At 73.8% G+C, this 111,296-nt stretch carries 117 protein-coding genes, 4 tRNA genes, 2 pseudogenes and 3 riboswitches (1 of these 126 running past the window's edge); of the genes and pseudogenes, 69 read left to right on the top strand and 54 right to left on the bottom strand.

Going from position 1 to position 111,296, the window contains the following annotated elements:
* On the top strand, positions 1-255 hold the 3' portion of the coding sequence (gene yiaA, locus J7523_RS10205; protein WP_291885773.1) for an inner membrane protein YiaA. The gene continues 222 nt to the left of window position 1, outside the view; 255 of the gene's 477 nt are visible here — the last part of the coding sequence; its start codon lies beyond the left edge, outside the window; it ends in the stop codon at positions 253-255.
* Positions 256-285: 30 nt separating this feature from the next.
* On the opposite strand, the gene J7523_RS20605 is transcribed toward yiaA, so the two are convergent.
* Both J7523_RS20605 and J7523_RS20600 read right to left on the bottom strand, forming a co-directional pair.
* Positions 286-903: a M28 family peptidase gene (locus tag J7523_RS20605; RefSeq protein WP_363266800.1), complete on the bottom strand. Its 618-nt coding sequence runs from the start codon at positions 901-903 to the stop codon at positions 286-288.
* 77 nt (positions 904-980) lie between these two features.
* Positions 981-1,463 (bottom strand): annotated as a pseudogene (locus tag J7523_RS20600) (PA domain-containing protein); the annotation flags it as partial.
* A gap of 529 nt (positions 1,464-1,992) precedes the next feature.
* On the opposite strand from J7523_RS20600, the gene J7523_RS10195 reads away from it, so the two are divergent.
* The 3 genes from J7523_RS10195 to J7523_RS10185 are packed head-to-tail and all read left to right on the top strand — an operon-like array spanning position 1,993 to position 4,202.
* A complete protein-coding gene (locus tag J7523_RS10195; RefSeq protein ID WP_291885770.1) occupies positions 1,993-2,367 on the top strand; it encodes a DUF2200 domain-containing protein in 375 nt (124 codons plus the stop codon).
* Positions 2,368-2,417: 50 nt separating this feature from the next.
* The gene (locus J7523_RS10190; RefSeq protein WP_291885767.1) at positions 2,418-3,341 is read left to right on the top strand and encodes a fructosamine kinase family protein; all 924 of its coding nucleotides are present in this window, start codon (positions 2,418-2,420) and stop codon (positions 3,339-3,341) included.
* A 30-nt stretch (positions 3,342-3,371) separates the two neighbouring features.
* Entirely contained in the window at positions 3,372-4,202 is an 831-nt protein-coding gene (locus tag J7523_RS10185; RefSeq protein ID WP_291885764.1) for a methyltransferase domain-containing protein, read from the top strand.
* On the opposite strand, the gene J7523_RS10180 is transcribed toward J7523_RS10185, so the two are convergent.
* The gene (locus J7523_RS10180; RefSeq protein ID WP_291885762.1) at positions 4,199-4,846 is read right to left on the bottom strand and encodes a class I SAM-dependent methyltransferase; all 648 of its coding nucleotides are present in this window, start codon (positions 4,844-4,846) and stop codon (positions 4,199-4,201) included. The genes J7523_RS10185 and J7523_RS10180 overlap by 4 nt on opposite strands.
* 187 nt (positions 4,847-5,033) lie before the next feature.
* Between J7523_RS10180 and J7523_RS10175 the strand changes: the two genes are divergently transcribed.
* From J7523_RS10175 to J7523_RS10130, 10 genes are all read left to right on the top strand, one after another.
* The gene (locus J7523_RS10175; RefSeq protein ID WP_291885760.1) at positions 5,034-5,375 is read left to right on the top strand and encodes a hypothetical protein; all 342 of its coding nucleotides are present in this window, start codon (positions 5,034-5,036) and stop codon (positions 5,373-5,375) included.
* 14 nt (positions 5,376-5,389) lie between these two features.
* Complete coding sequence (locus J7523_RS10170) at positions 5,390-5,698, top strand: hypothetical protein (RefSeq protein ID WP_291885757.1); 309 nt, start codon at positions 5,390-5,392, stop codon at positions 5,696-5,698.
* A gap of 2 nt (positions 5,699-5,700) precedes the next feature.
* Positions 5,701-6,723 carry a DUF6177 family protein gene (locus J7523_RS10165; RefSeq protein WP_291885754.1) on the top strand — a complete coding sequence of 341 codons (1,023 nt, stop codon included), beginning with the start codon at positions 5,701-5,703 and terminating at the stop codon, positions 6,721-6,723.
* Positions 6,723-7,058 (top strand): hypothetical protein, encoded by a 336-nt coding sequence (locus tag J7523_RS10160; protein WP_291885752.1) that lies wholly within the window; start codon positions 6,723-6,725, stop codon positions 7,056-7,058. The genes J7523_RS10165 and J7523_RS10160 overlap by 1 nt, the downstream gene beginning before the upstream one ends.
* Positions 7,059-7,068: 10 nt before the next feature.
* Positions 7,069-7,434 carry a DUF6507 family protein gene (locus J7523_RS10155; protein ID WP_291885750.1) on the top strand — a complete coding sequence of 122 codons (366 nt, stop codon included), beginning with the start codon at positions 7,069-7,071 and terminating at the stop codon, positions 7,432-7,434.
* An 8-nt stretch (positions 7,435-7,442) separates the two neighbouring features.
* A complete protein-coding gene (locus J7523_RS10150) occupies positions 7,443-9,890 on the top strand; it encodes a polymorphic toxin type 15 domain-containing protein (RefSeq protein WP_291885748.1) in 2,448 nt (815 codons plus the stop codon).
* A 13-nt stretch (positions 9,891-9,903) separates the two neighbouring features.
* A complete protein-coding gene (locus J7523_RS10145) occupies positions 9,904-10,290 on the top strand; it encodes a hypothetical protein (protein WP_291885746.1) in 387 nt (128 codons plus the stop codon).
* 63 nt (positions 10,291-10,353) lie between these two features.
* A complete protein-coding gene (locus J7523_RS10140; RefSeq protein WP_291885744.1) occupies positions 10,354-10,839 on the top strand; it encodes a hypothetical protein in 486 nt (161 codons plus the stop codon).
* Complete coding sequence (locus tag J7523_RS10135; protein ID WP_291885742.1) at positions 10,805-11,215, top strand: hypothetical protein; 411 nt, start codon at positions 10,805-10,807, stop codon at positions 11,213-11,215. The genes J7523_RS10140 and J7523_RS10135 overlap by 35 nt, the downstream gene beginning before the upstream one ends.
* Before the next feature lie 274 nt (positions 11,216-11,489).
* Positions 11,490-12,158: an AIM24 family protein gene (locus J7523_RS10130; protein WP_291885740.1), complete on the top strand. Its 669-nt coding sequence runs from the start codon at positions 11,490-11,492 to the stop codon at positions 12,156-12,158.
* Between the two features lie 19 nt (positions 12,159-12,177).
* On the opposite strand, the gene J7523_RS10125 is transcribed toward J7523_RS10130, so the two are convergent.
* Positions 12,178-12,627 (bottom strand): hypothetical protein, encoded by a 450-nt coding sequence (locus J7523_RS10125; protein ID WP_291885738.1) that lies wholly within the window; start codon positions 12,625-12,627, stop codon positions 12,178-12,180.
* Positions 12,628-12,753: 126 nt separating this feature from the next.
* Here J7523_RS10125 and nrdI point away from each other — a divergent pair, with 126 nt between their 5' ends.
* Both nrdI and J7523_RS10115 read left to right on the top strand, forming a co-directional pair.
* Positions 12,754-13,179, top strand: a complete 426-nt coding sequence (gene nrdI / locus J7523_RS10120; protein ID WP_291885735.1) for a class Ib ribonucleoside-diphosphate reductase assembly flavoprotein NrdI — start codon at positions 12,754-12,756, stop codon at positions 13,177-13,179.
* 102 nt (positions 13,180-13,281) lie between these two features.
* A complete protein-coding gene (locus tag J7523_RS10115; protein WP_291885733.1) occupies positions 13,282-14,022 on the top strand; it encodes a DinB family protein in 741 nt (246 codons plus the stop codon).
* 7 nt (positions 14,023-14,029) lie between these two features.
* Here J7523_RS10115 and J7523_RS10110 read toward each other — a convergent pair whose 3' ends face one another.
* On the bottom strand, positions 14,030-15,949 hold the full coding sequence (locus J7523_RS10110) for a M3 family metallopeptidase (RefSeq protein WP_291885731.1): 1,920 nt from the start codon (positions 15,947-15,949) through the stop codon (positions 14,030-14,032).
* 41 nt (positions 15,950-15,990) lie between these two features.
* Entirely contained in the window at positions 15,991-16,758 is a 768-nt protein-coding gene (locus tag J7523_RS10105) for an IclR family transcriptional regulator (protein ID WP_291885729.1), read from the bottom strand.
* Between the two features lie 102 nt (positions 16,759-16,860).
* Between J7523_RS10105 and hutH the strand changes: the two genes are divergently transcribed.
* The 3 genes from hutH (at position 16,861) to J7523_RS10090 (ending at position 21,388) form a co-directional block, all read left to right on the top strand.
* Positions 16,861-18,465 (top strand): histidine ammonia-lyase, encoded by a 1,605-nt coding sequence (gene hutH, locus J7523_RS10100; RefSeq protein WP_291885726.1) that lies wholly within the window; start codon positions 16,861-16,863, stop codon positions 18,463-18,465.
* A complete protein-coding gene (hutU, locus tag J7523_RS10095; RefSeq protein ID WP_291885723.1) occupies positions 18,462-20,126 on the top strand; it encodes a urocanate hydratase in 1,665 nt (554 codons plus the stop codon). Before hutH ends, hutU begins: the two co-directional genes overlap by 4 nt.
* 116 nt (positions 20,127-20,242) lie before the next feature.
* On the top strand, positions 20,243-21,388 hold the full coding sequence (locus tag J7523_RS10090) for an allantoate amidohydrolase (RefSeq protein ID WP_291885827.1): 1,146 nt from the start codon (positions 20,243-20,245) through the stop codon (positions 21,386-21,388).
* On the opposite strand, the gene J7523_RS10085 is transcribed toward J7523_RS10090, so the two are convergent.
* Positions 21,378-21,536 carry a hypothetical protein gene (locus J7523_RS10085; RefSeq protein WP_291885832.1) on the bottom strand — a complete coding sequence of 53 codons (159 nt, stop codon included), beginning with the start codon at positions 21,534-21,536 and terminating at the stop codon, positions 21,378-21,380. The two genes, J7523_RS10090 and J7523_RS10085, sit on opposite strands and share 11 nt — an antisense overlap.
* On the opposite strand from J7523_RS10085, the gene J7523_RS10080 reads away from it, so the two are divergent.
* The 3 genes from J7523_RS10080 to J7523_RS10070 all read left to right on the top strand — a co-directional run bounded on the left by J7523_RS10080 (position 21,493) and on the right by J7523_RS10070 (position 25,199).
* Positions 21,493-22,758, top strand: a complete 1,266-nt coding sequence (locus J7523_RS10080) for a formimidoylglutamate deiminase (RefSeq protein WP_291885720.1) — start codon at positions 21,493-21,495, stop codon at positions 22,756-22,758. The genes J7523_RS10085 and J7523_RS10080 overlap by 44 nt on opposite strands.
* Positions 22,755-23,939, top strand: a complete 1,185-nt coding sequence (gene hutI / locus J7523_RS10075) for an imidazolonepropionase (RefSeq protein WP_291885717.1) — start codon at positions 22,755-22,757, stop codon at positions 23,937-23,939. Before J7523_RS10080 ends, hutI begins: the two co-directional genes overlap by 4 nt.
* Positions 23,940-24,002: 63 nt before the next feature.
* Complete coding sequence (locus tag J7523_RS10070; protein WP_291885714.1) at positions 24,003-25,199, top strand: low temperature requirement protein A; 1,197 nt, start codon at positions 24,003-24,005, stop codon at positions 25,197-25,199.
* A 3-nt stretch (positions 25,200-25,202) separates the two neighbouring features.
* Here J7523_RS10070 and J7523_RS10065 read toward each other — a convergent pair whose 3' ends face one another.
* Complete coding sequence (locus J7523_RS10065) at positions 25,203-25,715, bottom strand: GNAT family N-acetyltransferase (RefSeq protein WP_291885710.1); 513 nt, start codon at positions 25,713-25,715, stop codon at positions 25,203-25,205.
* Positions 25,712-26,083: a metalloregulator ArsR/SmtB family transcription factor gene (locus J7523_RS10060; protein WP_291885707.1), complete on the bottom strand. Its 372-nt coding sequence runs from the start codon at positions 26,081-26,083 to the stop codon at positions 25,712-25,714. Before J7523_RS10060 ends, J7523_RS10065 begins: the two co-directional genes overlap by 4 nt.
* A gap of 105 nt (positions 26,084-26,188) precedes the next feature.
* On the opposite strand from J7523_RS10060, the gene arsM reads away from it, so the two are divergent.
* Positions 26,189-26,935: an arsenite methyltransferase gene (gene arsM / locus J7523_RS10055; protein ID WP_291885704.1), complete on the top strand. Its 747-nt coding sequence runs from the start codon at positions 26,189-26,191 to the stop codon at positions 26,933-26,935.
* Between the two features lie 5 nt (positions 26,936-26,940).
* Entirely contained in the window at positions 26,941-27,177 is a 237-nt protein-coding gene (locus J7523_RS10050) for a hypothetical protein (RefSeq protein WP_291885701.1), read from the top strand.
* A 61-nt stretch (positions 27,178-27,238) separates the two neighbouring features.
* On the opposite strand, the gene J7523_RS10045 is transcribed toward J7523_RS10050, so the two are convergent.
* Positions 27,239-27,658: an arsenate reductase ArsC gene (locus tag J7523_RS10045; protein WP_291885698.1), complete on the bottom strand. Its 420-nt coding sequence runs from the start codon at positions 27,656-27,658 to the stop codon at positions 27,239-27,241.
* A 46-nt stretch (positions 27,659-27,704) separates the two neighbouring features.
* Between J7523_RS10045 and J7523_RS10040 the strand changes: the two genes are divergently transcribed.
* The 3 genes from J7523_RS10040 (at position 27,705) to J7523_RS10030 (ending at position 29,238) form a co-directional block, all read left to right on the top strand.
* Positions 27,705-28,376: a helix-turn-helix domain-containing protein gene (locus J7523_RS10040; protein ID WP_291885695.1), complete on the top strand. Its 672-nt coding sequence runs from the start codon at positions 27,705-27,707 to the stop codon at positions 28,374-28,376.
* 96 nt (positions 28,377-28,472) lie between these two features.
* A complete protein-coding gene (locus J7523_RS10035) occupies positions 28,473-28,679 on the top strand; it encodes a hypothetical protein (RefSeq protein WP_291885690.1) in 207 nt (68 codons plus the stop codon).
* Between the two features lie 55 nt (positions 28,680-28,734).
* Positions 28,735-29,238 (top strand): DUF4304 domain-containing protein, encoded by a 504-nt coding sequence (locus J7523_RS10030; RefSeq protein ID WP_291885687.1) that lies wholly within the window; start codon positions 28,735-28,737, stop codon positions 29,236-29,238.
* A gap of 7 nt (positions 29,239-29,245) precedes the next feature.
* Here J7523_RS10030 and J7523_RS10025 read toward each other — a convergent pair whose 3' ends face one another.
* Positions 29,246-30,784, bottom strand: coding sequence for a von Willebrand factor type A domain-containing protein (locus tag J7523_RS10025; protein ID WP_291885685.1), 1,539 nt, complete (start codon positions 30,782-30,784; stop codon positions 29,246-29,248).
* A 295-nt stretch (positions 30,785-31,079) separates the two neighbouring features.
* Positions 31,080-31,532 (bottom strand): hypothetical protein, encoded by a 453-nt coding sequence (locus tag J7523_RS10020; RefSeq protein ID WP_291885682.1) that lies wholly within the window; start codon positions 31,530-31,532, stop codon positions 31,080-31,082.
* A 156-nt stretch (positions 31,533-31,688) separates the two neighbouring features.
* Between J7523_RS10020 and J7523_RS10015 the strand changes: the two genes are divergently transcribed.
* The 4 genes from J7523_RS10015 (at position 31,689) to J7523_RS10000 (ending at position 33,878) form a co-directional block, all read left to right on the top strand.
* Positions 31,689-32,396 carry a winged helix-turn-helix domain-containing protein gene (locus J7523_RS10015; RefSeq protein WP_291885679.1) on the top strand — a complete coding sequence of 236 codons (708 nt, stop codon included), beginning with the start codon at positions 31,689-31,691 and terminating at the stop codon, positions 32,394-32,396.
* A gap of 52 nt (positions 32,397-32,448) precedes the next feature.
* Positions 32,449-33,315 (top strand): GNAT family N-acetyltransferase, encoded by an 867-nt coding sequence (locus J7523_RS10010; protein ID WP_291885677.1) that lies wholly within the window; start codon positions 32,449-32,451, stop codon positions 33,313-33,315.
* Between the two features lie 67 nt (positions 33,316-33,382).
* Positions 33,383-33,455: transfer RNA gene (locus tag J7523_RS10005), tRNA-Lys, on the top strand.
* A 138-nt stretch (positions 33,456-33,593) separates the two neighbouring features.
* A complete protein-coding gene (locus J7523_RS10000; protein WP_291885674.1) occupies positions 33,594-33,878 on the top strand; it encodes a hypothetical protein in 285 nt (94 codons plus the stop codon).
* Positions 33,879-33,971: 93 nt separating this feature from the next.
* Here the strand turns inward: J7523_RS10000 and J7523_RS09995 are convergent, their stop codons facing one another.
* A complete protein-coding gene (locus J7523_RS09995) occupies positions 33,972-35,222 on the bottom strand; it encodes an MFS transporter (protein WP_291885670.1) in 1,251 nt (416 codons plus the stop codon).
* Positions 35,219-35,578: a metalloregulator ArsR/SmtB family transcription factor gene (locus tag J7523_RS09990; protein ID WP_291885667.1), complete on the bottom strand. Its 360-nt coding sequence runs from the start codon at positions 35,576-35,578 to the stop codon at positions 35,219-35,221. The genes J7523_RS09995 and J7523_RS09990 overlap by 4 nt, the downstream gene beginning before the upstream one ends.
* A gap of 155 nt (positions 35,579-35,733) precedes the next feature.
* Between J7523_RS09990 and J7523_RS09985 the strand changes: the two genes are divergently transcribed.
* From J7523_RS09985 to J7523_RS09975, 3 genes are all read left to right on the top strand, one after another.
* Positions 35,734-36,666, top strand: a complete 933-nt coding sequence (locus J7523_RS09985; protein WP_291885665.1) for a helix-turn-helix domain-containing protein — start codon at positions 35,734-35,736, stop codon at positions 36,664-36,666.
* A gap of 101 nt (positions 36,667-36,767) precedes the next feature.
* Entirely contained in the window at positions 36,768-37,595 is an 828-nt protein-coding gene (locus J7523_RS09980) for an alpha/beta fold hydrolase (RefSeq protein ID WP_291885662.1), read from the top strand.
* A complete protein-coding gene (locus J7523_RS09975) occupies positions 37,580-38,356 on the top strand; it encodes an MBL fold metallo-hydrolase (RefSeq protein ID WP_291885659.1) in 777 nt (258 codons plus the stop codon). The genes J7523_RS09980 and J7523_RS09975 overlap by 16 nt, the downstream gene beginning before the upstream one ends.
* A gap of 40 nt (positions 38,357-38,396) precedes the next feature.
* Here J7523_RS09975 and J7523_RS09970 read toward each other — a convergent pair whose 3' ends face one another.
* Together J7523_RS09970 and J7523_RS09965 are read right to left on the bottom strand one after the other, a co-directional pair.
* Positions 38,397-39,539: a hypothetical protein gene (locus tag J7523_RS09970; RefSeq protein WP_291885656.1), complete on the bottom strand. Its 1,143-nt coding sequence runs from the start codon at positions 39,537-39,539 to the stop codon at positions 38,397-38,399.
* Positions 39,540-39,583: 44 nt separating this feature from the next.
* Positions 39,584-39,835, bottom strand: a complete 252-nt coding sequence (locus tag J7523_RS09965) for a hypothetical protein (RefSeq protein ID WP_291885653.1) — start codon at positions 39,833-39,835, stop codon at positions 39,584-39,586.
* A 90-nt stretch (positions 39,836-39,925) separates the two neighbouring features.
* On the opposite strand from J7523_RS09965, the gene J7523_RS09960 reads away from it, so the two are divergent.
* On the top strand, positions 39,926-40,495 hold the full coding sequence (locus J7523_RS09960; RefSeq protein WP_291885651.1) for a GNAT family N-acetyltransferase: 570 nt from the start codon (positions 39,926-39,928) through the stop codon (positions 40,493-40,495).
* Between the two features lie 54 nt (positions 40,496-40,549).
* On the opposite strand, the gene J7523_RS09955 is transcribed toward J7523_RS09960, so the two are convergent.
* Positions 40,550-40,948: a nucleotide pyrophosphohydrolase gene (locus J7523_RS09955; protein WP_291885648.1), complete on the bottom strand. Its 399-nt coding sequence runs from the start codon at positions 40,946-40,948 to the stop codon at positions 40,550-40,552.
* A 185-nt stretch (positions 40,949-41,133) separates the two neighbouring features.
* On the opposite strand from J7523_RS09955, the gene J7523_RS09950 reads away from it, so the two are divergent.
* From J7523_RS09950 to galE, 9 genes are all read left to right on the top strand, one after another.
* Positions 41,134-41,655 (top strand): hypothetical protein, encoded by a 522-nt coding sequence (locus J7523_RS09950; protein ID WP_291885645.1) that lies wholly within the window; start codon positions 41,134-41,136, stop codon positions 41,653-41,655.
* Positions 41,656-41,801: 146 nt separating this feature from the next.
* Entirely contained in the window at positions 41,802-43,016 is a 1,215-nt protein-coding gene (locus J7523_RS09945; RefSeq protein WP_291885643.1) for a cation:proton antiporter, read from the top strand.
* A gap of 170 nt (positions 43,017-43,186) precedes the next feature.
* Positions 43,187-44,842 (top strand): ABC transporter substrate-binding protein, encoded by a 1,656-nt coding sequence (locus J7523_RS09940; RefSeq protein ID WP_291885641.1) that lies wholly within the window; start codon positions 43,187-43,189, stop codon positions 44,840-44,842.
* Between the two features lie 123 nt (positions 44,843-44,965).
* The gene (locus tag J7523_RS09935; protein WP_291885640.1) at positions 44,966-46,072 is read left to right on the top strand and encodes an ABC transporter permease; all 1,107 of its coding nucleotides are present in this window, start codon (positions 44,966-44,968) and stop codon (positions 46,070-46,072) included.
* Positions 46,072-47,160, top strand: a complete 1,089-nt coding sequence (locus J7523_RS09930; protein WP_291885638.1) for an ABC transporter permease — start codon at positions 46,072-46,074, stop codon at positions 47,158-47,160. The genes J7523_RS09935 and J7523_RS09930 overlap by 1 nt, the downstream gene beginning before the upstream one ends.
* On the top strand, positions 47,157-48,872 hold the full coding sequence (locus J7523_RS09925; RefSeq protein ID WP_291885636.1) for an ABC transporter ATP-binding protein: 1,716 nt from the start codon (positions 47,157-47,159) through the stop codon (positions 48,870-48,872). Before J7523_RS09930 ends, J7523_RS09925 begins: the two co-directional genes overlap by 4 nt.
* 101 nt (positions 48,873-48,973) lie before the next feature.
* Complete coding sequence (locus J7523_RS09920; RefSeq protein WP_291885633.1) at positions 48,974-50,026, top strand: PfkB family carbohydrate kinase; 1,053 nt, start codon at positions 48,974-48,976, stop codon at positions 50,024-50,026.
* A 46-nt stretch (positions 50,027-50,072) separates the two neighbouring features.
* A complete protein-coding gene (locus J7523_RS09915; RefSeq protein ID WP_291885631.1) occupies positions 50,073-50,876 on the top strand; it encodes a 5'/3'-nucleotidase SurE in 804 nt (267 codons plus the stop codon).
* Positions 50,873-51,832 carry a UDP-glucose 4-epimerase GalE gene (galE, locus tag J7523_RS09910; protein WP_291885629.1) on the top strand — a complete coding sequence of 320 codons (960 nt, stop codon included), beginning with the start codon at positions 50,873-50,875 and terminating at the stop codon, positions 51,830-51,832. Before J7523_RS09915 ends, galE begins: the two co-directional genes overlap by 4 nt.
* 85 nt (positions 51,833-51,917) lie before the next feature.
* On the opposite strand, the gene J7523_RS09905 is transcribed toward galE, so the two are convergent.
* Together J7523_RS09905 and J7523_RS09900 are read right to left on the bottom strand one after the other, a co-directional pair.
* Positions 51,918-52,838: an LLM class flavin-dependent oxidoreductase gene (locus J7523_RS09905; protein ID WP_291885626.1), complete on the bottom strand. Its 921-nt coding sequence runs from the start codon at positions 52,836-52,838 to the stop codon at positions 51,918-51,920.
* Positions 52,839-52,886: 48 nt separating this feature from the next.
* Positions 52,887-53,231, bottom strand: a complete 345-nt coding sequence (locus tag J7523_RS09900; RefSeq protein ID WP_291885824.1) for a metallopeptidase family protein — start codon at positions 53,229-53,231, stop codon at positions 52,887-52,889.
* Between the two features lie 145 nt (positions 53,232-53,376).
* Here J7523_RS09900 and J7523_RS09895 point away from each other — a divergent pair.
* The 6 genes from J7523_RS09895 (at position 53,377) to J7523_RS09870 (ending at position 55,165) form a co-directional block, all read left to right on the top strand.
* Positions 53,377-53,449, top strand: a tRNA-Glu gene (locus J7523_RS09895).
* Between the two features lie 75 nt (positions 53,450-53,524).
* Positions 53,525-53,598 (top strand) — tRNA-Asp (locus J7523_RS09890).
* Between the two features lie 39 nt (positions 53,599-53,637).
* Positions 53,638-53,710 (top strand) — tRNA-Phe (locus J7523_RS09885).
* Between the two features lie 121 nt (positions 53,711-53,831).
* Entirely contained in the window at positions 53,832-54,275 is a 444-nt protein-coding gene (locus J7523_RS09880; protein WP_291885623.1) for a phage holin family protein, read from the top strand.
* 153 nt (positions 54,276-54,428) lie between these two features.
* Entirely contained in the window at positions 54,429-54,839 is a 411-nt protein-coding gene (locus tag J7523_RS09875; protein WP_291885620.1) for a phage holin family protein, read from the top strand.
* Positions 54,836-55,165, top strand: coding sequence for a DUF3618 domain-containing protein (locus tag J7523_RS09870; protein ID WP_291885617.1), 330 nt, complete (start codon positions 54,836-54,838; stop codon positions 55,163-55,165). The genes J7523_RS09875 and J7523_RS09870 overlap by 4 nt, the downstream gene beginning before the upstream one ends.
* Before the next feature lie 160 nt (positions 55,166-55,325).
* Here J7523_RS09870 and J7523_RS09865 read toward each other — a convergent pair whose 3' ends face one another.
* Entirely contained in the window at positions 55,326-55,538 is a 213-nt protein-coding gene (locus tag J7523_RS09865) for a BldC family transcriptional regulator (protein ID WP_203753764.1), read from the bottom strand.
* A gap of 455 nt (positions 55,539-55,993) precedes the next feature.
* Here J7523_RS09865 and J7523_RS09860 point away from each other — a divergent pair, with 455 nt between their 5' ends.
* Positions 55,994-56,200 carry a DUF3073 domain-containing protein gene (locus J7523_RS09860; protein WP_203753762.1) on the top strand — a complete coding sequence of 69 codons (207 nt, stop codon included), beginning with the start codon at positions 55,994-55,996 and terminating at the stop codon, positions 56,198-56,200.
* A 228-nt stretch (positions 56,201-56,428) separates the two neighbouring features.
* Here J7523_RS09860 and purM read toward each other — a convergent pair whose 3' ends face one another.
* The 8 genes from purM to J7523_RS09820 all read right to left on the bottom strand — a co-directional run bounded on the left by purM (position 56,429) and on the right by J7523_RS09820 (position 65,509).
* Entirely contained in the window at positions 56,429-57,550 is a 1,122-nt protein-coding gene (gene purM, locus J7523_RS09855) for a phosphoribosylformylglycinamidine cyclo-ligase (RefSeq protein ID WP_291885607.1), read from the bottom strand.
* Positions 57,547-59,094 (bottom strand): amidophosphoribosyltransferase, encoded by a 1,548-nt coding sequence (purF, locus tag J7523_RS09850; protein ID WP_291885603.1) that lies wholly within the window; start codon positions 59,092-59,094, stop codon positions 57,547-57,549. Before purF ends, purM begins: the two co-directional genes overlap by 4 nt.
* 108 nt (positions 59,095-59,202) lie before the next feature.
* A complete protein-coding gene (locus J7523_RS09845; protein WP_291885600.1) occupies positions 59,203-59,595 on the bottom strand; it encodes a histidine kinase in 393 nt (130 codons plus the stop codon).
* Between the two features lie 47 nt (positions 59,596-59,642).
* Complete coding sequence (locus J7523_RS09840) at positions 59,643-60,023, bottom strand: sterol carrier family protein (protein WP_291885597.1); 381 nt, start codon at positions 60,021-60,023, stop codon at positions 59,643-59,645.
* A 201-nt stretch (positions 60,024-60,224) separates the two neighbouring features.
* Positions 60,225-61,586 (bottom strand): glycoside hydrolase family 6 protein, encoded by a 1,362-nt coding sequence (locus tag J7523_RS09835; protein WP_291885594.1) that lies wholly within the window; start codon positions 61,584-61,586, stop codon positions 60,225-60,227.
* 273 nt (positions 61,587-61,859) lie between these two features.
* Complete coding sequence (rsgA, locus tag J7523_RS09830; RefSeq protein WP_291885593.1) at positions 61,860-62,927, bottom strand: ribosome small subunit-dependent GTPase A; 1,068 nt, start codon at positions 62,925-62,927, stop codon at positions 61,860-61,862.
* 31 nt (positions 62,928-62,958) lie between these two features.
* Complete coding sequence (locus J7523_RS09825; RefSeq protein WP_291885591.1) at positions 62,959-63,927, bottom strand: MvdC/MvdD family ATP grasp protein; 969 nt, start codon at positions 63,925-63,927, stop codon at positions 62,959-62,961.
* A 7-nt stretch (positions 63,928-63,934) separates the two neighbouring features.
* Positions 63,935-65,509 carry a trypsin-like peptidase domain-containing protein gene (locus J7523_RS09820; RefSeq protein ID WP_291885588.1) on the bottom strand — a complete coding sequence of 525 codons (1,575 nt, stop codon included), beginning with the start codon at positions 65,507-65,509 and terminating at the stop codon, positions 63,935-63,937.
* 161 nt (positions 65,510-65,670) lie between these two features.
* Here J7523_RS09820 and J7523_RS09815 point away from each other — a divergent pair, with 161 nt between their 5' ends.
* Positions 65,671-66,285: a phosphatidic acid phosphatase gene (locus tag J7523_RS09815; protein WP_291885585.1), complete on the top strand. Its 615-nt coding sequence runs from the start codon at positions 65,671-65,673 to the stop codon at positions 66,283-66,285.
* A gap of 69 nt (positions 66,286-66,354) precedes the next feature.
* Here the strand turns inward: J7523_RS09815 and purL are convergent, their stop codons facing one another.
* Positions 66,355-68,721, bottom strand: a complete 2,367-nt coding sequence (gene purL, locus J7523_RS09810; RefSeq protein WP_291885582.1) for a phosphoribosylformylglycinamidine synthase subunit PurL — start codon at positions 68,719-68,721, stop codon at positions 66,355-66,357.
* A gap of 225 nt (positions 68,722-68,946) precedes the next feature.
* Here purL and J7523_RS09805 point away from each other — a divergent pair, with 225 nt between their 5' ends.
* The 5 genes from J7523_RS09805 (at position 68,947) to J7523_RS09785 (ending at position 72,856) form a co-directional block, all read left to right on the top strand.
* A complete protein-coding gene (locus J7523_RS09805) occupies positions 68,947-70,086 on the top strand; it encodes a hypothetical protein (protein WP_291885579.1) in 1,140 nt (379 codons plus the stop codon).
* Between the two features lie 44 nt (positions 70,087-70,130).
* Entirely contained in the window at positions 70,131-70,931 is an 801-nt protein-coding gene (locus tag J7523_RS09800; RefSeq protein WP_291885577.1) for a DUF2599 domain-containing protein, read from the top strand.
* Between the two features lie 91 nt (positions 70,932-71,022).
* A complete protein-coding gene (locus J7523_RS09795) occupies positions 71,023-71,778 on the top strand; it encodes an SDR family NAD(P)-dependent oxidoreductase (RefSeq protein WP_291885575.1) in 756 nt (251 codons plus the stop codon).
* Between the two features lie 59 nt (positions 71,779-71,837).
* On the top strand, positions 71,838-72,473 hold the full coding sequence (locus J7523_RS09790; RefSeq protein WP_291885572.1) for a dihydrofolate reductase family protein: 636 nt from the start codon (positions 71,838-71,840) through the stop codon (positions 72,471-72,473).
* A gap of 74 nt (positions 72,474-72,547) precedes the next feature.
* Positions 72,548-72,856, top strand: coding sequence for a zf-TFIIB domain-containing protein (locus tag J7523_RS09785; RefSeq protein ID WP_291885570.1), 309 nt, complete (start codon positions 72,548-72,550; stop codon positions 72,854-72,856).
* 100 nt (positions 72,857-72,956) lie between these two features.
* On the opposite strand, the gene J7523_RS09780 is transcribed toward J7523_RS09785, so the two are convergent.
* Entirely contained in the window at positions 72,957-75,035 is a 2,079-nt protein-coding gene (locus tag J7523_RS09780) for an acyl-CoA dehydrogenase (RefSeq protein ID WP_291885567.1), read from the bottom strand.
* Entirely contained in the window at positions 75,032-75,952 is a 921-nt protein-coding gene (locus J7523_RS09775) for a TetR/AcrR family transcriptional regulator (RefSeq protein ID WP_291885564.1), read from the bottom strand. Before J7523_RS09775 ends, J7523_RS09780 begins: the two co-directional genes overlap by 4 nt.
* A gap of 90 nt (positions 75,953-76,042) precedes the next feature.
* On the opposite strand from J7523_RS09775, the gene J7523_RS09770 reads away from it, so the two are divergent.
* From J7523_RS09770 to J7523_RS09760, 3 genes are read left to right on the top strand one after another with little or no spacing between them, the layout of a single operon-like run.
* A complete protein-coding gene (locus J7523_RS09770) occupies positions 76,043-77,389 on the top strand; it encodes an acetyl-CoA C-acetyltransferase (protein WP_291885563.1) in 1,347 nt (448 codons plus the stop codon).
* 4 nt (positions 77,390-77,393) lie between these two features.
* Positions 77,394-78,749: a 3-oxoacyl-ACP reductase gene (locus J7523_RS09765; protein ID WP_291885560.1), complete on the top strand. Its 1,356-nt coding sequence runs from the start codon at positions 77,394-77,396 to the stop codon at positions 78,747-78,749.
* Between the two features lie 14 nt (positions 78,750-78,763).
* Positions 78,764-79,675, top strand: a complete 912-nt coding sequence (locus J7523_RS09760; protein ID WP_291885557.1) for a MaoC/PaaZ C-terminal domain-containing protein — start codon at positions 78,764-78,766, stop codon at positions 79,673-79,675.
* 3 nt (positions 79,676-79,678) lie between these two features.
* On the opposite strand, the gene J7523_RS09755 is transcribed toward J7523_RS09760, so the two are convergent.
* The 3 genes from J7523_RS09755 to J7523_RS09745 all read right to left on the bottom strand — a co-directional run bounded on the left by J7523_RS09755 (position 79,679) and on the right by J7523_RS09745 (position 82,518).
* Positions 79,679-80,266 (bottom strand): GNAT family protein, encoded by a 588-nt coding sequence (locus tag J7523_RS09755; protein ID WP_291885554.1) that lies wholly within the window; start codon positions 80,264-80,266, stop codon positions 79,679-79,681.
* A 46-nt stretch (positions 80,267-80,312) separates the two neighbouring features.
* Positions 80,313-81,035, bottom strand: a complete 723-nt coding sequence (locus J7523_RS09750; protein WP_291885551.1) for a DUF2510 domain-containing protein — start codon at positions 81,033-81,035, stop codon at positions 80,313-80,315.
* 73 nt (positions 81,036-81,108) lie between these two features.
* The gene (locus J7523_RS09745) at positions 81,109-82,518 is read right to left on the bottom strand and encodes an aminotransferase class V-fold PLP-dependent enzyme (RefSeq protein ID WP_291885549.1); all 1,410 of its coding nucleotides are present in this window, start codon (positions 82,516-82,518) and stop codon (positions 81,109-81,111) included.
* Positions 82,519-82,559: 41 nt separating this feature from the next.
* A riboswitch (SAM riboswitch) is annotated at positions 82,560-82,674 on the bottom strand.
* 117 nt (positions 82,675-82,791) lie between these two features.
* Positions 82,792-82,892: riboswitch (SAM riboswitch) on the top strand.
* A 4-nt stretch (positions 82,893-82,896) separates the two neighbouring features.
* Here J7523_RS09745 and J7523_RS09740 point away from each other — a divergent pair.
* From J7523_RS09740 to J7523_RS09730, 3 genes are all read left to right on the top strand, one after another.
* Positions 82,897-83,316, top strand: a complete 420-nt coding sequence (locus J7523_RS09740) for a rhodanese-like domain-containing protein (RefSeq protein ID WP_291885547.1) — start codon at positions 82,897-82,899, stop codon at positions 83,314-83,316.
* The gene (locus J7523_RS09735) at positions 83,313-84,584 is read left to right on the top strand and encodes an O-succinylhomoserine sulfhydrylase (RefSeq protein WP_291885544.1); all 1,272 of its coding nucleotides are present in this window, start codon (positions 83,313-83,315) and stop codon (positions 84,582-84,584) included. Before J7523_RS09740 ends, J7523_RS09735 begins: the two co-directional genes overlap by 4 nt.
* A gap of 91 nt (positions 84,585-84,675) precedes the next feature.
* A complete protein-coding gene (locus J7523_RS09730) occupies positions 84,676-85,317 on the top strand; it encodes a DUF1345 domain-containing protein (protein ID WP_291885541.1) in 642 nt (213 codons plus the stop codon).
* Between the two features lie 5 nt (positions 85,318-85,322).
* On the opposite strand, the gene J7523_RS09725 is transcribed toward J7523_RS09730, so the two are convergent.
* From J7523_RS09725 to J7523_RS09690, 8 genes are all read right to left on the bottom strand, one after another.
* A complete protein-coding gene (locus J7523_RS09725) occupies positions 85,323-85,844 on the bottom strand; it encodes a pyridoxamine 5'-phosphate oxidase family protein (protein WP_291885538.1) in 522 nt (173 codons plus the stop codon).
* A 106-nt stretch (positions 85,845-85,950) separates the two neighbouring features.
* Positions 85,951-86,754, bottom strand: coding sequence for a DUF1684 domain-containing protein (locus J7523_RS09720; RefSeq protein ID WP_291885535.1), 804 nt, complete (start codon positions 86,752-86,754; stop codon positions 85,951-85,953).
* 28 nt (positions 86,755-86,782) lie between these two features.
* Entirely contained in the window at positions 86,783-88,162 is a 1,380-nt protein-coding gene (locus J7523_RS09715; protein WP_291885532.1) for an NtaA/DmoA family FMN-dependent monooxygenase, read from the bottom strand.
* A 40-nt stretch (positions 88,163-88,202) separates the two neighbouring features.
* Positions 88,203-89,354 (bottom strand): LLM class flavin-dependent oxidoreductase, encoded by a 1,152-nt coding sequence (locus J7523_RS09710; protein ID WP_291885529.1) that lies wholly within the window; start codon positions 89,352-89,354, stop codon positions 88,203-88,205.
* A 6-nt stretch (positions 89,355-89,360) separates the two neighbouring features.
* A riboswitch (SAM riboswitch) is annotated at positions 89,361-89,453 on the bottom strand.
* Positions 89,454-89,554: 101 nt separating this feature from the next.
* Positions 89,555-90,559 (bottom strand): GNAT family N-acetyltransferase, encoded by a 1,005-nt coding sequence (locus J7523_RS09705; RefSeq protein ID WP_291885527.1) that lies wholly within the window; start codon positions 90,557-90,559, stop codon positions 89,555-89,557.
* Between the two features lie 7 nt (positions 90,560-90,566).
* Positions 90,567-91,262 carry a phosphoribosylformylglycinamidine synthase subunit PurQ gene (gene purQ / locus J7523_RS09700; protein ID WP_291885525.1) on the bottom strand — a complete coding sequence of 232 codons (696 nt, stop codon included), beginning with the start codon at positions 91,260-91,262 and terminating at the stop codon, positions 90,567-90,569.
* On the bottom strand, positions 91,262-91,522 hold the full coding sequence (gene purS, locus J7523_RS09695) for a phosphoribosylformylglycinamidine synthase subunit PurS (RefSeq protein ID WP_291885522.1): 261 nt from the start codon (positions 91,520-91,522) through the stop codon (positions 91,262-91,264). Before purS ends, purQ begins: the two co-directional genes overlap by 1 nt.
* 218 nt (positions 91,523-91,740) lie before the next feature.
* A complete protein-coding gene (locus J7523_RS09690) occupies positions 91,741-93,216 on the bottom strand; it encodes an amidohydrolase (protein ID WP_291885519.1) in 1,476 nt (491 codons plus the stop codon).
* Positions 93,217-93,269: 53 nt separating this feature from the next.
* Here J7523_RS09690 and J7523_RS09685 point away from each other — a divergent pair, with 53 nt between their 5' ends.
* The gene (locus J7523_RS09685; protein ID WP_291885516.1) at positions 93,270-94,259 is read left to right on the top strand and encodes a DNA/RNA non-specific endonuclease; all 990 of its coding nucleotides are present in this window, start codon (positions 93,270-93,272) and stop codon (positions 94,257-94,259) included.
* Here the strand turns inward: J7523_RS09685 and J7523_RS09680 are convergent.
* The 5 genes from J7523_RS09680 to J7523_RS09660 form a co-directional block, all read right to left on the bottom strand.
* A complete protein-coding gene (locus J7523_RS09680) occupies positions 94,233-95,045 on the bottom strand; it encodes an ABC transporter ATP-binding protein (RefSeq protein ID WP_291885513.1) in 813 nt (270 codons plus the stop codon). The genes J7523_RS09685 and J7523_RS09680 overlap by 27 nt on opposite strands.
* Positions 95,042-96,133 (bottom strand): iron chelate uptake ABC transporter family permease subunit, encoded by a 1,092-nt coding sequence (locus J7523_RS09675; protein ID WP_291885510.1) that lies wholly within the window; start codon positions 96,131-96,133, stop codon positions 95,042-95,044. Before J7523_RS09675 ends, J7523_RS09680 begins: the two co-directional genes overlap by 4 nt.
* Positions 96,130-97,167 (bottom strand): iron ABC transporter permease, encoded by a 1,038-nt coding sequence (locus J7523_RS09670; RefSeq protein ID WP_291885507.1) that lies wholly within the window; start codon positions 97,165-97,167, stop codon positions 96,130-96,132. Before J7523_RS09670 ends, J7523_RS09675 begins: the two co-directional genes overlap by 4 nt.
* 41 nt (positions 97,168-97,208) lie before the next feature.
* Entirely contained in the window at positions 97,209-98,291 is a 1,083-nt protein-coding gene (locus J7523_RS09665) for an ABC transporter substrate-binding protein (protein WP_291885504.1), read from the bottom strand.
* Between the two features lie 63 nt (positions 98,292-98,354).
* A complete protein-coding gene (locus tag J7523_RS09660) occupies positions 98,355-99,287 on the bottom strand; it encodes a phosphoribosylaminoimidazolesuccinocarboxamide synthase (RefSeq protein WP_291885502.1) in 933 nt (310 codons plus the stop codon).
* A 63-nt stretch (positions 99,288-99,350) separates the two neighbouring features.
* On the opposite strand from J7523_RS09660, the gene J7523_RS09655 reads away from it, so the two are divergent.
* On the top strand, positions 99,351-99,878 hold the full coding sequence (locus J7523_RS09655) for an AAA family ATPase (RefSeq protein ID WP_291885499.1): 528 nt from the start codon (positions 99,351-99,353) through the stop codon (positions 99,876-99,878).
* 22 nt (positions 99,879-99,900) lie between these two features.
* Here the strand turns inward: J7523_RS09655 and J7523_RS09650 are convergent, their stop codons facing one another.
* From J7523_RS09650 to J7523_RS09640, 3 genes are all read right to left on the bottom strand, one after another.
* Entirely contained in the window at positions 99,901-100,311 is a 411-nt protein-coding gene (locus J7523_RS09650; protein ID WP_291885494.1) for a hypothetical protein, read from the bottom strand.
* Positions 100,312-100,341: 30 nt separating this feature from the next.
* Positions 100,342-101,601, bottom strand: a complete 1,260-nt coding sequence (gene purD, locus J7523_RS09645) for a phosphoribosylamine--glycine ligase (RefSeq protein ID WP_291885492.1) — start codon at positions 101,599-101,601, stop codon at positions 100,342-100,344.
* A 94-nt stretch (positions 101,602-101,695) separates the two neighbouring features.
* Positions 101,696-102,310 (bottom strand): helix-turn-helix domain-containing protein, encoded by a 615-nt coding sequence (locus J7523_RS09640; protein WP_291885489.1) that lies wholly within the window; start codon positions 102,308-102,310, stop codon positions 101,696-101,698.
* Between the two features lie 79 nt (positions 102,311-102,389).
* Between J7523_RS09640 and J7523_RS09635 the strand changes: the two genes are divergently transcribed.
* On the top strand, positions 102,390-103,676 hold the full coding sequence (locus J7523_RS09635) for an MFS transporter (RefSeq protein ID WP_291885487.1): 1,287 nt from the start codon (positions 102,390-102,392) through the stop codon (positions 103,674-103,676).
* Positions 103,677-103,749: 73 nt separating this feature from the next.
* Here the strand turns inward: J7523_RS09635 and J7523_RS09630 are convergent, their stop codons facing one another.
* Both J7523_RS09630 and J7523_RS09625 read right to left on the bottom strand, forming a co-directional pair.
* Positions 103,750-105,036 (bottom strand): adenylosuccinate synthase, encoded by a 1,287-nt coding sequence (locus tag J7523_RS09630; protein WP_291885484.1) that lies wholly within the window; start codon positions 105,034-105,036, stop codon positions 103,750-103,752.
* A gap of 201 nt (positions 105,037-105,237) precedes the next feature.
* Positions 105,238-105,666 (bottom strand): DUF3151 domain-containing protein, encoded by a 429-nt coding sequence (locus tag J7523_RS09625; RefSeq protein WP_291885482.1) that lies wholly within the window; start codon positions 105,664-105,666, stop codon positions 105,238-105,240.
* A gap of 183 nt (positions 105,667-105,849) precedes the next feature.
* Here J7523_RS09625 and J7523_RS09620 point away from each other — a divergent pair, with 183 nt between their 5' ends.
* Positions 105,850-106,218 (top strand): STAS domain-containing protein, encoded by a 369-nt coding sequence (locus J7523_RS09620; RefSeq protein ID WP_291885479.1) that lies wholly within the window; start codon positions 105,850-105,852, stop codon positions 106,216-106,218.
* A 56-nt stretch (positions 106,219-106,274) separates the two neighbouring features.
* On the opposite strand, the gene J7523_RS09615 is transcribed toward J7523_RS09620, so the two are convergent.
* On the bottom strand, positions 106,275-108,470 hold the full coding sequence (locus J7523_RS09615; RefSeq protein WP_363266767.1) for a SpoIIE family protein phosphatase: 2,196 nt from the start codon (positions 108,468-108,470) through the stop codon (positions 106,275-106,277).
* A gap of 86 nt (positions 108,471-108,556) precedes the next feature.
* On the opposite strand from J7523_RS09615, the gene J7523_RS09610 reads away from it, so the two are divergent.
* Positions 108,557-109,003 carry an STAS domain-containing protein gene (locus J7523_RS09610; RefSeq protein ID WP_291885476.1) on the top strand — a complete coding sequence of 149 codons (447 nt, stop codon included), beginning with the start codon at positions 108,557-108,559 and terminating at the stop codon, positions 109,001-109,003.
* 64 nt (positions 109,004-109,067) lie between these two features.
* Here J7523_RS09610 and fbaA read toward each other — a convergent pair whose 3' ends face one another.
* Positions 109,068-110,090, bottom strand: a complete 1,023-nt coding sequence (fbaA, locus tag J7523_RS09605; protein ID WP_291885473.1) for a class II fructose-bisphosphate aldolase — start codon at positions 110,088-110,090, stop codon at positions 109,068-109,070.
* A gap of 313 nt (positions 110,091-110,403) precedes the next feature.
* On the opposite strand from fbaA, the pseudogene J7523_RS09600 reads away from it, so the two are divergent.
* Positions 110,404-111,296 (top strand): annotated as a pseudogene (locus J7523_RS09600) (hypothetical protein); the annotation flags it as partial.

Raw genomic sequence — 111,296 nt, 5'->3', positions numbered from 1 at the left:
GGGATCTTCCTCGGCCTGTCGTGGGCGATGGTCCTCACGTCGCTCGTGATGGTCACGGTCGGGCTCGTGAACTCCGGCATGACCCTGTCGGAGAAGGGGTTCTACGGCCTGGCGTTCGCGATGTCGTTGTTCGCCGCGGTCGCCGTCCAGAAGAACGTGCGCGACCTCGCGGCCGCCAACGCCGCGGCGGGGCCGTCGGTCGTGCCCCCGCGTCCCGCCGTCGAGCAGGACGTCCAGGCCACCGTCTGGCAGTGACCTGCCGGGAGCACGACCGACCGGCTCACGTCAGGAGGCCCGCTCCCACCCGCTGCGGTCCTCGGGCTTGACGTGCTTTCCGTGCCAGTGGCCGTGACCGTGGCCCGGGTGACCCGTACCGGGCCCGGAGACGCCGTTGATGGCCGACGTGTCCCACGCGAGGCTGTAGGTCGACGCCGCGATCGCCTTCGTCATGATGCCGAGGGCCGTCGGGTTGACGTTCGAGTACGTGTCGCCGGGCGAGTGGTAGTTCGGGTCGTGCGTGATGCCGGCGGTGCCGCCGAACAGCGCGACCTCCGCGTCGGTCTTGATGTCGTCCGCGCCCGTGAACAGCCCGGAGGCGGGGACGCCGTTGAGGATGAACGCCTGGTAGTCGGACCGTCCGGAGAACTCGGTGTCGACCCACGGCTGACCCTGGCTGTCGAACCACTCCGTCAGCACGTCCTCGGTCTCGGCGGAGCCCGGAGGCACGTCGACGGGCGCCTCGTACGTCGACTGGTCCGCGTCGTACACGCCGATGATGTAGTTCGGCGAGCCGACCATGTCGTAGTTGAGGTACGTCGCGATGCGGTCGAGCTCACCGGGCTGCGCGGCGAGGTCCTCGACGTACTCGGTCGACCCCTCCAGACCGGCCTCCTCGGCCCCCACCAGGCGAAGCGCACGGTGTTGTGGTGCCTGGCGTGCGACTTCGCGAGCTGGACGGCGACCTCGAGGATCGTCGCTGACCCGGTGCCGTTGTCGTTGATGCCCGGTCCCTCCTCGACGCTGTCGAGGTGCGCACCGAGCATGACGACGTTGTCGTCCCGGCCCTGCCTGGTCTCCGCGATGACGTTGAACGACGAGACGGTCTCCGTGTGGCTGCTCACGTCGAGCGTCACGTTGACGGCACCGGCGGCGAGCGCGGCCGCGAGCGCCTGCCCGTCGGCCTGCCGCAGGCCCGAGACGGGGATCGTGACGAGGTCCGGGGCGCCGAGCGTGCCGAGCACCTGGGCGTCGGCCACGTTGTTGTAGACGACGACACCGACGGCCCCGGCGGCCTCCGCGAGCGTGGCCTTCGTGGCGAACGTGCAGGTCCCGCGGCTGATCAGGGCGATCTTGCCTGCCGCGTCCACGCCGGCCCAGTCGTCGGCCACGCAGCCGATCGGGTCGGTCGGGGCGGCGAGGTCGGCGGTGACCCCGCCGGCGGGGGCGTTCGGCGAGAACTCCATGAGGTCGACCTCGTAGGCGGCGCTGCCGGGCGAGTTCTCGGTCAGGGTGTTCGTGTCGACGACCTCGCGGTCGTACGAGAACGGGTCGCGCACGGTCGTGTATCCGGCCCGGCGCAGGGTCTTCTCGACGTACTGCGCGCTCTGCTCGTAGCCCTCCGTCAGAGCGGCGCGGTTGCCGCCGTTGCGGTCGGCGATCTTCTGCAGCGCGGCCAGGTGGCCGAGGACGTTCTTGGTGCTGACCTGCTGGGCGAACCTCTCTTCCGGGGTGCTGTGGCCGTGGCCTGGGCCGTGCGCGTCCGCGGGTGACGCGAGCGCGCCTGCGACGGCGAGGGACGAGACGAGTGCGATCAGGGTGCGACGTACCGCCATGGGCGGGCCTCCTCACGCAGCGACGCGCCCCGTGGGGTCGCGTCGGGGCCGGCCCCCTGCCGGCCGGTCCCCACACCAGCACACAGCGGGCTCCCAGGGGAAGCCCTCTCCGGGCACGGCCGGGGGACACTGGGACGGACGGCACGACGAGGAGGACGAGATGGCCGGGCACCGCATCTTCGGCATGAGCTTCGCGAGCATCTACCCGCTGTACGTCACGAAGGTCGAGCGCAAGGGCCACAGCCGCGACGAGGTCGACGAGGTCATCAGGTGGCTCACCGGCTATGACGACGCGGGCCTGGCGGCGGCGATCGCCGACGAGATCGACCTGGAGACGTTCTTCGAGCGGGCTCCTGAGCTCAACCCGAACGCGTCGCTCATCACCGGCGTCATCTGTGGCATGCGCGTCGAGGAGATCGACGACCCGCTCATGCAGAAGATCAGGTACATGGACAAGCTCGTCGACGAGGTCGCGCGCGGCAAGAAGATGACGTCGATCCTGCGCGGCAGCGCCACGGCCCCTGCCCGCAGCTGATCCGTCGATTTCCTTCGGCGCCCGCCGGGTCCGTCGCTACGGTGGCCCGCATGTCGACGCCTGACCTGCTGCTCCGCCGGCTGCACGACGCCGGCCTGACCGACGTCACACGGGTCGAGGAGGTCCACGGCGGCGTCGTCCACGCCGCCGGCCTGGCGCACCGCCCGGCTGCCGCGCCCCTGTTCGTCAAGACGCCCCCACAGCCGTGCGACGCCGACATCTTCGACGCCGAGGCGGACGGCCTGCGCGCGCTGCGTGAGCTCGGCGGCGTCCGGACGCCCGACGTCCACCTCGTCACGCCGGACCTGCTCGTCCTCGAGGCGTTGCAGCCCCGCACCGACACCCCCGAGTTCTGGGAGCGGCTCGCGCACGACGTCGCGCACCTGCACACGTCGACCCAGGGCGGCCGGTTCGGGTGGCACCGCACCACGTGGCTCGGTCTGGAGCCGCAGGACAACACGTGGGAGGACGACGGGTTCGAGTTCTTCGCGCGTCGCCGGCTGCTGCGCTGGCTGCCCGAGCCCCGGGTGCAGGCCGCGTTCGACGAGTCGGACCGGAAGGCGCTCGAACGGCTCTGCGACCTGCTGCCCGAGCTGCTCCCGGAGCGTCCGTCGTGCCTGACGCACGGCGACCTCTGGTCGTCGAACGTCATCGCGACCGCCGACGGCACGCCCGCGCTCGTCGACCCGGCCGTGTCGCGCACGTGGGGCGAGGTCGACGTCGCGATGCTGTGGTCCGAGCCGCGCCCGCCAGAGTCGGACCGGTTCTTCGACGTGTACGCCGAGGTCATGGGCCTGGACGACGGGTGGCGCGACCGGATGCCGCTGCTGTACCTGCGCCAGAACCTCGCGGTCGTCGCCCAGTTCGTGCCCGACTGGGGCGCCGCTGAGATCGCCCGCGGGGTGCTCGCGCCGTTCCGGCGCAGCCGGGTCGCTCCCGCTCGGACGGACGCCGCGGTGCGACCGCCGTCCTGATGCTCGCGCGACGGTCGTCCGGCAAGTATCTTGACGTCGAGATACTTCGCCGAGGAGGTCGTCATGTGGGACCCGCACCAGTACGCGCTGTTCGGGACGCACCGTGGCCGCCCGTTCGCCGATCTGCTCACCCGCGTCTCCGCCGATGCGCCCGCGCTCGTCGTCGACCTCGGCTGCGGTGACGGCCCCCTGACGCTCGGCCTCGCGGAGCGCTGGCCCGACGCGCGCATCGTGGGGATCGACTCGTCGCCGCAGATGCTCGCCGCGGCGCGATCGCTCGACACCGAGGGACGGGTGGAGTGGGTCGAGGCGCGGGCGGAGGAGTGGTCGCCCGCCGACCTGGGCGCGCCGATCGACGTGCTCGTCACCAACGCGGCGCTGCAGTGGGTGCCCGGTCACCGTGACCTGTTCGCCCGGTGGGTGTCCGCGCTGGCGCCCGGTGGGTGGTTCGCGATGCAGGTGCCTGACAACTTCGACGCCCCCTCCCACCGGCTCATGCGCGAGGTCGCCGCCCGGCACGCACGCGCCGCCGACCTGCTGCCCGTCCTGCAGCGGGCGATCGCCGTCGCCGCACCGGCCGACTACCTCGGCGACCTGGCACGGCTCGGGCTCGACGCCGACGTCTGGCGGACCGCCTACCTGCACGTGCTCGACCCGGCGGGCGCGCAGCGGTCGCCCGTCCTCGAGTGGGTCACCGGGACCGGGCTGCGGCCCGTGCTCGACGTGCTGACCGACGACGCCGAGCGGGCGGAGTTCCTCGCCGACTACACCGCCGAGCTCGACCGGGCCTACCCGCGGCAGGCGTGGGGCGTGGTGCTGGAGTTCTCGCGGATCTTCGCGGTGGGGCGGCAACCGGGCTAGGCGGCGGGGTCCGTGGCGGCGGTCCCCGGCGTCTCGGGCTTCGTCGCCGCGACGCGTTCGACGAGCCGCCAGCGCGACGCCGTCGTCTCCGTGACCCGCAGACCGGCCTCCGGCAGCAGCAGGATCGGCCGACGTCGGTGGTGCTCGGCGGCCTTCTTCGGCGTGAACACGTCGAGCACCCACTGGACGCTACGGCCCAGGCGGGTCGACGACTCGACGTGGTCGGCCATCAGCAGCCGCCCGCCCGGCTTGAGCACGCGCGCGAGCTCCCGCAGGACGGCCCGCTCGTCCTCCACGCAGCACATGATGAACGTGCAGATCATGGTGTCGAACGCGTCGTCGGGCAGGTCCAGGTGCGCGCCGTCGCCGTGCAGCGTCCGTGGTGTCACGCCCAGGTCCCGTGCGCGTGCGGACGCGGCTGCGAGCATCTCGCCGCTGACGTCCGCGAGCGTCACGTCCGTCGCGCGGCTCGCGTAGTACGGGAGGTTCGCGCCCGTGCCCGAGCCGACCTCGAGCGTGTTGCCCTCGACGCGGTCGGCGATCCAGGCGCGGGCCTCGGCGAACAGGCGCTTCTCGAAGAACGCCGTCGAGCGGTCGTAGCTCGCCGCCTCGCCGTCCCAGTACGCCGCCCGGGTCATGCCCATGACGCCCCAGCGTGCCAGCGAGCCGGGTGGGGCTGGTACCCCCGTCTTTTCCCGTCCCACTCACCCTTCCGTGGGTCCCCCGTTCCGGTGGACCTCGGCGGAGTTGTCCACAGGTGGCCGACTGAGGCCCACGAGCAGGTGCTTTGTCCGGTTAGCCTCGGGCCCCGGTGGACGACGAGGGGGACCGATGAAGTTCGCGATGGAGGCCGACGCGCTGCAGGTGCTCGGCCGCAAGACGTCGGCGGAGTCCGACGACCTGGCCCAGCTCGTGCGCAACCTGGTCGAGGCCGCCGAGCCGCTGGAGGGCACGTTCAACGGGACCGCGAAGGCGGCGTTCAACTCGTTCAAGTCCCGCACCGACGAGGTCGCGGCGACGTTGAGCAACGCGCTGGTCGGGATCACCGAGTCGATCGCGGGGCAGAACCTGGCGTTCGTCACGGCCGCCGACGAGGGCGCCGACGCGCACAGCGCTGCCGAGGGTGCCGCGGACTTCGCGGGCGCCGACACCACCAAGTTCGCGCCGCGCTGAGGGGGCTGGCACAGATGACGAGCAACCAGATCGACCGCAACGACTTCGACATCGCGTCCTCGCAGTCCGCGCAGGCCAACTTCGAGCGGGCCGCGGCCGCGCTGGAGGCGGCGCTGGCGCGTCGTGACCAGGACGTCAAGGCCGCCCTGGCGGTCTACCAGGCGGACGGGGTGTCCGACCAGTACGCGGGCGTCGAGGCGCAGTGGAACGCGGCCGGCACCGAGGTGCGCGGCATCATCACCGCGATCCGCAACTCGCTCGCGGACAACGACGAGATCGCCCGCCGCAGCCTGCAGCGCGCCGCCTCGTACATCCCGGGCTGAGCATGCACGTCGTCCACCCGGTGGCGGACGAGTGGACCGAGGAGTACATCGCCTGGGCTGCGCAGACGCGGCACGTGCTGCTGACCGCACCCCTCGCGACGTTCCTCGACGTCGCCGTCACCGACCAGCTCCGCCCGGTGCTCGTGACGCTCGACGGTGCGTCGCTCAGCCCCGCGGTGTCGCTCGCGCTGCGACGGGCGGGCGGCCACTGGGCCGTGCGCACCGACCGCGGCGTGTTCGACGGGCTGTCGGGCTACCGGATCGACGCGTTCGAGGACCTCTGGCGCCGCTCGGGCACCGACCGCGACCGGCTCCCCGGCTACGACCAGGTCACCCCCGACGGCGTCGGCGTGCTCATGTTCGACGTGTACGCGCACTCGCGTGCGGGCGAGTCGACGACCGTCGGCGACCTCGCGCAGGCGACCGTCTCCGCCCTCGGCGGCGGCGACCTCGCGCTGTGGGGACCGCACGAGCCGCTGCTGGAACCGTGGAGCGTGCCCGCCGTGACCGCGGCCGCCCGCGCCGGGATGCCCGTCACCGCCGCGCTGCACGCGTGGGCGCCCGACGGGTCGTTCGTCGACGTCTCGGCCGCCCGCACCCGGCACGGTGTGCTGGAGCAGGCGAAGGGTGGCGTGGTGCTCGGCACGTACCCGCGGCACCTCGACGAGCCCGTGGAGCGCGCCTCGGACGCGCTCGCCGCGGTCGCCGAGCGGTTCCGGCCGACCATCGGGTTCGTCTCGCTCGCGCACTTCGACGCCGGACCGTCACAGACCACGACGGCCAAGTACCCCGAGGCGCCGCTCGCCGTGCTCATCGGGCCGCGGGCCGTGTACGACCTGGAGCTGGACCTGACGGACCTCGTCGAGCGGTACGACGTGAGCATCCTCGGGTCGAGTCGCTCCCCCGCGGTCGTCGTGCGGTTCAGCGACCCCGACGTGGGCCTGTGGGCGCAGCTGCTGGCGTTCGCGTACGACGTCGGCGCGGAGCGGATCGCCGCGGCCGCCGGGCTCGGGCAGGAGGTCTGATGCCGACCGAGCTCGTGCTGCTCAGCGACGTGGCGCCGACCGCGGACACGATCGTGCGCGCCGCCGCCGAGACCCACCCCGACGGGTCGTTCCTCGACTACCACGACGGCCTGATCCGCCAGATCGTCGACGTGGACGGCCGCGCCGTCCTGCAGGTCTACCCGTCCCGTCCGGTGCTCGACCCGACGCAGGCCGCGGCCGCGGTGGTCGACCCGCCCACGACGTTCGCCCTGTGGACCGACATCACCATCCCGTTCGGCGACACCGCCCCCGGACGCGCGCTGGCCGAGGCCGTCGCGGCTGCTGTGGGCGGCGTCGTCAAGGATCGGGTCTGAGGAGGTAGCGATGACACGGTGGAGCATCCAGCCGGCCGACGTGCAGTCGGTCCTCACCGACGTGCAGGCCACCGCCGACGAGCTCGGCAAGGAGCTCACGGAGGCGAAGTTCCAGCACGTGCTCGACGGGCTCACGTGGGGCGGCGCGCTGACCGGCGACGTCGCGACGGCGGTCAACGCCGTGCTCAGCGACCAGTCGCGCAACCTCCAGAACATCGGCAACCGGATCAGCGCCGGCACGCTGGGCGTCGCGAACGCGGTCATCGCGTACAACAACGGCCAGGAGGAGATGGCGGGCTCCTACCAGACGCAGCTCCTCAAGGCCGCCGAGACCGGGGACTTCACGTACTTCGTCGAGCACGGCTACAAGGGCTAGGGGGGCCCATGACCGAGCAGTGCGTCGCCGACGGCGGCCTCATCAACCCGGCGCTGTTCCCGGCGAAGTCCGCGGACCTCGACCCGTCGCGCGTCAACGACTCCGCGACGGGCCTGCGGACCATGGGCACAGCCGTCTCCGACAAGACCGGCACCGTGAAGACGACGTGGGACCGGCTCTCGGGCTGCTACCGGGCGCCCGAGCAGGAGAAGGTCTTCGCTGTCATGTCCCCGGCGGTCACGTCGGCGGCCGAGCTCAAGCAGCACTTCTCCGACGTCGCGAAGCACCTCGACACGTACGCGTCCGCGCTGGCCGGGATCAAGCCGCGCCTCGCGGACCTCGAGCGGCGCGCGCGCGAGTTCCGGGCGTCCGTGATCGACGGCGTGTGGGTCGACGCGTCCGACTCCGCGGATGCCGGCTTCGGCGACCACGTGAAGTGGGCGTTCGACTGGGTGCCGGGCGTCGACGAGCGCCGCGTCAAGGTGCCGTGGAACGAGGACGGCGACACCGTCCAGAAGAACACCGACCTGCTCGAGGAGTACGGCCGCATCCTCGCGGACATCTCGACGGCGTCGGCGACCTGCGCGAACGCGGTCAACGGGCTCGTCACGAACATGTGCGTCGCGCCGGTCGAGGCCATCCCCGCCGAGGCGTTCACCAACCCCGAGGCACCGATGCCGTGGGGCAACCCGGTCGTCGAGGACCGTAACTGCCGCGAGTCCGTGGGCCACGGCGCCTACGAGTGGGGCAAGGGGCTCGTCCAGGGCGTCGGCATGCTCGTCGTCGGCTACAACCCCGAGACCGGCGACTGGTTCAGCGGCGACGCGTACGGGCAGTCGTGGGGCGGTCTCGGCGACCTCGTCGGGTCGCTCGTGCTCATGGCCTCGCCGGTCGGCTGGGTCGCCGCCGGCATGGCCGCCACGGGCCACAACGACAACGGGTTCTCCGACTTCATGTACGACCGGGCCGTCGTGCTGCGCAACGCTGGCGGCAGCCTGGTCGGCTGGGACCCGAACGCGAAGGACGGCTGGCACCAGTGGAAGGAGGACGGCCTCGCCACCGGCACCGGCACCGTCCTCAACATCGGCACGCTGTTCATCCCCGGCGCCGGCGAGGTGTCCGCGGGCCTCAAGGCGACGAGCATCGCCGCGAAGCTCGCCAAGATCACCGGCGGCATCGCCGAGTTCGCCGTGCAGGGCGGCTCGTGGGTCGTCAAGGGCGGCGTCAAGGTCGTCGTCGGGCTCAAGGTCGCGATCAAGGGCTTCAACCTCGACGAGATGCTCGCCGGGATGCGCGGCAACCAGCTCGCCGTCGCGGGTGCCGGAGGCGGCCTGCGGCTCAACGCCGGCGGACTGTTCGCGGCCATGACCGACGCGGGGCACGCAGCCCCGAACCCCGTGCGCCCGCACACCCCGCTGAGCGACGCGGCGTTCGGGCCACGCGGGGTCGGCGTCCCCGACGTCACCCCGCACCCGCACGCGCCGGGCGCGACCGTGCCGCACGTCGACGCCCCCGGCGTCGGCGGCCACCCCGGGTCGACCGTGCCGCACGTCGACACGCCCTCGACGGGCGGCGGCCCCGGCACCCCGCCGGTCCACGACCCGCACACGGGCACCGGGACGGGGACCGACGGGACGACCGCGCCGCACCAGCCGACGACTGGCGGCCACGCCCCCGAGTGGACCGGCGGCCATCTCCCCGACGGCCGACCGGACGTCTCCCAGGTCCCCGCCGAGCACTGGAACGACCCGCAGTACGACCCGTCGCACCCCCACTACGACGGCACGCCCCGCGGCGAGCACGGCAACGTCGGCACGGTCGACCCCGACGTCCCGTCGTCGTCGGGCCTGACCCACAGCGGTCGGCTGATCGACCCGAACGTCGTGCCCGAGGCGCTCCGACCCTTCGTGGACAACGGGACCCTCATCAACGACCACGGCGTCCTGCGGCTCGCCGAGCCCATCGACGTCGACTTCACACGGCGCAACGCCAACCACGACATCGTCGAGTTCCACCGCCAGCTCGACCTCCAGGAGCGGGCGCTCAACCAGATGTCGCTCGAGAACTGGACAGAGCGGTTCGACAACTTCGTCGGCCGCCTCGACAACCAAGGCCCGTATCGGACCGAGCAGATCAGGCTGCTCGCGGATCGGATCCTTGCCGAGCAGGGCGTGAGCCGCCCTCGGGCCATCGAGCTCGCCGAGCAGCAGCTGGCGCACCAGGACCCTCTGCACGGACCCGACCAGCGGGCCGGTGGCGACCCCGACCAGTTCACCGGCATGGGCGACCGCGGCGTCAACCGGTCGATCGGGTCGCAGTGGAGGACCCGTGCCGACGACCTGCGCCTCGCGGTGCGCGACGCCCTGCGCGCGTCGGGCATCGATCCGGCGCTCTGGGACGACGTCCGGCTGAACCTCGACATCACGTTGACGGACACCGTCCCGGTCCGGACCTGAGGAGGCGCTGCGGATGACGCGCAAGTTCGGCACCCACGGCGACCTCGTCGAGAAGTTCCTCGACGAGGTGCGCGAGCGCTCGGACGGGTGGGCAGAGGTCGCGGCGAGGGCGGACTCCCCGCAGCAGCGCCCGGCCGTCAAGGCCCTGACGCAAGTGCACTGGCCCGCGGCGCTCCTCTCGGCCGTGGACGCTGCCGCCCTCCAGGCGTACGGGTCGCTCGGCCTGACCCGCGGGGACTTCGACGACCCGTTCGCGCTCGGCACGGTCAAGGTCGCCATCTCAGCCGGCGCGAAGGCCATCGCGGTCCAGGACGAGCTCGCCCCTGAGCATCTCGAGGCGCTGCTGCGGCCGTTCGCCGACGAAGGCTTCCAGTCGGCTCTCGCCACGCTTGCACCGTGACCTGGCTCCTGAGCGCCGCGCGCGCCCACGACAGACGAGCACGTCCGGCCCCGTGGTGAGCTCGTGGAGCAGTTCCTGGACGAGGTCCGGCATCACGGCACCGACTGGCGAGCGTTCGCCGGCACGGTGAAGTGGCCCGAGGCGTCGGCGCGGCTACGAGTGGGGCAAGGGGCTCGTCCAGGGCGGGGCATGCTCGTCGTCGGCTACAACCCCGAGAACGGCGACTGGTTCAGGGGCGACGCGGACGGGTGGGACCCGGACGTCACCCCGCCGGTGCGCGGCCCGGGCGCGACCGTGCCGCACGTCGACGCCCCCGGCATCGGCGGCCACCCCGACGTCCCGTCGTCGTCGGGCCTGACCCACCGCGGCCGGCTGATCGACCCGGACGTCATCCCCGCGGAGCTGCAGCCGTTCGTCGACAACGGGACCGTCATCGACGACCACGGCGCTCCGGCTCGCGGACGACGTCGAGATCACGTTCAACCACAACCCCAAGTAGAGGAACGGAGCACCTGTGGACGCGTCGAGCACGCTCGGACCCCGGCATGAGCTGGTCGTGCAGTTCCTCGACGAGGTGCGGCACCGCGACACCGACTGGCAGGCGCTCGCCGGCACGACGAAGTCGCCGGAGGCCTCGGCGGCGATGGCCGCGATCGCCGACCTGAGATGGCCGGCCGCCCAGGCGGCCGCGGTCGACGACGCCGCGCTGCAGGCGTTCTCGTCGCTTGGCCTGACCCGGGACATGTTCGACCACCCGCTCGCCATGGGGCGCATCAAGAACAGCATCGGTGCAGCGTCGACGGCTATCTCGGCCGGTGACGCGCTCGGCCGTGAGCACGTCGAGGCGCTGCTGAAGCCCTACGTGGCAGCCGGTTTCCCGTCCGCGCAGCGCGCGCTCGCCACCACCTCGGGTCAGGACGCGTGAGCGGACCTGTGGTGGCTCGTCGTCCAGCCGGCAGGACCGCCCGGTCAGCGGCGGCGACGGAGGCCGGCGGCGACGCGCTGGCCCCGTGAGGAGAGGAAGGCGCATGAACAGCTTCGGCGCGCACGGTCAGGAGGTCGAGGCGTTCTCGAGCACGCCGTCACCCCGCTCCGAACGTTCGCCGACGCGGGCTCCGCCACCGCTGCACTCGCAGCCCGCAGCGTGACGTGACGCCCTCATCGCCGCCGCGGGTCGCGGCGCCGCTACGGTCGAGGTCATGCGCAGCACACTCATGCAGAACGCGGAGCGGTCGACGGAGCCGGGGCGGTTCGTCCTGCAGAACGACAAGATGCTCAAGGTCGACCTCGCCGGGACCGGCGGCTTCTTCTACGCGAAGCAGGGGTCGATGGTCGCGTACCAGGGCGACGTCGACTTCGCGTACCAGGGCTCGGGCGGTGTCTCGAAGATGTTCAAGAAGGCGTTCACCGGCGAGGGCATGTCGCTCATGAAGGTGTCCGGCAGCGGCGACGTGTTCCTCGCGCAGGACGCCGACCAGGTGTTCGTCGTCGAGCTCGAGAACGAGTCCGTGACCGTGAACGGGTCGAACATCCTCGCGTTCGAGAGCACCCTGACCTGGGACATCAACCGGGTCGAGGGTGCGTCGATGCTGAGCGGCGGCCTGTTCAACACGACGTTCACCGGTTCGGGGGCGCTCGCGGTCACGGCGTACGGGACGCCCGTCGTGCTGCAGGTCGACGTGCCGACGTTCGTCGACATGCAGTCGGCCGTGCTGTGGTCGCGGTCGCTGACGTCGACCGTCCGCAAGACCGCGAAGCTCGGGGCCGTGGTCGGGCGGGGGTCGGGCGAGGCGTACCAGCTCGGGTTCACCGGGCAGGGGTTCGTCGTCGTGCAGGCCTCCGAGGGGCACCCCGTCGTGTCGAGCTGACCGGGCTGACCGCGAGCGGTCAGGTGCCGTCCCGCCGGGGCAGCCGGATGCCGAGCATCGTGTCCTCCGGCACCGGGAGCGTGTCGAGGCCGGGCGGAGGCGGCGGGTACCCGTCGGCCGGCGGGTCGCCGACCCACACGCGCCACAGCCCGTCGACCGGGTGCACGACGCCCGGGACGACGACGTGGGCACGCAGGTCCGCGGGCAGGACGGCGTCGAACGGCGCGACGCGGTCCGGCGGCACGAACCCGACGACGAGGTTGCGCCAGCTCACCACGAGCCGCTCCCCCGCACCCCGGCTGATCTCGACCGTCGTCACGACGTCGGCGCGGGCCGCCCGCTCGCGCACGTGCAGGGCCGTGTCGAACGACCGCTGCAGCGCGGGGGCGTCGGCGGCCGTGAAGCCGTCGAACGGGCCGAGGGACTCGGGCGCGACGACGACCGGGCGGTGGCGGCGGAACAGGGGCACCGGCCCAGGGTGGCACGTCGACGACCCGCGCGGGTTCGTCCCACGCACCGGGCACCCACGGCCCCGCGTGGACCACCGGGACGTCGGTCCCAGACGCCCCGCGCCCGCGCCGACGACGCTGACGCCGTGCGCCTCGTCCCCGTCTACTACTACTCGTCGACCAGCGGGCTCGTGCGGGTGTTCGCCGAGCAGCTCGGCCGGCCCGTCTTCAACCTCGCCGAGCGCGAGCACCGCCTGTCCGAGGTGGACGGGCCGTGGGTGCTGCTGACCCCGTCGTACATGACAGGCAACCCGAACAACGACACGATCCCCGAGGGCGTGCGGCGGTTCCTGCGCTCCGCGGTGAACCGGCGCGCGATGGTCGGCGTGATGGGGTCGGGGAACCGGAACTTCGGCGAGCACTACCAGAGGGCCGCGCGGCAGATCGCGGCCGCGTCGGGGCGGCCGATGCTGTTCGAGTTCGAGATCTCGGGCACGCCGTGGGACGTCGAGGAGTGCCGGCGGATCCTCGACCGGCTCGACGAGGGCCTCGCTGCGGCGCACGGCGGGTAGGAGCTCGCGTCTCGGCCACGGCCAGGGGGTGTGGCGTGTCGGTGGCGCCGACTACGGTCGGCTGCGACCGGACGTCATCGAGCCCCTCGACGAGGAGATGCCATGGCCACCTTCACACGGACCGACGAGCTGAAGGGCGCCCGGTTCGTGGGCGTGAGCCTGCGGGGTGCACGGTTCGTCGAGTCGGACCTGTCGGGCGTCGTCATGCGTGGCGTCGACGTCGGGGGCGCCGACATCGACGCGCCGTGGCTGCCCGACGGCACGTTCCTCGTCAACGGCGTCGACGTGACGCCGTTCGTCGAGGCCGAGCTCGACCGCCGGTTCCCCGGACGCGAGCAGCGGCGGGCGAGCGACCCGGCAGGGCTGCGGGCGGCGTGGAGCGCGCTCGAGCGCACGTGGGAGGCGACGGTCGCGCGCGCCGCGGCGATGCCCGACGGGACGGTCGACGTGTCGGTGGACGGCGAGTGGTCGTTCGCGCAGACGCTGCGGCACCTGGTGCACGCGACCGACGTCTGGCTGCGCAAGGCGGTGCTGCAGGTCGAGCAGCCGTTCCACCCGCTGGGGCAGGCGGACAGCAGCGCCGAGCAGGACGCCGACGTGCCGCCCGCAGTGGCCGACCCGCCGCCGTACGCCGAGGTGCTCGAGGTGCGCGCGGGTCGGGTCGCGATGGTGCGCGACTTCCTCGCGACCGTCACGCCCGACGAGCTCGCGGCGGAGCGGCGCAACCCGCACGCCCCCGAGCACGCGGAGACCGTCCTGTCGTGCCTGCAGGTGATCCTCGAGGAGGAGTGGGAGCACCACCGGTTCGCCGTCCGCGACCTCGACACGCTCACCGGGCGGTGATCGGCCGTCAGTCGCGCGCCGCCAGCCACCTCTCGAAGGCGTCGAACGTCGTCGGCCTGCCGAGGAACCGCTCGACCAGGTCGGCCGCGTCGGCGGTGCCGCCGGGTGCGAGCACGGCGTCGCGGTAGCGGCGGCCCACGTCGGGGTCCATGAGGTCGTCGCCGAACGCGGTGCGCAGGTCCTTCGCGATGACCAGGCTCCAGAGGTACGTGTAGTACGCCGACCCGTACTCCTGCAGGTGCCCGAAACCGCTCGACTGATGGGTGTCCTCGAGCGGTGTGTAGGGGCCGAAACGGTCGTCGATCTCGGCCGTGTACGCGTCGAGGTCCTCGGGCGGCGCGGCGTGCAGCCCGTACGACAGGGCCGTGAAGTTGAGCTGACGCCGGGTCCACGCACCCCGGCCGAACGCGTCGGCCGCGCGCATCCTGGCGACGAGGTCGGCGGGGATCGCGACGCCGTCGGCGTTGGTCGCGAACGAGCCCAGCACGTCCGCGTCCCAGGCCCACTCCTCGAGGAGCTGGCTCGGCGCCTCGACGAAGTCCCACTCGGTCGCGACGCCCGCGAACCGTGCCCAGTGCTGACCGCCGCCGACGATCTCGTGCACCAGGTGGCCGATCTCGTGGAAGAACGTCAGGACGTCGTCGTGCTCCAGCGTGCCCGTCGAGAAGTTGCAGACCAGCACGCCCTCCGGCAGGTGCCGGCCCGCGACGCCCGGGACCAGCGGGAACTGGGCGGCGTGGTTGAACTTGCCGGGCCGCGGGTGCATGTCGAGGTACACGCGGCCGATGCGCTCGCCGTCGGACGCGACGTCGTACACCTCGACGTCCGGGTGCCACGTCGCGACGCCGTCCACCCGCACGAAGTCGAGACCGAGCAACCGGCCGATGGTGTCGAGGACGCCGTCGCGCACCGCGTCGTACCGGAAGTACGACCGGACCTCCTGCGCGTCGACGTCGTACTGCTCCCGGCGCACCACCTGGTCGTAGTACAGGCTGTCCGCGGGCGTCACCGCGGCGGCGGACGGGTCGTCGGCGCGGAACCGGGTGAGCAGCACGTCGACGTCACGGCGGGCCGGCTCGGCCGTGAGCGCGTCGAGCCGGTCGACGAACTCCCCGATGGCCTCACCGGAGCCGATCATCTTGACCTCGGCGTCGTACGTCGGCCAGTCCGGGTAGCCGAGCAGCGTCGCGCGCTCCTGACGCAGCCGCAGCAGCTCCGCGAGCACGGGGGCGTTCTGCGGCCAGCCGATGCGCAGGTACTCGGCCGTCAGGGCCGTGCGGACCTCGGCGTCGTGCGCGTACGTCCGCACCGGCAGGAGGTCCGGGTACTCCGTCGTGAGCGTGACGAGGCCGTCCTCGCCCGCCGGGTGCTCCGCGCGGAAGTCTTCGGGCAGCCCGTCGAGCTGCTCGGGGCGGACCTGGATGCTGCGGGCACCCTCGCGGATGTTCCGCGCGAACTCGAGGCCGAGCTCGGTGCAGCGCTGGGCGAGCGCGCGGAGCCGGTCCCGCTCGTCGGCGGGACGGTCGACGCCCGAGCGGCGGAAGTCCCTCAGCACCCGTTCCCGCAGCCGTGCCGCGTCCGCGTCGAGGCCCTCCGTGCTCGTCGCCGCGAGCACCTCGAACAGCGCGTGGTCGAGCTCACGCTCCGTCCCGAGGTCCTCCGCCGCCTGCGCCCGCTCCTCCGCTGCCGCGCGCAGGTCGGGGTCCGGGTGCACCTCGGCGAGCAGGTGGGCCGCGGACGACGCGCGCGCCAGGGCCAGGTCGCTCTCGCCCCACAGGCCGAGCACCTCCGCGGTGGTGCGGTCGGTGCCGTCCTTGAGCGTCGCCAGGTGGGTGCGGGCAGCGTCGAGGGACGCGTCGACGGTCTCGGCGAGGAAGGCCCGCCAGTCCGCGTCGGGGGCGGGGAAGCGGGAGGGCGCGGCGGTCATGCGGCGACGGTACACACGCGACGGCGGCGGGTCGACGGAGATCAGGGGCGCGGGCCGAGCCGGCGGGAGAGGTCGTCCGCGGCACGCCGGGCCGTCCCCGCGACGCGTCCGACGTCGTCCTCGTCGACGTCGTCCTGCGGGAACGTCACCGCGATGCCCGCGATCGGGAAGCCCGTGTGGTCGTGCACCGCGGCCGCGACCGACGCGAACCCGGGCGTCACGTCGCCGTCCTCGCGCGCCCAGCCCCGAGCCCGCACCTCGGTCAGCAGCGTGCGCAGCTCGGAGAGCCGTCGCGGGCCGACGCCCGTGCGGTCGACGAAGGCGTCACGCCCCGGGAACAGGGCCCTGACCTGGGCCGACGGCAGATCGGCGAGGATGGCGCGGCCGCTCGCCGTGAGGTGCGCGGGCAGCCGGACCCCGACGTCCGTGACGAGCGGCGGTCGGCCGGGGGCGCGTTCTTCGAGCACGTACAGGACCTCGCGTCCGTGCAGCACGGCCAGGTGCGCGCTCTGGCCGACGTGGTCGACGAGGCGGGCCAGGATCGGCCGGGCCACGCGGGCCAGCGGCGCCTGCCGGGAGTACGCCGAGCCGAGCTCGAACGCGCTCACGCCCAGGCCGTAGCGGCGTTCCTCGGGCAGGTGCACGACGAAGCCGTGCTCCGCGAGGACGGCGAGCAGGTGGTACGTCGTCGAGCGCGGCAGGTCCAGGGCCTGCGCGAGCGACGCGGCCGGCACCGGACCCGTGCGCGACAGGTGACGCAGCACGCGCAGGGTCGCGTCCGCGGCGGGCACCTCGCTGCTGCGGGCCACGGTCCCTCCTCGCTCGCCGCCATCCTCGCGTGTCTGGGATACCAGACAGAATTCTGACGCGCAGCGCAGCCACGGACCCGCGCACGGCGGTGTCATGGCCGCATGAGCCTGAGCACCGCCGCCGCGCCCCCACCTGCGGCACCCGCCGAGCCGGCCCGCGTCGTCGTCGGCGTCGGTCCCGTCTCGCCCGACGACGTCGTCCGGGTCGCCCGGTACGGCGCCGGCGTGACCCTCTCCCCCGACGCGCTCGACGCGCTCGCCGCAGGCCGCGCGGTGGTCGACGCGCTCGCCGCCGACACCGCCCCGCACTATGGCGTCTCGACGGGCTTCGGCGCGCTCGCGACCCGGTCGATCCCGGTGGAACGGCGCGCGGACCTGCAGCGCAGCCTCGTCCGGTCGCACGCGGCCGGTTCGGGTGCCGAGGTCGAGCGGGAGGTCGTGCGCGCCCTCATGCTGCTGCGGCTGTCGACGCTCGCGACGGGCCGTACCGGGGTCCGTCCGGAGACGGCACTGACGTACGCAGCGGTGCTCGACGCGGGGATCACGCCCGTCGTCCGGGAGTTCGGGTCGCTCGGGTGCTCGGGCGACCTCGCGCCGCTGGCCCACTGCGCGCTCGCCGTCATGGGCGAGGGCGACGTCCGCGACGCGACCGGGGCGGTCGTCCCGGCGGCCGACGCGCTGGCAGCCGCCGGGATCGCGCCGGTGACGCTCGCGGAGAAGGAAGGGCTCGCGCTGATCAACGGCACGGACGGCATGCTCGGCATGCTCGTCCTCGCGCTGCACGACCTCGACGTGCTGCTGGCGACCGCCGACGTCGCGGCGGCCCTGAGCGTCGAGAGCCTGCTCGGCACCGACGCCGTCTTCGCGGCCGACCTGCAGGCGCTGCGACCGCACCCGGGCCAGGCCGCGTCCGCGGCGCACCTGAGGACCCTGCTCGCGGGGTCCGGGATCATGGCGAGCCACCGCGGGCCCGGCTGCACGCGCGTGCAGGACGCGTACTCGCTGCGGTGCGCGCCCCAGGTGCACGGTGCCGCGCTGGACACCGTCGAGCATGCCCGGGCCGTCGCGGGGCGCGAGCTCGCCGCCGCGATCGACAACCCGGTGATCACGCCCGACGGGCGGGTCGAGTCGAACGGCAGCTTCCACGGCGCGCCGCTCGGGTACGTGCTGGACTTCCTCGCGATCGCGGTGGCCGACGTCGCGAGCATGTCGGAGCGGCGCACCGACCGGTTCCTCGACGTGGCCCGCAACCACGGTCTGCCGCCGTTCCTCGCGCACGACCCCGGGGTCGACTCCGGCCTGATGATCGCCCAGTACACGGCCGCGGGGCTGGTGTCGGAGCTCAAGCGGCTCGCGGTGCCGGCGAGCGTGGACTCGATCCCGTCGTCCGCGATGCAGGAGGACCACGTGTCGATGGGCTGGCACGCGGCCCGCAAGCTGCGCCGGGCGGTCGACGCGCTCGGCCGGGTGCTCGCGATCGAGGTGCTGACCGGCACGCGGGCGCTCGACCTGCGCGCGCCCCTGACGCCCGCCCCGGCCACGGGTGCGGTGCGGGACCTGCTGCGCGCGCACGGTGTCGCCGGTCCCGGCCCCGACACGCACCTCGCCCCGGACCTGGAGACGGTCGCCGCGCTCGTCGCGTCGGGCGCCGTCCTGTCGGCCGCCGACGCCGATATCGCCACCGAGACCCCCGAGGAGACCCGATGACGGCCGGACCCCGGCCCGTGCGCGCCCCGCGCGGGACCACGCTCATCGCACGGTCGTGGCAGACCGAGGCACCGCTGCGGATGCTCATGAACAACCTCGACCCCGAGGTCGCCGAGCGGCCCGACGACCTGGTCGTCTACGGCGGGACCGGCCGCGCCGCGCGGAGCTGGGACGCGTTCGACGCGATCGTCCGGACGCTCACCACGCTGGGCGACGACGAGACGCTGCTCGTGCAGTCGGGCAAGCCGGTCGGCGTGCTGACGACGCACGAGTGGGCGCCGCGTGTGCTGATCGCGAACTCGAACCTCGTGGGCGACTGGGCGACGTGGCCGGAGTTCCGGCGGCTCGAGCAGCTCGGCCTCACGATGTACGGGCAGATGACGGCGGGCTCGTGGATCTACATCGGCACGCAGGGGATCCTGCAGGGCACGTACGAGACGCTCGCGGCGGTCGCCGCCCAGCGGTTCGGTGGCACGTTGGCCGGGACGCTGACCGTGACGGGTGGCTGCGGGGGCATGGGCGGTGCCCAGCCGCTCGCGGTCACGCTCAACGGAGGGGCCTGCCTGATCGTCGACGTCGACGGCGCCCGGCTGCGCCGCCGGGTGCACGACCGGTACCTCGACCGGGTCGCGGACTCCCTCGACGACGCGCTCGCCCTGCTCTTCGCCGCCAAGCGCGACCGGCGAGCGCTGTCGGTCGGGGTCGTCGGCAACTGCGCCGAGGTGCTGCCGGTCCTGCTGCAGCGGGGCGTCGAGGTCGACGTCGTCACGGACCAGACGTCCGCGCACGACCCGCTGTCGTACCTGCCGGTCGGGGTCGACGTCGCGGACTGGGCCGACTACGCCGCGGCGAAGCCCGACGAGTTCACCGAGCGCGCCCGCGCGTCGATGGCCCGGCACGTCGCGGCGATGGTCGGGTTCATGGACGCCGGTGCCGAGGTGTTCGACTACGGCAACTCGATCCGCGACGAGGCCCGCCGCGGCGGCTACGACCGGGCGTTCGACTTCCCCGGGTTCGTGCCCGCGTACATCCGGCCACTGTTCGCCGAGGGCAAGGGACCGTTCCGATGGGCGGCCCTGTCGGGCGACCCGCGCGACATCGCCCGCACCGACCAGGCCGTCATGGACCTGTTCCCGGACGACGACCACCTGCACCGGTGGATCCGGGCCGCGCAGGAGCGCGTCGCGTTCCAAGGGCTGCCCGCCCGGATCTGCTGGCTCGGCCACGGCGAGCGCGACCGCGCCGGGCTGCGGTTCAACGAGCTCGTCGCGTCCGGCGAGGTCGCCGCGCCGCTCGTCATCGGGCGCGACCACCTCGACGCCGGGTCCGTCGCGTCGCCCTACCGCGAGACCGAGGCGATGGCCGACGGGTCCGACGCGATCGCCGACTGGCCGCTGCTCAACGCGCTCGTCGCGGCGTCGTCCGGGGCCACATGGGTCTCGCTGCACCACGGCGGGGGCGTCGGCATGGGCCGCTCGATCCACGCCGGCCAGGTGTCCGTCGCCGACGGCACCGACCTCGCTGCCCGCAAGCTCGCGCGCGTGCTGTCGAACGACCCGGGCATGGGGGTGCTCCGGCACGTCGACGCCGGGTACGCGCGGGCCGAGGAGGTCGCGCACGCGCACGGCGTGCGGGTGCCGATGCGGGAGGACGGCGCGTGACGAGGCCCGAGGCACCCCCGGCGCACGCCGCAGGGTCCCCCCCGCCCGACCTTGCGACCGGTGCCGCCGACGTCGGCGCCGCGACGTTCCGCCGGGCCTGGGCCGACCTCGCCCCGGTGGGCCGCTCCCCCGACGGCGCCGGCTACCACCGGTTCGCGTGGACCCGCGAGGACCACGCGCTGCGCGAGTGGTTCGCCGGCGAGGCCGCCGCCCGCGGGCTCGACCTCGTCACCGACCGTGCGGGCAACCAGTGGGCGTGGTGGGGCGACCCGGACGCCGGGCCGGGCGTTGTCACGGGCAGCCACCTGGACTCCGTGCCGGGCGGCGGCGCGTTCGACGGACCGCTCGGCGTGGTGAGCGCGTTCGCCGCGCTCGACGTGCTCCGCGCGCGCGACGTCCGGCCCGCCCGTCCGCTGGGCATCGCCTGCTTCGGGGACGAGGAGGGAGCCCGCTTCGGCGTGGCTTGCGCCGGGTCGCGGCTGCTCACGGGCGTGCTCGACCCCGATCGGGCCCGCGGGCTGCGCGACGCCGACGGGACGACGATGGCCGACGCGCTCGCGACCGCCGGCCGGAACCCGAGCGATCTCGGTCCGGACCACGAGGCGCTCGCCCGCGTCGGCGCGTTCGTCGAGCTGCACGTCGAGCAGGGTCGTGGGCTCGTCCACAGCGGCGACCCGGTCGGTGTCGGACGGATGATCTGGCCGCACGGCCGCTGGCGCGTCGACCTGCGCGGCGCCCCGAACCACGCGGGCACGACCCCGCTCGCCGACCGCGACGACCCGATGCTCGACCTCGCGGCGTTCGTCCAGCACGTCCGCGCCGCGGCGCTCGACGCCGGGGCGCTCGCGACCGTCGGCAAGGTGCGGGTCGAGCCGAACGGCGTCAACGCGATCCCGTCGCAGGTCACCGCGTGGCTCGACGTCCGCGCAGAGGACGAGCGGCGGGTTCGGGCGGTGCTCACGGCGCTCGCGGCCTACGCCCCGCACGAGGAGTCGTGGACCCCCGTGACGGTGCTCGACGCTGACCTCGCCGACGAGGTCGCGACGGCGCTCGGCACCGCCGGGCTCGGCTCGCCGCGGCTCGGCACGGGCGCCGGGCACGACGCCGGCATCCTCGCCGCTGCTGGGGTGCCGACCGCGATGCTGTTCGTCCGCAACCCGACCGGCGTCTCGCACGCACCTGCGGAGAGCGCGGACGAGGCCGACTGCCTCACCGGCGTCGGCGCGCTCGCGGCCGCGCTCGAACGGCTCCTCACGCGATGAGCACGACGAGCACGACGAGCGAGACGAGCGCGACGAGCGCCGCCAGCGCGGCGAGCACCTTCTGGGCCCGCACCGCCTGGCTCCCCGACGGCCCAGCGCGGGACGTGCGCATCGGCATCGCCGACGGCCGCATCACGGCCGTGACCACGGACGCACCCGCACAGCACGGCGACCAGCTCCTCCCCGGCGTCGTCCTGCCCGGCTTCGCGAACGCCCACTCGCACGCGTTCCACCGCGCGCTGCGCGGCCGCACGCACGCCGACGGCGGCACGTTCTGGACGTGGCGCGAGCGGATGTACGCGCTGGCGGCGACGCTCACCCCGGACACCTACCTCGACCTGGCCCGGGCGGCGTTCGCCGAGATGGTGCTCGCGGGCGTCACGGCCGTCGGCGAGTTCCACTACCTGCACCACGCCCCGGGCGGCACGTCGTACGACGACCCGAACGTCATGGCCGAGGCGCTGCGCACGGCCGCGCATGACGCCGGCCTGCGGATCACGCTGCTCGACACCGCCTACCTCGCGGGCGGCATCAGACAGCCGCTCGTCGGGCCGCAGCGACGGTTCGGGGACGCCGACGTCGACACGTGGGCCGCGCGCGTCGACGCCCTGCGCCCCGACGCCACGCTCACGGTCGGCGCCGCGATCCACTCGGTCCGGGCGGTCCCCCGCGACGCGATCCGGCGGATCGCCGAGCACGCCGCAGGTCGCCCGTTGCACGTGCACGTGTCCGAGCAGCGCGCCGAGAACGACGCGTGCCACGCCGCGTACGGCGCGACGCCGACCGGGGTCCTCTCCGCCGCGGGCGCGCTCGGCCCGAGGACCACGGCCGTCCACGCCGTCCACCTCACGCCCGAGGACGTCGCCCTGCTCGGGTCCACCGGCACGGGCGTGTGCCTGTGCCCGTCGACCGAGCGCGACCTCGGCGACGGCCTCGCCCCGGGTGCCGTGCTGCGCGACGCGGGGGCACGCCTGTCGGTCGGCTCCGACCAGCACGTCCGCACGGACCTGCTCGCCGAAGCCGCGGACGTCGAGATGAACGAGCGTGTGGCGCGGCAGAGCCGGGGCGTCCTCGACCCGGCCGCGCTCGTCGAGCTCCTCACGCACGGCGGTCACACGACGCTCGGTGACCCGACGGGTGGCCGGATCGCGGTCGGCTCCCCCGCCGACCTCGTCGCGGTCCGCACCGACACCCCACGGACCGCCGGGGTCGACCCGGCGCAGCTCGTGCTCGTCGCGGGCAGCGCCGACGTCGACACCGTCGTGTGCGGCGGCGTGGTGCGGGTCCACGGCGGGCGGCACGTGCTCGGCGACGTCGGCGCGCTGCTCGGCGCGGCCGTCGACGCGGTCTGGCGAGGGACGGACGCATGACGTCGCACCTGGTCACCGGCATCGGCGAGCTCGTCACGCACGACCCGCGCTTCGACGGCCCGCTGGGCCTCGTCCGCGACGCGGCGCTCGTGGCCGAGGACGGCGCGGTCGCGTGGGTCGGGCCCGCGAGCGCGGCACCTCCTGCGGACGAGGAGACGGACGTCGAGGGCCGTGCCGTGCTGCCCGGGTTCGTCGATTCGCACACGCACCTGGTGTTCGCGGGTGACCGCGCCGACGAGTTCGCGGCCCGCATGGCCGGCGAGCCGTACACGGGCGGCGGCATCGCCCGGACGGTCGCGGCGACGCGGGCCGCCTCCGACGATCAGCTGCGCACGCGCCTTGCGGCCCTCGTCGCGGAGGCCCGCGCGCAGGGCACCACGACGCTCGAGATCAAGAGCGGCTACGGCCTCGACACCGCGACCGAGGAGCGGCTGCTGCGGCTCGCTCGCGAGGTCACGCCCGAGACGACGTTCCTCGGCGCGCACGTCGTCCCGCCGGGCGTCGACCGGGCGGACTACGTCGACCTCGTGACCGGTCCGATGCTCGCCGCGTGCGCGCCGCACGCGCGCTGGGCCGACGTGTTCTGCGAGCCGGGGTCACCGCACGCGTTCGACGGCGACGAGGCGCGCGTCGTCCTGTCCGCCGCCGCGCACGCCGGCCTCGGGCTCCGGGTGCACGGGAACCAGCTCGGCCCCGGCCCGGGCGCCCGGATCGCCGTCGAGCTCGGCGCCGCGAGCGTCGACCACTGCACGCACCTGTCGGACGACGACGTCACCGCGCTCGCGGACGCCGCACCTCACGGCGGCCCGGTCGCGACACTGCTGCCGGGCGTCGAGCTGTCCACCCGCTCACCGTTCCCGGACGCACGACGGCTGCTGGACGCGGGCGTCGAGGTCGCGCTCGCATCCGACTGCAACCCGGGCACGTGCTTCTCGACCTCGATGCCGCTGATGGTTTCGCTCGCCGTCACGCAGCTGCGGATGACGGTCGACGAGGCCGTGCGGGCGGCGACGCTCGGCGGTGCGCACGCCCTGCGCCGGCCGGACGTCGGGCACCTGCGCGTCGGCGCGCGGGCGGACCTGTGCGTGCTGGACGCCCCGTCGCACGAGCACCTCGCCTACCGGCCGGGTGTGCCCCTGTCCCGGGCCCTCCCGATGGGGCCGCCCCGTGGCGGTCGATGAGCCGGCCGTCGTGCGCACGCGGCACCCTGGACCGTCTGCTCGGTGCTCTGTCAGGGTGGCCGCGTGACCGAGACGTCGCGCCGCCGTCCGTGGGCCGTCGGCCTGCGCACGTCGCCCGAGGGGCACCGCGTCACGACGTTCGAGCTGTTCTTCGACCTCGTCTACGTGTTCGCGTTCACGCAGGTCAGCCACCTCGTCGCGGAGACGCACAGCGGGCGCGGGATGGTCCAGGCGCTCACGGTGCTGGGGCTGCTGTGGTGGACGTGGACGTCGTACAGCTGGCTCGCGAACCAGTCGCCCGCGGACCAGGGTCTGCTGCGCGTGGGCATGGGGATCGCGATGGTGGCGGTGTTCGTCGCGACCCTGTCGATCCCCGAGGCGTACGAGGACCTGCCCGGCGGCCTGTTCGGCCCGCTCGTGCTCATCGTGGCCTACGTCGTCGTCCGCGTGGTGCACGGCGCCCTGTACGTGGTCGCGGCCGCCGGGGACGCCGCGCTGCGCCGCCAGCTCGTGCGGACCGCGGTGGTCGCGATCGTCCCGTCCACGGCGCTCCTCGTCGTCGGGGCGCTCGTCGGCGAGCCCGCGCAGACGTGGATCTGGCTCGGTGCGTTCTCGTTCGACGTGCTCATGACGCTGCTCACGGGCCGGCGCGGCAGCTGGCGGCTCTACTCGCCGACGCACTGGGCGGAGCGGTACGGGCTCGTCGTCATCCTGGCGCTGGGCGAGTCGGTCATCGCGGTCGGCTTCGGCGCCTCCCACCTGCCCGTGAGCTGGCCGGTCATCGCCGGCGCGACGCTGTCGATCCTGATCGCCCTGATGCTCTGGTGGATCTACTTCCTCAAGTCCGCCGGTGCCGCCGAGCGCCGCCTGGCGCGCCTGCAGGGCGTGGAGCGCGTCGAGTACGCGACGCTCGCGTACACGTACCTGCACTTCGTGCTGGTCGCGTCGGTCGTCATGGTCGCGGTCGGCATCGAGGAGGCGATGGCGCACGTCGGCTCGGACGAGCCGTTCGGGTCGTTCGCGGCGGCACTGCTCGCGGGCGGGCTCGCCGCGTACCTGCTGGGGGCGACCGTCCTGGTCCGGTCCGCGCGGGAGCCGTGGTTGTGGCGGCGCGTGGCCGAGGCGGTGCTGCTCGTCGCGCTCGTGCCCGTGCTTGCGAAGCTCCCCGCACGCGGCGCGCTCGGGCTCGCGGCCGGGGTCGTCTACGCGTTCGCGGTCGGGGCGCAGCTGCGTGCGCGCGCGACGGCCCGCCGCGCCTGAGCGTCAGAGGGCCGGCGAGCGCCGCTCGAGCAGGACGACGTCGCGCCACTCGCCCGACCGCGGCCCGTGCGTCATGCGGCCGAGCCGCTCGCGAGTGCCGACGACGCGGAAGCCGGCGGCCGCGTGCAGCGCGAGGCTCGCCGTGTTCTCGGGGAAGACGCCCGACTGCACGGTCCACACGCCGCCCGCGTCCGTGCTCGCGAGCAGCGCCTCGAGCAGCAGCCGTCCGACGCCGCGGCCTCGGACGGCCTCGTCGACGTACACCGAGTGCTCGACGACCCCCGCGTACACGCACCGCTCCGAGACGGGCGACACCGCGACCCACCCGACGACCGCCCCGGTCTCGTCGACCGCGACGAACCGGTGCTCGGCGAGCTTGCCCGCGTCGAACGCCTCCCACGTGGGGACGTCCTCGGCGAACGTCGCGTGACCGGTCGCGATGCCCGCCGCGTAGATGCGCTCGACGTCGGGCCAGTGCGCGGCGGTCAGGGGGACGACGGTGATCGTCCCGCTCACACGGCACCGCCGACGCGCAGGTGCGTGCCGAGGTGCGCGGCCACGGCGTCGACCGCTCCCGGCACGATCGTGAAGTACGCCCAGACGCCGCGCTTCTCGCGCGTGACCAGGCCGGCCTCGGTGAGCTGCTTGAGGTGGTGGGACACGGTCGGCTGGCTCAGCCCGACGGGCTCGATGAGGTCGCAGACGCACGCCTCGCCGCCCTCGTGCGCGGCGATGAGCGACAGCAGCCGCAGGCGCGTGGGGTCGGCGAGCGCCTTGAGCGTGCGAGCGAGCTGCTGGGCGTCGTCCTCGCTGATCGTCGGCGCCGTCACCGGCGTGCAGCAGGCGGCGGGCGAGCTCACCACGGGGAGCAGGTCGAGTGCCATGCCTGGCAGTGTACGTGCGGAGATTGACCGATGTCGATATTGACAGACTTCGATATACGGGTCCATGATGCCGGACATCGACAACCTTCGATACGAGGAGCGGTCATGACGGACATCCGGGATCAGGTGCGCGAGCGCTACGCGCTGGCAGCGATCCAGGTCGGCGGCGACGCCGGCTGTTGCGGCGGCGGCTGCGAGCCGACCAGCACGGCAGAGAAGTTCGGCGCCGCGCTGTACGACGCGAGCGACCTCGCCGACGTGCCGCTGGAGGCGCAGCTCGTCTCCCTCGGCTGCGGCAACCCGCTCGCCGTCGCGGAGCTGCGCGAGGGCGAGCGTGTGCTCGACCTCGGGTCGGGCGGCGGGATCGACGTCCTCCTGTCGGCGAAGCGGGTCGGGCCCACCGGGTTCGCACACGGCGTCGACATGACCGACGAGATGCTAGCCCTCGCCCGCGCCAACGCGGAGAAGGCCGGGGCGACCAACGTGGCGTTCCACCGCGGCACCATCGAGGACCTGCCGCTCGACGACGCGTCCGTCGACGTCGTCATCTCCAACTGCGTCGTCAACCTGTCCACCGACAAGCCGGCCGTGCTGTCCGAGGCGTTCCGGGTTCTCGTGCCCGGCGGCCGCGTCGGCATCTCCGACGTCGTCGCCGAGGACCACCTGACGCCGGACCAGCGGGCCGAGCGCGGCTCCTACGTCGGCTGCATCGCCGGCGCCCTGTCACGGCAGGAGTACCTCGACGGGCTCGCGGAAGCCGGGTTCGTCGACGCCGACGTCACGTTCACCCACCAGGTCGCCGACGGCATGCACAGCGCCGTCGTGCGGGCCCGCAAGCCGCAGGAGGTCTGAGCACCATGCACCCCGAGATGTACCTCGTCATCCACCGGCAGCAGGAACGCGAGCTGGAGCGGCGACTCGACCGCGCCCTCGTGCTGCGCGAGCGCGCCCTGCCCGTCGCCCCGCCGCGGCCGAGCCTGCGCGACGCCTGGCGCAGCGCCACCGCGACGCCCGCGGCGTTCCTGAGCGGCGCCCGGACCCGGCTCGTCCCGGCCGACGGGTGGGGCGCCGCACCGGCGTGCTGCCCGGCCTGAGCGCCGGCCTCGTCCTGCCCGAACCCTCGACCGGCCCGTCGCCTCGGCGGCGGGCCGGTCGTCACGCGCCGACGACGGCGACCCCGAGCTCGTCGAGCAGCGTGACGATGCGCAAGCGGATCTGGTCGCGGATCGGCCGCACGGCCTCGATCCCCTGCCCGGCGGGGTCGTCGAGCGCCCAGTCCTCGTACCGCGTGCCGGGGAAGTACGGGCAGGCGTCGCCGCAGCCCATCGTCACGACCACGTCGGACGCCTGGACCGCCTCGTTGGTGAGGACCTTGGGCTGCTCGGCGGCGATGTCGACGCCGACCTCGGCCATCGCCTGCACGGCGACCGGGTTGACCTGGTCGGCCGGCATCGACCCGGCCGACCGGACCTCGACGGCACCGCCGGACAGGGCGGACAGGAACCCGGCCGCCATCTGGGAGCGGCCGGCGTTGTGGACGCAGACGAACAGGACGCTGGGCTTCGTGGTGGTCACGGCACCATGGTTGATGCGCGACGATGACTCAGTCAAGATTGACTCAATGAACACTGAGTGGCTGGCCGAGGTCGCACGTCGCGCCGCGCTGCACGGCGCGCTCGCCGACCCCGGACGCCTCGCGGTCGTCGACCTCCTGTCCCGAGGCGACGCGTCACCGTCCGAGCTCGCCGACGCACTGTCGATGCCGTCCAACCTGCTGACGCACCACGTGAACGTGCTGGTGACGCACGGCCTCGTCCAGCGGACCCGGTCCGAGGGCGACCGCCGCCGCACCTATCTCCGGCTGCTCCCCACCGAGCTCGGCCCGCTCGCCCCCGCCCTGCCCCGACCGCCCCGGGTGCTGTTCGTGTGCACCGCCAACTCGGCACGCTCGCACCTCGCGGCGGCCCTCTGGCGTCGCACGAGCGCGATCCCCGCGGACTCGGCCGGGACCCGCCCGGCGGCGTCGATCGCCCCCGGCGCGGTCGCCGCGGCACGTCGGCACCGTCTCGACCTCCGCGAGCAGCAGCCGCAGCTGGTCGACGCCGTGCGGCGGCCCGACGACCTCGTGATCACCGTGTGCGACCGCGCGCACGAGGAGCCCGGCCTCGTCGCCGACGCCCACTGGTCGATCCCCGACCCCGTCCGCGTCGCGGACGACGACGCGTTCGACCGGGCCGTCGCCGAGCTCGACCGCCGCGTCACCGACCTCGCGCCGAGGCTCGTCCTGGCCTGAGGCCCGCACCTGCTCGCGTCGCCCAAGGGATGAAGGCGGCCGCAGCTCCTACCGAGGACGACGGCGCGCCCGATGGGAGGGATGAGCGTCGGACCCGTGACCACGGGCACCGGCGGTCGGACGGGCTTCGGCAACGACGCCGGCGCCGCGGACGCGAAGGAGCGGACCATGACGGTGAACGCGACCCTGGACGACGAGGACCGCCCCGCGGGCGAGGTGCCCGCCCTGCCGGTCGACTTCACGCGCACCGCCGCCCAACGCCCGGCCCCGCGCGACCTGCGCTACGACCTCATCCCCGTCTGACCCGATCGCCACCGCGGGCTCGACCCCGGCCACGCGGACCTGGATCATCGGACGCGTGAGCGAGACCGACGCGCCCCCGGCGAAGGCGACCGAGCTGGTGACCGACGTGCTCCGATCGCGGATCGGCCCCGAGCTGCGGGCCTCGGGGTTTCGCGGGTCGGGCCAGAACTGGTCGCTGCCCAGCTCCGCGAAGGACTACGCGCTGCTGTCGTTCCAGCGCTGGAGGTACAGCGACGCGTCCGTGGCGGGCTTCACCGTGAACCTGTGCGTCGCCCGTCGCGCCGAGTGGGCGGCCGCCTTCGCCCGCTCGCCGTGGCTCGGGGCACGCCCGACGGCGACGTCCCAGGGCGGTCCGGCGTGGTACTCCCGGATCGGCTCGCTGCTGAACCCCGCCGTCGACCGCTGGTGGATCGTCAGGTCGGCGGACGACGTCCCGTTCGTCGTCGACGACGTGCTCCACCTGGTCCGCGCGGTCGCGGTCCCCCACCTCACGGCCCGGCTCGACGGCACCGCACCGCCCGGGCCGTACTCGTGGCCGCGCCTGCCCGACGACGAGTGACGTCAGGTCAGCCCGCGATCTCCTCGTAGGCGTCGACCAGGCTGACGAACTCGGACCGCAGGCCGTACGGGTCCTCACCGAGGGCGGCCTCGGCACGTTCGCGCGCGCGGGCCGGGCTGGCGTCGGCGGCGTTCCGCGAGCCGGACGCCACCAGGCCGAACTCGGCGACCGCGGACGCGAACCTGAAGTCGGCGCTCGGGTGAGTGGTGTACGTGTCGGCCCCGGCGGGGAGGACGACCTCGGTGCTGGTGCCGCCGCCCGGGCGCTTGTAGCGCACGTGCACCGTCAGGAAGTCGGTGGAGTGCCCGGCGTCGACGTCCTGGTAGTCCAGGCCGTCGTCCCGCGCCCCGTCCCCGGCCGGGACCAGCTCGTAGAACGCCGTCACGGCGTGCCCTGCGCCGACGTCACCGGCGTCCTTCGTGTCGTCGTCGAACTCCTCGTCCTCGAGCCGGCGGTTGTCGTAGCCCAGCAGCCGGTACCGCGACACGGTCGCGGGGTTCAGCTCGACCTGGAGCTTGAGGTCCTGCGCGACCACGAACATCGTCGAGTCGAACTCGTCCACCAGGACCTTGCGCGCCTCGTCGAGGGTGTCGATGTAGGCGTAGTTGCCGTTCCCGTGGTCGGCGATCGCCTCCATCGTGCTGTCCTTCAGGTTGCCCATCCCGAAGCCGAGCACCGAGATGTACACGCCCGACCGCGCGTGGTCCTCGATGAGGTCGGTGAGCTGCTCAGGGGTCGACGGGCCGACGTTGAAGTCGCCGTCCGTCGCGAGGATCACGCGGTTGTTGCCGCCCTCCACAAAGTTCTTCGACGCCAGCTCGTACGCGGTCTGCAGGCCCGCGGCGCCTCCCGTCGACCCACCCGCCCGCAGCTCGCGCAGGAGCCGCTCCAGCTCGCGGTGCCGGTCGCCCGGCACGGAGTCGGCGAGCACCTGGTCGCTGCCGGCGTACGTGACGATCGAGACGGTGTCGCCCTCGTCGAGCCGGTCCACGAGCAGCGCGAACGAGTCGGCGAGCAGCGGCAGCTTGTTCTCCTCACCCATCGACCCCGACACGTCGAGCAGGAACACGATGTTGTTGCCGCGGCTGGCCGGCTTTTCGGCGGTGGCCTGCACACCGATCATTGCCAGCTGGTGGCCCGGCGCCCACGGCGCGTCCGCGACCTGCGTCGTGACCGTGAACGGGTCCTCCGCACCCGGCTCCGGCGCCGGGTAGTCGTAGTCGAAGTAGTTGACCAGCTCCTCGATCCGGACCCCCTCCGGCGCGACGCCCTGCCGCAGCTGGCGGCGCAGGTTGCTGTAGGACGCGGTGTCGACGTCCGACGCGAACGTGGACAGCGGGCTCGTCGCGACGTCCTGGAACGGCTGCTCCGGTGAGTCGTCGTACTCCTCGTTCCTGTTCGTCGGGACGTCCCGCCGCCCCTCGGAGGCGTAGGAGTCGCTGGAGGCCTGCTCCTGCCCGAGGGCGACGTCGCTCGCGCCGTCCGCGCCCGCACTGCAGGCACCTAGCGCTCCCAGGACGCCGACGGCCGCCAGGGCCGCCGTCACGCGGGTGGGTGCTGTGGCGCGGGTAGGTGCCGTGGCGCGGCCACGCCGGACGACGGGGAACAGAACGCCCTGCCAAGACGAACGACGCATCTTTGCCTCCATTGTCTGAGGATTGAAGCGTCGCGGTCACAGAACGCCCGGACCAGCACGGGACGGTCACGCGTCCGTCCCGGTCGAGTCACGAGCGGATCGCATTTCGGTCTCGACCTTCGAAGGTCCACACCCGCGGTGACCAGCGCAGACCCGCGTTCGCACGGGTACGGCATGAGACCGGAAACAGCAACCAGGCGATCGATCAAAGTCCGCGGAAGGCATTGTCGCGAATGCTCGCCTCGCCGTCGGGAATGCGGCCGCCGACAGTCCAGTTCCGCAGGACCGCGACGCCCGAGGCCCTCTCCTCGTCTGGCAAGACCAGGACGAGGTGGCCCACGTGGTCGCTGTACTGGACGCGCACCCGGACGCCCGCGTCCGCGAGACGGCGCGCCACCGCACCGAGCTGGCCGGGGGTGCCCTGGTCGAGGCGGGCCAAGACGACCTCGCGCACCGACGCCGGCCCGAGGCCCGCGTCGTGGACCGCTCGCACGGCGCGCTCCGGTTCGTCCACCAGATAGTGCGCGACGCCGACGCCGTCGTGCATGAACACCCCGCCGCCCTCGATGCTCACGCCGGCGCGACCGAGGGCCTCCGCGAGGTCCGCGAGCGCTCCGACGTGATCGGGCAGGTGGACCTCGAGGTCGCGCAGCGTCATGCGGTCACGACCGCGGTCGGCATCGCCACAGCCCGCGCGAGCGGGTGCGCGTGGTCACAGTGCAGGTTGACGGCGTACGTGTGGCTGCCCATGACGCGACGGTAGGGGCGGGACGTTGCGGCGCTCGCCGAAGCGTGCTGGTCGTAGCGTGACGCCATGGCACGGGACCGGGACTTCACGACGGTCGGCCGGGCGCTCGCGGCGCCCGCGCGGTCGGTGTTCGTCAACCTGTTGATGGACGGCACGACGCGGCCCGCGGGCGAGCTCGCCCATGCGGCGGGCGTCAGCCCGTCGACCGCGTCGGAGCACCTGGGTGTCCTGGTCGACGCCGGCCTGGTGCGGTGCGAGCCGCGCGGCCGTCACCGGTACTACGCGCTGGCCGGGCCGGACGTCGCCACCGCGCTCGAGGCGCTGGGCGGGCTGACGGGCGACGCCCCGGTGACGAGCCTGCGGCGAAGCCGGGAGGCGGAGCGCCTGGCCGGGGCCCGGTTCTGCTACGACCACCTCGCCGGACGGCTCGGCGTCGCACTGACGGACGCGTGGGTCGAGCGCGGCTGGCTGGCCGACAGCGACACGCTTGCGCTGACGGCGGTGGGGAGCGACGGGCTGCGCGGGATCGGGGTCGACGTCGACGCGGCTGTCGGCGGCCGCCGCGCGACCACCCGGGCGTGCACGGACTGGACCGAGCGCCGTCCTCATCTGGCCGGGGCGCTCGGGGCAGCGGTCGGCGCACGGTTCCTGCGGGCCGGCTGGGTCGTGCGGGCACCGGCAGGCCGGGGCGTGCGGGTGACGCCGACCGGTCTCGACATGTTGCGCACCGCGTGGGGCATCGACAGCGACATCGCCCTGCCGACTGCCGGGTGACCGCCGCCGCAATGCACTTGCCACGCACGCGGCGGCGGGATGTGATCGCGCGGTGGCCGTCGAGCTGAGCACGCCGGACGTGGATGGGCTCGACGACGTCGTCCTGGCCCTGCGTGCGTGGCAGGACGATGCGACGCCCGTGCAGCTGCACCACGGCGACCTGGGGTGGCACTGGCGGTTCGGTGCCACGGCGACCGCGGCGGCGGTCCGCACCTGGAGCCGGGACGGCGACCTCCTCGCCGTCGGATTCCTGGACGGCGAGGACGTCCTGCGAGTCACCGTCGCTCCCACGGTGTGGCGGGACGACGAGCTCGCCGAGCAGGTCGCGTCCGACGTGTCCCGGCCGTCCCGCGGGGTCCTGCCGTCCGGGCGCGTGTCCGTCGAGTCACCCGACGGCACCCGGCTCCGCGACGTCCTGCGTTACGCGGGCTGGTCCGACGGTGAGGGGTGGACGCCGCTGCGGCGAGACCTCGGCGCCGTCGTGGAAGAGCCAGGGCTGCGCGTCGAGGTCGTGGAGCCGGACCACGAGTCGGAGTTCACGGCTGTGCACCGCGCCGCCTGGGGCACCCCTCGGTTCACCGACGACCTGTGGCGCACGATGGCGGCCGGCCTGGCGTACAGCGACGCGCGGTGCCTGCTCGGGCGCGACCGCATGGGCGTCGCGGTCGCGGGGGTGACGGTGTGGTCGGCCGGCCCGGGACGACCGGGGCTGCTCGAGCCCATGGGCGTACACCCGGACCACCGCGGCCGCGGCTACGGGCGGGCGATCTGCCTGGCCGCGGCGGCCGAGCTACGGCGGCTCGGGTCGTCGAGCGCCCTCGTCTGCACGCCGACCGCCCTCGTCCCCGCCGTCGCGACCTACGAGTCCGCCGGCTTCCGGCGACTGCCCGAGCGGTTCGACCTCACGCGGACCGTGTGACGCGCGGACCGATGGCAACGCGCCCGCGTCGTCGCTCGCCCACTGCCGATTACAGTGCTCCTCACCCGGGCCTCTAGCTCAACTGGCAGAGCAGCGGACTTTTAATCCGCGGGTTGTGGGTTCGATCCCCACGGGGCCCACCCGTCACGGCAGGCGACGTCGCGTCCTCGGCCGGGCTCCGCGAGGCGATCCGTGCACGTGCCGACCAGCCGGTGCCGGCACCCCGACGCGACGGACCGGGATTGCCCTCGACGACGTCGCTCCGCCACCATCGCGGCATGGACGAGAGCCTCACCACCCCGGCCCCGCGCGAGCGCGCCCGAGTCGTGCTCCTCGTCACCATGACGCTGGTCGGTGCCGTGCTGGTCGCGGTGGGGGCCGCGATCATCCAGCGGGGGCCCTTCAGCGTCGGCTGGTTCGCGTACGCGCCCGTCTCCACGCCGACGGTCTCGTACCCCAGCACCCCCTGGCACTGGGCGCCGTACCTGCTCGGCGCGGGCGGGATGCTGGTCGGTGGAGCCGTCGGGTACGTGCTGGCACGCCGGGCGGTCGCGACGCGCTGACGCTGGGCGACGTCGCCGTCGGGACACGCCCGGGACAGGTGTGACGGGGCCACGACGACCCACGCCGCCGCGACCCCGGATGACCAGCACGGTTCACGGTGCGGAGGTCGCGACGAGCCGCGCGCCGCCGACGCGGGCCTTCGGCCACAGGACCGCCGCGACGACGGTCGCACCGGCGCACACGCCCGCGAGCAGCAACGCGGTCGAGGTCAGCCCGGCGGCGCCGAGCCACCCGGCCAGCGGGTAGGTGACGAGCCAGCACGCGTGGGACAAGGAGAACTGCGCGGCGAACGCCGCGGGCCGGTCGCCGTCCGGCAGGTCGCGGGCGATCAGCCGCCCGACCGGCACCTCGGCACAGGCCCACCCTGCACCGACCGCGAGCCACAGCACGCAGACGGCGGCGAGCCCCGCACCCGCGGAAGCACCCAGCGCGAGCGGGATCGCGGCCGTCGCGACGGTGAGCGCGACGGCCCCGCCGAGCATCACGGTCCGCTCGGGGAGCCGCCCGAGCACCCGAGGCAGCAGCAGCGCGGCCGCCATCGACCCGGCGCCGTTGACGGCGAGCAGCACCGCGACCATGTCGTTCCCGAGGCCGAACGTCGAGCGCGCGACGACGACCGTCTGGACGAGCACGAACGCTCCGGCGGCCGCGACGGCGAGGTTGAGCGCGAGGACGGGCCGCAGCGACGGCGTGCGCACCAGCAGGGCGGCACCGTGCCGGACGCGGGCACCGAGGGGCAGCTCGGCGAACCCGGTCTCCCCGTCGCCCGACGCCACGACCTTCGGGACGACGAGCGACGCGACGAGCACGGCGGACGCGGCGAACCCGATCGCCGTGCCGACGAACAGCGCATGCGACGACACGACGAGCAGCAGCGCCGCCGCGAGCACGGGCGACAGGACCATCTCGAGGTCGTCGGCGAGCCGCGAGAACGACAGCGCCTGCGTGTAGGTGCGCTCGTCGGGCAGCACGTCGGGCACCACGGACTGCCACGTGGGCGTGTGCACGGCGGACGCCGCCTGCAGCAGGAAGACGAGCACGTACACCTGCCACGTCGCACCGACGAACGGCAGGCACAGCGCGATCCCCGCGCGCAGCACGTCCGCCGACACGAGCACGGCCCGGCGCGGCAAGCGCACGACGAGCGCGGCTGCGAGCGGCGCGACGACGACGTACGCGACCATCTTGATCGCGAACACCGTGCCGAGGACCCGGCCGGCGCCCGGACCCGCGACGTCGTACGCGAGCAGCCCGAGCGCCACGGTGGCGAGCCCGGTGCCCGCGAGCGAGATGACCTGGGCGGTGAAGAGCCTCCGGAACCGCGGGTCGGCGAGCGCGTTCACGGGGTCATACGGGCGCGGTGGTGCGCGGGGACGTCGTCGACCGCGTGCTGCGCCTGGTACACGGCCTGCGTGACGAGCGTGCGGGCGTGCTCGTCGACGAGCGAGTAGAACACCCGGTTGCCGTCCTGGCGGGTCTGGACGATGCGACCCCAGCGGAGCTTCGCCAGGTGCTGCGACACCGAGGTCGGGGACTTGTCGACGATGTCGGCGAGGTGGTTGACCGACAGCTCCTCGTCGCGCAGGGCGAGGATGATCCGGACGCGCGTCGGGTCGGCGAGCAGCGCGAACACCTCGACGGCCATGTCGACGTCGTGCGAGCCGACCTCGAGCCGGGGTTCCTGCGTATCTTCGTGCATGCGCAGATAGTAAGCCTGATCGCGGTACGTGAGGCATCTCCGCAGGCAGCTGGCCCGGACGGTCGTCGACCCGGAGCCGTCGAACCGGTTGCCCGTGCACCCCGGCGACGTGAACACTCGTCCTGGAGAGAGCCCCAGGTCGCCAGGGAGGCCGCATGCAGGCGCTCGACACCAGCACGCTCCCGGCGCGGGACCGGGCGGACGCGATCGTCACCCACCTGCGCGAGATCGCGCTCGCCTCCACCGTCGTGGTCCACGACCCCGACCGCGCGTTCATGTCGACGAGCGCCTACGACCTCGGCCGGGTCCAGCTCGTCCACCTGCGGCGGTCCGGCCTGTTCATCGAGGTCACGCGCGAGCGCGACGACGCACCTGCGACGCTCGCGATGATGCTCGGGTCGCAGGCGCGGGCGTCGCGCGAGCAGTTCGGGCACGTCGTCGAGCAGCGGGCCGGCGTCGTCGACATGGTCGAGCTGAACCAGCCCCACAAGGTGTGGAACCACTCGAGCCGCGACGGCTGGTGCCTCAAGGTGCCGATCGACTCGCTCGACCTCCCCGGACCGGTCGTCCGACGTGCCCGGCCGGCGCTCGCCACGAGCCCGCTGCAACGGGTCTACGCGAGCCACCTCCGGGCCCTGACGACCCGGGCGTCCGACCTCGCGCACGACGTCGCCGCCCCGCAGCTCGGGGACGCGACGATCGCCCTGACCCGAGCCGTCCTCAGCTCCGCGGCGGGCGAGGGCGCCCAGGTCCGCGACGCCCTGCACGAGTCGCTGCTCCCGCGGATCGACGTGTTCGTCCGCGAGCACCTGGGCGACCCCGACCTGGGCCCGCGGACCATCGCGGCCGCCCACCACATCTCGGTGCGGGTGCTCTACCGGCTCATGGCGGACGAGGGCCTCCAGCTCGAGCAGTGGGTGATCGACCAGCGTCTCGAGGCGGCCCGCCACGAGCTCGCGACGGGCCCACGCCGGAGCATCGCGGCCGTGGCTCACCGCTGGGCCTTCCCGACCCCGTCGCACTTCAGCCGTCGGTTCCGCGAGCGCTACGGCGTCACACCGCTCGACTGGCAGCGCGCCCACCGCTGACCACGTCGGCACGCACGGACAAGCACGCGGCACGCACGAGCAACTCCCGCGCCGCCACTCCTGCGAGCCTGGGCGGCACGCCCCGACCGTGAGGAGACACCATGACCGACCGCCCCGACACGATCGTCCTGGTCCACGGGCTCTGGATGACGCCACGCAGCTGGGAGGGCTGGGTGGCGCACTACGAGGCTCAGGGCTACCGCGTGCTCGCACCCGCCTACCCCGGCTTCGAGATCGAGGTCGAGGCCCTGCGGGAGAACGCCGACGTCATCTCCGGCCTCACCGTGCCGGACACCGTCGACCACCTGGCGTCGGTGATCGAAGCGCTCGACGTGCCGCCCGTGATCATCGGCCACTCGTTCGGCGGGACCCTGACGCAGTTGCTGCTCGCGCGCGGCCTCGGCGCAGCGGGCGTGGTCGTCGACTCGGCGCCGACCGAGGGCGTGCACGTCAGCCCCCTGTCCCAGGTGCGGTCGCTGTTCCCCGCGCTGAAGAACCCGGCCACCCGGCACCAGGCGGTGGCGTTCACGCCCGAGGAGTTCCACTACGCGTTCACCAACACGCTCAGCGAGGACGAGTCGCGCCAGGTCTGGGAGCGGTACGCCATCGCGGCGCCCGGGTACTGGGTGTGGGAGTACGGGCTGTTCGCCAACCTGAAGCCCGGCCACCAGGAGACGTGGGTCGACTACGCCGCCGACCGGGCACCGCTGCTGTTCGTCGCCGGCGAGAAGGACCACATCATGCCGCCGTCGGTGAACCGCTCGAACGCCAAGCACTACCAGCACTCGCCCGCCGTCACCGAGTACCGCGAGCTCGAGGGTCGCGACCACTGGACCTGCGGTGCGCCCGGCTGGGAAGCCGTCGCCGACCTCGCGCTGGGGTGGGCGCTCGAGCACGCCCGGACGGACCGGCCGTGGGCTGCCGCCTGACGCACCTCGGCGGTCCCACCGTGCTCGTCGAGCTCGACGGGTGGCGGATCCTCACGGACCCGACGTTCGACCCGCCGGGCCGCCGGTACGGGTTCGGCCTGGGCACGTCGTCGACCAAGACGGCGGGACCGGCGCTCGCGCCCGACGAGCTCGGTCGGGTCGACGTCGTCCTGCTCAGCCACGACCACCACGCCGACAACCTCGACGACCTGGGCCGGGCGCTCCTGCCGACGGTCGGCACCGTCGTGACGACCGTGGCCGGCGCCCGACGGCTGGCGGCGCCCCACGTGGTCGGGCTGCGGGCCGGGGGCGAGCTGCTCCTCGCCGGCGACGACCGGCCGCCGCTGACCGTCCGGGCGACGCCGTGCAGGCACGGACCACCGCTCAGCGGCCCGCTCGTCGGGCAGGTGGTCGGCTTCGTCCTGACGCTGGGCGAGTCCGACCGCGCCGCCCTGTGGATGACAGGTGACACCGTGCTGCACGGTCCGGTCCGGCGGCTCGCCGACCGGCTCGACATCGACGTCCTGCTCCTGCACCTCGGCGCCGTGCGGTTCCCGTCGACAGGGCCGCTGCGGTACTCGATGAGCAGCACGGACGCGCGCGAGCTCGTCCGCCGGGCCGATCCGCGCGTCGCCGTCCCGGTGCACTACGAGGGGTGGTCGCACTTCCGCGAGCCCGAGACGCACGCCCGCCGGACGCTGCCCGACCTCACGTGGCTCGTGCCGGGTCGCCCGACCGACGTGGGGGCCCCGACGGGCTGACGGCGTCGGCGTGCGCAGCAGCCCTTGCCGGGAGCGACGGTCATGCGAACCAGGACTGGCACAGCTCCGCGACCTGGGCCGACCCGTGGACATGCACGTCGACAGTGTCGGGGTCGCCGACGAACCAGCACAGCCTGACCGCGCCCATCCGCGTCTCGAGGACGACGTGGTCCTGCTCGTCGAGCGGCGCTGTCGCGACGACCGTCACGAGCGCCTTCCCGATCGCACCGGACAGGTCGCCCCGGAGCGCCCGTGCCAGGTGGGCGGCGAACCTGTCCCAGTCCGGCAGGTCGAACGACGTGGACCACTCGAGGGCATCGTCCGGGACGACGACAGCCACCGGCCGCCGCTCGAGGGCGGTCGCCAGGCGCCTGCGCGCGGCGGCGTGCCGCTTCGCGAGGTCCTCGACCCGCTTGTCGCGCAGCCACGGCTCCCACGGCATCTCCTGCGTCCCGGGCGAGACGGCGACGTGGTCCTCCGCGGTCGGCAGCGCCGGCTGGGGTCGGCGGAACTCGAACGCGTCCGGACCGAACAGCTCGCGCAGCTCGGCACGCGGGTCCGACGAACCGTCGGCGACCGGCGACGGACCGTCAGCGGTCCGCACGAGGACGCCGCCGGTGGCGAGCTCACGCGCACCCCGCACGTCGCGCAGCCCGGGTCGGCCGGCGAGGAACGCCGGTCCGAAGTAGTTGAGCCAGAACACGCCCGGGAGCTGGTTCACGATCGGGCCCCTCGGCAGGCGCGCGAAGGGGGTCACGTAGCCGTAGGCCGCATCCATCGCGACAACGAGGTCCTCGAGCAGCCCGGCAGCCTCCGCCAGCGCACCTGGTGCGGCCAACGTCCCGGACAACCAGTGCTGCGACACCTCGTGCCCGTCGAGCGAGTACTCCCACCGGCCGTCCTCCTGCGACCCGGACCAGCTCCCGCGACCGGGCAGCAGCGTGATCCGCCCGCCCTCGAAGTCCGGCCACCTGCCGTCGCGCCGGACGGTCAGCCACTCGACGGGCAGGCCGTGCTCGTGGAGCGTCCGCTCCATCGAGTCGTCGACGCGGATCCGTGCGGGGTCGCCGCCGACCTTCACAGGTCGCAGCAGCGGGTGCGCGTCGAAGGCCCGGCCGACCGCCGAGGCCCGGTCGGGGGTCATGTCGGCGAACGAGGTGATCGCGAGGAGGAGGCCGTCCACGCGGGCAGTCTTCCAGCGGACTCCCCCGCCGTCGCCGTCGGACGTCAGGCGTCCCCGGTCGGCGACGCGGACCGGTGCCCCGGGTGGTGCCGGTGCTCCATGCCGAGGGACAGCAGCGCCCACAGGGCGACGCACCCCGCGGCGACCGCCACCGCGACGCACGCCCAGTCGCCGCCGGTCACCCGACCGGTCACGTGGATCGCGTCGCGGACGACTGCGGCCACGGCGGACACGGCGACCGCCGCGGTCGCGACCCACACTCGGTGGGCGCGCAGGATCGGCACGAATCGGGGCATGACGTCGACGGTACGGGCGGCACCCGTAGGGGCGCGCGGGCCCTTCGTCCCCTCGTGTCCATGTCGGTGCCGGGCGTCATGATGGCGCGCATGACCGTGCAGGTGCTCCCCGCCGTCGGGCGGTACGACGACTTCGTCGAGGTCGTCGGCGTGAAGAAGCCGGGCGGCAGCGGGTGCTGGTGCATGGCGTACCGCGACAGCCGCGTGCCGAATGAGGAGCGCGCGCAGTACATGCGCGACGAGTGCGCGCAGGAGCCGGGACCGGGCGTGCTGGCGTACGTGGACGACGAGGTCGCGGGGTGGTCGTCGGTCGCACCACGCAGCTCGTACCGGCGGCTCATGCGCTCGCGGACCATCCCGTTCGTCGACGACCGCGACGCGTGGAGCGTCGTCTGCTTCGTCGTGCGGCCGCGCTTCCGGGGGCGCGGGCTCATGCACGACCTGCTCGCAGGGGCCGTGGCGCACGCGGCCGCGTCCGGCGCCCAGGTCGTCGAGGGCTACCCGGTGGACGTCGGCGAGGGTGACCGGGTCGACCTGATCTCCGGGTACGTGGGGACGCGGCGCCTGTTCGAGGCCGCGGGGTTCACCCGGGCCGCCGAGACGACGGGCCACAGCGGCGGCCGGCCACGCGTGCTCATACGCCGCGAGCTCGGGACCTGACGGCACCGGCGCACCTCGCCCGCCGTGGATGCTCGCCCGTCAGCGCGCCTCGCGTCAGCGCTTCTCGGGCGCGCGCCCCCGTACCTCGTCGGCCGCGAACCGCCGGTGCGAGTCGGCGAGCTTCGCCCGCGCGGCGGCCCCGAGGTCGACACCCAGCACGTCGGCCAGGCACACGAGGTAGACGAGCACGTCGGCCATCTCCTCCGCCGCCCGGGCCCGCCGCTCGGGCGCGGCGAACGCCTCGACGGCGGTCGCGGCGGGGACCCACTGGAACAGCTCCGCGAGCTCGCCGACCTCGCCGACGAGCGCGAGGATCACCGACTTCGGGTCGTGGAACTGCTGCCAGTCCCGCTCGGTGCTGAACTCCCGCACGAGCCGCGTCAGCTCGGCGATCTCCCGCTCGCGGGCCGCGGGCGCGGACTCGGCGAGACCCGGGGTGGTCGGCTCGTTCACGCCGCCCAGCCTGGCACGCGAGCGCACGACGGGTCACCGTCCCGTCGTCGCTACGGGTTGCCTGGACAAACTCGTGCCCGAATCCTGCACATTCGATGGCATTTGCACACCAGAATGCTGACCGCGACGCCCGTCGCCGTCAGGTCGCGGTCATGCACTGACGAAGGCTCACGAAACGAGGCCCCATGTACCACCTACGCCGACGCGCCACCTTGCTGCTCAGCGCCCTCCTGCTCGCGTGCACCGGCCTGGTCGCGTCGTCCACCGTCGCCAACGCGGCCACGGCACCCAGCGGCACCGGGTACTGGGACCACACCGTCGTGCGCGTGAAGGCGCGCTACTACAACCAGGTGGACTTCAACCACCAGATCGCGCGCGTCTACCAGCAGCCCGGCCAGACCGCCTCCATCGCCTCGGGCAAGACGGCCACGCGCACCATCCAGGTGGGCGGCGGCATGACGCGGTCGGGCATCGCCGCGAACCTCAGCATCAGCAGCGCGACGTCCGTGACCGTGACCGTCGGCTGCAACTCGGTGATCCCGAAGGGCAACACCTACCTGGCGGCCTACCCGGTCGGCACGCAGATCTACTACGAGGTCGTCGAGACGTGGGTGAGCACCCCGTCGAACAAGCGGACCGAGTTCTCGAGCGGTCTGCTCATGGCCTTCAACCCGACGGCCAACCAGATCTACTGCCACACGTACTGAGCAGCACGACGTCCGCCGTCGAGGCGTGACGGACGGCCGCGGCCCTGCCCGACGACCTCGGACAGGGCCGCGGTGCGTGGAGCAGCACCGCCCGACGTCAGGACGCGCGCATGCCTCGCCCCGGGTCCTGCGGCCATGATGTCCGGATGGAGCTCGGGTTCACGGGCGGTGTCGCCCTGATCGTGCTGCTCGGCGTCGGCGGGCAGGTGCTCGGGCGGGTCACGCGGGTGCCGTCCATCATCGTGCTGCTCCTGCTGGGCCTGCTGGTGGGACCCGTGCTCGGCTGGCTCCATCCCGAGGCCATCTTCGGCGACATCCTCTTCCCGCTGGTCACGATGGCGGTGTCGCTCCTGCTCTTCGAGGAGTCGCTCAAGCTGGACCTCGGCCGCCTGGGCGGGGGCGCGCGGCGACCGGTGATCGGGCTCGTCACGCTCGGCGCGGTCCTCACGGGCGTCGGCGCGTCTGTCGCCGCCTGGGCGATCCTCGACCTGACGCCGGCCCGCGCGGCGGTGATCGGCGCGATCGTCATCGTCTCCGGGCCGACCGTGGTGGGGCCGCTGCTCGCGATCATCCGGCCGAAGCAGCCGCTCGAGTCGGTGCTCGCGTTCGAGGGCATCTTCATCGACCCGATCGGCGCGACCGTGGCGCTCGGCGCGGTGCACGTCGCACTGCACGGGGACCCGCCGCGGCTCGGCCTCACCAGCCTCGCCGGGATCGTCTCGGGGCTGCTCGGGGCGGCGCTGTACGTCGTCGTCGTCCGCTCGGGGTGGGTGCCGGCGCCCGTCCAGGTCGCGCTCGCGGTCGCGGTCGCGCTCGCGGCCTTCGCCGGCGCGGAGGCGGTGCGCGACGAGGCCGGGCTCTTCGCGACGACCGCGATGGGTGTCGCGCTCGCGAACCAGCGGTTCGTGCCGGTCGGGGCGCTGCACGAGTTCGGCAGCCACGTGGGTCTGCTGATCGTGGGGTCGTTGTTCATCGTCCTGGCCGCGCTGGTGGACCTCGACGCCCTGCTGCACTACCTGCCCGTGACGCTCGTCGTCGTCGCGCTGCTGGCCCTCGTCGTGCGGCCGGTCGCCGCGTGGCTCTCGACGGCCCGCAGCGTCCTGACGGGTCGGGAACGGGCGATGGTGGCGTGGATGGCGCCGCGCGGCGTCGTCGCCGCGTCGACCGCCTCGGTGTTCACCATCCGCTTCGACCAGGCCGGCACGCCGTTCCCGCAGCTCGTCCCGGTGGTCTTCGGGATCGTCCTGACCACCGCGGTCCTGTACGGGCTGACGGGTCCGCTCGTCGCGCGGGCCCTCGGCGTCCGCGGGTCCGACGCGGTCGCGCTGGACGAGGAGGGCGCCCCGCTCGTCGCGGGATGAGCGTCACCGCGGGGCCGTGGCCGTCCCGTGACCATCTCGGTATCTGGATGTTACTTGTCGGTAAGACAAGCGTTTCCTGCGTGACTTGTGTGTGTTAGACATCCCTCCATCACGCACCAGCCGGAGTGGCCTGGGTCACAGGTCCCGGCTCCAGACGAAAGAGGTAGCGGATGTCTTCCGTTGCGAAGAACCGGCGCCGCGCGCTCGCGGCGACCGCGGGCATCGCCGCCACGGCCCTCGTCCTCGCCGCCTGCAGCGGCAACGGCAACGACGGCGGCAGCACCGACAGCGCCGACAACGGCGGCAGCGGTGGTGCGCTGACCATCGGCACCACGGACAAGGTCGTCACGCTCGACCCGGCTGGCTCGTACGACAACGGCTCGCTCGGCGTCCAGACGCAGGTCTTCGCGTTCCTCATGAACTCCCCGTACGGCACGTCGGACGTCGAGCCCGACGCCGCCGAGTCCGCCGAGTTCACGAGCCCGACGGAGTACACCGTCAAGCTCAAGCCCGGCCTGAAGTTCGCCAACGGCCACGAGCTGACGGCGTCCGACGTGAAGTTCACGTTCGACCGCCAGCTCAAGATCGCCGCGCCCGACGGCCCCTCGTCGCTTCTCTACAACCTCGACTCGACGGACGCCGTGGACGACACGACCGTCGTGTTCCACCTCAAGGCCGGCAACGACCAGGTCTTCCCGCAGATCCTGTCGAGCTTCCCCGGCGCGATCGTCGACGAGGAGGTCTTCTCCCCCGACGAGCTCACCCCGGACCAGGACATCGTCAAGGCCAACGCCTTCGCCGGCCAGTACGTCATCACCGCGTACGACTTCAACAACCTGATCTCGTACAAGGCGAACCCGGACTACCAGGGCCTGCTCGGCAAGGCGAAGACCGACGAGGTCAACGTCAAGTACTACGCCGACTCCTCCAACCTCAAGCTCGAGGTGCAGCAGGGCAACATCGACGTCGCCTACCGCAGCCTCGCGGCCACCGACATCGAGGACCTGCGCGGCGACGACAAGGTCAAGGTCGTCGACGGCCCCGGCGGCGAGATCCGCTACATCGTCTTCAACTTCGACACGCAGCCGTACGGCGCCAAGACGGCGGAGGCCGACCCGGCCAAGGCCCTCGCGGTGCGGCAGGCCGTCGCCGACCTGATCGACCGCCAGGAGCTGTCGGACCAGGTCTACAAGGGCACCTACACGCCGCTGTACTCGTTCGTCGCGGAGGGTCTGACCGGCGCCAACGAGGCGCTCAAGGGTCTGTACGGCGACGGCAACGGCGGGCCCGACGCCGACAAGGCGAAGTCGACCCTCGAGGCCGCCGGCGTCTCCGTCCCGGTCAAGCTGAGCCTGCAGTACTCGAACGACCACTACGGCCCGTCGTCGGGTGACGAGTACGGCCTCATCAAGGACCAGCTCGAGAAGGACGGCCTGTTCACGGTCGACCTGCAGACCACCGAGTGGGTGCAGTACTCCAAGGACCGCGTCTCCGACGTCTACCCGGCCTACCAGCTCGGCTGGTTCCCGGACTACTCCGACGCCGACAACTACCTGACGCCGTTCTTCCTCAAGGAGAACTTCCTCGCCAACCACTACGACAACCCGACCGTCAACGACATGATCCTGCAGCAGGCCACGACGCCGGACCCGGCCGCGCGCACCGCGCTCATCGGCCAGATCCAGGACGCCGTCGCGAAGGACCTGTCGACGGTCCCGTACCTGCAGGGTGCGCAGGTCGCCGTCGTCGGCAAGGACGTCAACGGCGCGGAGGACACGCTCGACGCGTCCTTCAAGTTCCGCTACGGCGCTCTCTCCAAGGGCTGAGGGCTGAGCACGAGCTAGTACCACCGGGCCGGTCGGCCCGTCCTGCACACCACGCGGGGCGGGCCGGCCGGCCTGACCGGCATGGTGCCCACCTCGCACCTTCGCAGCACAGGCAGGATTCCCATGACCTCCATCACCACGGGCGCGCCGACGGACGCCGTACCCGTCGAGACACCCGACGCCCCGGGCAAGCCCCGACGACGCACCGGCGGGGGGCTCGGCCGCTACCTGCTGGTCCGCTTCCTGCTGATCTTCCCCACGATCTTCATCCTCGTGACGACCGTCTTCATCCTGATGCGGACCACGGGCGACCCGATCACCGCCGCGCTCGGCGGCCGGCTGACGCCCCAGCAGCTCCAGGAGCGGATCCACGAGGCCGGCTACGACCGGCCGCTGCTCACGCAGTACCTCGACTACCTCGGCGGCATCGTCCGCGGCGACTTCGGGACCACGATCTCGGACCACCGCCTCGTGACCGACGTGATCCTCACGTACGGCGCCGCGACGCTCGAGCTCACGTTCTACGCGCTGATCGTCGCGTTCGCCGTGGGCGTCCCGCTGGGCCGCATCGCCGCCGCCCGCCGGGACAAGGTGCCCGACGCGGGCCTGCGGGTCGGCGCGATCCTCGCCTACGCGACGCCGGTGTTCTTCGCGGGCATGCTGCTCAAGCTCACGTTCTCCGTGTGGCTCAACGCGCTCCCCGTGTCCGGGCGGGCGTCGACCGGCACCGAGATCCAGATGCAGCTGCACAGCTCCAAGACCGGCATCTACCTGATCGACGCGCTCAGCACGGGCGACAGCGAGGTCGTCCTCGACGTGCTGCGGCACGCGATCCTGCCTGCCGTCACGCTCGGCCTGCTCACCGCCGGCGTGTTCCTGCGGCTCGTGCGCACCAACGTCATCGGCACGCTGTCGTCCGGCTACGTCGAGGCGGCGCGCTCGCGCGGCGTCTCGGAGCGGCGCCTGCTGAAGAAGCACGCGTGGCGGCCCGCCCTCGTGCCGATCATCACCGTCATCGGTCTGCAGATCGCGCTCCTGCTGGGCGGCGCGGTGCTGACCGAGACCACGTTCGAGTGGAAGGGCCTGGGCTTCCAGCTGGTGCAGTACCTGCTGGCCCGCGACTTCGTCGCCGTGCAGGGCCTCGTCGCCCTGCTGGCCGTGGTCGTGGCCCTGACCAACTTCGTCGTCGACGTGATCGCGGCGCTCGTCGACCCGAGGATCCGGTACTGATGACCACCACCACAGCCCCCGTGCGGGAGCCGCTCTACAAGCGCCTGCCCGTCGTCCACCAGCTCCGCACGAGCGTCGGCCTGCAGCGCGGCATGCTCATCGCCGGTCTCGTGCTCACCGCGCTGTTCGTCCTCACGGCGATCTTCGCCCCGCTGCTCGCGCCCTACGGCTACGCGCAGCTGCGCGCCGACGGCGTCCCGTTCGGCTCGCAGCAGCCCCCGTCCGCCGCGCACCTGTGGGGCACCACCGTCGGCGGGTACGACGTGCTGTCCCGCGTCATCTGGGGCGCTCGCACCGCGCTGCTCGTCATGCTCGTCGCCGTGGTGCTGTCGAGCATCGTCGGCATCCTGCTCGGCCTCGTGTCGGCGTACTTCGGCGGCTGGCTCGACCGCACGCTCGTCGTGGTCGCCGACGCGATCTACGCATTCCCGTCCCTGCTGCTCGCGATCGTCGTCGCCATCGTCATCAGCGGCGGCCAGTCGTCGATGTGGGGCGGCATCCTCGCGGCGGCCATCTCGATCACCGTCGTGTTCATCCCGCAGTACTTCCGGGTGGTCCGCGCGGAGGTCGTCCGGATCAAGGCCGAGGCGTTCGTCGAGTCGGCGCGCGTCATCGGCGCGAGCCACACCCGGATCATGACCCGCCACGTGCTGCGCAACTCGACCCGCACGCTGCCGCTGATCATGACGCTCAACTGCTCGGAGGCCGTGCTCACGCTCGCCGGCCTCGGCTTCCTGGGCTTCGGCATCGAGCCGACGTCCGCCGCCGAGTGGGGCTACGACCTGTTCAAGGCCCTGTCCGACGTCACGAGCGGCATCTGGTGGACGTCGATCTTCCCGGGCACCGCGATCGTGCTGACCGTGCTCGGCGTGACGCTCGTCGGCGAGTCGCTCAACGACCTCGCCGACCCGCGCCTGCGCACCCGCCGGGCCGCCGCGCAGCTCGCGGGCGAGGTCGGCACCGCGTCCGTCGTCCCGGGTGGCGTGCTCGCCGCCGGCCCCGAGGGCTTCGAGGGACTCGGCGCCTTCGAGGGCCCGTCCGACACCCCCCTCGCCGGCCCCACGGCCGAGGACGGAGCAGACCGATGAGCACCACCCCCGTCGTGGACATCCGCGACCTGAAGATCACGTTCGCGACCGACCGGGGCTCCGTCGCCGCCGTCTCGGGCGTCAGCCTCACCGTCGCGCCGGGCGAGGTCCTCGCGATCGTCGGCGAGTCGGGCTCCGGCAAGACGGTCACGGCCCGCACGATCCTCGGCCTGCTCCCGTCGACCGCGACGACCGAGGGCGCCGTGCTGCTCTCGCACCGGGACGGCTCGGAGCAGCTCGACGTCACGAAGCTCAAGGGCTCGGCCCTGCGCGACGTGCGCGGGCGGGACGCCGCGATGGTGTTCCAGGAGCCGTCGAGCGTGCTCAACCCGGTGTTCCCGGTGGGCTGGCAGATCATCGAGGGCCTGCGGTCGCACACGCGGATGTCGCGCGCCGAGGCCAAGGCGAAGGCGGTCGACGTGCTGCGCCGGGTCGGGATCCCCGACGCCGAGCACCGCGTCGACTACTACCCGCACCAGTTCTCGGGAGGGCAGAAGCAGCGCATCGTCATCGCGCAGGCGGTCTCGCTCAACCCCGGCCTGATCATCGCGGACGAGCCGACCACGGCCCTCGACGTCACGGTCCAGGCCGAGATCCTCGAGCTGCTGCGGCGCCTGCCGCAGGAGTTCGGCTCGTCGGTCGTGATCATCACCCACAACATGGGCGTCGTGGCCGACCTGGCCGACCGGGTGGCCGTCATGTACGACGGCGAGATCGTCGAGCAGGCGGACGTCCGCACGCTCTTCGAGTCCCCGGAGCACCCGTACACGCGCGCGCTGCTCGACGCGGTCCCGCGCGTCGGCGGCACCCGGCTGCGCACGCACGAGCCGCTCGACGTGGACGGCACGAGCGCCGCGTTCGCGACGCCCGCGGTCGACCCGACGGCCACCCCGGTGGTCGAGGCGAAGGACCTGCGGATCGTGTACCCCGGTCGCCTCCGGCAGCCCGGGTTCACGGCGGTCGACGGCGTCGACCTCGTGATCCGGCCCGGCGAGGTCCTCGGCCTGGTCGGGGAGTCGGGCAGCGGCAAGACGACGATCGGCCGGGCCATCGCCGGTCTCACGCCGATCACCGACGGATCGCTGCAGGTGCTCGGCGTCGAGATGCGCGGCGTCAAGGAGCGGACGTTCCGGCCGGTGCGCAAGCGCATCGGGTTCGTGTTCCAGGACCCGGCGACGAGCTTCAACCCGCTGCTCACGATCGCGCAGTGCGTCGCCGAGCCGCTCGTCGTCCACGGCGTCGCGGCCGACCCGCACGACGCCCGAGCCCGCGTCGACGAGCTCATGGAGGCCGTCCAGCTGCCCGCCGCGTACGGCGACCGGTTCCCGCACGAGCTGTCCGGCGGTCAGCGCCAGCGCGCGTCGCTCGCCCGGGCGCTCGCGCTCGACCCGGAGCTGCTCATCGCCGACGAGCCGACGTCGGCCCTGGACGTGTCGGTGCAGGCGCGCGTGCTCGACCTGTTCGCGCGGCTGCAGGCCGAGCTCGGCTTCGCGTGCCTGTTCATCAGCCACGACCTCGCGGTCGTCGACCTGCTCGCCGACCGCATCGCGGTGCTGCATCGCGGCGTGCTCGTCGAGGAGGGCACGGGCGACCAGGTGCTCGGCGCACCGCAGCACCCGTACACGCAGCGGCTGCTCGCGTCGCTGCCCGTCCCCGACCCGGTGGAGCAGGCCGCCCGCCGGGAGGCGTGGAACCAGCTGCGCAGCAGCTGACCCCGGACTGACGGCCGCGGGCGCCTCCCTGATCGGGCGCCCGCGGCCGTCGCTCGTCCGTCCGCCGCGCGGCGGGCCTCGCCGGGCCTCACACTCGACGCATGCCGGCCGCGCCGACGACGCCCGACACCGCCCCGGCCACGACACCGGGCACGCCCGACGAGGGCCGCTCCCCGCGCGTGTGCGTCCTCGCCGCGACGCCCTGGCTGACCGTCACGATCGAGGCGCCGAGCAGCGAGGACTCGCACCCCGAGGTGCACGTGCACGCGGGCGGCCAGGGCCTGTGGGTCGGCCGGATGGCGGTCTCGCTCGGCGCCGAGGTCGTGGTGTGCGGGCCGTTCGGCGGCGAGATCGGCACGGTCCTGGCGCACCTCGCCGAGGTCGAGCGGCTCCGGGTGCGGCCTACCCAGTACTCGGGCGGCAACGGCGCCTACGTCCACGACCGGCGTGAGGGTGACCGCCGGGAGATCGCCCAGACGCCGCCGCACTCCCTCGACCGCCACGAGCTCGACGACCTGTACGGCACGGTCCTCGTCGAGGCGATGGACGCCGATGTCACGGTGCTGACAGGAGCCGACCCGCCGTCGGTCCTGCCCGCGGCCGTGCTCGGCCGCCTCGCGCGCGACCTGCGCGCCGCGGGCCGCACGGTGGTCGGCGACCTGTCGGGCAGGGCGGCCGCCGCGTTCGCGCAGGCCGGCGGCACCGTGCTCAAGATCAGCCACGAGGAGCTCGTCGAGGGCGGCTTCGTCGCGGGCGACACCACCGCCGACCTGGTGCGCGGGGCGCGGGCGCTCCTCGACCGCAGCCGCGCGGACCTCGCGGGCGCGTCCGCCGACGGGCCGGGCGGCTGCCTGGGCTCGGTCGTCGTGTCGCGTGCCGGCGACGCGGGCCTCATCGTGACCTCCGACGACGTCCGCACGGTGCATCCCCCGCCGATCACGGTCGTCGACCACCGGGGCGCCGGGGACTCGATGACGGCGGGCATCGCGGTCGGCCTCGGACGCGGACTCCCGCTCGAGGAGTCGGTCCGGCTCGGCGCGGCCGCGGGTGCCCTCAACGTGACCCGTCGGGGCCTCGGGACGGGCCGGCGGGAGCAGATCGAGCGCTTCGCCCGCCGGGTCGTCGTGCGGTCGCTGGAGGACGCGTCCGGCTGAGGCCCCTCGGGTGGCGGCCGCGCGGCACGGACGGTCGGATGGGTCCATGCGTGTGCTCGTGACGAACGACGACGGCATCGACTCCCCCGGCCTGACCGTGCTCGCCCGGGTCGCGCTCGACGCAGGTCACGACGTGGTCGTCGCCGCCCCGCAGCGCGAGTCGTCCGGCGCGAGCGCCTCGCTGCTCGGGGCCGAGAAGGACGGCCGCCTCATGGTCGAGGCGCGCCCCTCGCCCGGGCTGCCCGACGGCGTCCCGTCGTTCGCGGTGCGCGCCGCACCGGGGCTCATCGCGTTCGTCGCGGCCTACGGCGGGTTCGGCCCGAAGCCCGACGTCGTCCTGTCGGGCGTCAACCGCGGGGCGAACACGGGCCACGCGGTGCTGCACTCCGGCACGGTCGGCGCAGCCCTGTCGGCGGCGACGCACGACATCCCCGGCCTGGCCGTCTCGATCGCCGAGCAGGACCCGCGCCACTGGGAGACCGCCGGCTGGTTCGCCCGTCCGGTGCTCGACTGGCTCGTCGCCCACGGCGAACGCCACCGGGTGCTCAACCTCAACGTCCCCGACCGGCCGGCCGACGAGGTCCGCGGCCTGCGCAAGGCCCCGCTCGCGTCGTTCGGCGCCGTGCAGGCCCGCGTCCACGAGCTCGAGCACGGCGACCTGCAGCTCACCTACGCCGACGTCGAGATCACGCGCGAGCCCGACACTGACGCGGGCCTGCTCGCCCGCGGCTGGGCGACCCTCACGCAGCTGCGCGCACCGTGCTTCGACGCGGACGCCACCCTCCCCGAGCTGCCGTCCCCGGGCGCCGACCAGAGCACCGCGGAGGCGTCGGTAGGCTCGGCACCATGACGTGGCTGGTCACTGGCGGGGCGGGGTACATCGGGTCGCACGTGGTGCGGGCGTTCGGGCAGGTCGGTCTGCCGACGGTCGTCCTCGACGACCTGTCGAGCGGCCACAAGGAGTTCGTCCCGGCGGACGTCCCCCTCGTCGAGGGCTCGATCCTCGACACCGACCTCGTCGCGGACACCCTCGCGACGCACGGCGTCGTCGGGGTCGTGCACCTCGCGGGATTCAAGTACGCGGGCGTCTCGGTCGACCGGCCGCTGCACACGTACGACCAGAACGTCACCGGCACCGCGCACCTGCTCGAGGCCATGGCCTCGCAGGGCGTCGACGCGATCGTCTTCTCGTCGTCCGCGGCCGTCTACGGCACGCCGGACGTGGACCTGGTCACCGAGACCACCGCCACGCGCCCCGAGTCGCCCTACGGCGAGTCCAAGCTCATCGGCGAGTGGCTGCTGCGGGACCAGGGCCGTGCGGCCGGTCTGCGTCACACGTCGCTGCGGTACTTCAACGTCGTCGGCTCAGGCACCCCCGAGCTGTACGACACGAGCCCGCACAACCTCTTCCCGCTGGTGCTCGACGCGCTCGCGGAGGGCCGCACGCCGCGCATCAACGGCACCGACTACCCGACGCCCGACGGCACGTGCGTCCGCGACTACATCCACGTCGCCGACCTCGCGGACGCCCACGTGGCCGCGGCGCGCGTGCTCGCCGACGGCGGACGGCTCGAGCCCGTGTACAACCTCGGCTCGGGCGACGGCGTCTCGGTCCGGCAGATCATGACGGCCATGGCCGGAGCCACCGGGATCGCGTTCGAGCCCGAGATCGCCCCGCGGCGTCCCGGCGACCCGGCACGCATCGTCGCGTCCGGCGAGCTCGCCGCACGCGACCTGGGGTGGCGCATGACGTACTCGCTCGACGAGATGGTCACCACGGCCTGGCAGGCCCGCGGGGCCCACTGACGTCCCGGCGCGGCCCACGGGCGCGGCCTGACCTGTGCGCGCCTCGTCGACGGTGCCAGGAGACGGGGCGCCCGCCGAGCCGGTCTCAGCGCGTGGCGACCGGCAGCGCCTGAAGCTCCGCGAGCCGTCCGGCGAACGCCTCGAGCACGGACTCCCGCCCGGCGTAGATCCCGTCCGGGCGAGGCCAGTGGACCACGACGTCGGTGAACCCGAGCGCCGCCGCACGCTCGACCCCCTCCACCGCGAGGTCGAGCGACGCCAGCGAGAAGATCGGTGCGCCGTCGAGGCTGAGGACGCGGCGCAGCGGCTCGGTCCGCCCGGCAGCCGCCTCGGCCGCGTCCATCCGCTCGGACTCCTCGGCCAGCCCCGTCCACCACTGCTCCTGGGCGACCGTCGGGTCGGCCGGGACGTCCTCGGTCGCGTAGCTGGGCCCGTAGGTGACCCACCCCTGCCCGAGCCGGGCCGCCAGGCGCATGGTGCGCGGACCGGCCGCGGCGACGAGGAACGGCGGCCGGGGACGGGCGACCGTGCCGGGGATCATCCGCGCGTCGTCGGCCGTGTAGAACTCGCCACGCCGCGTCGTGGCTGACTGGGTGAGCAGCTCGTCCAGCAGCTGCACGAACTCCTCGAACCGCCGCGTCCGCTCGCCGCGCGTCGGGGCCGGACCGGTCACGGACGCGTCGAACCCCTCTCCGCCTGCGCCGATGCCCAGCAGGAACCGCCCCTCGCTCACGTCGTCGAGACCCATGACGTCCTTGGCGAACGGCACCGGGTGCCGGAAGTTGGGCGACGCCACGAACGTGCCGAGCCCGATCCGCTCGGTCACAGCCGCCGCCGCGGCGAGCAGCGGGACGGTCGCGAACCACGGCCCGTCCGCGAGCGTCCGCCACGCGAGGTGGTCGTAGGTCCAGGCGTGGTCGAACCCCCACTCCTCGACCTGCTGCCAGCGCGCACGCGCCTGCGACCAGCGATCCTCGGGCAGCAGCACGACGCCGACGGCAACCATGCGGCCGACCCTAACGCGCCCCTCCGACGCTCTCGCGCGACCGGCCGCTCAGCCCCAGCCGAGCTCGTGCAGGCGGGCGTCGTCGATGCCGAAGTGGTGCGCGATCTCGTGCACCACGGTGACCGCGACCTCCTCGACGACGTCGTCCCGGTCGTCGCAGATCGCGAGCGTCGGCTTGCGGAAGATCGTGATGCGGTCGGGCAGCGACCCGGCCGCCCAGAACTCCCCCCGCTCCGTGAGCGGCGTCCCCTCGTACAGCCCGAGGAGCTCCTCCTCGCCCGGCGGGACCTCGTCCTCGACCAGCACCACGACGTTGTCCATCATCGCGGCGAGCTCGGCCGGGATCTCGTCGAGCGCGTCGCGCACCGCGTCCTCGAACTCGGCCCTCGTCATGTCGACCACGCGACCATCCTGCCTGCTCACGGCCCAGGTTTCATCGGTGTGCGCCGGCCCACAGACCCTCACTTTGGAGATCGGGCCCGTCACCCCGTATGCTCGTCACCGGTCATCCGGCGCCTCGACGTCAGGGGCGGGACTCGCCCCCATCGTCTAGCGGCCTAGGACCCCGCCCTTTCACGGCGGTAGCACGGGTTCGAATCCCGTTGGGGGTACGAGCAGTTCAGCAGTAAGAAGGACGAGCAAGGCAGCAGTTCAGCACCACGGTCTCGCAGTGCAGCAGTACACGAGGCCCCGTAGCGCAGTTGGTTAGCGCGCCGCCCTGTCACGGCGGAGGTCGCGGGTTCAAGTCCCGTCGGGGTCGCTCGAAGCGCCGGTCTTCGGACCGGCGTTCTCGTTCCAAGGCTCTGTAGCTCAGTTGGTAGAGCGCACGACTGAAAATCGTGAGGTCACCGGATCGACACCGGTCGGAGCCACCGCAGGAAGAACCCCCGGGAGACCGGGGGTTCTTTCCGTTTCCGGAGGGGCCACGGAGCCCCCACCAGGACGCCTAGGCTGGTCGCACCGCACTTGTCGCCAGCCGACGGAGGACCTCCCGTGAGCAGCTCGTCCGGGCCCGATCGCCCGCGCCACCGCTTCTTCGACCGCTTCACCGAGCCGATCGCCGAGCTCGCGCGCGAGAAGATCGAGAACGCCGAGGACCGGGTCCGCGAAGCCGTCCAGGCGGAGATCGACGCGGTGGGGGCGAGCGTCCGCAGGCGCGCCGTCGAGATCCGCCCGTCCGCGATCGCGTTCGCGGCCGCGCTGCTGCTCACCGTCTTCGGTCTCGGGCTGTTCACCACGGCCGCCGTGCTCGGCCTGTCGCACGTCCTGGAGCCGTGGCTCTCGGCCCTCCTCGTGGGCGCCGCGCTCATCCTCGTCGCCGGCGGGCTGGCCGCCTGGGGCCGCAACCACCTGCCCGAGCCGACGCCGATGTCCGTCGTCCGTGCGCGTGAGCCCGTCCACCCCGCCGGCGAGCAGGTCCACCCCTGGGCCGACTGACGCCCGCCCGGTACCGGTGACACGCCGCGCAGCCTGCCGCCGGACGCGGCGCGGGCCGTCGTCCGCGCGGCACACTCACCCGCACTCGGATCGCGTCCGCCCCACCCCACCAGCAGACTGAGAGTCCGAGCGACGAGCGAAGGGGTCGTGACGATGTCGACGCAGTCCACGCCACCCGGCGGCGGCAGGTCAGTAGGCGAGCTGGTGAGCGAGGTCAGTGAGCTGACCTCACGACTCGTGCGCGCCGAGATCGACCTGGCCAAGGAGGAGATCACCGGACGGGCGCAGCAGCTGGGTCTCGGCGCCGGGCTGCTCGGCGCGGCAGGCCTCCTGTCGCTCTACCTGCTCGCCGCCGTCATCGCCACCGCCATCCTCGCGCTGTGCACCGTGTGGGCGCCGTGGCTCGCCGCGCTGGTCGTCACGGGCGTGCTGCTGCTCGTCGTCGTGGTGCTCGCACTGGTCGGCGTGAACCGGCTGAAGAAGGGGTCGCCGCCCAAGCCGGCGCGCGCGATCGAGAACGTGCAGCAGGACATCGACGCCGTGAAGGCAGGGATCACGTCATGAGCGCCGACAAGCCGCAGGACACCCAGGGCAAGGCCGCGGACGAGAAGCCGTCGCCGCCCCCGTTCACCACCCCGCGGATCCTCGAGATCGAGGCGGAGGTGGCCGCGACCCGGGCACGGCTCGCAGCGACGGTGGACGAGCTCACGGACGCGCTCGACCCACGCGTGCAGGCCTCAAGGGCGGTCGACAGCGGCAAGCAGCTCTTCAAGGACGCCGTGAGCTCCGACGCCGACCCGAAGGCGCGGACGCGCGCGCGCATGGTCCTCGGTGCCGCCGTCGCCGTCGTCGCCGTGCTCGTGGCCGCCCGGCTCCGGTCGCGCGACTGACCCCCGAGCCCCGCGCAGGCCTCACCGCCGTCGGCGGCTCACCGGCCCCGGCAGCGTCGCGGGGGCCGCGTGCCGGCGCGTCCTTGCGCAGGCACGCAAGAACGCCGGTGGCGGGCACCGGCGTTCTGCACGCGGCCAGGGAACCGCGAGAAGGTGAAGGTCAGTCGTCCGCGGGACGCTGCGGCTGCGGGACGCCGTTCAGCAGATCCCGCACCTCGGACTCGCGGTAGCGGCGATGCCCTCCGAGCGTCCTGATCGACGACAGCTTGCCGGCCTTCGCCCAACGGGTGACGGTCTTGGGGTCGACGCGGAAGAGCGTCGCGACCTCGGACGGCGTGAGCAGGGTCTCGGACTCTGCGGGATGCGTAGTCATCAGCTTGCCTCCTGGCGAGCGTGCGGCCGAGAGAGCCCGAGCTTCTGTCGGGACGCTCCGACCACGACTGGAGCGGGTGGAACCTGGGTCGAGCGGGTGATGCTGAGGACGTCGTGCCGTCTACTCCTGTGTCAGGCACCTAGCATGAACGAACGGAACAGAAGCCGCATTCCAGGACACGACGTCCCGAGTGAACCTTCACATGACGTCCACCGGGCCCATGTCTGCCGCGAGTCCCTGACCGCACTGTCAGCCTAAACCCGACAAATGGTTCTGGTCGCCCCCCGCGACACGATCTCGGTGAGGTCGGACCGTGACGAGAGTCGCGGAGGCGCAAGTGGTCGGAATGCCGGAGGACCATGTACCGTTGCACCGCGAAGAGACGATTCAGCACCCCGGGGCCGCACGTGTCAGCACGGAGCCGCCCCGCATCCACGTAAGAGGGGGTCGATGCCATGGGGCGCGGCCGTCAGAAGGCTAAGCAGACGAAGGTGGCCCGGGAGCTGAAGTACTTCAGCCCGGAGACCAACTACCGAGCCCTGGAGCAGGAGCTCGGGTCGCATGGCCACAACGACCTCGGTACCGACAGCCGCCGTGGAGGCGCTGCGGTGGACACCGACGACGAGGACGACGACTACCGTCGCTGGTCCGACGACGACTGACCCGTCCGTCGCGCGCTGACCGTTCCGCTGCGCGGACCGGCCGGCCACGGTCCGGACCGTCGGCCCGGGCATCTCATCGCCGTTCGTCTGCGCTGAGCCGCTCGTGCACCGACCGACGCCCGCCGCCGCCGCTCAGGCGGGCGACGGGCGTCGATGTCGTCCCCGGTCGGACGCGCCCGGCGCCGGCGACCTCGATGACGCGCGCGTCGGGTGCCCCGGTGACGCCGGTCAGACGCGGTACGTGCCGGTGAGCTGCACCGCTCCCCCGTGGACGCCCTTGGTCCCGGCGACGAACCCCGGTGCACCGACCACATCGGTCGTCGGGTCGCTGTCCCGGACCTGGCCGAGCACCCAGGCGGGCAGCCCGAGCTCGGCGGCGTGCGCGAGGACCCCGTCGACGGCGTCGGCGGCGACGATCGCGACCATGCCCACGCCGAGGTTGAGCGTGCCCTCGAGGTCGTTCCACGGCACCTGACCGAGGCCCTGGACGAGCGAGAACACGGGCGGCAGCTGCCACCCGCCGCGGTCGACGTCGGCGACGAGTCCGGTGGGCAGCACACGCGCGACGTTCGACGCAAGGCCCCCGCCGGTCACGTGGCTGAACGCGTGGATGCGGTCGACACCGGCGCGCTCGACGAGGGCGAGGACGTCGCTCGCATACACGCGGGTCGGCTCCAGGAGCTCCTCGCCAAGGGTGCGGCCGAGCTCGTCGACGTGCCGGTCGAGGCCCCAGCCCGCCGACCGGACGACGGCACGCACGAGCGAGTAGCCGTTCGAGTGCAGGCCGCTCGACCCGAGCGCCACGAGCACGTCGCCGGCGCGGACGCGGTCCGGCCCCAGCAGCTCGTCGGCCTCGACGACGCCCGTCGCGGCACCGGCCACGTCGTACTCGTCGGGCCCGAGCAGGCCGGGGTGCTCGGCGGTCTCGCCGCCGACGAGCGCCGTGCCGGCGACCGAGCAGGCCGCGGCGATGCCGCGCACGACGTCCGCGATCCGCTCGGGCACCACCCGGCCGCACGCGATGTAGTCGGTCATGAACAGCGGGCGGGCGCCGACCACGACGATGTCGTCGACGACCATGCCCACCAGGTCGAACCCGATGGTGCGGTGGATGTCGAGGGCCTGCGCGATGGCGACCTTGGTGCCGACGCCGTCGGTCGACGTCGCGAGCAGCGGGCGGCGGAAGCGGGTCAGCTCGGTCGCGTCGTACAGGCCGGCGAACCCGCCGACCCCGCCGAGCACCTGCGGCCCGTGCGTCGCACGTACCGCGTCCTTCATGAGCTCGACGGCCTTGTCGCCCGCCTCGGTGTCGACGCCCGCGGTGGCGTACGTGATCTGCGCGTCGGTCACGGGTGCTCCAGGGCGGTCGCGCCGCCGGGGGTCGAGGCGATGGTCAGGAGGCCGTCCTCGGGCGCGCCGAGCGGCAGCTCGTTCTGCTCGAGGAGGTGCTTGCCGAGCCGGTCGGCGGGCGGCAGCTCGATGGGGTAGCGGCCGGAGAAGCACGCCGTGCACAGCTGGGACGCGGGCTGCTCGGTGGCCTCGATGAGGCCCTCCTCCGAGATGTAGCCCAGCGAGTCGGCGCCGAGCGACGCGGCGATCTCGTCCGCCGACAGCCCGTTCGCGATGAGCTCGGCGCGCGAGGCGAAGTCGATGCCGTAGAAGCAGGGCCACTTCACGGGCGGCGAGCTGATCCGCACGTGCACCTCGGCGGCGCCCGCCTCGCGCAGCATCCGGATGAGCGCGCGCTGCGTGTTGCCGCGGACGATCGAGTCGTCGACGACCACGAGCCGCTGGCCGCGGATGACCTCGCGCAGGGGGTTGAGCTTGAGCCGGATGCCGAGCTGGCGCAGCGTCTGCGACGGCTGGATGAACGTGCGGCCGACGTACGCGTTCTTGGTCAGGCCCTGGCCGAACGGGATGCCGGACTCCGCGGCGTACCCGACGGCCGCGGGCGTGCCCGACTCCGGCACGGGGATGACGAGGTCGGCCTCGACCGGGTGCTCGATCGCCAGCCGGCGGCCCATCGCGACGCGCGCGGCGTGCACCGAGCGACCGGCGATCGTGGTGTCCGGGCGGGCCAGGTAGACGTACTCGAAGATGCACCCGGCGCGGTCGACCTCGGCGAACCGCGTGGACCGCAGGCCGTCGGCGTCGATCGCGATGAACTCGCCCGGCTCGATCTCGCGGACGAACGACGCACCGACGATGTCGAGCGCGGGCGTCTCGCTCGCCACGACCCAGCCGCGCTCGAGCCGGCCGAGGACCAGCGGCCGCACACCCTGCGGGTCGCGGGCGGCGTACAGGGTGGTCTCGTCCATGAAGACGAGGCTGAACGCGCCGCGCAGGCGCGGCAGGACCTCGAGCGCCGTGGCCTCGAGCGTGTGGTCGGGGTCGCCCGCGAGCAGCGCGGTGACGAGCGCGGTGTCCGTGGTGTTGCCGCGCGCGAGCTCGCCGCGACGCTGGCTGCCGTACCGCTCGGCGACGAGGTCGACGAGCTCGGCCGTGTTGGTGAGGTTGCCGTTGTGGCCGAGCGCGACGGTGCCGGCGGCCGTGGGGCCGAGCGTCGGCTGCGCGTTCTCCCAGGTGGACCCGCCGGTGGTCGAGTAGCGGGCGTGGCCGATGGCGATGTGGCCCTGCAGGGCGTTGAGCGCGGTCTCGTCGAAGACCTGCGACACGAGGCCCATGTCCTTGTAGACCAGGAGCTGCTGGCCGTTGGACGTCGCGATACCCGCCGACTCCTGCCCGCGGTGCTGCAGGGCGTAGAGGCCGAAGTACGCGAGCTTGGCGACTTCCTCGCCGGGAGCCCACACACCGAAGACGCCACAGGCGTCCTGGGGGCCCTTTTCGTTCGGAAGGAGATCGTGGTTCAGACGTCCGTCTGCGCGGGGTGCCACGTGCCTATGGTCGCACACGGCCCGGGTGCCACCCGTGGGCGGCCCGAGGTCCGGACACCGCCCCGCGCGCAGCGGGACGAACCCGGCGGTCGGCCGGCGGGCGGGCGGTCAGCCCGCGCGACGGGCACGGCGCACGCTGCGACGGTCCGCGACGACGGCCAGGAGCCCGCCCACGAAGCCGCCGAGCACCGCGCCCGTGACCGCCATGACCGTGCGGACGGCGTTCTCGCCGTCGAGGAACGGCAGGAAGCCCGACCCGTCGGCGACGCGCGGCACGTCCGGCTGGATCGCCTGCGTCAGGACGAGCGCGACGACGATGCCGACGATCGCGCCCGCCGTGATGAAGGCGCCGAACTTCGGGGCGTGCCGGACCGTGGCCGGCCGCGCCTCTCGGATGAGCTCCGACTCCGACGGCACGGGGGTGTCGGCCGGCACGGGGGTGTCGGCCGGCGCGGGGGGCTCGTCCGGCTGGGCGGGCGTGGTGGGCTCGGTCGACGACACCCCGTGATCCTAGGTCAGCCGCCGCGACGCCCTCGCCGGGCGGGGCGTCAGGGGCGCGGCCTGGCGGCCTGCAGGGGCAGCCAGTGGCGCAGGTCGGCGCGCTCCCCTGAGGCGCGGACCCGGCCGGCGGCCACCGCGTCGTCCCACGTCAGGCCGCCGGTCGCGAGCAGGAGCCACGTCTGCGGGTCGGTCTCGACGACGTTGGGCGGGGTGCCGCGGGTGTGACGAGGGCCCTCGACGGCCTGGACGGCACCGTCGGGCGGGACCCGGACCTCGACCGCGTTGCCGGGGGCGACCTCGGCGAGCTCCTCGAGCGTGAAGCGGACGGCCGTGCGACGAGCGGGGACGGGGACGTCGTCGGGCGCGGCGCGCCAGGTGCTCAGCGCGGCGCGCCCGTCGGACGGCTCGGTGCGACGACGTGGGGGCATGCCCCCATTGTGTCGGCGCGTCCACCCGTCACCGGCACGCACGGGGCTGGTCGTGCGTGCAGCCGTCAGACCGGGTGCTCCGGACGCGGTGGTTCGGAGCGGGTGGTCGGACAGGTCGGCGGACATGGAGACCGCAGGCCCGCGGACGGCGTCGTGGCTCGTCCGCGGGCCCGCGGCAGTCGGGGCCCTAGAGGGGTGGTGTCACCACTTCGCGTTGCGCGCGAGCTCCAGGGCGATGTCGTTGTACCACTGGCCGGCGGCCGGGCCGCCATTGCAGGTGCCGTCCGACTCGCCGGGCAGCTTGACCCACAGGAGGGCCTCGAGGCCGGAGCCGTCGTTCACGACCGTGGACCGCTCACCGAGCGCGCGACCCCGCGGGTTGCACCACTCGCCGTTCGAGCCGTTGCCGTTGCGCGACGTGTCGATGACGAACTTCTTGCCGCCGAGCCGCTGGCTGATCTGCTGGCCGTAGGACTTGCTGGCCTCGGTCGTCTGGTAGTTCGACGTGTTGAGCGCGAAGCCCACGGCGTACTGGAAGCCGACCTGGTTGAGCCGGTTGACGGCAGTGTCGACCGAGAGCCACGACGAGTGGCCCGCGTCGATGAACACGCGGCCGCCCGCGAGCGTCAGCGACTTCGCGGCGTACTGCAGGAAGCCGACCCGGTCGCCCTGACCGCTGCAGTCGCCGAGCTGGGCGAGGGCGTCGGGCTCGAGGATGACGTACGGGTTGCCCTTGATGCCGCGCGCGATGGTGTCGATCCACTGCGCGTACTCGCTCGTGGAGACGCCACCGCCGGAGTACGAGCCGCAGTCACGGCCCGGGATGGCGTAGACGGTGATGATGCCCGTCTTGCCGGCGGCCTGCGCGCGGCTCGTGTAGTCGGCGACCTCCTGCTGCGCGTGGCTCGCGTCCGCCCAGTTGCCGACCCAGTACGACGCCGGGTTGAGCGCGATCTTCGCGAGCAGGTCCTTGTTGGTGCCGGTCGCGGACTGCCAGGCCGCGTACGCCTGGGTCTTGGTGTCGACGTAGAAGCTCGACGCGGTGGTCGGCGTCGGGGTAGGGGTCGGCGTCGGTGTGGGCGTGGGGGTCACGGTCGGGGTCACCGTCGGCGTGGGGGTCTGGGTGGGCGTCGGCGTGCTGGTCGGCGTGGTGACCACGCCGGTGCAGGTGGTGCCGTTGAGGCTGAACGACGTCGGGACCGGGTTGGACCCGCTCCAGGTGCCGTTGAACCCGAAGCTGGTGGACGCGTTCTTGCCGAGCGACCCGTTCCACGACGCGTTGGTCACGGTCACCTTCGAGCCGCTCGACGTCACGGAGCCGTTCCAGAGCTGCGTGACCGTCTGGCCGGCGCCGAACGTCCACTCGACCTTCCACGACGAGATGGGGTCGCCCAGGTTGGTGATGTTCACGTTGGCGCCGAAGCCGGGGCTCCACTGGTTGGTGATCGAGTAGTCGATCTTGCAGCCGGGGGCGGCCTGCGCGGCGCCGGCGGCGGCGGTGAGGCCGGCCACGGCGACGGCGGCGGCCGAGATCAGCGCGGCGACGGTTCTACGGGTGGACATGAGGGCTCTCCTCGGTGGTCGGCGCGGCGCCGGGGGCGCGACGCCGGGTCGGTCGGTGCCGGGTGTGCTCAGGACGGCGTCCGGGGCCGTCGCACCCGCAGGGTCGTCCGTGACCGGCGGGGACGTCGGGAAGCCGCAGGCGCGACCCGGACCCGACGAGGAAACCCGACAGGCGGTGGGGAAGGCGAGGAGTTCGGGGCTACCTAAACGATTTGCTGCCCGACTGTGGTCGTCGATGCGCTTCCGCGACGGTCGTCGGCGGCGCCGACGGGCTCAGGGCCGCGTCTGCCCCGGACCGCGCAGGCCCCGGTGCATGTCCTTGGTGATCCGCTTCCAGCGGTCCCGCTCGAGCGCCGCCAGCCGGACGTCGGCCCGTCGCGCCTGGTACGCCGCCTCGCGCTCGAGCCGCCGCCACGAGTCGAGCCGACGCGGTGCCAGCTCGCCGGCGTCGAGCGCCTCCTGCACGGCGCACCCCGGCTCGCCCGCGTGCCGGCAGTCGCCGAACCGGCACCGCGCCGCGAGCTCCGCGACGTCCGCGAACGTCGTGTCGAGCGCGTCGGCGTCCGCCACCAGACCGACCCCACGGATGCCCGGGGTGTCGATGAGCACCGCTCCCCCGGCCAGCGGCACGAGCTCGCGGTGCGTGGTCGTGTGCCGCCCGCGCCCGTCGGCCCGCCGGTCGCCCGTCTGCATGACCTCGCGGCCCGCGAGCGCGTTGACCAGCGTCGACTTCCCCGCTCCCGACGGGCCCACCACGACGAGCGTCACGCCCGGCGCGAGCAGCGCGCGCACGCCGTCGAGCCCCGTGCCGGTGGGGACCGCGACCGTGTGCACGTCGACCGCGAGCGCCACGTCGGCCACCTCGGACGTCATGCCGTCGGGATCGGGCACGAGATCCGCCTTGGTGAGCACCACGACGGGCCGCGCGCCGGACCGCCACGCGAGCGTCAGGAGCCGCTCCACGCGGCCCAGGTCCGGGTCGGGGTCGAGGTGCTCGACGACGAGCACGACGTCGACGTTCGCGGCGAGCGCCTGGGTCAGCGACGTCTTCCCGGCCGTGTCGCGGACCAGGGCCGTGCGACGTGGGACGAGCGAGCGGACCCGGGGGCCGTCCGGGGTCTCGTCGACCAGCAGCCAGTCGCCGACCGTGGGAGCCGTGCGCTCGCCGTCGGGCACAGGGACCAGGCCGTCGCGGTCGAGCGGGACGCGGCGCGGGGGCTCGTCGGCGGCGTCCGCGGTCTCGTCGTGCGGCGCAAGCCTGTGCGCGGGCAGCACGAGGACCGCACCCTTGTCGGCGCGGACCACACGGACGGCGTCGGGGACGCCGGGATCGTCGAGCACGCCCCGACGGTAGGCCGACGTCCCCGGCGCCTCACGCGAATAACGCGTCCGCCCGCGCCCCGGCCCTCTCGCGGTCGAGCCGGACGAGCAGCTCCGCGAGCGCCGCCGCGATCGGCTGGCCGGTGGCGTACTCGACGAACAGCCACTGCCCCGCCGGGTTGACCTCGAGGAACACGTGCGCGCCGTCGGGGGCCACCCGGAAGTCGGCGGCGCCGTACCGCAGGCCGAGGCGGGCCATGACGTCCAGCAGCCGGCGTTCGACGTCGTCCGGCAGCCGGTGCTCGGTGATGGGCGCGTGCGCCGAGTCGATGCGGAAGTCGAACTCGTACGCCGACCGGTCCGCCCGGATCTCGGCCGCGAACACCCGGTCGCCGACCACCGTGGCGCGCACGTCCCGGCCGCCCGGCACGAGCTCCTGGAAGATGACCGGCGCGTACCGGACCTGGTCGAGCATCCCCACCTCGACGTCGCGGACCGGACGGGTCTCGCGCCACGTCGCGGGAGTCGCGGAGAACGACTTGTAGATCGCGCCGCCCGGCTCGGCGGCGAGGAAGTCGCGGGCGGCCGCCGGGTCGTGCGTCATGAGCGTGCGCGGCACCCGCAGGCCCGCGCGGGACGCGACCTGGAGCTGCCACATCTTGCGTGACGCGGCCTCGTCGCGGTCCGGCTCGTTGACCCACTCCGCGTCGAGGCACGCCCAGATGCCCGCGACCATCGCCGCGCACTCGCCGAGCGCGAACCCGCGGTCCTGCGGGCGGGTCACCGCGTCGTGCAGCACGAACGGCTGCGGGCGGCGCCACCACACGGCGTGCACGTCGGACAGGTCCCGTTCGCCCCAGCGGGCCTCCCACGTGGCGTCCGGGTGCTGGCGGGTCGTCAGCGTGGTCCGGGTCGGCACGTGCGACGTGTCCAGCAGCAGGTGCCCGGCGCCGAGGCGGTCCAGGTGCCGGGTCACCTCCTGCGTGTGCAGGTCGGCGTCGTGCGACACGATGCCGATCATCGCCGGCTCACTGCCCGTCGGCGGACAGCAGCGCGTACAGCGCCTGCAGCGACGCGAGCACCTGCGTCTGCGTCGCGATGAGCGCCTGCAGCTCGGCCAGGACCGGGCTGACCTGGGCCTGGACCTCGTCGACGGGGATGAACGGACCGGCCTGGACGAACGGGCGCTGACCGCCGGCGAGCGCACCCGAGAGCCCCGCGAACCCGCCGCCCAGCCCCGCGAGCACGCGCGGGTCGATCCCGCCCGGGAGGCCGGTGAACGGGTCGTCCGCGGTGATCGGTGTGCCGCCCGGCCCCTGGTCCTGCTCGACGACCGTGCCGACCGTGTCGACCGACAGCGGGGTGTCGAGCGCGACGGGCGTCCCGACGTCCGCGGCGGTCTGGCTGTCGACGGCCTTGATCGTGCCGATGTCGGCCGCGAACCCCGTGTCCAGGGCGAGCGGGGTGCCGTGCAGGTCCTGGGCCAGCGGCGTGAACGTGACGTCCTGCAGCGTGTGCGAGTCGGCGGCCTTGAGCGTGCCGCCGACGTCCGCGGCCGTGATCGTCGCGTGGATGTCCTGCGCGAGCGGCGTCGCGACGTCCTGGACGCCGGTGTCCGTCGCGTTCGCGGTGTCCTGGCCGAGGAGCGTGCCGCCGATGTCGACCGCCAGCGGGGTGCCCGTGAAGTCGAGGCCCAGACCCGTGCTCGAGCTCGGCGTCGTCGCCTGCAGCGTCGGGGACGCCGCGTAGATCGCCGCGATCGCCGTGCCCGTGTTCTGGCCCGTGCCCTGGGGGTTGCAGCCGCCGTTGGTGTGCACTCCCACGACCCGGCCGGTCGACGCCTGCAGGATGCCGGAGCCCGAGTTGCCGCCCAGGGTGTCGATGTCGTTGTAGCCGATCGTCGAGCCGACGATGCTCGTGGCCGGGCCCGCCTCGATGCGCTTCGGCTGGCCCGCGGGGTGCCCGATGATCGCGAGCATGTCCCCCACGGCCGCGTTGCTGGTCGCGAACTCGGTCCAGCCGTAGGTGTTGCCCGGGCTGCCGCCGATCCGGCACAGCGCCATGTCGAGACCGCCGAGCCGGTACTCGAGCAGCTGCGTGATCGGGTAGCTCACCTCGGTCTGCAGCACGCCGCCCGCGTCCACCTGGTAGTTGAAGTTGAGGTGCATCTGCAGCGCGGCCTGCTGCGGGGTGATCGCGTTCGACGTGCCGTTCTGCCGCGGGATCGTCCAGCCGTTGGGGTCCTGGTCGAACAGGTGGCCGCACGTGAGGAACAGGTCGGGGCCGATCATCGTGCCGCTGCCCCACCGCACGCCCGAGACGTCGCCCGGGTTGGTGAACACCGCGGCGAGGTTGCTGTTCCACTGCACCTGCACGGCCGGGCGCTCGTGGGCGTTCACGAACGCGACCGTCACGCCGAGGGTGCCGTCGTACTGCTCGACGGGCTGCGAGTCGTCGGTCGCCCCGCAGATGGTCTCGAGGATCGCGCCGTAGTCGGGGCCTGCACCCGCCATCCGGTCCTCGGGGAGGACCAGCTTGTCGAGCCGGGGCGGGTACAGACCGTTGTCGAGACCGGCGTTCGCCGGCTTCTTCGTCGATGGCATCGCTGCTCCCTGACGGTCGACGACAGTCCCCCTGCCGCGCCACCAGGGAGGAGCCTGGTGCGATTTGTCCAGATACGCCAGCCTCCGGCGCCGCTCGCGCCGCTCCCGCTACCATCGCGCCGCGCGAGAGATCGCGACGTCCGCGACCCGGGAAGCACCCTGTGACCGACACGCTCGACCCGCCGGCTACCGCGCAGCACCGCCTCGCGCGTGCCGTGACCGAGGTCCTCGCACCGCCGTGCCTCGGGGCCGCGACCCTGCTGCTGCTGGGCTGGAACGCCACCGGGTCCGCCGGCCTGGTCGACGGCGCGGTCGCCGCACTGTTCGTAACGGGCATCCCGTACGCCGTCGTGATCGCGGGCGTCCTCGCCGGGCGGTGGAACGACCGGATGCTGACGACCCGCCGCCAGCGGATCGTGCCGATCCTGTCGAACATCGTGTGTGCGCTGGTCGGCCTCGCCGTCGCACGCGCGACCGGTGCGCCGGACGAGATCGCCGCGTTCGTCGTCGCCGCGATCGGCACCCAGGCGCTGCTGTTCGTCGTCAACCTCGGCTGGAAGATCAGCTTCCACGCGGGGGTGTCCGCCGGGATCGCGCTGATCCTCGCCGCCGAGCTCGGCCCGTGGCTCGCGCTGGTCCTCGCGCCGCTGGTCGTGCTGATCTGCTGGGCGCGCGTCGAGCTGCGGGAGCACACGGTCGCGCAGGTCGCGGTCGGCGCCCCGCTGGGCGGGCTCGCGCTGGCCGGCCTGTACCAGGTCGCCCTCGTCAGCCTCTGACGCGGGCGCGGCCGGACAGACGGACGCGCCGGGCAGGAGTCCCCGCCCGGCGCGTCTCTCACCTCGTGATCAGGCGAACCAGCGGGGCAGGGTGTCCTCCCACGCGGCACGGGCCTCCGTCAGCGGCAGCGTGAACAGGCCCGCGACCTCGACCGCGGGACCGTGCTCGTGGTCGGCGTCGTCGACCGGCGCGCCGGCACCCGGCGTGCACGACTCGGCCGTCTCACCGAGGCGCAGCACAGGCACACCGCGGGCGGTGCACAGGTCCGCGAACCGGACCTCCTCCGAGCGCGGCACGGCGACGAGCGCGCGGGCCGTGGACTCGGAGAACAGGGCCTCGAACGGCGTCACGCCGTCGCGCTCGCACAGCGCGTCGAGCGACACCTGCGCGCCCACGCCGTAGCGCAGGCTCGACTCGACGAGGGCCTGCGCGAGGCCGCCCTCGGACAGGTCGTGCGCGGCGTCGACGAGGCCGTCGCGGCTCGCCCGCTGCAGGACGGTCGCCAGACGACGCTCGGCCGCGAGGTCGACCTGCGGCGGCAGGCCGCCGAGGTGGTGGTGCACGACGTCCGCCCACGCCGACCCGTCGAGCTCGGCGCGCGTCGTGCCGAGCAGGTACACGGCCTGGCCCGGGGCGGACCAGCCCGACCGGGTCGCGGACGCGACGTCGTCGAGCACGCCGAGCACGCCGACCACCGGGGTCGGGTGGATCGCGGAGTCGATCTTGCCGGGCTCGCCCGTGCCGTTGTAGAGCGACACATTGCCGCCCGTGACCGGGACCTCGAGCTCCTGGCACGCGTCGGCGAGTCCGCGGATGGCCTCCACGAGCTGCCACATCGAGTCGGGGTGCTCGGGGCTGCCGAAGTTGAGGCAGTCCGTGACCGCGAGCGGGCGCGCGCCCGTCGTCGCCACGTTCCGGTACGCCTCCGCGAGCGCGAGCTGCGCACCCGTGTACGGGTCGAGCTTGCCGTAGCGGCCGTTCGCGTCCGTCGCGAGCGCGACGCCCAGCCCGGTCTGCTCGTCGACACGGACGACGCCGCCGTCGTCGGGCTGCGCGAGCGCGGTGTTGCCCTGCACGAAGCGGTCGTACTGGTTCGTCACCCACGACTTGTCGGCCAGGTTCGGGCTGGCCAGGAGCGCCAGGACCGTCGCGCGGATCTCGTCCGGCGTGCCGGGCCGCGCCAGGCCCGCCGCCGTGTCGGCGTTGAGGCCGTCCTGCCACGCCGGGCGCGCGTACGGGCGGTCGTAGACCGGGCCCTCGTGCGCGACCGTCTTCGGGTCGACGTCGACGATGCGGCTGCCGTGGTGGTCGATCGTGAGGCGGCCCGTGCCGGTGACCTCGCCGATCACGGCTGTCTCGACGTCCCACTTGGTGGTGATCGCCAGGAACTCGTCGAGCTTGTCCGGCGCGACGACCGCCATCATGCGCTCCTGCGACTCCGACATGAGGATCTCGCCGGCCGTCAGGGTGGGGTCGCGCAGCAGCACGTTCTCGAGGTCGACGTGCATGCCGCCGTCGCCGTTCGACGCGAGCTCGCTCGTCGCGCAGCTGATGCCCGCCGCGCCCAGGTCCTGGATGCCCTCGACGACCTGTGCCGCGTACAGCTCGAGGCAGCACTCGATGAGCACCTTCTCCATGAACGGGTCGCCGACCTGCACGGACGGGCGCTTCGACGGCTTGGTGTCGTCGAACGTCTCGCTCGCCAGGATGCTCGCGCCACCGATGCCGTCGCCGCCCGTGCGGGCACCGAACAGCACGATCTTGTTGCCCGTGCCGGACGCGTTGGCCAGGTGGATGTCCTCGTGCCGCAGCACCCCGAGGCACAGCGCGTTGACGAGCGGGTTGCCCTGGTACGACGCGTCGAACACGAGCTCGCCGCCGATGTTCGGCAGGCCGAGGCTGTTGCCGTAGCCGCCGACCCCGCTGACCACGCCGTGCACGACCCGAGCCGTGTCGGGGTGGTCGACCGCGCCGAACCGCAGCTGGTCCATGACCGCGACCGGGCGGGCACCCATCGAGATGATGTCGCGCACGATGCCGCCGACGCCCGTCGCCGCGCCCTGGTAGGGCTCGACGTAGGACGGGTGGTTGTGCGACTCGACCTTGAACGTCACCGCCCAGCCGTCGCCGATGTCGACGACGCCCGCGTTCTCGCCGATCCCGACGAGCAGGTGCTCCTTCATCGCGTCGGTCGTCTTGTCGCCGAACTGGCGCAGGTGCGTCTTGCTCGACTTGTACGAGCAGTGCTCGGACCACATCACCGAGTACATGGCGAGCTCGGCGGCGGTGGGGCGACGGCCGAGGATGTCGCGGATGCGCTGGTACTCGTCGGGCTTGAGCCCCAGCTCGGCGAACGGCTGCTCCTGGTCGGGCGTCGCGGCGGCGTGCTCGACGGTGTCGGTCTGGGGGGCGGTGCGCGGTGCAGCGGTGGTCATCGATTCCCTCGGTGGGGGCAGGGACCGGGGGCCGGCAGGCCGCTCCTGGTCCGCGCGCGGGTCGGCAGACGTGGACCAGGGTACCGGCGTGCCGGACGGGGTCGGGGTGCTGTCCGCGGGGCGGCGCACGCTCCGGCACGACCGTGTCACGGGTCGGTGACGACCTGGTGACGAAGGCGACGAACCGGCCACGGGGTGTCCCCGGCCGTTGCTACGGTCGCCCGCATGCCCGACGACCCGACCACCGTGCCGACGCCCCCCACGACGCGGGACGTCGTCCCGCCACCGCCGCTCGGCACCTGGTCGGTCGCCGCGCTCGGGGCGCTCGCCGCCGCCGGTGCGTGGCTCCTGTCCGCGGGCCTGCTGTGGGCGTACTCGGAGGGGCTCGTCCCGGTCCGCGTCGCGGCCCGTCTCACCGCCGCCCTCCTGCCGATGCCGCTGGGGCCGCGACCCGGCCCGGTCGCCGTGTCGACCCTGGTCGTCGCCGTCGTCGGTGCGCTGGTCACCGCGGGCATCGCCCGGGCGGCCCGCCGCGGCACCGTGTCCGCGAGCGCCGTGGTGCTGTCCGGCTGGCTCGCCGCCTGCCTCGCGGGCGTCGCCGGGGCCGCCGTGACCACCACGCAGGTCGGGGCACAGCTCGGCGCCGTCGTCACGTGGCGGTGGGTCGTCTCCCAGGGAGCGACGTGGGGTGTCGTGTGGGGCTGGGTCGTCGGGGTCGTGGTGCTGCTCGCACTCCGGCGTGGCGGCGTGGCCCGACGGGGGGACGTCCGCCCGAGCGCCGTGGCCGCCGCCGTCGTCGCCGGCCTCGTCGCGTCCGCGGGGTGGGCGACGTCGGGCTGGCTCCTCGAGCGCGTGATGACCGAGGTCGGCACGCGGACCGAAGCCCGCTGGCAGGTCACGCAGTGGGCGCTCGCCCTGCTCCCGAACAGCGCCGGTCCGGACCTCGCCTGGTTCGGTGCGCCCTACGTCCGGGCGTACGTGCTCGGTGCCGGGCTGCTCGGGGTCGTCGTCGCCGCGGCGGTCGTGCTCGCTGCGCGCGGGACGGTGCCGGCGCGCGGAGGCGGCCTCGTCGTGCTCGCGGCGTGGTGGGCGTCCGTGGTCGGCGGCATGGTCGCGACGGCCGTCGCGGCGGCGGAGGCGGGCACCCATCTGCAGGGTGCGGACATGGGCGACCCGTTCGGGGTGCTGTCGCTCTACATCGGCTCGTCCGCGTGGCAGGCGTCGGGCTGGGGGCTGATGTACGGGTGGATCGTCGGGCTCGTCGGCTGGCTCGTGCTGCGGCTCGTCAACCGGGCTGCCCCGGCCACGGCCGTCGAGGCACCGCCCACGCCCGACGCCGACGTGCCCGCGACCGCGTCGGCGTAGCTCCGGCAGCCGGGCGGGCCGCCGTTCCCGGTACCGTCGGCCGCATGCCGCGACCGCCCCTGCGCACCCGTGGGTGGCTCGTCGCCCCCGTGTCCGCGCTGCTGGTGGCGTTGCTCGCCGCGTGCTCGGAGGCAGCCCCGGACCCCGCACCGACCACGCCCCGGGCGTCCACGGTCACGCCGTCGCCGACGCCGTCGCCCGCGCCCGCGCCCGACGACTCCGCGGCGGCCGTCCGGCGCGACGGCACGCCCGTGACGTCCGAAGCCGTGACGCTCACGGTCCGCGCGACGCCGCCCGGCACGGTGATCCCGGTCCCGCAGGACGACGGCTCGGTCCGTGCGACGTTCCCGGCCGTGCCGCCGCAGGACAGGACCGTCGCCGTGGTCGCCGCCCCCGAGGGCGCCGTGTGGGACGTGCTGTCCGACGGCACCGCCGTGGTGCGCGACGCCGCGGGCACGCTGCTCGCCGGGGTCACGCCCACCGGCGGGCGGCTGCAGCCGGTCGACGACGAGGTGGCCGCGCTCGTCGTCCCGGATCCCGGCGCGACCGGGGTGGAGCTGTGGGTCGCGACCGTCGCCGTCGAGGACGCCGACTGGGGTGAGCGAGAGGGCGGCAGGTCCCTCGCGGTCACGCCGAGCGCGTGGGCGCGCGCCGGCGGCCTGGCTGCCGAGGCGGCCGTGCGCGAGCAGCTCGTGTCGCTCGAGCCCGAGGCGGGGACGCCGACGATGCAGGCGCAGCTCGCGTGCCACGAGCTCGGCGCACCCGACAAGGCGACGTGGAACCTCGAGCCGTGGCGGCCGGACGTCGGCCCGCTCGACATGCTCGCGGCGCGCTGCAACCCCTGACGCTGCGGCCGCGGGCCGACGCTGCGACGCTGGCCCGAGGCTGAGCTGATCCCGACGCTGCGACCCACGCTCGACGACGAGAGGACCGACCGTGACCGACCCCCGCACCGCACTCGTGACGGGCGCCGCCCGCGGTATCGGCGCCGCGACCGCCCGCCGGCTCGCCGCCGACGGCCTCCGGGTCGCGGTGCTCGACCTGCACGAGGCCGACGCCCGGGGCACCGCCGACGCGATCGTCGCGGACGGCGGCAGCGCGATCGCGGTCGGGGCGGACGTCGCCGACGAGAACGCCGTGCGCGACGCGGTCGGCCGGGTCGTCGACGAGCTCGGGGCGCCGACCGTGCTCGTCAACAACGCCGGGATCCTGCGCGACAACCTGCTGTTCAAGATGACGACGGACGACTGGGACGCGGTGCTGTCGGTGCACCTGCGCGGCGCGTTCCTCGTGAGCCGGGCCGTGCAGCAGCACATGGTCGCCGCCCGGTGGGGACGGATCGTCAACCTGTCGAGCACGTCGGCGCTCGGCAACCGCGGCCAGGCGAACTACGCGGCCGCGAAGGCCGGGATGCAGGGGTTCACCAAGACGCTCGCGATCGAGCTGGGGCCGTTCGGCGTGACCGCCAACGCGGTCGCTCCGGGCGTCGTCGACACCGAGATGACCCGGGCGGCGGCCGCGCGGCTCGGCATCACGGCCGAGGAGTACTTCGCGGCCGCCGCGCGCGACGTGCCCGCCCGTCGCGCCGGGACGCCCGACGACGTCGCCGCCACCGTCGCGTTCTTCTGCTCGGAGGGTGCCGGGTACGTGTCCGGCCAGGTGCTCTACGTCGCGGGCGGCCCGAAGGCGTGACCCTCGGTCGCGTCGACCGCTAGCGTCGACAGGATCCACCCGGAGCGAAGGAGCACGCCGTGGGACGTCTGCACATCGACCTGTTCGTCACGCTCGACGGCGTCGCGCAGGCGCCCGGCGGCCCGGAGGAGGACACCGCGGGCGGCTTCCCGTTCGGCGGGTGGCAGGCGCCGCTGTGGGACGACGTCGTCGACCGCAAGGTCGTCGCCGGCATCGAGCAGATGGACGCGCTGCTGCTCGGCCGCCGGACGTACGACATCTTCGCGTCGTACTGGCCGCAGCAGGAGCAGGGCGAGGACGCGACCGTCGCGCTGCGCCTCAACGCCGTGCCGAAGTACGTCGCGAGCCGCGGGACGCCCGACCTCCCCTGGGCCGGCAGCACGCAGCTCGGACCCGACCTCGTCGCCGAGGTGCGGGCGCTCAAGGACCGGCACGAGAGCATCCACGTCATCGGCAGCGTGGACCTGTGCCAGACGTTGCTCGCCGAGCGCGTGTTCGACGTGCTGACGCTGTGGATGTACCCGGTGGTGCTCGGGCAGGGGAAGAAGGTGTTCCCCGACGGTGCCCGCGCGTCCGGCCTCACGCTGCTCGAGCCGCCCGTCGCGGGGCCGTCGGGCGCCGTCATGCTGCGCTACGGCCCGACGGGCGCCGACCCGGCCACCGGCGACATGACCCAGCCGGACCGCGGCGTCTGACGGGTCGCGCTGCAACTTCCCGGTCGCACCGGTCGTTCACCCCACACGACCGACCACCGACCGGAGGACACCCCATGCGATGCCCCGTGGACCAGGCCGAGCTCGTCATGTCCGAGCGACAGGGCGTGGAGATCGACTACTGCCCGACGTGCCGCGGCATCTGGCTCGACCGCGGCGAGCTGGACAAGATCCTCGACCGCGCCGCCGCGCCGGCTGCTCCCGCCCCCGCGGCGCGCCCGCAGGACGACCGGCGCTACGACGACGACCGGCGCGGCTACGACGACCGGCGCTCGTACGACAGCCGGTACGACGACCGCTCCCGCGGGTCGGACCCGCGTCGCAAGAAGAAGGAGTCGTGGCTGGGCGACCTGTTCGACTTCTGACGCGCCGTTGCCCGGCAGCACGACGACGCCCGCCGCCGGGAGGTCTCCGGGGCGGGCGTCGTCGTGTCGCGCCTCGTGGTGCGCGCCGTCGTGCGCCGGGTCAGCGCACGTGCTTCTCCGGCACCGGGGCGTCGCCGGACGCCCGCTGCGCCTTGAGGTAGGCGCGGGCCTCGTCCTGCCGCTCGGCCTCGGCACCGGACGCGATCGGCGCCCGCAGGTGCTCCTGGCCGTAGCCGAACGCGTCGACGAGGTCCTGCGCGTGCGGTCGCAGCCTGACGAGCAGCCGGTCGATGTACGACGTCACGGTCCGCGCCCGCCCGGCCGACAGGCGACCGTTGACGAGGTACCACGCGAGGTGCCGCTCGACGAGCGTCAGGCCGAACAGGTCCCGCACCCACGTGAGCACCTGGCGGGTGCCCGGGTCGGTGACGCGCTCGAGCGCCGCCGTGAACGACTCCCACTGGACGAGCTCGGCGTGCGCGCGGGCCGCCTCGACGAGCTCGTGCTGGTGCTGGTTGAACAGCGACGCGGCGGTCGCGGGGTCGGCCTTCTGGGCCGGCCGCAGGGCCTGTGCGATCTCGGCGACCATCGTCTCGACGCGGTCGACGAGCAGCGCGCGCTGCGTGGCGGTCTCGCGCAGCTGGCCGGCCGAGCGGCGCGCGTCGCCCACGTCGGCGATCGTCTGGACGGCGCGGTGCAGCGGCGTGCGGAACCGGGCGGCGTCGGCGGCCCGCTCGGCGACGAGGCGGGCGACCTTGACGGCGTCGAGGTGCTTGAACGACTTGCCGTAGTCGGTGAGCAGCCGCTTGCCGACGAGCTGCAGCAGCACGGTGTTGTCGCCCTCGAACGTCGCGTACACGTCCATGTCGGCCCGCAGGCCCGTGAGCCGGTTCTCGGCGAGGAACCCGGCGCCGCCGCAGGCCTCGCGGCACGTCTGCAGCGTCCGCAGCGCGTGCCAGGTCGACGCCGGCTTGAGCGCCGCCGCGAGCGTCTCGAGGTCCTCGCGGGTCTCAGGGGTGTCGTTGCGGCCGCTGAACACGTCGTCGAACGCAGCCAGCAGGTCCTCGTGCGCGAACCCGGCGGCGTACGTCTCGGCGAGCAGCGGCAGCAGGCGGCGCTGGTGCTCGGCGTAGTCGAGGAGCACGACCTCCTCGGTCGGCGAGGCCGACGCGAACTGGCGGCGCTGGTTGCCGTACGTGATCGCGATCGTCAGGCCGAGCCGCGACGCGGTGACCGCCGCGCCGTCGAGCGAGACGCGGCCCTGCACGAGCGTGCCGAGCATCGTGAAGAACCGACGGCCCGGGCTCGCGATGGGCGACGAGTACGTGCCGTCCTCCGCGATGTCGCCGTACCGGTTGAGCAGGTTGGTCCGCGGCACGCGCACGTGGTCGAACCACAGCCGCCCGTTGTCGATGCCGTTGAGCCCGCCCTTGAGCCCGTCGTCCTCGCCGCCGACGCCCGGCAGGAACTCCATGGTCTGCGGATCGCGGATCGGCACGTACACCGCGTGCACGCCGTGGTCGACGGGCTTGCCGCCGGGAGGCGCCGTGATGAGCCGCGCGAACACGACCGCCGCGGTGCCGTGCACGCCCGCGTTGCCGAGGTAGTCCTTCCACGCGGCCCGGAACGGCGTGTGGACCACGATCTCCTGCGTCTGCGGGTCGTACGTCGCGGTCGTGCCGATCGCGGCGACGTCCGAGCCGTGGCCCGTCTCCGTCATCGCGAACGCGCCCGGCACCGCGATCGACAGCGCGTCGGCGAGGAACTCGTCGTGGTTGCGCTCGGTGCCCAGGTGGTAGATCGCCGACGCGAACAGCCCCCACTGCACGCCCGACTTGATCTGCAGCGACGGGTCGGCGTGCGTGAGCTCCTCGAACCGGGCGAGGAAGCCGCCGTGGTCCTCGGCACCGCCGAACTTCACCGGGAACGACCGGTGCACGTCGCCCTCGGCCGCGAGCAGCCGCAGCTGGCCGAGCACGCGCTCCCGGTGCTCCGCGAGCGTCTGCCCGGGGACCTGGTGGAACCGCTCGTCGCTCATCAGCCGGCGGGCCGCGAGCCGCAGCTCCGGGTAGTGGCCGAGCAGGACGTGCTGCAGGTGCTCGACGTCGACGCCGGCGAGCTCGGCGTCGAGGTCGGTGGGCTCGACCGCGGACGGCGTACGAGGTGCGGTGGTGGTCATCGGTTCTCCTGCGTGGGATCGGCCGGGAGTGCGTCGGCGAGCGGGTGCGACAGGTCCAGCGAGGTGTGGTCGGCTGCGGTCGGGTCCTCTGGGTGCGCACGGCCGCGGTCGCGGGCGAGCAGGCCCACGGGGCCGGCCCAGAGCCAGGCGGCGACCTGGGCGGTGATGGTCTCGCGGTCGGGGCTGCCGGGTTCGTCGCGGTGGGCCAGCCACCACTCGCCGGCGCCCCGCACGAACCCGACGGCGCCGGCGGCCCAGGACTCGGCGAGGGCCACGCGGGCGCGCAGCGCGGTCTCGTCGTCCTCGTCGGCCTCGGCCTCCGGACGGCGAGCGGTGCGGCGACCGTCGCCCGCGTCCTCCGTGAGCCCGCGTGCGAACGGCGCCGCGACGAGCGCGGTGACGGAGTCGAGGAAGTGGCCCAGCGGCCCGCCGGACTCGACCGAGCCGTTGCGGGTGACGAACGCGTACACGTTCGGCGAGGACTCGATCATCTCGAGGTAGACGGCGACCATCGCCCGCAGGCCGTCGCGCGGCGTGGGCGCGACCCGCAGCACGCCCTCGAGGGCGCCCTGGATCTGCAGCACGACGGCTTCGGCGACGGCGATCTGCAGGCCAGTCTTGTCGGCGAAGTACCGGTAGACGATCGACTTCGACGTGCCCGCGGCGGCGGCGATCTCCTCCATGGAGACGTCGGCGCCCTGGTGGTGGACGGTGCGGCGGGCGATCCGGACGAGCTCCGCGCGGCGGGCCTCGCGGTGGTCGGCCCAGCGGGTGGAGCGGCCGTCGACGGCGAACTGGTCGGTCGGTGGCGCCGCGCGCGGGGGGTTCGGTCGAGCGCCCCGACCGGGGGCCGGGGCGTCGCTGCTCAGCAGGGTGAGGGCCGGCGTCGTCGCCGGGCCCGGTGTGACAGGGCTCACGAGACCGAAGGTATCAGGTACTGTCGGTCCTGGACACAACACCCGGGACTTACGTCCCTTCCATCACTGACGATGCGAGAGGAACGCCTGATGGCAGCCTCCACCCCGAAGTCCCACACCGGCGCAGCCGCCGCTGCTACCGGCGCGCGTCGCGCCCTGGTGCTCGGCGGCAACCGGATCCCGTTCGCACGCGCCGGAGGCGCGTACGCCCACGCGAGCAACCAGGACATGCTCACGGCCGCGCTCGACGGGCTCGTCGCCCGGTACGGCCTGCAGGGCGAGCGCATCGGCGAGGTGGCCGCCGGCGCCGTGCTCAAGCACAGCCGGGACTTCAACCTCACGCGCGAGTCGGTGCTCGGCTCGGCCCTGTCCCCCGAGACGCCCGCGTACGACCTGCAGCAGGCGTGCGCGACCGGGCTCGAGACGGTCATCTCGCTGACGAACAAGATCCGCCTCGGCCAGCTCGAGTCCGCGATCGCCGGCGGGGTCGACTCGACGTCCGACGCGCCGATCGCCGTCTCCGACCGCCTGCGCCGGGTGCTGCTCGACCTGTCGCACGCCAAGACGACCGGGCAGAAGCTCGCCGCCGCCGCCCGGATCCGCCCCAAGGACCTCGCGCCGGCCGCCCCGCGGACCGACGAGCCCCGCACGGGCCTGTCCATGGGCGAGCACCAGGCGCTCACCACCGCGCAGTGGGGCATCACGCGCGAGGCGCAGGACGAGGTCGCGCTGCTCAGCCACCAGCGGCTCGCCGCCGCATGGGACGCCGGGTTCTTCGACGACCTCGTCACGCCGTTCCGCGGGCTGGTCCGCGACGCGAACCTGCGCGCGGACACGTCGATGGAGAAGCTCGCCAAGCTCAAGCCCGCGTTCGGCCTGTCGCTCGACACGCCCGCCACGATGACGGCCGGGAACTCGACGCCGCTCACCGACGGCGCGTCGACCGTGCTGCTCGGGTCCGACGAGTGGGCCGCCGCGCACGACCTCACGCCGCTCGCGGTCGTCGTCGACGCCGAAGCAGGGGCCGTCGACTTCGTGCACGGCGTCGACGGGCTGCTCATGGCCCCCGCGTTCGCCGTGCCGCGGCTGCTCGCCCGCAACGGGCTCACGCTCGACGACTTCGAGTACGTCGAGATCCACGAGGCGTTCGCGTCGACCGTGCTCACGACGCTCGCCGCGTGGGAGTCCGAGGAGTTCGGCCGCGAGCGGCTCGGGCTGTCGGGGGCGTTCGGGAAGGTCGACCGGGCGCGGCTCAACGTGCACGGGTCGTCGCTCGCGGCGGGGCACCCGTTCGCCGCGACGGGCGGACGGATCGTCGCGACCATCAGCAAGGAGCTGCACCGCCGGAAGGCCGCCGAGGGCGGCACCCCGCGGGCGCTCGTGTCCGTGTGCGCAGCCGGCGGGCTGGGCCTCACCGCGATCCTCGAGGCGGCCTGACCCCATGACCGACACGTACCTCACCCTCGTCAACAGCGGGGTCACGAAGAAGCTCGCGCAGCAGCTCGGGCTGCCCCAGCCTGCTCCCCTGCGCCGGTTCCGCGCGGGGCAGCCGCTGCTCGACGGGCCTGCGCTCGTGCTCGGGCCGGGTGCCGACGCGGACGCGGTCGCCGCACTGCTGTCCGGCGGGCCGGGCACCGGCTGGGACCTCGACGTGCACCGGCACGCCGTGCCGGAGACCCGGTACGCCGCCGTCGTGCTCGTCCTCACCGAGGTCGTGCACCCGACCGCGCTCGGCGAGCACGTGCTCGCCGCCGCTGCCGTGCTCAAGAAGCTCGCGCGCGGCGGTCGCGTGGTCACGGTGTCGCGCGAGGCCACGGCCGACGACGCACCCGCCGTGGCCGCCGCTCGTCAGGGGGTCGACGGGCTGCTGCGGTCGCTCGCCAAGGAGCTGCGCGGCGGAGCGACCGGCAACGGGATCGTGCTCGGGGGCGACGTGCCGGTCGACGCCCCGTCGGTCGTCGGCGCGCTGCGGTTCTTCCTGTCGGCGCGGTCCGCGTTCGTCGACGGGCAGCTGCTCGCGGTCGACTCGTCGGCCGGGTCGCTGCCCGAGGACTGGGACCGGCCGCTCGCCGGGCGGGTCGCGGTCGTCACCGGGGCCGCCCGAGGCATTGGCGCGTCGATCGCCGACACGCTCGCGCGCGACGGCGCGACCGTCGTGGCGGTGGACGTGCCCGCTGCCGGCGAACAGCTCGCGGCCGTCGCCAACCGCGTGCGCGGCACCGCGCTGCAGCTCGACGTCACCGCCGACGACGCGGGCGCCCGGATCCTCGAGCACGCGCTGCAGCGGCACGGGCGGCTCGACATCGTGGTCCACAACGCCGGCATCACGCGCGACAAGCTGCTCGCCAACATGACGCCCGACAAGTGGGACTCCGTGCTCGCGGTCAACATCGCCTCGCAGCTGAAGATCAACGAGGCGCTCCTGACGTCCGGCGACTTCACCGACGCGCCGCGGATCGTGTCGCTCGCGTCGACGTCGGGCATCGCGGGGAACCGCGGGCAGACGAACTACGCGGCGTCGAAGGGTGGCGTCATCGGCATGGTCCGTGCGACGGCTCCCCTGCTCACCGCGTTCGGCGGCACCGCCAACGCGGTGGCCCCCGGGTTCATCGAGACCGACATGACGGCCCGGATCCCGGCCCTCACGCGGCAGGTCGCCCGGCGGCTCAACTCGCTCCAGCAGGGCGGGCTGCCCGTCGACGTCGCCGAGACCGTCGCGTTCCTCGCGTCACCCGCCGCCGGCGGCGTCGTCGGGCGCGTGCTGCGGGTCTGCGGGCAGAACATGGTGGGCCAGTGACGTCCGGTGAGCCCATGGCGCCCGCTGATGCCGTGACCTCGACCGTCGTCCTGCCGGACGTCCCCGGGCTCGCGGGGGTCTACGCCCGCGGGGCCGGGGCGTCCGGGCGGCTGGCCGTCGCGCGCCGCCTCGGCCGTGCGCCGTCCGCGCTTCCGCCCGTCGTGTACGCCGTGGACGGTGTGCGCGCGGACGCGTCGCGGCTGACCGAGTACCAGCACCTGCTCGGCGAGCCCGCGTCCGACCGGCTGCCCGCCGGGTTCGTGCACGTGCTCGCGTTCCCCGTGGCGACCGCCCTCATGGCGCGCACCGACTTCCCGCTGCCGCTCGCCGGGCTCGTGCACCTGAGCAACCGGGTCGAGCAGCGTGCGCCCGTCCTCCTGCACGACGCGCTCGACGTCCGGGCCTGGGCCGAAGGGCTGCGCGCGCACCGGAGCGGGACGCAGGTGGACCTCGTGACCGAGGTGCGCGTCGGCCCCTCGCTGGTGTGGCGAGGCGTCTCCACCTACCTGGCTCGGGGCGTCCGGCTCGGGGTCGACGGTGCCGCTCCCGACGAGGACCGAGACGAGTTCGTGCCGCCCACGCCGACCGGACGCTGGCGTCTCGCCGCCGACACGGGTCGCCGCTACGCCGCCGTGTCCGGCGACCGCAACCCCATCCACCTGACCGCGCTGTCCGCGAAGGCCCTCGGCTTCCCGCGCGCCATCGCGCACGGCATGTACACCGCCGCCCGGGCCCTCGCCGACGTGGGCGCCGCCCGCGGCGACGCGTTCGTGTGGTCCGTCGACTTCGCGAAGCCCGTCCTGCTCCCCGGGACCGTCACCGTGCGTGTCGCGCACGACGACGCCGACGGCTTCACGTTCGCCGGGTGGGACGCCCGCTCGGGCAAGCCGTACCTCACCGGCACCGTGGTGCCGTACGGCGGCTGACGGTCAGGCGTCGGCTGGGGCCGGGGTCAGCCGGGCGAGCAGCCCGTCGCGGACCGCGGGCCACTCGTCCGACAGGATCGAGAAGTACGCGGTGTCGCCGCGGGAGCCGTCGGGCGCGACCCGGTGGCTGCGCAGCACCCCCTCCGGCGTCGCGCCGAGGCGGGTGATCGCGGCGATCGACCGGGAGTTGCGGGCGTCGGCGCGCAGCGCCACCCGCACGCACCCCCACGTCTCGAACGCGTGCCGCAGCATGAGGAGCTTGCACGCCGGGTTGTTCGACGTGCCCCACCAGCGCGGCGCGTAGTACGTGTGACCGATCTCGACGCGCGCCATGCGCGGCTCCCAGTCGTAGAACGACGTGCTGCCGCGGACCTCGCCCGTCGCCGCGTCGAGCACCGCGAACGCGAGCCGGCCCGGGGTCGCCGTCGCCGCATCGATCGTCGCCTCCACGCCGGCCGTCCCCACCGGGACCGGCGACGTCATGCCGCGCCACAGGTCGTCGTCGATGAACGCCGCGAGCTCGGGCGCGTGCGACGCGTGCAGCGGGACGAGGCGGGTGCCGAAGCCCTCGAGGGTCAGGTCGTGCAGCATGCGGCGATGGTGCCACAGCCGCACAAGGCCGATTCCGCGCGCCCGGTCAGCTCACCACGTACGACAGGACGAGCAGCACCGCACAGATGCCCGACAGGACCAGGCCGGTGACGGCTCGTCCCATCCCGACTGCCTTCGGGTAACCCTCGGCTCGGATGGCGCGGGCCTTGCTGACGGCCTTGACCCCCAGCCAGATCGCCAGACCCGACGCGATCGCGTAGTCCGTGAACAGCAGGATGAGGACCACGGCGATCCCGGCGACGAGCGCACCCGTGGCCAGGCCGTTCTTCGGCTTGTCCATCGTGAACGCACCCGACGCGGACCAGGTGCCGGAGGGGGACGGCGCACCGGGGTAGGTCGGGGCCGCGCCCGGGTACGTGGCGCCGCCCGGGTACGTGGCAGCGCTCGGGTACGTCGTCGTGCTCGGGTACGTCGTCGTGCTCGGGTAGGTGGCGCTGCTCGGGTACGTCGTCGTGCTCGGGTACGTGGCCGCGCCCGGGTACGACGTCGTGCTCGGGTACGGCGTCGCGAAGCCCCCTGCGTCGGCCGTGGCAGACGGGTAGCCGGGAACGCCGCCGACCGCCGGCGACGGGTACCCCGGGACGGCGCCGGTGGCCGAGGTGCCGCCCGCCGCCGGTTCCGCGGACCCCGCGTGGGTGTGCTCCGTCCAGCGGCTGCCGTCCCACCACCGGTGGGCACCAGGGGCGTGCGGATCCGGGTACCACCCGGCGACGGGCGTGCTCTCGGCCTGGCCGGACGCGGTGCTCACACGCGTCGTATCGGCACGTCACCGCGCCGACTTCAGCCGGACGCCGATCCGTCGCCCGCGCGAACCCGGGGCGTCAGTCGTCGAGGGCGGGGCCGCACGCGGCGGCGGCGGTGGCGGCGAGGTGGTCGAGGCCGTGCACCTCGACGAGCGGCCGCGTGTCGTCCACGACCGCCCAGCACGCGTCGACGACCTCGTACCGCGACGACGGCCCGTCCGTGAGGTAGGTGCGGAGCGCGTCGACCAGGCGGTCCACGGCCTCGCTCGTCGTCCCGACGCCCACCGACGCGCGGATCGCGCCACCCGTCGCCCCGAGGTGGGCGAGCAGGGGGTGCGCGCAGAACCGACCATCGCGCACGCCGATGCCGTGCTCGGCCGCGAGGTAGGCGGCGACCAGGCCGGCGTCGTGGCCGGGGACGGTGAACGTGAGGACACCGACCGGGTCGGCTGAGTCGGGCCAGATGCGCGCGATCTCGACCCCCTCGACGGTCGACAGGCCCTCGACGAGACGGCCGCGCAGGGCCTCCTCGTGCGCCGTGAGCGCGCCGGCCGGGAGCGCCGCGAGCTGGTCGCACGCCTCGGCGAGCGCGATCGCGCCGAGGACGTTCGGCGAGCCGGCCTCGTGACGCGCGGGCGCAGGCTGCCAGATCGTCCGGTCGGAGCGGACGTCGCGCACCGCACCTCCCCCTGCGAGGTACGGCGTGCCCGTGTCGAGCCAGTCGCGGCGGCCCACGAGCGCGCCCGCACCGAACGGCGCGTACGTCTTGTGACCGGAGAACGCGACGTAATCGGCGTCGGTCGCGGCCAGCGAGAACCCGCGGTGCGGCACGAGCTGGGCGCCGTCGACGGCGACCCGGGCACCTGCCGCGTGCGCGATCGCGACGACCTCGTCGACCGGGAGCGACTCGCCCGTCACGTTGGACGCGCCCGTGACGGTGACCAGGGCGTACGGCAGGCGGGCCAGCTCGGCGCGCAGCGAGCCGAGCGTCTCGGCGACGGTCTTCTCGATGGGCAGGATCGTCGTGGTGTTGCCGTGCCGGCCGCCCGAGTGCACCCAGGGCAGCAGGTTCGCGTGGTGCTCGACGTCGAGGACGAGCACACGGCCACCGGCGGGCACCACGCCGGCGAGCAGGTTGAGCGAGTCGGTGGTGTTGCGCGTGATGATCGCGACGTCGTCGGGCCGCGCGTCGACGAACCGGGCGATGGCCTGCCGGGACGACTCGTACAGCGCGGTCGAGACCTGCGACAGGTACCCGGCGCCGCGGTGCACCGACGCGTACAGCGGCAGCACCTCGGTGACGCGGGCGGCGACGGCCTCGAGGGCCGGGGCGCTCGCGGCGTAGTCGAGGTTGGCGTAGACGCGCTGGGTGCCGTCGACGAGGGGCACCGTGGTGTCGGCGCCGACGACGGGCAGCAGCGGGCCGACGTGCGGGAGCGTCGCGGTCGCGACGTCGGCACAGGACTCGCGCTCGGCGATGACGGTCATGGTGGTCCTCCACAGGCTCGGGGGGACACCGTGCCTGGTGGACCCCGCGCTTGCCGGACGCCGGACGGCGACCAGCCAGGTCGTCACCCGGGGCACCCCGCCGCGGAGGAGGGTTGCCGGCCAGCGAGCCGGGGCTTCGCGCTGGCGCTCATGACCTGGAAAGAGGGTCGCCAAGGTCGCCTGGTCGTGTCAACGGGACGCCCCGCGCGTCTCGGATGACGGGACACCGTGTCCAGCACTTGGAGGGCGTCGGCGCGTCCGCGTAGCATCGCCCCACCATCCAGAGCGGCCGAGAGATCTGGCTCGACGACGCCGCAGCAACCCGCGGGCACCACGTGCCCGGCCGAGGGTGCTACCGCCAGGACCGATGGAGGCGAGATGAGCTACGCAGGCGACCTGACCCCGCAAGAGGCGTTCGACCTGGTCACGACTGACGAGCGCGCGCTGCTGGTCGACGTGCGCACCGACGGCGAGTGGACGCAGATCGGCATCCCCGACGCGGACGCGCTCGGAGGGCGCGCCGCGTTCGTCGAGTGGGTGCAGGCGCCGTCGGGCCGCCAGAACCCGCAGTTCCTCACGCAGCTCGCCGAGGCGGGCCTCGCCCCCGGCGACGAGCGGCCCGTCGTGTTCCTGTGCCGGTCCGGCGTGCGGTCCGTCGCGGCCGCGCAGGCGGCGACGGCGGCCGGGCTCGGCCCGGCGTACAACGTGCTCGACGGCTTCGAGGGCGGCATCGGGCCCGACGGGCAGCGCGGGCACGAGGGCTGGCGCGCCGCCGGCCTGCCGTGGCGGCAGCGGTGAGCGCCCGGCCGGACGGCGTCCGGGTCCCCGGTCCGCTCGACTGGGACGACCGTCGCGCCTCCCGCGACAGCCTGCGACCCGACACGCTCGCCGTGCGCGGCGGCCTCGTGCGCTCCGAGTTCCACGAGGTGTCCGAGGCGATCTATCTCACGCAGGCCTACACGTACGACTCGGCGGCCGAGGCCGAGGCGGCGTTCGCGGGCGAGCGGGACCGGTTCCTGTACTCCCGGTACAACAACCCGACCGTCTCGACGTTCGAGGAGCGGCTCCGCCTGCTCGAGGGCGCCGATGCCGCGTACGCCACCGCGACCGGCATGTCGGCCGTGTTCACCGCGCTCGCCGCCGTCCTGCAGCAGGGGTCGCGCGTCGTCGCCGCCCGCGCGCTGTTCGGGTCGTCCGTGGTGATCTTCGACGAGATCCTCGCCAAGTGGGGCGTGCGCACCGACTACGTCGACGGGCACGTCCTCTCCCAGTGGGAGGAGGCGCTGTCGACGCCCGCGGACGTCGTGTTCTTCGAGACGCCGTCGAACCCCATGCAGGACCTCGTCGACATCGCCGCCGTGAGCCGGCTCGGGCACGCCGCAGGGGCGCTCGTCATCGTCGACAACGTGTTCGCGACGCCCGTGCTGTCCCGGCCGCTCGACCTCGGGGCGGACGTCGTCGTCTACTCGGCGACCAAGCACATCGACGGGCAGGGGCGGGTGCTCGGCGGGGCGATCCTCGGCAGCGAGGAGTACGTCCGCGGGCCCGTCCAGACGCTCATCCGCAACACCGGGCCGTCGCTGTCCGCGTTCAACGCGTGGGTGCTGCTCAAGGGTCTCGAGACCCTGTCGCTGCGCGTGCGGCACCAGACGGCGTCGGCCCTGCGGCTGGCGACGTGGCTCGAGCAGCAGCCGGGCGTCTCGCTCGTCCGGTACCCGTACCTGGCGTCGCACCCGCAGCACGCGCTCGCGCTCGCGCAGCAGTCCGGCGGCGGGACGGTCGTGACGTTCAACCTGCGCGTGCCCGAGGGCGCGTCGGCCGACGTCGCGAAGAAGGCCACGTTCGGCGTGCTCGACTCGTTGCGGATCCTCGACATCTCGAACAACCTGGGCGACGCGAAGTCGATGGTGACGCACCCCGCGACGACCACGCACCGCAAGCTCGGTGCCGAGGGGCGCGCGAAGGTGGGGATCGCCGAGTCGACCGTGCGGCTGTCCGTGGGGCTCGAGGACGCCGACGACCTGATCGCCGACCTCGCGCAGGCGCTGGACCGGCTGCCCGACTGACGGCGGAGGGCTGCGTGGTGCCGAGGTCCTGCGCCCGACCCGGACACGCTGACCGTGGCCCCACGCCTCCGGTGCGCGGTTCACTGGGCCGGTGACCGTCACCCCGCCCGCGCGACGTCCGACCCACGGCGTCGCTCCCGTCGCGCGCCTCGGCGTCGGCGTCCTCGTGGGGGTCGTGGTGGCGCTCGTCGTCCGGTGGACCTCGCCGGTCGTCGCGGTGCTCGCCGGGTGGGCGACGACCGGGGTGCTGTTCTGCGTCACCACGTGGGCCGTCGTCGGACCGATGGACCCGCGCCAGACGGCGGCGCACGCGGTCCGCGAGGAGCCGACCCGGACCGGCGCGCACCTCGTCGTGATCGCGGGGGCGATCGTCAGCCTGGCCGGCGTCACCGTCGTGCTCGTCGGTCCCGACGACGGCAAGGCGCTGCCGACGCTCGCGGTGGTCGCGAGCGTCGTCGCGTCGTGGGCGGCGATCCACACGGTGTTCGCCCTGCGGTACGCGCGCATGTACTTCGGCGGGACGCCGGGCGGCATCGACTTCCACCAGGACGAGCCGCCGCGGTACACGGACTTCGCGTACGTCGCCGTGACGATCGGGATGAGCTTCGCGATCTCCGACACGGACCTGGAGTCCTCGGCGTTCCGCCGGACGGCGTTGGCCCACGCACTGCTGTCCTACATGTTCGGGACCGTGATCATCGCGCTTGTCGTCAACCTCGTCGGCGGCCTCTGAACGGCTCAGAGCCGGACGGTCTCGTTCTCGCCGCCGTCGTACCGCTCGTGCTTCACCGCGGCCTTGACGAGGCTCAGGGCGGTGGCGAGCCGGCCGCCTGCGGAGTCCCAGTACTCGGCCGTCTGCCCGTGCAGCACCACCAGCACGAGGCCGGGCGTCTCCGGGCCGTCGGGGTACCAGGCCTGGGCGGTCGGTCCCCACAGCTCGCGGGCCTTCGCCGTGTCGCGGACCACCTCGGCCGGCCCCGAGACGGAGACCCACGACGAGCGGTCGGCGAACGCGGCGTTCGCGGGGCTGCCGTGCTCGATCTCGTCCACCTTGTGGCTGTCGGCGTCGGCGAAGAACCACAGGTCGCCGTCGAAGTCCACGTCCTGCACGCCCATCGGCCGGCTCACGAGGCTGCCGTCCGCCGCGACCGTGGTGAGCATCGCGATGCGGGCGTCCTTGATGAGCTCGGCGACCTTGGCCACGCGCGACTCGACGTCGTCGTCCTGCGTCTCGCGCTCCCGCACGTCGTCCTGCGCCATCGCGACCTCCTCGTCGGGCCTCCGGCGCGGAGACGGCCGGAGGCGGTCGAGCCACGGTAGGTCGACCGTGCCCCGACCGCACCCGGACCCGGCTGTTCTCCGAGGGTCAGCGCACCCACTTCTCCCCCGCCTCGACCGAGACCGTGAGCACGTTCTCGGGCGGCGGCACGGGGCACGTCGCGAACTGCGTCAGACCGCACGGCAGGTTGGCTGCGCGGTTGAGGTCGAGCGTCACCGTGCCGTCCTCGGCGACCGGGCCGAGCGTGAGCGTGCGGGACGCCGGGTAGGTCGTGACACCGCTCGTCGCGTCGCGGAACAGCACGCCGAGCCCGCGGGCCCCCTGGTCGAACACGGTGAGCGCCTGGTCGATGCCGTCGATCGCGAACCGCACGACACCGACCGCCCGGTGGTGGTGCTCGAGGCCCTCGACGACACCGCCGGTCGTCACGCGGCGCGGCTCGTCGAACCGTTCGAGCCGGCCGGTCACGACCCACCGCTCGTCGGGCGCGTACGTCGGGATGCCCTCGAACGCGGCGAGCTGCGGGGCCAGCGGGTCGTGCACGCGCACGATCACGTGGCCCGTGCGACGGGCGACCTCGAGCAGCAGGTCGCCCGAGCGGACGTGCAGGCCGGGGGCGCCCTCGACCGGGTCGAGCTCGGCCGTGCCGTCGACGACCGTGCCGTCGGCGAGCGTGAGGCCGTCGGTGTCCGCGGCCTCGAGGCGCAGGACGCCGCCGACCGGCGCCGACCAGCGGCCGGGGACGCCGTCGAGCGTGACCGGCTCGGCCGTGAGCCAGTGGATCGCGGTGATCGCGACCCAGCCGTGCGGGTCGCGGTAGTAGGCCTCGCGCGCGTCGTGCCAGGCCTGCCAGTCGGCGACGAACGTGTCGGTGTCGGTCGTGGTGGTCATGCGGTCCTCCTCGGTGCGGTCCGGACGGTCAGGAGACGGTGGCCAGGGCGTCGGCGGTGCGGCCGAACGCGTCGGCCGGCGGGAGACCCAGGTGGCCGCGCAGGGTGGTCCCCTCGTAGGACGTGCGGAACGAGCCGCGCTCCTGCAGCAGCGGCACGACGCGGTCGACGAACTCGTCGAGCCCGTGCGGCGTGAGGTGCGGGACGAGGATGAACCCGTCGGACGCGTCCTCCTGCACGTACCGGTCGATCTCGGCGGCGACGTGCGCGGGCGTGCCGACGAACGAGTGCCGGCCGATCACCTGGATGACGAGCTCGCGGATCGACAGGCCCTTCGCCTCGGACAGCTCGCGCCACTGCTTCGCCACCACGAGCGGGTCGCGGAAGAATCCGGCCTTGCCTTGCGTGACCGACGGCGCGTCCGTCACGGGGTCGACGTCCGGGAGCGGACCGTCGACGTCGTACGCGGACAGGTCCTGGTTCCACACCTGCTCGACGAACGCGCGCGCGACGCTGGGCCGGACCTGCTGGTGCTGGATCTCGCGCAGCCGCTCCTCGGCCTCCGCGGCCGTGTCGCCGAGCACGAACGACGCGCCCGGGAGGATCTTGAGGTCGTCGGGCCGGCGGCCGTACCGGGCCAGGCGGCCCTTGACGTCCGCGTAGAACGCCTGACCGTCGGCGAGCTCGCTGTGCCGCGAGAACACCGCGTCGGCGACCTGGGCGGCGAGCTCGCGGCCGCCGTCCGAGTCGCCCGCCTGGATGATGACCGGGTGGCCCTGAGGGGGGCGCGGCAGCGACGGGACGGCCTCGATGTCGACGAGCCGTCCACCGGTCCGCACGGTGCCGAGCGCACCGGGCCGGACGAAGTCGCCCGTCGTGGCGTCGGCGACCACGGCATCCGGCGCCCACGCGTCCCACAGCGCACGCGCCGCCTCGACGACCTCGCGCGCCCGCTCGTACCGGTCCTCGTACGCGAGGTAGCCGCCTCGCCGGAAGTTCGCACCGTGGAACGCGTCCGACGACGTCACGACGTTCCACGCCGCCCGGCCCGCCGACAGGTGGTCGAGCGTCGCGAACTGCCGCGCGAGCTCGTACGGGTCGTTGAACGTCGCGTTGATGGTGCCCGCGAGACCGACGTGTGTCGTGACGCCCGCGAGCGCGGCGAGCACCGCGTACGTGTCCGGGCGGCCGACCACGTCCTGGTCGACGAGCTGCCCGCGGTGCTCACGCAGCCGCAGACCCTCGGCGAGGAAGACGAAGTCGAACAGCCCGCGCTCGGCGGTCGCGGCGAGGTGCTGGAAGGACGCGAACGACGACTGCGTCTCGGGGCGGTGGGACGGGTCGGTCCAGACGGTGTGGTGGTTGACGCCCGGGAAGTGGGCGGCGAGGTGGATCTGCTTCTTCGGCATGGGGTCGCTCTCGGGGTCTCGTGCGTGGTCGCGGGCGGGCTCAGCGGGCGGTCGCGTACCGGCTGGCGGGGCGGGCCAGGCCGAGCACGTCGCGCAGCGTGCCGCCGGGGGTGGGCTCGACGAGCAGGCCGCGGTCGCGGAGCAGCGGCGCGACGCCGTCGGCGAGCAGCGGGAGGTCGGTCGCGTGCGCGAGCGACCGGACGGTGGCGCCGTCCGCGCCGGTGCGCGCGACGAGGTCCACGAGGCCGTCGGCGACGCCGAGGACCCCACCGACCAGCTCGTTCGCCGCCGGGCGGCGGCGCGTCAGGTCGTCGAGCGTCCGCAGCCGGGCACCCGCCTCGGAGTCGACCGCGCCGAGCAGCACCTCGACGTCCACCAGCACCGTGACGGTGGCGGGGTCGCGGCCCGCGTCGGCCACGGCGGCACGCACGGCGTCCACGCGGGCGGGCGTCGCGTCGTCCAGCGCGACCCGCACCACGTCCGCGCGCCGGGCCGCGACCGCCAGCGCGCGCGGGTCGTCACCGCGGAGCACCAGCACCGGGCGACCCTGCGGTGAGCGCGGCGTGATCGACGCACCGTGCACGGAGAAGAACTCGCCGCTGAACTCGATCGCGTGCACGCGGTCCCGGTCGATGTACCGGTCGGCGACCTCGTCGAGCACGATGGCGTCGTCCTCCCACGAGTCCCACAGCCGGGTGGCGACCTCGATGACGTCGTCGGCCTCCCGCCACGCCGCGTCGACGTCGCGCGGCGTGCGCTCGTCGTACCGGCGGGCCTCGTCGTCCGCGCCTGGCGTCCCGTCCGCCGCTGCGATGCCGACCTGCACCGCGCCGCGGCCGAGGCTCACGTGGTCGACCGTCTGCACGGCCTTGCCGACGTGGAACGGCTCCAGGTACGTCACCGGGACCACCGGGGCGAGGCCCGCGCGGCTCGTCACCGGGCCGAGCAGCGACGCGACACCGATCGCGTCGAGCCCGCCGACGAGCGCGCCGTGCTGCTCGCGGACAGGGGCGCTGGTGTCGTCGAGCACGACGAGCGTCGCGCCCGCCCGCTCGGCGTGCTGCGCCAGCCGCACCCAGTAGGGGGCCGTGAACACCTGGGCGGCGTCGGCGTGCGGCAGCCGCCACGCCGCCGGGTGGACCCCCGCGCCGGACAGCTCGACGGCGAGGCGGAAGGGACGTGCGCGACTCATGCGGTTCCTCCATCGGCCTGGCAGGAGCACCCGCACCGACCAGGTCGGGGGTTGCTGCGACGTCGACGAGCCAGGTCTCTCGGTCGCTCGGGATGGGCGCGCGCACGGTACGTACGCGGACCCGTCCTGCCTAGGGATGGAGTCGGTCGTCCCGCGATCCGAGACGGGCCGCGCCGCTGGTCAGGGCCGGAGGAACCCGGTCAGAGCTGCTTGCCGAAGCAGAGCGACGTGAAGTCCGCGCCGTACGGGCCGAACGGCACGACCGGGCGGTAGCCGAGCGACAGGTACAGCCCGACGGCCTCGGGCTGCCGGATGCCCGTCTGGAGCACGATGCTCGTCATGCCCTGCGCGCGGGCGTCCTGCTCGATGACGTCGAGGAGCGCCCTCGCCGCCCCGGCGCCACGGGCCGAGTCGTCGACATAGAGCTTCTTCAGCTCGCCCGAGCCCGCCGGATAGCCGTCGCGGGCCAGCCGGAGCGCCGCCGTCCCGACCGGGCGGCCATCCACGCGGGCGACCAGCGTCGACACGACACCGATCCCCTGCTGGGCGTCGTCGGCGTCGTACCCGATGCCGTCCTCGACCTCCGCGACGTACGCGGGGTACCGGACGGAGTTCCACGCCCACATCGCCCGGCGCAGGGCAGCGGCGTCCTCGTCGTCCCACGTCACGTGCTCGACGGTCACCCGCGACTCGTCGATCGTCTCGGCGCGGCTCACGCGAGCAGCCTGGGGGGCGAGGGACTTCTCGAAGCAGCGCGAGTCCATGACCTCGGCGTACTCGCCGAAGTTGTCGATCGACCGGTAGCCGGCCCGCAGGTACAGGCCGATCGCCTCGGGCTGCAGCACACCCGTCTCGAGGACGAGGCGCTGCCAGCCGAGGCCGGTCGCGATCCGCTCGAGCTCCGCGAGCACCGTGCGGGAGTGGCCCTGACCGCGGCGCTCCGGCAGCACGAACATCCGCTTCAGCTCACCGGTCCCGGCGCCGAGCTCGTCCGACGCGTCACGGATCGCGCCGCACGCGACGGGCTCGCCGTCGACCCGCAGCAGCACCATCGCCGCGATCGACTCGCCCGTCATGGTGTGGCCGATGTCGTCGTCACCGTACCGGGCGCGCAGCTCCGCCTGCTGGGCGGTGCGCAACCGGGCGGCGTCCGGGTCGTCCCAGTCGACGACGACGAGCTCGGTGGTCCGGGTGGTCGAGCTCATCCGCCGGTCAGCCGACGAGCGCGTGCAGGACCGACGTGAAGAACCGCAGGCCGTCCGTGCCCGTGCGGGGGCCGCGAGCACCGTCGGGACCGAAGCCCGGCTCCACCGCGTGCTCGGGGTGCGGCATGAGGCCGACGACGTTGCCGGCCGCGTTCGTGATGCCGGCGATGCCGCGACGCGAACCGTTGGGGTTCACGTCCTGGTACCGGAAGACGACCCGGCCCTCACCCTCGAGCTCGTCGAGCGTGCGCTCGTCGGCGACGTACTGGCCGTCCTGGTTCTTCAGCGGGACCGTGATCCGCTCGCCCTGCGTGTAGTCGCGCGTCCACGCGGTGTCGACGTTCTCGACGGACAGCACCTGCTCACGGCAGACGAAGTGCAGGTGGTCGTTCTTGATCATCGAGCCGGGCAGCAGGTGCGCCTCGGTGAGGACCTGGAAGCCGTTGCAGATGCCCAGCACCGGCAGGCCCCGGTGCGCGGCGTCGACGATCTCGCCCATGACCGGCGCGAACCGGCTGATCGCGCCGGCGCGCAGATAGTCGCCGTACGAGAAGCCACCGGGCAGGACCACGGCGTCGACGCCGTGCAGGTCGGCGTCGGCGTGCCAGAGGGAGACCGCCTCGGCACCGGCGAGCCGGACCGCGCGGGCCGCGTCCCGGTCGTCGAGCGTGCCGGGGAACGTGACGACGCCGATGCGGGCCATCAGGCCGAGACCTCGGTGTCCTCGTAGACCGCCACGACGTCCTCGATCACCGGGTTCGACAGGACCTGCTCACCGGCGGCGCGCGCGGCGGCGAGGATCTCCTCGGTCACCGGCCCGTCGACCTCGAGCTCGAACCGCTTGCCCTGGCGCACCCCGGCGAACTGGCCGAAGCCCAGCCGCGGCAGTGCACCGGCGACGGCCTTGCCCTGCGGGTCGAGGATCTCGGGCTTCGGCATGACGTCGACGACGACTCGTCCCACGGGGGTGCTCCTGTGTTCGCGCGGCGGTGGGGGGTCGGCGGTCAGTGTAGCCAGTCGGGACGGAGGCCCTTGGCGGTGTCCGCGGACCGACGACGACGGCCGGTCGGGCGTTCCCGTCGAGGGCGTGGGTTGTCGTCGAGGACGTGGGTTGCAGGCCACGGTCTCGACGAGAAGCAACGGCCTCGGCGGCGGCGGGCCTGCCGGGCGTCCGGGGCTCGTCACAGCGTCCGGTGCGCCCACCGCCCCGCGACGAGGGTGCCCGACACCGGCATCCCGCGCAGCGCCCCGACGGAGGCCCCGAGCACCAGCGGGTCCGCGTCCAGCACGGCGAGGTCGGCGGGGTCCCCCACTCGCAGGCCGAGCGGCCGTCCGTCGACGGACGACGCGAGCGCCGCGAGCACGTCGATCCGCTGCTCGGGATGCCACGCGTCGCGCCCGTCGCGCGCCCGCCACACGGCGGCGTCGATCGCAGCCCACGGGTCGAGCGGCGCGACGGGTGCGTCCGACCCGAGCGCGAGCCGCACGCCGGCCCGGTGCAGCGCGCCGAACGCGAACGCCCGTCCCGTGCGGCCGGCCCAGTGGTGGTCGGCGACGTCGCGGTCGTCCATGGCGTGCTCGGGCTGCACGCTCGCGACCACGCCGAGGTCGGCGAACCGGGCGACGTCGGCGTCGGTGAGCAGCTGCGCGTGCTCGACGGACCCGGTCGCGCCCGTCGCGGCGAACGCGTCGAGCACGTGCGCGTTGGCGGCGTCGCCGATCGCGTGGATCGCGCACGACAGGCCGTGCGCGCGGGCGTACCCCATGAGCGGGACGAGCCGCTCGGGCGGGACCGAGAGGACGCCGTGGTTCGTCGTGCCGGGGTAGGCGTCGTGGCAGTACGCGGTGCGCGTGTTGAGGGAACCGTCGGTGATGACCTTGAACGGGCCCTGCTCGACGAGGTCGGCGACCCGGTCGCCGGTGTGCAGGTCCTCGCGGACGACGCGGTCGAGGTAGTCCTCCCAGACACCGGCGCGCACCCGGACGGGCGGGGTGGGACGGCGGCGCCACACGGCGAGGTTGTCGGCGATCTCCAGGTCGACGACACCGACGACTCCCCGCGCGGCGGCGGCGTGCAGCGCGTCGGCGACGAGCTCGTCGGCGACGTCGTCGGGCACGTGGTCGACGACGCCCTGCAGCGGGAGCCACTCGGACTCGCGCAGCAGCCCGGTGGGGTGCGTGACGCCGAGGAACCGCAGGCCGGCGGTCGACGCCCACGCACAGTGCAGGTCGCCGGACACGAGCACGACGGGCACGTCCCCGGTGACCTCGTCCAGCAGGGCCGCCGTCGGCGCGTCGGGCCAGAGGGCGTCTCGGAAGCCCGCACCGACGAGCGGCAGACCGTCGGGCGGCGGGTCGGCGGCCACCCGTCGGGCGACGAGTGCGACCGCCTCCGCTGCAGAACGAGCGCCCGACACGTCGAGCCGACGGCGGGCGAGCGCCCACTGCGTGAGGTGCGTGTGCGCGTCCCAGAGTCCGGGGACGACGAACCGGCCGTCGAGCGCGACGCGCTCCGTCCGCGGGTCGACGCCGAGGGACGCGCCGATCGCGGAGACCCGCCCGTCGCGCACGAGCACGTCGACCGGCTCGGGCTCGCCGACGCGCCGCGCACCCGTCAGGACCAGGGGGTGATTTGTCGCAAATGTGATGTTCCTCACACCTCCGTCGTCGCTAGCCTCGTCTGCCTGAGAGCACGGTAGGGGGCTGCACGATGACCGGCTACGACACGTCCTTCCTGGGACCCGACGTCCCTCTCCCGGTGGTGCCGCGCGAGGTGCGCGTGCTGCCGTCGACGCACTTCACCGTGCAGCTCGACCCCGTCCGGCGCCTCGCGGCGTCCACCGCCGTCAACATCGACGGCAGCCGTCTGCTCTCGCTGCCACGGTCCGACCGGTGGGTGTTCGACGCGCGCGTGCCCGAGTCCGAGCAGACCGGCCCACACGTCTACGACCACAACGACCTCGACCGCGGCCACCTCGTCCGCCGGCAGGACCCCGTATGGGGCGAGCCCGACGAGGCGCAGCGCGCGAACGTCGAGACGTTCACGTTCGCGAACGCCGCCCCGCAGGCGGCGATGTTCAACCAGGGCAAGGAGCTGTGGCTCGGCCTCGAGGACCACGTGCTCACGTACGCCGGCACGTGGCGGCAGCGGGTGAGCGTGTTCACCGGGCCCGTGCTGCTCGACAGCGACCCGGTGTACCGGGGGTGCGGGATCCCGCGGCAGTTCTGGAAGGTCGCGGTGTGGGCGGTCGACGCCGACGACGCACCGGCCGGCACCGCACCGACCGACCCGCCCGACCCCGGCGAGTACCCCTTTGACGCCGACGACGGCGCGACCTCCCACCACGAGCCCGACTCCGATCCCGCCGAGGACCCGGACGCCCGCCGCCCGTTCACCGAGCGGCCCTTCACGGAGACCACGCACCGCGCGCTGGCCGCCGCCGCGTTCGTGCTCGACCAGTCGCCGCTGATCGCCGGCCTCGACCTCGACGAGGCCCTGCGGGTCGCCCGTGAGGCGGACGCTCCCCCGCCGCTGGGCCCGTTCCGCACGTTCCAGGTGCCGGTGTCGACGGTCGCGTCGCTCAGCGGCCTCGACCTCGGCCCGGTGGTCGCCGCGGACGTGCTCGGGAACCAGCCGACGCCCGAGGGCCGGCAGGCGTGGATCACGCTCACGTCACCGGACGACGTCGTCCTGTACTGAGCGCCGCAGCGGCACCACCATCGGCGTCCCGGTCTCCGGGTCGGGCACGACGCGGCTGGCCAGCCCGAACACCTCCCGCACGAGCGGCGCGGTCACCACGTCCTGCGGCGCACCCTGCGCGACGATGCGCCCGTCCCGCATCGCGACGAGGTGCGTGGCGTAGCGCGCGGCCTGGTTGAGGTCGTGCAGCACCGCGACCAGCGTGCGACCCTCGGCGTGCAGCCGGGCGCACAGGTCCATGACCTCGACCTGGTGGGCGATGTCGAGGAACGTGGTCGGCTCGTCGAGCAGCAGCAGGTCGGTCTGCTGCGCGAGGGACATCGCGAGCCACACCCGCTGCCGCTGGCCGCCGGACAGGTCGGAGACGAACCGGTCGCGCAGGTCCTCGACCTCGGTCGCGCGCAGGGCCTCGTCGACCGCACGCGCGTCGGCGGCGGACCACTGCCGCAGGATCCCCTGGTGCGGGTAGCGGCCGCGCGCGACGAGGTCGCCGACGGAGATCGCCTCAGGCGCGATCGGCCCCTGCGGCAGCAGCGCGAGCCGCTTTGCGACGTCCTTGCTGCGCAGCTTGTCGATGGGCGCGCCGTCGAGCAGCACCCGGCCCTCGCGCGGCGTGAGCGTGCGGGCCAGCGCGCGCAGGAGCGTCGACTTGCCGCACCCGTTGGGCCCGATGATCACGGTGAACGACCCGGGCGCGACCGCGAGGTGCAGGTCGCGCGCGACGACGAGCCGGTCGTACGCGAGGGTGACCCCGTCGGCCACCAGGGGGCTGTCGGCGACGATCACACCGCACTCCTTCGGAACTCGCGGACCAGCAGGAACACCAGGTACACCCCGCCGAGCCCGGCCGTGACGACCCCGACGGGCAGCTGCTGCGACGGGATCGCGTGCTGCGCGACGAGGTCCGCGACGACGAGCAGGGCGGCGCCGGTGCAGGCGGCCGCCACCATGCCCGGTCCGCTCGACCGGGTCAGCCGGCGGGCGATCTGCGGGGCGGTCAGCGCGACGAACGCGACCGGCCCGCACACGCTCACGGCCGCGGCGGTCAGCAGCACCGCGACGAGCACGGCCCGCGTCCGGGTGCGGTCGGTCCGCACGCCGACCGACGTCGCGGCCTCGTCGCCCATCTCGACGACCTGCAGCGGCCGGGTCAGCAGGAGTGCGAGCGGCAGCAGCACGACGAGCGCGGCGACGATCAGCCGCACGTCCGCCCACGTGCGGGCGGCGAGGCTGCCGTTGAGCCACTGCGCGATCACCATCGCGTCCTCGCGCGACGCCCGGGCGAGCGCGAGCTGGACGAACGCGAGCGCCATCGCGCCGACCGCGATGCCGACGACGACGAGCCGCTGCGGCCGCGAGAACCCGCTGCCCGACCCGAACCACACGGCCGCGGTCGCGACGAACGCGCCGAGCACCGCACCGACGGGCACGGGCACGACCCCGGGCCAGACGAGCCCGGCCGCAGCCGCCCCCGCCGCCGCGCCCGCACCGAGCCCGATCACGTCGGGGCTGCCGAGCGGGTTGCGCGTCACCGACTGGAACATCGCTCCGGACACCGCGAGCGCCGCACCGGCACCGGCCCCGACCAGCAGGCGCGGCAGGCGGGTCGTGTAGAGCACCCAGTGCTGGATGCGTGTCCCCTGCCCGGCGACCACCGCGGGCAGCTCGGACAGCGGGATGCCCAGCTCGCCGACGGTGATCGTGACGAGCGCGGTGACGAGGACGACGACGAGCGCCAGGACGCACACCACGAGCGGCCGCCGGCGCCAGACGAGCACGACACCGCGGTCGCCGTCGGGCCCGCTCGCGACGCGCACGGTCCGCGGACCTCGCGCGCGCACCGCGTCCGTCCGGGGCTCGACCGCGGTGCTCACAGCGCCACCCGGCCGCGCCGCACCGCGGCGATCAGGAACGGCGCGCCGACGAAGGCGGTGACGGCCCCGACCATGAGCTCGCCCGGCCGCGCGACGACCCGGCCCACGACGTCCGCACCGAGCAGCAGCACGGGCCCGAGCAGCGCGCAGTACGGCAACAGCCAGCGGTGGTCTGACCCGGTGAACGACCGCACGACGTGCGGCACCGCGAGCCCGACGAACGCGATGGGCCCGCACGCGGCGACGGCCGCGGCGCACAGGATCGTCGCGACGGCCGCGCCGAGCAGCCGCGTGCGACCGGCACGCAGCCCGAGCGACGTGGCGGCCTCGTCGCCGAGCGCGAGCGCGTTGAGCGGCCGCGCGAGCAGCACGCACGCGACGAGCCCCGCGACGACGAACGGCGCGACCTCTCCGACGGTGCCGGGCGGCCGTCCGGCGAGCGAGCCGACGACCCACGCGCGGTAGGAGTCGAACACCTGGGGCCGGGCGAGCGAGATCGCCTCGACGAGCGCGACGAGCACCGCCGACACGGCCGCGCCCGCGAGCACGAGCCGCACGGGCGTCGCCCGTCGTCCGCCCGACCCCACGAGGTACACGGCGACCGCCGCGAGCAGCGCACCCGGGACGGCCGCCCAGACCGAACGGCCCGCGCCCGCACCGGCGATCGCCGCGACGACCACCACCGACGCCGACGCCCCTGCGTTGACCCCGAGCAGCCCGGGGTCGCCGAGCGGGTTGCGCGTGAGCCCCTGGATGACGACGCCCGCGACCGCCAGCGCCGCACCGACGAGCACGCCGAGCTGCGTGCGCGGGATGCGCGACTGCACCACGGTCGAGACGTACGAGCCGTCCGGGTGCCGCCACACGGACCACACGTCCCCCAGGGGCACAGGCTTCGCGCCGACCGCGATGCTGAGCCCGACGGCGATCAGCAGCAGGGCCACGGCGGCCAGCAGCCCGACCGCCAGCAGAGACGACCGCGAGCCCCGAGCGCGTGCTGCGCGCGGGGCTCGCGGGATCGTCGTGGTGCTCATGGGTGCACGGTACGGAAGGTGCCCGAGGTCAGGCGCCCGCGTCAGGCCTTGGCCGCGGCCTCCGCGACGAGCGGCACGTACGCGTCGAGCGCCCACGGCACACTGAGCGGTGTCGCGACCGACACGGCCATGCCGAGCTGGCGGTCGAGCATCGGCACGTACGCACCCTTGGCGAACGCGGGGATCTGGGCGAACAGCGGCTGCGACTCGGTGGCGGCCTGCTCGGTCTCGTCGTTGAACCAGGTGAGCAGCACCTGGACGTCGTCCAGCTGGTCCGCGTTCTCCAGGCCGAGCGTCGCGGTGAACGTGCCGGGCGACGCGGTGAGGTTCGCGACGGACGGTGCGAGCGTCATGCCGAGGCCGGTGAGCAGCTCGACGCGCGGGTCGCCCGGCAGGTACACGGACAGCGAGCCCGGCTCGGTGCCGGCGTACACGTACGCGAACGTCTTGCCGGCGAGCTCGGGGTGCGCAGCCGCGGCGGCGTCGATCGCGTCCTGCCGCTTCTTCAGCAGCGGGGCAGCCTCGTCAGGGACGCCGAGCGCGTTCGCGGCGATCGTCACCTGGTCCTGGATCGTCGTCTGCCACGGCTCGCCCGGGTACGCGACGACCGGGACGAGCTCCGAGAGCTGGTCGAACGTCGCCTGGTCGAGCCCGGACTGCGGCGCGAGCACCAGGTCCGGGTCGAGCGCGACGATCGCGTCGACGTCGAGCGGGTAGCCCGCGATCGTCTTGGGCAGGTCGGCGCCCTGCTTCTCGACGGCCTCGCGGAACCACGGCTGGTAGCCGTCCGCGTCGCCGCCCCACGTGTCCGCCTCGACGCCGACCGGCACCGTTCCCAGCTCGAGCGCGATGTCCGCGGCACCCCAGCCGAGGGCCACGACGCGCTCGGGCTTCTTCTCGATCGTCGCCGAGCCGAGCGCCGACTCGACGGTCACGGGGAACGCGGCGTCGCCGGTGGCGTCGGGGCTCGTGCTCGCACCGTCCGACGAGCCAGACGAGCCGCTGCACGCGGCGAGGGACAGGGCGACGGCGGTCGCGGTGGCGACGGCGGCGGCGCGGCGCAGGAGGCGCACGGACTGGCTCCGATCGGGGTCGGCGGCGACCGGACTGGCGTCTGCGGTCATGAGGTAAGCCTAACCTCTGCTCCGAGTCGCCGGCTGTCGACCTCGTCACACCCGAGCGGGCCCTCACAAGGCCAGCGGCGACCCCGTCAGACGCTCGAACGCCTCCAGGTACCGCGCACGCGTCCGCTCGACGACGTCTGCGGGCAGGGGCGGCGGCGGGGTCTCGCCCTCCCGGTCCCAGCCGCTCGCGGCCGACGTCAGCCAGTCGCGCACGAACTGCTTGTCGAAGCTCGGCTGCGCGCGGCCCGGCTGCCAGCCGTCCGCGGGCCAGAAGCGCGACGAGTCCGGCGTGAGCACCTCGTCGCCGAGCGTCACCGCACCCGTCACCGGGTCGGTGCCGAACTCGAGCTTGGTGTCCGCGAGGATCACGCCCCGCTCGCGCGCGATCGCCTCCGCCCGGGCGTACACCGCGAGCGTGAGGTCCCGCAGCGTCGCCGCCGCGTCCTCGCCGACCTGGGCGGCGACCGCCGAGAAGGGCACGTTCTCGTCGTGCTCGCCGAGCTCCGCCTTGGTCGCTGGCGTGAAGATCGGCTCCGGCAGCCGCGACCCGTCGACGAGCCCCGACGGCAGCGGGATGCCCGTGACCTCGCCCGACACCCGGTACTCCGCGAGCCCCGACCCCGTGAGGTAGCCGCGGGCGACGCACTCGACCGGGAACATCTCGAGCCGTCGGCACACCATGGCCCGACCGTTGACCTCGGCGGGCACGTCGGTGGACACCACGTGGTTCGGCACCAGGTCGGCGAGCTGCTCGAACCACCACAGGCTCAGCTGCGTCAGCACGATCCCCTTGTCGGGGATCCCGGGGCTCAGCACGTGGTCGTACGCGGACACCCGGTCGCTCGCGACGACGAGCACGACGTCGCCGAACGCCTCTGTCACGGCCCGGCCCGCCGGCGAGTCGTCGGGGACGTACAGGTCACGGACCTTGCCCGAGTAGGTGTGCGCCCAGCCGGGCAGGTCGACGGCCGAGTCGGCTCCGAGGTCGAGGGTCACCGGCCTAGTGTGACGTGCGCGACCGCCCGGTCGTCCACGTCGTCCACCAGGCGAGGAGCTTCGATGACCGGCGGTGCCGACAGCCCCGTCCTCGTCGTCCTCGGCGGTCTGCCCGGGAGCGGGAAGACGACCGTCGCGCGGGGTGTCGCCCGGGCGCTGCGGGCCGTGCACGTGCGCGTCGACACCGTCGAGCAGGCGGTGCTGCACTCGTCGCTCGGGGTGGCTGCGGTGGCCGAGGCCGGGTACGCCGCCGCGATGGGTGTCGCCGCCGACAACCTGCGGCTGGGGCTCGACGTCGTCGCCGACAGCGTCAACCCCGTCGCGGCGAGCCAGGACGGCTGGCGGTGGGTCGGCGCCGAGACCGGCGCGGGGGTCGTCGAGATCCTCGTGGTCTGCACCGACCCCGCCGTGCACCGCGTGCGCGTCGAGGAACGGACGGCCGACATCCCGGGCCACGTGCAGCCGACGTGGGAGTCCGTGACGACCATCACGCTCGACGCGTGGCCCACGGCCGCGGCGCTCGACACCGCGGGGGCCACCGTCGAGGAGTCGGTCGCGGCGGCGCTGGCCCTCGTGGCGCGAGCCCGCTGACCGCGCCGCTCGGACCAGCAGGTCAGTCGAGCTCGTCCGGCGTCGTCAGCGCGTCCGGCACGGGCAGGCCGATCAGGCGCAGCAGCCGCTCGACGGTCTCCTCGACGAACGTGTCCTGGGGCTCGTCGACGTGCTCCTCCGCGAGGAGCTTGCGCACCCGCTTGGCCCCGACGTCGTCGGTGCCCGCGAGCGCGGCCCACTCGGCGAACCCTTCGGCCTCGGCGTCGAGGTCCACGGGGTCGCTCTCGGCCGGGTCGTCGAAGTAGTCGCGCGGCTGGAAGCCGAGGTAGAACCGCCCGCAGCCCTCGGGGGCAGGGCGGTACTCGACGGTCGCGATGTCGCTGTCGTGGATGTCGATCGACAGGCTCGGCGTCACGGCTGGATCGCCACCCCACTCACCGTCGCCGTAGACGAGCGTCTCGAACGCGCCCATGCGTTCCTCCTGGGATCGGGTCGGTCCGCGTCAGTGCGCCGCTGCTGCGGCGGCGATGTCCGACCGGTGGTGCGAGCCTGCCAGCGAGATGCGATCGACGCCCGCGTACGCGGCCGTGCGGGCCGCGGCCAGGTCGGTACCGGTGGCCGTGACGGACAGCACGCGCCCGCCGGCGGAGACGAGCGCGCCGTCCACGATCGCGGTGCCGGCGTGCAGCACGTGCACGCCGGGCACGGCGTCCGCGTCGTCGACGCCCTCGATCGGGTCGCCCGAGCGCGGCGATGCGGGGTAGCCCTCGGACGCGACGACGACCGTGACGGCCGCGTCGTCGCGCCACTCGAGCGGCGGGAGGTCCGCGAGCGTGCCGGTCGCGGACGCCAGCAGCACACCCGCCAGCGGGGTCGCGAGCCGCGCGAGCACGACCTGCGTCTCCGGGTCGCCGAACCGTGCGTTGAACTCGACGACGCGCACGCCCTTCGACGTGAGCGCGAGCCCGCAGTACAGGACGCCCGAGAACGGCGTGCCCCGGCGGGCCATCTCGGCGACCGTGGGCTTCGCGACACGCTCGACGACCTCCTCGACCAGCCCGTCCGGCGCCCACGGCAGCGGCGAGTACGCACCCATGCCGCCCGTGTTGGGTCCCTCGTCGCCGTCGTGCGCGCGCTTGAAGTCCTGCGCCGGGACGAGCGGCACGACGTCGGTGCCGTCGCACAGCACGAACAGCGACACCTCGGGCCCGTCGAGGTACTCCTCGACGACCACGGCGCCGCCCTCCTTCGCGAGGCACGCCTCCGCGTGGGCCAGGGCCTCGGCACGGTCGGACGTCACGACGACGCCCTTGCCGGCGGCGAGCCCGTCCTCCTTGACGACGTACGGCGCGCCGAACGCGTCGAGCGCGGCGGCGACGTCGGCGGCGTCGGTGACGACGCGCGGCTCGGCGGTCGGCACGCCCGCGGCGGCCATGACCTCCTTGGCGAACGCCTTGGAGCCCTCCAGACGGGCACCCTCGCCGGACGGGCCGAACACCGGGATCCCGGCGGCACGGACCGCGTCGGCGACGCCCGCGACGAGCGGCGCCTCCGGCCCGACGACGACGAGGTCGACGCCCAGCTCCGTGGCGAGCGCGGCGACGGCCGGGCCGTCGAGCTGGTCGACCGGGTGCAGCGTGGCCAGCGCGCCGATCCCAGGGTTGCCCGGGGCGGCGTGCAGCGCGGTCACCGACGGGTCGAGGGACAGCGCGCGGACGAGGGCGTGCTCACGGGCACCGGTGCCGACGACGAGGATCTTCACGGTGCGCGAGCCTACCGAGGCGTGCCGGGCGCCGCGGTCGGCGTCCACGGCGGTCGGGCGTCGAGCGCCGGGCGTGGACGGGTCGCCCGCCGGGTCAGGCGTCGGCGGTGTCGCCGTCGTCCGGGAGCGGCAGCGCCAGCACGTCGAGGTAGATCCGGACCGTGCGGCGGCCGGCCGTCTCGCCGGCCTTCTTGAGCGCCTTCGCGGCCTCGACGTGGTCGGTCAGCACGCGCTGCAGCTCGGCGATCAGGTCGTGGGCCTCGTCGGGCGTGAGGTCGGTGGTGATCCGGTCGTTGATCTCGGAGTCGTCCCAGCCGGGGGCGGCCTCCGTGCGGGACATCCACCGGGTGAGCACCTCGGCACGGTCGGCGACGACCGACTGCAGCAGGGCTCGTGCGGCGGGCGCGGTCGCGGGGTTCTTGAGCATCTCGCGGCCGTCGACCGAGAACCCGACCGCGCGCCACCACCGCTCGCGGCCGCCCGTGTGGTCGGGGTCGTCCTCGACGAACCCGTGCTTCTCGAGCTGGCGCAGGTGGTAGCTCGTCTGGCCGCTGCTCTCCCCCAGCTGCCGGCCGAGCTGCGTCGCGGTCGACGGGCCCTGCTCGCCGAGCAGGTTGTACATCGCGGTGCGCAGCGGGTGCGCGAACACCTTGAGCGCCTCCGGCCCGATGGGCGGCTCGGAGAACAGCGGGGTCTTGCCATCAGCCATGTGCAGAGATACCTTTGCAGAGTCTTCTTTGCAGAACATGCTTTGCAGAGCTACCTCGATCGTAAGCCCGGAGGACGTCATGACCCGCACTACCGCGCCGCTCGGCCGCCGCTTCACCGCGCACCTCACGTCCACCGGGCTCGCGAACCTCGGCGACGGCGTGGTGCAGACGGGCGCCCCGCTCGTCGCCCTCACGCTCACCCGGTCGCCCGCGCTGATCGCGCTGCTCACCGCCGCCGCGTGGCTCCCCTGGCTCGTCGGCGGGCTCATGGCCGGGGTGGTCGTCGACCGCCGCGATCGCCGGGTCGTGCGCGCGACCGCCCTCGGTGCGCGCGCCGCGATCCTCACCGCCGCCGTGGTCGTCGTCGCGAGCGGGCACCTGACGATGGCGTTCCTCGTCGCGCTGTCGCTGGCGTACGGCATCACCGAGGTGTTCGCCGATCTCGCGGGCGGCGCGATCACCCCCGACCTCGTCCCCCGGACCCGGCTGCAGGCGGCCAACGGGCGGCTGCTCGCCGTCGAGCAGGTCGCCAACGCGTTCCTCGGCGCACCCATCGCGGGTGCCGTGCTCGCCCTCGGGTCCGGCTGGGTGTTCGGGGTGCCCGCCGGGCTCGCCGTCGGGGCCGTCGCGCTCGTGCTGCTCGGCATCCGCGGGTCCTACAAGCACGCCGCGCCCGACGGCCCGCAGCACGTGGGCGCGCAGGTCCGCGAGGGTGTGACGTTCCTGCTGCACCACCGCGTGCTGCGGCCGCTGCTCATCAGCGGCGGGCTCATGAACATGGCGTCGACCGCGTACTTCTCGGTGTTCGTGCTGTGGGTCGTGGGCGACGGGTCGCGGGTCGGCATGACGCCGCAGACGTACCCGCTGGTGCTCACGGTGCTCGCCGTCGGGGCCGTCGTCGGGTCGGTGCTCGCGGAGCCGGTCGGACGGTTCGTGCCCGAGGTCCGGCTGATGCTCGCGTGCTGGCTGTCCAACGCGGCGCTGCTCGTCGTCCCGGTGCTCGTCCCGACCGTCCCCGCGCTGTGCGTCACCGCGGCACTGCTCGGGCTGACCAACACGCTCGGCAACGTGATCGGGCAGTCCATGCGGCAGCGGATCGTCCCCGCCGGGATGCTCGGCCGGACCAGCGGCGCAGCGCGGACCGTCGCGTTCGGGCTCATGCCGGTCGGCGCGCTGCTCGGCGGGGCCGTCGCCGAGCAGTGGGGGCTGCCGACGGTGTTCTACGGCGCGACCGCGGTGTCGCTGCTCGCCGCGCTGTACGTCTGCGTGGTGCTGCGGCAGCGGATGGTCGACGAGGCGGAGGCCGCCGTGGCCGTCGCCCCCGCCGCGGCCGACGCGGACGAGCCCGTGCCCGCGGCGGCCTGACCGCTCGACACGACGGCCGGCCCCGGGAAGCTCCCGGGACCGGCCGTCGTGCTGCGTGTGGCGGTGTGCGGCGTCAGGCCAGCAGGTCGTGGCGGATGATCGTCGCCTCACGGCCCGGGCCCACGCCGACCGACGAGATGCGCGTGCCGCTGATCTCCTCGAGGTGCAGCAGGTAGCGCTGGGCGGCCTTCGGCAGGTCGTCGAAGTCGCGCGCGCCGCTGATGTCCTCGGTCCAGCCGTCGAGGTACTCGTAGACGGGCGTGGCGTGGTGGAAGTCCGACTGGTCGTCAGGCATCTCGTCGAACCGGCGGCCGTCCACGTCGTACGCGACCGCGACCGGGATGCGGTCCCGGCCGGTCAGCACGTCGAGCTTCGTCACGACCAGGTCGGTGAGGCCGTTGATGCGGCTCGCGTACCGGACCACGACGGAGTCGTACCAGCCGGTGCGACGCGGGCGGCCCGTCGTCGTGCCGAACTCGCCGCCCGTCTGGCGCAGCCACTCGCCGTCCTCGTCGAGCAGCTCCGTCGGGAACGGGCCCTCGCCGACGCGCGTGGTGTACGCCTTCGCGACGGCCACGACGCGGTCGATGCGCGTCGGCCCGACGCCCGAGCCCGTGCACGCGCCACCGGCCGTCGCGGACGACGACGTGACGAACGGGTAGGTGCCGTGGTCGATGTCGAGCATCGTCGCCTGGCCCGCCTCGAACACGAGCGTCTTGCCGTCGTCGAGCGCGCGGTTGAGCAGCAGCGGCGTGTCCGCCACGAACGGGCGCAGGCGGTCGGCGTGCTTGAGCAGCTCCTCGACCGTCTCGTCGACCGTGATCGCACGGCGGTTGTAGACCTTGACCAGCAGGTGGTTCTTGCCGTCGAGGGCACCCTCGACCTTCTGGCGCAGGATCTTCTCGTCGAACAGGTCCTGGATGCGGACGCCGACGCGGTTGATCTTGTCCGCGTACGTGGGGCCGATGCCGCGGCCCGTCGTGCCGATCCGGCGCTTGCCGAGGAACCGCTCCGTGACCTTGTCGACCGTGCGGTTGTAGGGCGCGATGACGTGCGCACCCGACGAGACGACCAGCGCCGACGTGTCGACGCCGCGACGCTCGAGCGCGTCGATCTCCTCGAACAGCACCTCGATGTCGACGACCACGCCGTTGCCGATCACCGGCACGACGCCCGGCGAGAGGATGCCCGACGGCAGCAGGTGCAGCGCGTACTTCTCGCCACCGATGACCACGGTGTGCCCGGCGTTGTTGCCGCCGTTGAACTTCACCACGTAGTCGATCTGCGAGCCGAGCTGGTCGGTCGCCTTGCCCTTGCCCTCGTCGCCCCACTGGGCCCCGAGCACCACGACGGCCGGCATCTGAACACCACCTTCACCCTGCCTGCGGTCGGGAACCCCGGCGGAAGCGACGTCGCTTGCACGAGGACCCGGGCACGGGCGGCAGTGACCCAGTACCTCCGAGAGGGTACCGGACGGTCAACATCCGGTCATGGGCGGTCCATCGCCGAGCACGCCGTCAGGGCAGCCCGAGCACGCCGTCAGCGCAGCCCCGAGCACGCCTCAGCGCAGCTCCGCGACCTCCGCCGACGAGGTCCCCGAGTCGACGAGGAACTGCGCGCACCGCTCCGCCTCGTCGCTCTCGCCGATCGCCTCGGCGGCCTCCGCGAGCGCCAGCAGCGCCCGCAGGAACCCCTGGTTCGGCGCGTGGTCGGCCGGGATCGGGCCGCGTCCCCGCCAGCCCGCCCGCCGCAGCGCGTCGAGACCACGGTGGTAGCCCGTGCGGGCGAACGCGTACGCGGCGACCGGGTCGCCGTCGTCCGACAGCGCGCGCTCCGCGAGCAGCGCCCAGACGAGCGACGACGCGGGCGCGACGGGCACCACGTCACGCGGCGCCGAGCCCGCCGTGAGCGCGGCACGGGCGTCGCCGTCGGGGCCGTCGGCCGGGAGCAGGGTGGGCGCGGGACCGTCCAGGAGGTTCTCGTGACTCATGCGGCCAGTCTCCCGCAGACCGCGCGATCGTCCACGGGCGCGCTCACCTGCGGCGTCGCTCGCGCGGTTGGACACGTGTCCGCTCCGGGTGCGGACCCGTGGGAGCGCAACTACAGTCGTGCCGCCGACACCCCCGGTCGGCGCCCGCTGCCCCCCTGGGCACCTCGGACACAGGTGACCACCATGATCGAGATCTCCACGTCCTCGACGACCACGACGCTGGTCGTCTCCGGCGACCTGGACCTGGCCGAGCGCGACCAGTTCCCCGAGATCGCCGCGCGAGTGGTCGGCCTGCGCCGTCAGCTCCTCGTCATCGACATGTGCGGCGTGACGTTCATGGACTCCACCGGCGCCGCGTTCCTCATCTCGCTGGCCGACGCCGGTCGCCGCCGTGGCGGGGCGACCGTGCTGCGCGGCACGGACCCGCGCGACCTGTTCGTCCTCGAGATCTGCGGTGCCCTCGAGCTGTTCCGCGTCGACGCCGACCACCGGTGCACCGAGGTCACGGGGTCCGGGTTCGTCCGCCCGAGCGGGGCGCCCACACCCGCCTGAGCGGCTCTGACCGGTTCCGGGCCGCCGACGCCTGCGCTCGTCCGGCGGACGACCGCTCAGCGACCCGCCGGAGGCAGCACCCCCGGGCGCACCCGCGCCCACACCAGCTTGCCGCCCCGCGACTGCCGCCAGCCCCAGTCCGCGAGCCGCTCGACGATCTGCATGCCGAACCCGCCGACCCGCCCGGGGTGCCCGTCCGTGGTGACGGGAGGCGCGGGGTTGCCGTCCTCGACCTCGATGCGCAGCCCGTCGCCCGTGTCGTACAGCTGCAGCGACACGTGGCCGTACCCGTGCAGGACGGCGTTCGCGACGAGCTCGGAGACGACGAGCTCCGCGTTCGCGGCCTCCGGGATGTCCCAGGCCTGGCACGTCCGCACCACGGCGTGCCGGGCGCGGCCGATCGACGCGGGCTCGCTCGGCAGCGACCACCGCCGCCGCCGCGGGCTGCGTGCGCGTTCGAGCTGGTCGCGCGGGTCGGGCACGCGCACCACGACGACCGCGACGTCGTCCTCGGTGTGGTCGGCGAGCCGGGACAGGAGCTCCTCGCCGATCCCTGCCGCGTCGAGCGCGGTGACGTGCGCGGCGACCCCGGCGAGCGCCGCGAGCCCTTCGCGCAGCGCCCGGTCGCGCCGCTCGATCAGGCCGTCGGTGTAGTAGACGAGGAAGTCGCCCGGCTGCAGGTCCAGCACGGCCGTGCTGCGGCCGTGGCCGCCGAAGCCGATGAGCGGGCCTCCGGCCTCCCGGAGCTCGGTCGCCCGACGCTCGCGCACGTGCAGCACCGGCAGGTGCCCCGCCCGGGAGTACTCGAGACGCCACCCGCCGCCCGACCGGGTCAGCGTCGACAGCACCAGACCCGCCGAGCGCGGGATCCGCATGCCCGTGACGAGCTGGTCGACGCGTTCCAGCACCGGGCCGGGCGACGTGATGTCGAACGTGTACGACCGCACCACCGAGCGCAGCTGCCCCATCGCTGCGGCGGCCTCGACGTCGTGCCCGACGACGTCGCCGATGACCACACCGACCACGTCCGGCGCGATCTGCAGCACGTCGTACCAGTCGCCGCCGACCTGCACGTTCTCGGAGTTCGGCGCGTAGTACGTCCACACGTCGAGGCCGTCGACCTCGGCCTGCTCGGGGAGCATCGCCCGCTGGAGCGTCTCGGCGAGCCGGTGCTCACGGTCGTAGAGGCGTGCGTTGTCGACCACGAGACCCACGCGCCGAGCGGTCAGCTCGAGGATGGTCATCGTCGACGGCTCGATCGCCGCCAGCCCGCCGGCCTCGCGCGGCAGCACGACGAGGACGCCGAGCACCCGCCGTCGGCCCGGGACCGGGTAGACGACCGCCCGCCGGTCGCCCGTCGTGCGCGCGTCGTGCCCCGGGTCCTCCCCCACGTGCCGTGCGAGCCACGCCGACGCGCTGCCCGGTGCGTAGGTGCCGTCCAGGTCGAGCTCGACGGGCCGGTCCCGGTCGCCGTCGAGCAGCAGCTGCACGGTGTCGCGCGGGAACCGCGCCGGGGCGCCGCCGAGCACCGGGATGGCGCCCGTCGCGGTCGACGTCACGCGCAGCGCCGACCGGTGTGGGTCGCCGGGATGGCCGTCGCCGTGGCGGTGGCCCTTGCCGCTCGGCGCGTGCCCCGACCCGATCCCGTCGGCCGAGCGCAGCCCGCCGTCGTTCAGGTAGAACGCCGCCCACCCGACGACCGCCCGGCGCAGCATCATCGCGATCTCGCGCAGCGCGTGCGGGTCGTCGACGTCCATGAGCAGGTCCGACACCTGCGCGACGAGCCCGAGGCTGCGCCGCTCGCGCCGCTCCGCCTCGACGAGCGCGGCCTGCTCGGCGTCGTGCGAGAGCTGCTCCGTGAGGTCCTGCATCGCGACGACCCAGTGCGTCGCCGGGCCGTCCCCGTCGCGCACGGGTGACAGGTGCACGCGGCACGTCAGGCGGGAGCCGTCGGCCCGCTCGAGCGTCAGCGTCTGCGACACGGCACGCTCCTCACGGACCGCGGTCGCCAGCGCGTCCGCCTCCGCGGGGCACAGCGCCGACCGCTCGACGACCTGCGCGCGGCGGCTCCGGGCCCCTTCCAGCCCGTACCCCGTGGCCGCCTCGAACGCCGCGTTGACCCACACGACGGGCAGGTCCGGCTGCGACGCGTCCAGGAGCGCCATCGGCACGGCGGTGGACGCCAGGGCGAGCTCACGGGCCCGGGCGAGCAGATGATCCGACGTCGGATGCGTGTGGGAGTTGACCACCACCACCTCCGATCGTCTAGCGTGCCGAACGGGCGAAACGTCGAATCGACGGCGCAGCGCCTTCCAGGGACAGGAACGGAAGGAGCACCGTGCGCGACGGTAACAGCACCACCCCCGAGGAGCCCGGGGACACCAGTGCGCTGGACCCGAGCAACGGCGTGATCGGCGAACCGGGTGCGGTCCACGTGATCGTCGGCGCGGACAGGACACGCATCGTGCTCTCCGGCGAGGTCGACGCGGACCTCGGCCCGGAGCTGCAGGAAGCGACCGCCGAGGCCGAGCAGCTGGGCCTGCCGATCGAGGTCGACGCGCACCACGTGACGTTCATGGACTCGTCGGGCGTCGCGTTCCTCGCGCGCCTGTCCATCCGGTCGCAGCACCGCGTCCGCCTCCTGCGCGTGCCCCCGACCGTGCGGTTCCTGCTCGAGGTCACGCGGATCGGCGAGCTCGTCGACGTCGTCGACGGGGACGACGAGGCGGAGTTCCAGCCGGTCGGCGACACCGCGTCCGGCGACACGGGCCCCGGCGCCGCCTGATCCCGCTCCTACGCACGAAGGCCCCGCACCTGGTCGGTGCGGGGCCTTCGCCGTGCAGGGTGGGTCAGCCGAGCTTGTTGCCGGCCGAGCGCAGCTGCTGGGCGGCCTCGACGATGCGCTGGGCCATGCCGGCCTCGGCCAGCTTGCCCCAGGCGCGCGGGTCGTACGCCTTCTTGTTGCCGACCTCGCCGTCGATCTTCAGGACGCCGTCGTAGTTGGTGAACATGTGGCCCACCACGGGACGCGTGAACGCGTACTGCGTGTCCGTGTCGATGTTCATCTTGATGACGCCGTTGTCGACCGCCTCCGCGATCTCCTCGGCCGTCGAGCCCGAGCCACCGTGGAACACCAGGTCGAACGGCGAGTCCTTGCCGACCTCGGCGCCGACGGCCTTCTGGATGTCCGCGAGGATCGACGGGCGCAGCTTGACGGCACCCGGCTTGTACACGCCGTGCACGTTGCCGAACGTGAGGGCCGTCAGGTAGCGGCCCTTCTCGCCCGCACCGAGCGCGCGGACCGTCGCGAGGCCGTCCTCGGCCGTCGTGTAGAGCTTCTCGTTGATCTCCGCCTCGTGGCCGTCCTCCTCGCCACCGACGACGCCGACCTCGATCTCGAGGATCGTGCGGGCCGCCTGCGAGAGCTCGAGGAGCTCCGCCGCGATCACGAGGTTCTCGTCCAGCGGGATGTCCGAGCCGTCGAACATGTGCGACTGGAACGTCGGGTTCTCACCGCGCTTGACCTGCTCGGCCTCGAGCGCGAGCAGCGGGCGGACCCACGAGTCCAGGTTCTTCTTGACGCAGTGGTCGGTGTGCAGCGCGACGGTGATGCCGTAGCCCTTGGCGACCTCGGTCGCGTAGGCCGCGAGCGCGAGCGAGCCCGAGACGCGGTCCTTGACCGTCGAGCCGGAGGCGTACTCCGCGCCGCCGACCGAGACCTGCAGGATGCCGTCCGACTCGGCCTCCGCGAAGCCCTGCAGCGCGGCGGTGACGGTCTGGGAGGACGTGATGTTCACGGCGGGGTAGGCGAACTTGCCTGCCTTCGCCCGGTCGATCATCTCGGCGTAGACCTCAGGGGTGGCGATGGCCATCTGCAGCATCTCCTGCGTTGGGTGGTGGGGCGGTGTCGGTCTGAGTTTGCCACTACTGGGTGAGATGGCGGTCGGGACGTCCTGCCTACGGACGGGGGCTCGTCGGACTTTGCGGGGCCGCGCGGCACGCCGACGACCCCCGCCCGTCTCAGGAACCGGGACGCGTCGCTCGCCGCGTGGTCGCGGCGCCGGGTGCGCGGGTGAAAACGGACTGACGTACCGGGGCGATCCGCCCATCGGTGCGGGGCCGTGGGCTCCACGTGTCGATGACGTCCGGGACCACTTGTTCGTCACCACCGAGGACGCCCTCCCGATGCGACTGCGCACGATCGCCGCCACCGTCACTGCTGCCCTCGTGACACCACTGCTGCTGTCGGCCGGTGCTCCGTCGGCGTCGACCGTCCCCGGCACGGCGCCCGCCGAGCCGCTCGCGGCCCCCACGGTCGCGCCCGACGCCACCGTCGTCGGCCCGCCGGCGACGCAGACGCGGCCGCTGGACGAGGCGGTCTACTCGGCGACCGGTGACGTGCTCGTCGCGCCGGCCGACGGCACGCAGGTCTCCGTCCCGCTGACGCCCGAGAGCTGGCGGGACGTCGGCAGCATCGCCGGGTCCGACGGCGCGCCGACGACCTCCGTGAGCTACGGCTCGTCGCCCACCGTGTACGCGGTCACGTCCTCGTCAGGCAGCGAGACCTGGTGGCAGCGGGAGCGGCTGACGTCCGACGGCTGGGCGTCGGCCGGCTACCCGACGTCGCCCGCCACCGGCGGTGGCTCGCTCGTCGGATCGACGTACCACCGGTGGAGCACCAGCAACGAGCTGTTCGTGACCGGCGGGGACGGCGTCACGCACAAGCTGTCCGTCCGGGAGTGGGCGGCCGTCGGGTACCCGGCGTTCGTCACCCGTGCGGGCGGGTTCTACAAGCGGCTGTCGACGCCGGGGATCTTTCGCGGCTCTTCGGACGACCTGTCCTCCCTGACGCCGATCACGGCGGCCGAGTGGGCCGCTGAGGGCTTCCCGACGCCCGCGACGCTCCCGGAGCCGTCCGGCGACATCCGCACCGACAGCCCGCCGCCGACCCCGACGCCGGCGCCGACTCCGACCACCAGCACGCCGACCGCCACGCCGACCCCGACGCCGACGCCGACGCCGACCACGCCACCCAGCACGCCAGCCACCGTCATGCCGGACGCCACCAACACCGGCGT

Source organism: Cellulomonas sp. (genome assembly GCF_017744555.1).
GTDB lineage: Bacteria > Actinomycetota > Actinomycetes > Actinomycetales > Cellulomonadaceae > Cellulomonas.
The sequence above is the reverse complement of the archived record's forward strand: the minus strand, read 5'-3'. Positions and strand labels throughout refer to the sequence as shown.

Bases quoted from the DNA above. Each gene is read 5' to 3' on its own strand.
- J7523_RS09630 (WP_291885484.1), bottom strand. From the start codon at position 105,036: ATGCCGGCCGTCGTGGTGCTCGGGGCCCAGTGGGGCGACGAGGGCAAG.
- J7523_RS09780 (WP_291885567.1), bottom strand. From the start codon at position 75,035: ATGACCACCACCGCACCTCGTACGCCGTCCGCGGTCGAGCCCACCGAC.
- J7523_RS10190 (WP_291885767.1), top strand. From the start codon at position 2,418: ATGTCGACGCCTGACCTGCTGCTCCGCCGGCTGCACGACGCCGGCCTG.
- J7523_RS10155 (WP_291885750.1), top strand. From the start codon at position 7,069: ATGACACGGTGGAGCATCCAGCCGGCCGACGTGCAGTCGGTCCTCACC.
- J7523_RS09980 (WP_291885662.1), top strand. From the start codon at position 36,768: ATGACCGACCGCCCCGACACGATCGTCCTGGTCCACGGGCTCTGGATG.
- J7523_RS09905 (WP_291885626.1), bottom strand. From the start codon at position 52,838: ATGGTTGCCGTCGGCGTCGTGCTGCTGCCCGAGGATCGCTGGTCGCAG.
- J7523_RS10050 (WP_291885701.1), top strand. From the start codon at position 26,941: ATGCACCCCGAGATGTACCTCGTCATCCACCGGCAGCAGGAACGCGAG.
- J7523_RS09725 (WP_291885538.1), bottom strand. From the start codon at position 85,844: ATGGCGCAGGACGACGTGCGGGAGCGCGAGACGCAGGACGACGACGTC.
- J7523_RS09985 (WP_291885665.1), top strand. From the start codon at position 35,734: ATGCAGGCGCTCGACACCAGCACGCTCCCGGCGCGGGACCGGGCGGAC.
- J7523_RS09705 (WP_291885527.1), bottom strand. From the start codon at position 90,559: ATGAGCTCGACCACCCGGACCACCGAGCTCGTCGTCGTCGACTGGGAC.
- J7523_RS10175 (WP_291885760.1), top strand. From the start codon at position 5,034: ATGAAGTTCGCGATGGAGGCCGACGCGCTGCAGGTGCTCGGCCGCAAG.
- J7523_RS10130 (WP_291885740.1), top strand. From the start codon at position 11,490: ATGCGCAGCACACTCATGCAGAACGCGGAGCGGTCGACGGAGCCGGGG.
- J7523_RS09950 (WP_291885645.1), top strand. From the start codon at position 41,134: ATGTACCACCTACGCCGACGCGCCACCTTGCTGCTCAGCGCCCTCCTG.
- J7523_RS09805 (WP_291885579.1), top strand. From the start codon at position 68,947: ATGCCCGACGACCCGACCACCGTGCCGACGCCCCCCACGACGCGGGAC.
- J7523_RS09710 (WP_291885529.1), bottom strand. From the start codon at position 89,354: ATGAGTCGCGCACGTCCCTTCCGCCTCGCCGTCGAGCTGTCCGGCGCG.
- J7523_RS09715 (WP_291885532.1), bottom strand. From the start codon at position 88,162: ATGCCGAAGAAGCAGATCCACCTCGCCGCCCACTTCCCGGGCGTCAAC.
- hutH (WP_291885726.1), top strand. From the start codon at position 16,861: ATGAGCCTGAGCACCGCCGCCGCGCCCCCACCTGCGGCACCCGCCGAG.
- galE (WP_291885629.1), top strand. From the start codon at position 50,873: ATGACGTGGCTGGTCACTGGCGGGGCGGGGTACATCGGGTCGCACGTG.
- J7523_RS09685 (WP_291885516.1), top strand. From the start codon at position 93,270: ATGACCGGCTACGACACGTCCTTCCTGGGACCCGACGTCCCTCTCCCG.
- J7523_RS09650 (WP_291885494.1), bottom strand. From the start codon at position 100,311: ATGGGCGCGTTCGAGACGCTCGTCTACGGCGACGGTGAGTGGGGTGGC.
- J7523_RS09785 (WP_291885570.1), top strand. From the start codon at position 72,548: ATGCGATGCCCCGTGGACCAGGCCGAGCTCGTCATGTCCGAGCGACAG.
- J7523_RS09920 (WP_291885633.1), top strand. From the start codon at position 48,974: ATGCCGGCCGCGCCGACGACGCCCGACACCGCCCCGGCCACGACACCG.
- J7523_RS10180 (WP_291885762.1), bottom strand. From the start codon at position 4,846: ATGGGCATGACCCGGGCGGCGTACTGGGACGGCGAGGCGGCGAGCTAC.
- J7523_RS09930 (WP_291885638.1), top strand. From the start codon at position 46,072: ATGACCACCACCACAGCCCCCGTGCGGGAGCCGCTCTACAAGCGCCTG.
- J7523_RS09965 (WP_291885653.1), bottom strand. From the start codon at position 39,835: ATGCCCCGATTCGTGCCGATCCTGCGCGCCCACCGAGTGTGGGTCGCG.
- J7523_RS09940 (WP_291885641.1), top strand. From the start codon at position 43,187: ATGTCTTCCGTTGCGAAGAACCGGCGCCGCGCGCTCGCGGCGACCGCG.
- J7523_RS09860 (WP_203753762.1), top strand. From the start codon at position 55,994: ATGGGGCGCGGCCGTCAGAAGGCTAAGCAGACGAAGGTGGCCCGGGAG.
- J7523_RS10110 (WP_291885731.1), bottom strand. From the start codon at position 15,949: ATGACCGCCGCGCCCTCCCGCTTCCCCGCCCCCGACGCGGACTGGCGG.
- J7523_RS10160 (WP_291885752.1), top strand. From the start codon at position 6,723: ATGCCGACCGAGCTCGTGCTGCTCAGCGACGTGGCGCCGACCGCGGAC.
- J7523_RS09720 (WP_291885535.1), bottom strand. From the start codon at position 86,754: ATGACCACCACGACCGACACCGACACGTTCGTCGCCGACTGGCAGGCC.
- J7523_RS10115 (WP_291885733.1), top strand. From the start codon at position 13,282: ATGGCCACCTTCACACGGACCGACGAGCTGAAGGGCGCCCGGTTCGTG.
- J7523_RS09990 (WP_291885667.1), bottom strand. From the start codon at position 35,578: ATGCACGAAGATACGCAGGAACCCCGGCTCGAGGTCGGCTCGCACGAC.
- J7523_RS09670 (WP_291885507.1), bottom strand. From the start codon at position 97,167: ATGAGCACCACGACGATCCCGCGAGCCCCGCGCGCAGCACGCGCTCGG.
- J7523_RS10165 (WP_291885754.1), top strand. From the start codon at position 5,701: ATGCACGTCGTCCACCCGGTGGCGGACGAGTGGACCGAGGAGTACATC.
- J7523_RS09800 (WP_291885577.1), top strand. From the start codon at position 70,131: ATGCCGCGACCGCCCCTGCGCACCCGTGGGTGGCTCGTCGCCCCCGTG.
- J7523_RS10170 (WP_291885757.1), top strand. From the start codon at position 5,390: ATGACGAGCAACCAGATCGACCGCAACGACTTCGACATCGCGTCCTCG.
- J7523_RS09635 (WP_291885487.1), top strand. From the start codon at position 102,390: ATGACCCGCACTACCGCGCCGCTCGGCCGCCGCTTCACCGCGCACCTC.
- J7523_RS09915 (WP_291885631.1), top strand. From the start codon at position 50,073: ATGCGTGTGCTCGTGACGAACGACGACGGCATCGACTCCCCCGGCCTG.
- J7523_RS09945 (WP_291885643.1), top strand. From the start codon at position 41,802: ATGGAGCTCGGGTTCACGGGCGGTGTCGCCCTGATCGTGCTGCTCGGC.
- J7523_RS09625 (WP_291885482.1), bottom strand. From the start codon at position 105,666: ATGAGTCACGAGAACCTCCTGGACGGTCCCGCGCCCACCCTGCTCCCG.
- J7523_RS09900 (WP_291885824.1), bottom strand. From the start codon at position 53,231: ATGACGAGGGCCGAGTTCGAGGACGCGGTGCGCGACGCGCTCGACGAG.
- J7523_RS09870 (WP_291885617.1), top strand. From the start codon at position 54,836: ATGAGCGCCGACAAGCCGCAGGACACCCAGGGCAAGGCCGCGGACGAG.
- J7523_RS10195 (WP_291885770.1), top strand. From the start codon at position 1,993: ATGGCCGGGCACCGCATCTTCGGCATGAGCTTCGCGAGCATCTACCCG.
- J7523_RS09825 (WP_291885591.1), bottom strand. From the start codon at position 63,927: ATGATCGGCATCGTGTCGCACGACGCCGACCTGCACACGCAGGAGGTG.
- J7523_RS09755 (WP_291885554.1), bottom strand. From the start codon at position 80,266: ATGCTGCACGACCTGACCCTCGAGGGCTTCGGCACCCGCCTCGTCCCG.
- J7523_RS09765 (WP_291885560.1), top strand. From the start codon at position 77,394: ATGACCGACACGTACCTCACCCTCGTCAACAGCGGGGTCACGAAGAAG.
- hutI (WP_291885717.1), top strand. From the start codon at position 22,755: ATGACGTCGCACCTGGTCACCGGCATCGGCGAGCTCGTCACGCACGAC.
- J7523_RS09925 (WP_291885636.1), top strand. From the start codon at position 47,157: ATGAGCACCACCCCCGTCGTGGACATCCGCGACCTGAAGATCACGTTC.
- J7523_RS09835 (WP_291885594.1), bottom strand. From the start codon at position 61,586: ATGTCCACCCGTAGAACCGTCGCCGCGCTGATCTCGGCCGCCGCCGTC.
- J7523_RS09620 (WP_291885479.1), top strand. From the start codon at position 105,850: ATGATCGAGATCTCCACGTCCTCGACGACCACGACGCTGGTCGTCTCC.
- J7523_RS09935 (WP_291885640.1), top strand. From the start codon at position 44,966: ATGACCTCCATCACCACGGGCGCGCCGACGGACGCCGTACCCGTCGAG.
- J7523_RS09820 (WP_291885588.1), bottom strand. From the start codon at position 65,509: ATGCCATCGACGAAGAAGCCGGCGAACGCCGGTCTCGACAACGGTCTG.
- J7523_RS09665 (WP_291885504.1), bottom strand. From the start codon at position 98,291: ATGACCGCAGACGCCAGTCCGGTCGCCGCCGACCCCGATCGGAGCCAG.
- J7523_RS09640 (WP_291885489.1), bottom strand. From the start codon at position 102,310: ATGGCTGATGGCAAGACCCCGCTGTTCTCCGAGCCGCCCATCGGGCCG.
- J7523_RS09745 (WP_291885549.1), bottom strand. From the start codon at position 82,518: ATGACCGTCATCGCCGAGCGCGAGTCCTGTGCCGACGTCGCGACCGCG.
- J7523_RS10015 (WP_291885679.1), top strand. From the start codon at position 31,689: ATGGCACGGGACCGGGACTTCACGACGGTCGGCCGGGCGCTCGCGGCG.
- J7523_RS09770 (WP_291885563.1), top strand. From the start codon at position 76,043: ATGGCAGCCTCCACCCCGAAGTCCCACACCGGCGCAGCCGCCGCTGCT.
- J7523_RS10060 (WP_291885707.1), bottom strand. From the start codon at position 26,083: ATGGCACTCGACCTGCTCCCCGTGGTGAGCTCGCCCGCCGCCTGCTGC.
- J7523_RS10020 (WP_291885682.1), bottom strand. From the start codon at position 31,532: ATGACGCTGCGCGACCTCGAGGTCCACCTGCCCGATCACGTCGGAGCG.
- purL (WP_291885582.1), bottom strand. From the start codon at position 68,721: ATGACCACCGCTGCACCGCGCACCGCCCCCCAGACCGACACCGTCGAG.
- J7523_RS10040 (WP_291885695.1), top strand. From the start codon at position 27,705: ATGAACACTGAGTGGCTGGCCGAGGTCGCACGTCGCGCCGCGCTGCAC.
- arsM (WP_291885704.1), top strand. From the start codon at position 26,189: ATGACGGACATCCGGGATCAGGTGCGCGAGCGCTACGCGCTGGCAGCG.
- J7523_RS09740 (WP_291885547.1), top strand. From the start codon at position 82,897: ATGAGCTACGCAGGCGACCTGACCCCGCAAGAGGCGTTCGACCTGGTC.
- J7523_RS09840 (WP_291885597.1), bottom strand. From the start codon at position 60,023: ATGCCCCCACGTCGTCGCACCGAGCCGTCCGACGGGCGCGCCGCGCTG.
- J7523_RS09875 (WP_291885620.1), top strand. From the start codon at position 54,429: ATGTCGACGCAGTCCACGCCACCCGGCGGCGGCAGGTCAGTAGGCGAG.
- J7523_RS10145 (WP_291885746.1), top strand. From the start codon at position 9,904: ATGACGCGCAAGTTCGGCACCCACGGCGACCTCGTCGAGAAGTTCCTC.
- purQ (WP_291885525.1), bottom strand. From the start codon at position 91,262: ATGGCCCGCATCGGCGTCGTCACGTTCCCCGGCACGCTCGACGACCGG.
- J7523_RS10150 (WP_291885748.1), top strand. From the start codon at position 7,443: ATGACCGAGCAGTGCGTCGCCGACGGCGGCCTCATCAACCCGGCGCTG.
- J7523_RS09760 (WP_291885557.1), top strand. From the start codon at position 78,764: ATGGCGCCCGCTGATGCCGTGACCTCGACCGTCGTCCTGCCGGACGTC.
- J7523_RS09865 (WP_203753764.1), bottom strand. From the start codon at position 55,538: ATGACTACGCATCCCGCAGAGTCCGAGACCCTGCTCACGCCGTCCGAG.
- hutU (WP_291885723.1), top strand. From the start codon at position 18,462: ATGACGGCCGGACCCCGGCCCGTGCGCGCCCCGCGCGGGACCACGCTC.
- J7523_RS10000 (WP_291885674.1), top strand. From the start codon at position 33,594: ATGGACGAGAGCCTCACCACCCCGGCCCCGCGCGAGCGCGCCCGAGTC.
- fbaA (WP_291885473.1), bottom strand. From the start codon at position 110,090: ATGGCCATCGCCACCCCTGAGGTCTACGCCGAGATGATCGACCGGGCG.
- J7523_RS09655 (WP_291885499.1), top strand. From the start codon at position 99,351: ATGACCGGCGGTGCCGACAGCCCCGTCCTCGTCGTCCTCGGCGGTCTG.
- J7523_RS09960 (WP_291885651.1), top strand. From the start codon at position 39,926: ATGACCGTGCAGGTGCTCCCCGCCGTCGGGCGGTACGACGACTTCGTC.